Genomic DNA, 87,030 nt, shown 5'->3' with positions numbered 1-87,030 from the left:
GGAAGAAGCCTCTTCTGAAAGGATGTTTAGAATTATCCTTCTGTCTAATCAAAAAAGAATAAGTCTGTAAGCTGTTTTATGCTTACAAACTTATTATACGAGGAGGATTGCTTTATGGGTATTTTCGTAAAATAATAGCAAGGTGTATCTTTGTTATTGCGTTACGCCTTGCTAATCAGACAATAGATTAAGATTAGCCCTTCACTTTTACCTACCCATATTTTCTACAAATCTCGTCACTTCCCTTTCTCACCTCACCGGCACATACTCCATCTTCGCCTCATTCTCCGTGGCCTCCAACTTAAAAATAACCGGCCGCAGTCCGTCATTACAGCTGCAGATCGCAACTCCAGGTTTGCGGATCCAGTCTCCATAATAAAACAACTCGTTGCCCGCTCCGTGAGCCAGTGCAAAAACATATTGATAAATCGCCTTCCATGCCTCATCACATAACCCTTCCGGCTTTGCGTAATCCGCATAAAATGTCTGCCCTTCTTTCATCATCGGACAGGCCGTTAATCCCTCCACACCATACTCCAAAGCCAGTTCTTTGTCTAAAGTTGTTTTCAACACAGTAATTTTTACTTTTTTCATGATAAATAACATTCTCCTTTCCGTCCATAAAATTCCTCAGAGGCCTGTTCCTACGCTTATTCTACCATAGCTTACTTGATTTTAGGAGGAGAACATGCAGAAGAAAGCCGCAATAAGTGACTTTTTTCACAACGGTTCCTGACCAAAAACTATTTTTACCCTCTGTACTATCCTTCCTGTAATTTATTGAATCGATTTTCCAAGTTCATACGCTTTTTGAAGTTCCGGTTTTCCTGTAATATCCCCCACATCGCCGTTTCCACCGGCAAGAACATGACCGAGATTTTTCCACCGCAAATGCTCCATTAGATGTTCGTAGTATAGAACCACATCTTCAAATCCATGTCCTTCCGCTGCCATCAAAAGTGCTGACGCCCTGTCGTGTCCTCTAAGGAGATTTCCGTCGCCTTCCTCCAGAGCGAACAGGCGGTCAATGGCAGTTCTGATCTGGCCGCACAGTAAACGCTTTGACAAGTGTAGAGGTGTTTCCGTTTTTTCTTGGACTTCCATTCAGAATCACAATTTTCTTACTCATAAAGATTCCTCCATTTCCTTCTGAATTGACTTTTCTTTTTATTGATATTATAATCATAGCAAGAATAAAACAAAAAACTAGTACGCACATTAAAGTGCGATACTTACAATCATGTTAAGTACTTACCTAAAGGAGAGTGTAAAATGAGTGAGAGATGCATATCAAATGAGTGCCTTAGTACTACTGGTTTTAGCTATACTTTATCGCTGATCAATGGAAAATATAAGATGACGATTCTTTATACATTGATGGAGTTTGGGGTGGTACGATTCAATGAAATAAAAAAATATATTGGGAAGATTTCCTATAAGACGCTTAGCTCCACATTAAAAGAATTAGAATCTGACCAGCTTGTCCATCGGGAAGAATACCCTCAGATCCCTCCAAAAGTAGAGTACAGTTTGACAGAGCGGGGAAAGTCGTTGATTCCTATTTTGGATAGTATGTGTGAGTGGGGAGATAGGAACAGGCTGTAAGCCTGCCCCCAATACTCTGCCCTAGATGAACGCCGATTTCATATTCATTTGCTTTATGCGGTCTTAATGCGCAGCAGCCTATAAAGTCGGTTGTCATTGTGATCATTCATGCCCCATCCGCTCCAATACTTCTCCGATATCCGCCCAAATGCAGATCGACTTTTTCCTGATCTCCTCCGGCGCATACGCTTCTTTTAAGTTTATACATGCATAAAGGGCATCCGGCCAATCGTATACCATACGCCAGAAACTAAACTTTATGATGCCCGGTGTATTTATTCCGGTTCCAAATTCCAGGAACAGTACTTTCCCATTTTTATGTCTGCACAGAAACTCTGTGTACCGCTCTGAGGCAATATGCCATCCTTCATCTTCCACAAAAGTACTGTCGGCCCGAAGATTCATAGTCATTGGCCTGCCGCAGACCGGGCAATGCGGGATCAGCTCTGTCGGCACTCTGCCATCTTTTTGCTCTTCCACCATCCTTAGCACGATTTCCTTATTATCATATGTTTTCTGGTGGCACGGCACACTGCACTGCCACAATCCATAATCCCCCTGTGTATAAAACAGCCTGTGTTTGTCAAATCCTGCTTTTTGAAAACAATGATCCACATTTGTGGTAAGAACAAAATAATCCTTGTCCTCTACGAGTCTCAACAGATTTTCATAGACCGGCTTTGGCGCATCCATATAGCGGTTGATATAGATGTACCGGCTCCAGTATGCCCAGTACTCTTCTAACGTGTCAAAAGGATAAAACCCTCCGGAGTACATGTCCTCAAATCCATACTGATTGATGAAATCCTGAAAATACTTATGAAAACGTTCCCCATCGTAGATCATTCCGGCTGACGTTGACATTCCCGCACCTGCTCCGATCACAATAGCATCCGCATTTTCAATCTCGTCTTTCAGCGCTTGAACCTGTTTTAAGTAATCTTTTGTATATGTCCTCATCGATTTCTTTAAAAACATTAAATATCACCTCTATATCATACTTTTCCTTTTCCCTGTATTCTTTGACGGTTTGCACCGCTATTTTTGCGGCCCTGTCATTTGGAAAATGAAATACTCCTGTTGAAATGCAGCAAAAAGCAATGTTTCTCAGTCCTTTTTCCCTGGCAAGTTTCAGACTGAAAAGATAGCAGGACGCCAGAAGGTCCTCGTCGCGTTCTGTCACCCTTCCATTCACAATAGGTCCCACTGTATGGATCACATACCTGGCAGGCAGGTTATACCCCGGCGTTATTTTTGCCTGTCCTGCAGGTTCCAAAGTGCCCTGCTGTTCCATGATCTTTGCGCATTTCAGGCGCAGCTGCACACCTGCATATGTGTGAATACAATTGTCAATACATCCGTGGTTTGGATGATAACACCCTGTCATTTCACTGTTTGCCGCATTTACGATCGCGTCCACTTTTAATCTTGTGATGTCCCCTTTCCACAGATAGATCCCAGGCTGCACTGGTGTAAGATCTGATAATTCCACGACTCCTTTTTCTTTTGCAGAAACAGTTAAATACGCATCCTGCACCATAAGGAATTCCCTTGATATTTCTTTTGGCATCCGCACATTCATCAATGCGCGCAGCAATTGTTTCTGTTCATCCACGTTTCCCGGAATGCAGATTCCTGCAAAGCGGGGATCTTCCCCCAGCAATTCCCGGATCAAATACTGTCTTCTCTCACTCTGATTCACGCTGCACCCTCCTTACTTCTATCTGTCATTTTATAATCTTTTTTCCTTTTTTCAAGTACGCACTTTAAAGGCGGATACTTACTTTTCGGTAACCAATAAAGCAAAACAGGTGAGAAATTTCCTAATCCATATATAAAAAAAGCAGGCAAGTCCCCTTTCAATAAAGGAAGATCTTCCCCGCTCTTTTTCTGATCTATTTTAAAAATACAGGCCTATCCGGACTCTCCTGCTGCATCATTGCATCCAGCGTTCCGTCCAGTACCTTTTCTATGGCCCAGGCTACCCCAAATTCTTCATTGGACTTTGTCACATATTTTGCCGCCTTTTTGATTTCCGGCAAAGCGTTTTCCATGGCAACGGTCGCGCCAAAATCCATGGAAATCATGGAATGATCGTTCAGGCTGTCGCCAAGTACCATCACTTCCTCCATCTTGTATCCCAAAGACTCAATGTAAGATTTTATGACAGGCCCTTTCTGAGCCTTGACACTTGTGATCTCAAGATTGGTGATAAAAGAAGACGCAACTGCAATTTCAGAATCTTTCTCCAGTTTCTCTCTCATTTTTGAGAGCATTTCCACGTCTTTAGAGAACACGAATATTTTGTCAACTTCAATCTTCTCTTCCTCAAGCACTTCATACCGCTCCAGGACTTTCGTGTTTGCCTTGATACGCCTGTATAAATCTGTTCCCGGAACTTCCTTAAGTTTCACGTTCTCATAAAACAGCACACACTGCAGCCGCATGCTCTCTTCAATCTCCTCTGGCGTACCAATGCGGTATTCATATTTATCTGTACAAAAAATGATGGAAACCGGAAACTTTCGGATTTGCTCATATACTTTTTTGCACAGTGGCGCAGGGATCAAGTTTTTTTCTATGACCTCTCTGTTCGCGTCCCTAATCTGCGCCCCGCTGCCCACGATATAATCGCAGGTAAAATCCGTCCCTTTTAAAGCCTCCACTGCCCCGAAAAAACTTCTCCCGGATGCCACCATAAACCGGATTCCCGCATCCTGGGCCTTGTAGATTGCCTGCAATGTCTCCTTGGCCACTTTGTGGTCATTTCCTAAAAGCGTTCCGTCCAAATCACTTGCTATCACTCGAATCATTTTTTCCACCTCTTACAAATATCCTCTTTCCATGTGAAAAGGGCTGCCAGCCTTGTCCTGCCAACACCCCTTGTCATTATACGCTAGATTCTTTTTTCTGTCACCTTGTCTTATCTGTTTTCCAAAACAGGAATCACATACATTAGGACATCCGTCCATTGTCCATAGGGAAGATAACATCCGCCAGATTCATGGTGGACTTGCGGTGTGACACAAGCACGACTGTCTTTTTGCCGCAGGAATCCTTCAATGCTTTTAATATCATCCCTTCATTTAAAGAATCCAGATTGCTCGTTGGCTCGTCCAGAAGAAGGAAGGGTGCATCGTGAAGAAAAGCTCTTGCAATTCCTATCCTCTGGCGCTCGCCTCCTGAGAGCGTGTCCCCAAGTTCTCCTGCCTTTGTGTCATACCCTTGCGGCAGTGTCATGATAAAGTCATGAATGGATGCCTTTTTCGCTGCTTCCACAATCTCCTCCCTGGACGCGCCCGGTTTTCCGATTGCAATGTTGTTTGCCAAGGAATCGTGGAACAGGTATGTCTCCTGCGTCACATAAGATTCCATCTTCCTTAAATTGGAAGTATTCAGCTCTTTGATCTGTTTCCCTGATATGGAGATCGTTCCCTTATCCGCATCCCAGAAACGCATGAGCAGTTTTAAGAGCGTGGATTTTCCGGAACCGCTTGCACCATGGATGCCGATGATCTTTCCCTTTAAAAGCTCAATAGAATAATCTTTCAGTATCGTCTCATCCTCGTATGCAAACGTCACATGCTCGCACCTTGCTCCTTCAAACGCAACCTCCTCTTTTCCCTTCACCTCTTCCACAGCCGGTGTTTCCTCCAAAATGGAAAGAACTCTCTCCCCGCTGGCAAGTGTCTGGTTTAAATTGTTAGAAAGGTTGGATAAAGCCACCACCGGGCCAAAAGATCCCATCATGGACACGGTGGAGAGCAGCACAGCCTCAAACCCTACCTGTCCTTTTGCTTTTAGGTACAACATCAAAAACAGCATGAGAAAGGAGAACATCAGTATCACAAAATTGGTGATCCCTCTTGTAAATGCCTCCATTTTGCTCAAATCTTTCTGCAGGTTTCCAAGTTTTTCGAAGCGCTCATTCATCTCTTTTTTTCGGTGTTCTCCCTGCCCGTACTGGATCGTCTCGTAAAGCCCGCGAAGAGAGTCCAAAACAAAACTGTTCAGCTCCCCGAAACGGCTGCGAAACTCCATCCCTTTGTCTCCTCCGCGCCTTCCATTCCAGAGGGGAAGGGCCACACCTACAACCGCATAGCCTGCAAATGCAAGAATTCCTGCATATACATGGTAATGTCCGATAAACAGCACCATAATAAGAGAAGTCAAAAATCCAATCGCGATCGGAGAGACTGTATGTGCATAGAACACTTCCAGAAGTTCTATGTCCGTTGTGATGATGGAGATCAGATTTCCTTTATCTCGTCCCTCCAGTTTTGCAGGGCAGAGTTTTCTAAGTGCGGCAAATACTTTGTGCCGGATCATAGCCAGCAATTTAAATGCAATATAATGATTGCAGTACTGTTCCGCGTAGTGAAGTATGCCCCTCAAAACTGCAAGCACGACAAGGAGCACAAAGATCGTTTTTATTGGAACGGCCAAAAGCCCTTCTTCCAAAACCTGTGTCTGGCCCGCCTGCGCGGCCCACCCCTTGGCAATCGTGGCGGAGGCCAGTATAGTGAGGAAAATCGCGCAAAGATATCCCAAAACTCCAAGCGTGATAGCTGCTGCCATCCTTCCGATCAAAGGACGGATCAGTCCGATCAGGCTTGCCATGATTTTGATCCCGCTTCGTCTCTTTCTCATCTTCCCGCCTCCTTTCCATACTCTTCCAGTTTTCTCTGGCTTTCAAACAGTTGATGATAGATTCCTTCTCTTTCCATTAAATATGTGTGGTTTCCTTTTTCCTTGATCTTTCCATCCTTCATCATAAAGATGGCGTCCGCCCCCACACTGTTTGCCAGTCTGTGGGAAATCACGATCACAGTCTTCTCCCCTGACATCTTTCTGATGACATCCATGATCATCTCTTCACTCTCCACATCAATATTGGAGGATGCCTCGTCGAAAATATAAACCGGAGTATTGTGAAGGAGAGCTCTCGCAAGCGCAAGCCTTTGGCACTGTCCTCCGGAAAAATTGCTGCCCTTTTCCTGTACCTTTGTCTTAAGCCCGTCCTGCTCCTTTAAAAACGCAAAGAGGTTTACCTTTTTCAGTACCTCTTCCATCTCCGCCACCGTGGCATCCGGCTTTCCCATGCGAAGATTTTCTTCCACAGTCCCTTTAAAAAGATAACTGTTGTGGCTCACTATCGTGATGGTGTCCATAAGCGCCTCCTCTTTTATAGAAGAAAGTTCCACTCCAGCCAGCCTTATACTGCCTTCGTATCCTTTGTTTCTCCCCATCAAAAGTGCTGCGATGGTACTTTTTCCACAGCCGGACGTGCCTGCCAGGGATACAAGACTTCCAGGCTCAATGTCCATGGATATCCCTCTTAAGATTTCCCTGTCTTTTTCATAGGAAAATCTTACATTCTCAAGACAGATCCCCACATCTTTTTTCGGCGCATATTTTGTCCCTTTATCCGGTTCCGGCATGTCCAGAAGTCCAAAGATCTTATCGCTGGCAGCCATTCCATTCATGGCAATGTGAAAAAAGGAGCCCAAAAGACGCAGCGGGATAAAAAACTCAGATGCCAAAAGTACGATGGAAAGTGTGCCACACAGACTTACGTTTCCTTTGAGATATTCGCTCACCACAACGATCATTCCGATGGCTGCGCCGCCGTACGCCACAATATCCATCACACTTGCAGAGTTGAGCTGCATGGTCAGGACTTTCATGGTCACTTTTCGGAATTCCTCTGCCTCTTCATCCATCTTTTTTTCCTTTTCTCCGTCTGCCTGATAGATTTTTAAAGTGGTAAGCCCCTGCAGATTTTCCAGAAAATGATCTCCAAGCCCAGTGTAAATTCCCCAGTATTTGTTTAAAAGTCTTTTCGCGATCTTCTGGACAAGCACTATGGAAACCGGGATGAGCGGCACACAGATGAGCAGCACAATGCTTGCCTTAAAACTTACAAAGGAAAGCACAACAAACAATGTGACCGGCGCCAACAGACTGTAAAATAGCTGTGGAAGGTATTTGCCAAAATAGACCTCCAGCTGCTCCACCCCTTCTGCTGCCATCTGCACAACCGCAGACGTGGCTGTCTGCTCCCGGTAGGAAGTTCCAAGGCGCAGCAACTTCTCGTAAATTTTTTCCCGCAGCGTACGCTTTACATCCACACTCGCATGATAAGATGCTCTTGCCGCCATTTTGTCGCACACAAATCGCATGACAAGTGCAGCCAGAACAACCGCAAGTGTGACACCCACATCTTTTGCCCGTACATTTCCAAAGGCTGCCTTTTCCAGAAGACCTGCCGCAGAAAAAATGACGGCAATCTGAAAAAGCAGGGCAATCCACTGCCACAGCACATTATAAAAAATATACTTCTTTCCATGGGAAAGAAGAGTAAGTAAACGTTTTTTGATCATTTTTTTATTCCTTCCATTATGTATTATCTATACGGTCAGCACAAATTTCCGGCCATCTATTTTGGCAACCTCAAGACTGATGCCATACAAGGCCTGGATGCTTTCCCCCGAAATTACATCCTGTGGGTTCCCTTCTATTTCCACATATCCTCCTCTTAATCCGATGATCCTGTCAGAAAAATGAATAGCCTGGTTGATATCGTGGAGCACCATGATGATGGTGATCCCATACTCCCGGTTTAATTTTCGTACCAGATTTAAAATTTCTACCTGATAGCGGATATCAAGGTAAGTCGTGGGCTCATCCAAAAACAAGATCTTTGTATTCTGAGCAAGCGCCATGGCTATCCACACTCTCTGTCTTTGCCCGCCGGAGAGCTTTCCCACTTCTTTGTCTTTATATTTGCGGACATTGGTCACATCCATGGCCCACCCGATCAGCTTTTCATCCTCCTCACTTTTCCCTTTCATCAATCTCAAATACGGCGTTCTTCCGAAGGCGATCAGCTGCTCCACTGTGATGTCATCGCTGGAGGTATTATACTGATGTACAATGGAAACCTGCTTTGCAAACTCTTTTAATCCAATGGATTGAATATTTTTTCCACAAAGCATAATCTGCCCTTGATCCGGCGTCCGGTTTTTCGTCATCAGAGAAAACAGCGTGGATTTCCCACACCCGTTCGCTCCCATGATCGTCGTTATTTTGTTCTCCTCGATCGCAAAAGAAACTTCATTTAAAACCTGGTTTGTTCCATAAGAAAAGGAAACTCCCGAAACTTCCATGACTGGTCTGTTTTTAGTTTGCATACTTCTTCGACCTCCTAAGCAAAATGATAAAAAATGGTCCACCGACCACACTCATAATGACCGATGCTGCCACTTCATACGGGGAAGCGATCGTCCTCCCTATCGTATCGGCAAGAAGAAAAGTAAATGCCCCAAACAGCATAGAAAACGGCAAAAGCACCCGGTTATCACTCCCCACAAGGATTCTTCCGATGTGCGGCACGATAAGCCCAAGGAAACTGACTGCCCCTACAATGGCTGTGGAAATACTTGCAAGCAGCACCGCGATCACGGAGATGACAATGCGCAGCACATTGACATTGACGCCAATCCCTCTTGCCGTCTTGTCCTCAAGCGCCAAAACATTGCATCTTCCCGCAAAAATGACTGCAAGCAAAAGACCGGCGGTCACATATGGAAAGAGGGTCCCCACATCGTCCCATGTCTTCAGGGAAATATTTCCGTTCACGATCGATGCAACCCCTGTCACTTCTCCTCCTCCCATGGAATTGAGTACACTTGACAGTCCTGTAAACATAGCGTTTACTGCCACGCCCACCAAGATGATGCGCAGCGGACTTAATCCTCCTTTCCAGGAAAGGCCGTACACGAGCAGAAATGCAAAAATACCTCCAAGGAATGCGGCTAGGGGAAGAAAGAAATAAACCTGTGGCGCCGCCGCTGTGATCACCACAGCCGCAAAACTTGCCCCACTGGAAATCCCAATGATCCCAGGGTCTGCCAACGGATTTTTTAAAACAGCCTGAAACAGCGCTCCGGATACAGCCACCGCTGCCCCTGCCAGCATAGAGATCACAATGCGCGGAAATCGCAGATCATAAACGGTCGCCACATCGCTGTCAAACTCTACAAACAGCCCCCGCATCAATTCCCCGAAACCTACCTTTAAACTACCTGTGTTTGCTGCCACAAAAAACAAGCTACCCAGCAACAGCACAATGACAGCAAAAGGGACCACTCTCTTTACGGTTTTTCCTCTTTTTTCCATCCCTTGTCTCCTTCCATATGTATATTCACTTACTGTTTATCTCCATAAGTTAGTTTACGCTAATTTTCTGGCACATTATTAATAACACATCTCACCCGGCCGTGTCAACAGCCGATTTTCTATCTTCAAATCTTCCTCAAAAATAAAACAATCCCGCCAAAACAAAGCCCCCAAAAACAACCACTTATTCCACAATTTTTCGCTGTAAATTATTTCTGAAATTCAACAATTCTACTATAGACAATTGATGCATTTGCTGTTAATATGAAGGGGCATGGATGAGGGAAATCTCATCCTGTTTGTATATATAAAATTTTATAAAGGATTTAGAAAAAGAGGGTTTATCATGGGATCATGGAGAATGCGCCGGATTACACCGGCACAGATTATCATTCTTGGATTTTTATTCATCATTTTGTCTGGCGCTGTGCTGTTGATGCTGCCCATTTCAAGTAAGGACGGCACCTTCACTCCTTTTCTGGACTGTCTGTTTACAGCCACATCAGCTACTTGTGTGACTGGTCTGGTCGTATTTGACACGTACACGCATTGGTCTTTCTTTGGCCAGAGTGTTATCTTACTGCTGATCCAGATTGGCGGGCTTGGCGTCATTACAACCGCACTGGCAATCGCTTTATTCACCAAACGAAAGATTGGTTTTCGGGAACGTTTTGTCATGCAGGAATCCATCTCAGCCCCGCAGGTGAGCGGTATTGTCAGGCTGACAAGTTTCATCCTGAAGGCAACTTTTGTACTGGAACTGCTTGGAGCAATTGTTTTGGCCATCCAGTTTTTGCCCGAATATGGGTTCCGTAAAGGACTGTGGTTTTCCATCTTTCATTCTGTCTCTGCATTCTGCAATGCGGGATTTGATCTGATGGGACACAGAGGAGAATACTCCTCTCTTGTCTCTTATGTGGGCAATCCGATCGTCACGGGTACGATCATGTTTTTGATCGTTGCCGGCGGACTTGGATTCTTTGTCTGGAAAGACATCAAAGAAAAAAAATGGCGTGTGCATACATACAGACTGCAGACAAAGATTGTTGTTTTGACAACCTTTCTCTTGCTCCTTCTTCCTGCCATTTATTTCTTCTTTTATGAATTTAACCAGCCACAGTGGGCAGATTTGAGCACAAAAGAACGCATTCTTGCGTCAATGTTCCAGTCTGTGACACCAAGAACAGCAGGATTTAACTCTGTGGATTATGCAGCTATGCAGTCTTCCAGTATTCTTATTTCCATTTGCCTGATGCTCATAGGCGGCTCGCCTGGTTCCACTGCCGGTGGATTTAAGACCACTACGCTTGCGATGCTGGTGCTCTGCATCCGTTCTGTTATTCAGAAAAAAGAAAGCATCCAGGGGTTTGGCCGAAGAATTCCGCCTGAAGTGCTGCGCAGCGGAGTTTCGATCTTCACACTGTACCTAGTGCTCTTTCTGACAGGAGGCACGATCATCAGCTGTATTGACGGAGTATCGCTCTCATCCGCGCTTTTTGAAAGCGCCTCAGCGATCGGTACGGTTGGACTCACCGTAGGGATCACAAGAGATTTGAGTGACATCTCCCACATCATTTTGATTCTTTTGATGTATTTTGGCCGTGTCGGAGGACTGACGATGATCTACGCAGTCACAGCAGGCCACATGCCTTCCCCGGCGCAATTGCCGCAGGAAAAGATCACAGTTGGATAATTTTAAAGGAGAGACGAGTGAAATGAAATCAATTTTAATCATTGGGCTCGGCCGTTTCGGACGCCATATGGCCCAGAAATTTTATGAGATGAAACATGATGTTCTCGCTGTGGATATCAACGAAGAACGGGTAAATTACATCCTGCCTTATGTTACCAACGCTCAGATTGGCGACAGTACAAATGAGCAGTTTATCATGTCCCTAGGGGTACGCAACTTTGACCTTTGCGTGGTGGCCATTGGAGATAATTTCCAAAGCTCCCTTGAGACGACCGCTCTCTTAAAAGACTGCGGAGCTTCCTTCGTCCTTTCCAGGGCCAACAGAGATGTACACGCAAAATTCCTTTTAAGAAATGGAGCTGATGACGTCATTTACCCGGAAAGACAGATGGCTGTGCGGGCCGCTGTCCGTTATGGCTCTGACAATGTATTTGATTACATTGAGCTTACGCATGAATATTCTATTTACGAGACCCAAACCCCTGCATCCTGGGTTGGCAAATCCATCCTGGAGCTTGCAGTAAGGCAAAGGTATCATATCAACATCCTGGCAGTGCGCCGCGGCGAAGAGTTGGAGCCTGTACCGGGACCGCACCATATTTTCCAAAAAGACGAAAGTCTTTTTATCCTTGGTGCCAACAAGGATATCCGAAAATTTCTTCATTTATAGACACAAAAAAGATGGGGCATGCGTTCCCCATCTTTTTTATATTATGTCTGTCAACGAAACTATTCTTCCGGCTCCCCGCCAAGCTTACTCGCCACAAACCATCCAATAACAAATGTAATGATACCTGTCACAATGGAAATCACAGACAAATCCGCCCAATCCGTTTTGATCAAAATCGCGATCGGCGATGCAAGGATCAATCCGATGATCGCATAATAAGCATGTATTTCTGCTTTCATAAAAATAAACTCAATAATCTTTGCGATCACTCCGATCCCAACGAGCACTCCGATTCCAAACGGTATCAAAACCCCCAGCTCGCCTGCCATTGCAGGTATATCAAATTTTGCAAGCGCCTCCATAAAACGGTTGATGGTCTTTAAAATCGTATCATAGTATCCCAAAAGCATCAACATCATGGAACCGCTGACCCCGGGTATCACCATGGTTGCTGCGGCAATCAATCCTACAAAGAACAACTTGATCACATTGACAAGATTAAAGGAAACATCCGCTGCGGCTCCCCCTGTCTCTCCCATCAAAGCCATTGCAATGACTATCGCAAAGAAAATAAGAAATGGAATGATCTTCCCGATCGTCACCGTATGGCCTTTCACTTTTTTGAAGATAAACGGAAGGCTGCCTGCAATCAGACCGCAAAATGCAAGATTCGTCTGAATCGGATATGTTTCCAGCAAAAACTCAAAGACACGGGCAAGCACAATGATCGCGATTCCTGCTCCTGCAAAAATAGGGATCAGAAGCTGCATGCTCTTTTTAAATTCACGTTTCAAGTGCGTGATCGCATGAATCAGGCTGTCGTAGAGACCCATGGCTACCATCATTGTGCCACCGCTGACTCCGGGTATAATATTTGCAATTCCAACAACCATACCCTGCAATATTTTTTTTAACATAATTCCTCTCCTTTTACTAACTTCCCAACTTCTGGTGTACTGTGCAAACATACACTTTGGAATTTTAACACAGAACTTTCCAATTTTCAATACGCCCGCAGAGAGGCAACATATCTTACTGGGAATAATGTCTGACTCTGAGTGGAATTCCCAATTTTTCTGCCAAAATCCTGCTTTTTTTTATTTGCTCCACGCCTATCACATCCACGACAGAAAAGCGCACATCTTCAAGGTATTTTCTGCATTCCACCGCAAATTTCAGCATCTCATCAAATGATTTTTCCCCGTACTTTGGCCGTACGATCTCGCAGTATGACTTCGCATCCGGCATATTTAAGCTCACGGACACGCTGTCCACAGCCTGGCAAAGCTCCGGTACAATATCTCTTCCGTGGATCAGGTTTCCAAGACCGTTTGTATTAACCCTTATAGAAGCACCGTATGTTTCCTTCAAATATCTGCTCACCGCAATCAGCTCATCCAGTCTCTCCAGCGGCTCTCCATACCCGCAAAACACAACACCTGCCCCCTTTGGAATACCAAATACATCAATGGCCTCCTCAATTTCCTCCAATGTGGGCTCTTTTTCATGCCACAGTTCTTTTGCCTCGCCAATGGCCTCTTTTTGTCCCCTGATACAGAATTTACATCTGCACGGACACTTATTTGTAATATTTAAATAAATATTTTCTTTATACCGGTATACAATATCTCCCATAACTTTTATCCCCCTTCACTCAAATAAAAAATCGTTTCTTAAAATGTACCCTGTCCAGCGTGCCTGCTGCTATCAAAAAAAACGCCGCACTTCCACAGGACTGGATCAGACTGCCGCTTACTGATGTGAAAAAGGCCACATGAAATCCAAACATCAGCCCTTCTGCCAGATAATATCCTGCAGCGGAGATCACACCTGCTGCCGCAAGACCCGCAGCATTTCTTTTTGTCAGGACTTTCTCTCCCCTGCTGCCAAACGGAAGTGTGATGAGCATCTTGATGATCACAGTTGCCGGCGCCCACACCGGAGCTGTCATAAGATCGGCAAGTCCGCCTCCGATTGCTCCTGCAGCCATGGCATACGGAGCCGGAAGTATGGCTGCCGAAAGATAAATAAGGGCGTCTCCAAAGTGAATATATCCTTCATTGATTCCTGTTGGAATATGAAACACATATGCTGTCATGATCGTAATAAGCGCCGCCATGACCGCTGTCATTGTCATGTATTGCAGTTTCCCCTTACTCTTTTTCACTGCCTCTGATTTCATACCTCCGCCCCTTCCTTCCACAATTCTGATAAATATGTTTCAAAACACACACCGTCATTTCGGTCTGTGCCTTCTTCTTTTGCATCCCGGATAGATTTTTCCAGAAATGAGACAGCTCTTTTTACACTTCGCACAAGGTCATCCCCTTTTACCATTCCCGCGCTGATAACAGATGCAAACAGATCCCCGGTCCCCGAATAACTGCCTCCGTATTTTTTTGCCTCACACCAGTGTACTTTTTCATCTGTGCAGACTAAATTTGCCATCTTCTCCTCTTGCCCGCATATATTGATCCCGGTGATGATGACTCCATCACAAGCGTAAATTTCTTTTAGCCTTTTCGCAATGGTTTCCACTTCCTGCTTTTGCTTTTCCTCCGTCAGCGCTTGTTCCCAAAAACTTTTCATCTTTTCCTCTCCGCCCAAAAGAATGAGTGCTTCCGTCAGGTTTGGAGTGAGTACATTCGCCCTCCTGCACAGCTTTTTCATCTGTTCTGCAAGCTGTCCGGTATAGAATTTATATACTTTTCCGTTGTCCCCCATCACAGGATCCACCAAAACTTTTGTCCCCTCTTTGCGGAAATGATCCAGAAACTTCAGTATCTTTTCCACCTGGCAGACACTTCCAAGGAATCCCGTATATATGCCATCCGGGACAAATCCCCTTTTTTCCCACTCAGCCATATACGCGTCCATGTGTTCTGTATAATCATCCAGATAGTAACTTTCATATCCGGTCTGGTTGCTCAAAATTGCCGTGGGCATGGGACAAGCCTGCACTCCCATGGCTGAAATGACCGGGATCGCTGCGGTGAGAGAGCACTTCCCAAGTCCTGATAAATCCTGTATCACTGCTATTTTCTTCATTTTTGTCCACCTATCTTGCCTTTTTTTCTCATTTCATATAGAATAACACCAAAGTGACATGATAAAAATATACAATTTTAATATTTTTTAAGGGGACAGTTTTATGTATCTAAATTTTGATAATCCAAAAGAAAAACGATATCTGCAGGTTTACCACTATTACCGGGAATTGATCGAAGAAGGAAAATTAAAGGCAAAAGACAAAATGCCTTCCATAAGAAGATGCGCAGATGAGCTGAAGATCAGCCGCACGACTGTGGAGAGTGCTTACCTGCAGCTGGCTGCAGACGGATATATACTCTCCAGGCCGCAAAGCGGTTACTATGTGACTGGATTTGGCACAAAGCCGGTATCTCAAAAACAAAGCCCTGCCTTTTCCGAATCCAGGGTTCTCTACTCCTTCTCCCATTCCGGAACAGACCGGGAAAGTTTTCGTTTTGATCTTTGGCGCCGCTATATCAAGAGCGCCCTCCGCCAGGACGAACGGCTTTTGGAGTACGGAAATCCACAGGGAGAATGGGAACTCCGCCAGGTGCTTGCTGATTATGTGCGCCAACAGCGCAACGTCATCTGCTCCCCGCATCAGATCGTCATCGGAGCTGGCACCCAAAGTCTCCTTCACATTCTTTGTCCGCTTTTAAAGAGCAAAAAAACCGTCTCCTTCCCCAATCCTTCTTTTGTTCAGGGCAGCTCTGTCTTTGCGGACTATGGCTTTGACATTCATTACCGTGACAAAGACGCGGACATCATCTACGTCTCCCCTGCCCACATGACAAAATGGGGAGAGATCATGCCCGTATCCAGACGGCTGGAGCTGATCTCTCACGCTGCCGCGCACGGAAGCCTCATCATTGAGGATGATTATGAAAATGAATTTGTCTATATGCAGCGCCCAACCCCCTCCCTGCAAAGCCTTGCAGGCGGAGAGCATGTGGTATACATGGGATCTTTCTCAAGACTGCTGCTGCCTTCCATCCGACTAAGTTTTATGGTTCTGCCGTCTGATCTTTGCAGCCATTACCGGCAAATCAGAGATCACTATAACCAGACTGCCTCCAAAATGGAGCAGATCGCTCTTTGCCAATTTATCCGTGACGGACATCTTTCTTCCCAGACAAAGCGTTTAAACCGCTATTACGCAGGAAAATTAAAAAAACTTACCTCTTCTTTGAAGGATACCTTCGGAGAAAACGTAAGTTTAAAAACCGGAGCAGCCGGCACCAGCACTGCCCTGACACTGCCATGTCCGGTTTCCGGAAAAGAGTTTCTTGAGAAAGCAAAAAAGCACAAGATCCAGGTTGAACTTTTGAATGAATCCAAAGGGTATGTAACCCTGATCCTCTCCTGCTCCGCCATGCCTTCTGAAACATTCCCTGCGGCATGCCGGGAACTCTACCTTGTATGGAAATCATGCTTTTCTTCTGATTTTTAATAACTTCTGATCTTGTCGTCCGCATCCGTACTTGTCTTGTCGATTCGTTTGATGACAATATCGTAGCTGTAAGTGTCATTCACTTTCACGGTCACCGTATCCCCTTCTTTGTGTCCAAGGATTGCCTTGCCGATAGGGGATTCGGTGCTGATCATATTGTGGATGGAGGAGCCCCTCACTGTTGTCACAAGCTTGTAGGTCTCCGTCTCATCATCGTCAATAAAATAGATATCCACTGTATTGTTGATGCCGACCTCGTCGTCCTTTGACGTATCAGACACAATGCGGGCGGTCTTGATCATTCTCTCAAGATAACGGATGCGGCTCTCATTGCGGTTTTTATCTTTCTTTGCTGCATGGTACTCAAAATTCTCACTCAAATCCCCGTGAGCCCTCGCCTCTTTGACCGCCTCAATGGCCTCTTTTCTTACCACCAGTTTCCGGTATTCAATCTCTTCTTTTATCTTTTTGATATCATTTTCCGTCAGCTCATTATACAATGTGGACCACTCCTATCTAAAGTCTCATCTTAAAATCTTCATAACCAAATTCTTTGACGATTCGGCATTCTCCATCCTCTTCTTCCAGTACAATTGCCGGAAGAGGCATTCCGTTGAATGTATTGTTCTTCACCATGCTGTAGATTGCCATATCCAAAAATTCCAAGCGTTTTCCACTTTCAAGCGGCTCATCAAAAGAATAATCCCCAATGATATCCCCTGCAAGGCAGGTCGGTCCCCCAAGCCTGTATGTGTACGCTTTTTCTCCCGGCATACCGGAGTCTTTCAGCGGCGGCCGGTACGGCATCTCGATCACATCCGGCATATGGCATGCAGCCGATGTGTCCAGAATCGCATAGTCCATCCCGTTTTTTCCAGTCTCCAAAACCGTTGTAAGAAGGCTGCCCGCATTGAGGGCAACCGCCTCCCCGGGTTCTAAATACACCTGCACACCGTAAGTCTCTTTCACATGGAGGATACACTCTATGAGCGTCTCCTTGTCGTAGTCCTCCCTTGTGATATGGTGGCCGCCGCCAAAATTGATCCACTTCATCCTCCGCATCCAGGTCCCGAATTTTTGTTCCACAACTTTGAGCGTCTCTTTTAAGTCATCCGAATTTTGTTCGCAGAGCGTGTGGAAATGCAGTCCGTCCACATGCTCCAAAAGTTCGGGTCTGAAATTTTCCAGCGTGATGCCAAGCCTTGACCCTTTTGCGCATGGATCATAAATGGCGTGGTCTCCCTGCGTGGAATGTTCCGGGTTGATGCGAAGTCCGATGCTGACGCCTTGTTTCACTGCCTTATCCTGAAATTTTTCCAGCTGGGAGAAAGAATTGAACACAATGTGCTCACTGTATTTTAGCACTTCGTCAATCTCGTCCTCGCGAAAAGCCGGGGAGTAGACGTGGTTTTCCTTTCCCATCTCCTCAAATCCAAGCCTTGCCTCATAAAGCCCGCTTGCAGTGGCGCCGTCCAGATATTCTCCAATCAAAGGATAGAGTGCATACATGGAAAACGCCTTCTGCGCAAGAAGGATCTTGCATCCGGTCTGTTCCCGGATTTCTTGTAACTGCCTCAAATTATCGAGAAGTTTTGCTTTCTGCACCACATAGCAAGGGGTGCGCAGTTCTTCTTTTCTCATATGCTCTCCATTAGTCGATCAGAACCGGATTTTCGTCGATGATCCATGGAAGTCCCCATTTATTGAGCGCATCCATGAACGGATCCGGATCAAATTCTTCGATATTGTATACACCTGCTTTGTTCCATGTTCCATTCAGGATCATCATGGCACCGATCATTGCAGGCACCCCGGTTGTGTAGGAAATCGCCTGAGAACCTACTTCTTTGTAGCATTCCTGATGGTCGCACACATTGTAGATGTAAAGTTTCTTTTCTTTTCCGTCTTTCTTGCCCACAAAGATACATCCGATATTTGTCTTTCCGACTGTGCGCGGTCCCAAAGATGCTGGATCCGGCAGCACTGCTTTCAAGAACTGAAGCGGTACGATCTCTTTTCCTTCATACATGATCGGTTCAATGGAAGTCATTCCCACGTTTTCCAGGCATTTCAAATGAGTCAGATAGCTCTGGCCAAATGTCATGAAGAAACGGATCCTCTTGATTCCCGGAATATTCAGAGCAAGAGACTCGATTTCTTCATGGTGAAGAAGGTACATATCTTTTTCTCCTACCTGTGGGAAATCATAAACTCTTTTGATCTCCATTGGTTTTGTCTCCACCCAGTGTCCATCTTCCCAGTAAGAACCATTGGCAGCTACTTCACGGATATTGATCTCCGGGTTAAAGTTGGTTGCAAACGGATATCCGTGGTCTCCCCCATTGCAGTCCAGAATATCGATATAATTGATCTCATCAAAATAATGTTTCAGCGCATATGCAGAGAACACACTTGTCACACCCGGGTCAAATCCGCTTCCGAGAAGTGCTGTGATGCCCGCTTTCTCAAAACGCTCTCTGTACGCCCACTGCCATTTGTATTCAAATTTTGCCGTATCCTCCGGCTCATAGTTTGCAGTGTCCACATAGTGCACTTTTGTCGCAAGACATGCATCCATGATCGTCAGATCCTGATATGGCAAAGCCAGATTCAATACAAGATCCGGTTTCACTTTTTCGATCAGAGCAATGAGCTCGTCCACATTGTCAGCATCCACCTGTGCAGTTGTGATCTTTGTTTTTGTCTTTCCTTCCAGTTTTTCTTTTAATGCATCGCATTTGGAAACTGTACGGCTTGCAATGCACACCTCTTCAAACACTTCACTGTTCTGGCAGCATTTCTGGATCGCAACACTTGCAACACCGCCGCAGCCGATAATCAATACTTTTCCCATTCTTCATCAACCTCCTGATCTTTTATTTTGATAATTCCAATAACATTTCTCTTACTACTTTACATGCCACTGCTGTGGATGCACCGCTTGTATCCAGAGGCGGACACAATTCATTGACATCGCAGCCCACTATATTACAGTTGGCGATCACTGTGTGGATCGCGTCCAGAAGTTCCATAAACTGCACGCCTCCTGCCTCAGGTGTTCCGGTTCCCGGAAAAACAGACGGATCCAAGACATCCAGATCAATGGTAAAATACACTGGTTTCCCTTTCAGTTTCTCCACTGTCTCTTTTAATCCATTGAAATTAAATTTATTAAGACTTACATATCCTTCCTTGGCCCATAAAAATTCCGGCCTGTCCCCGGAACGGATGCCAAACTGAAAAATCTTTCCATCTCCCACGATGTCATGACATCTTCTGATCACGCTTGCGTGGGATAATGTTACGCCAAGATAATCTTCTCTAAGATCCGTATGCGCGTCAAAATGAATGATATGGACATCCGGTATTTTTTTCGCCACAGCGCGGAAACTTCCAAGTGTCACAAGATGTTCTCCGCCGATCATGAACGGCAGCTTTCCATCATTGAGAATCGTTTCTGTTCTCTTCTCGATCGCGTCCAGCACCTGCACGGAATCTCCGATCGGCAGCTCAAGATCTCCACTGTCAAAATAATATCCATAATCTGTCATATCCTTATCCTGATATGGGCTGTAGGTTTCCAGCCCCCAGGAATCATTGCGCATCACCTGACTCGCAAAACGGGTCCCCGGACGATAGGAAGTTGTGGAATCAAAAGGCGCGCCAAACAACACAATCTTTGCATCCTCATATTCACAGTCGCATCCGATAAAAGTCATTACATTTTTATTCAACATCTTTTAAAATCTCCTCCACATACGCCGGCAGCATGAACACTCCTGCATGCAGGCGCGGCACATAATATCTGGTGTCAATCCCTTTTAATTTCCATGCAACTCCATCCAGGTCATCGATTGGATGATATTTTTTGGAGGCAAATCCAAACAGCCAGTGTCCGGACGGATAAGACGGCAGGTGTGCCTGGTATACCCTGCTGATCGGGAATGATTCCAGAATTCTCTTGTGCATGCGCTGACACTGAAATGCCTCTTCTTCATAAAACGGACTTTCATTCTGGTTGATCATGATTCCGTCTTCATGCAGCGCATTGTAACAGTTTCCATAGAATTCCTTTGTAAACAATCCCTCCCCGGATCCAAACGGATTCGGAGAATCAATGATGATCAGATCGTACTCATTGGATTTGGAACGGATAAACCGAAGTCCATCTTCATGATAAATCGTCACGCGGTCATCATTCAGACTGCAGGTGATCTCAGGAATATATTTCCTGCAGATTTCCACAAGCAGAGGATCCATCTCCACCACATCAATGGACTCGATCTCATCGTACTTGATCAGTTCCCTCACGACTCCTCCGTCTCCTCCTCCGATAACAAGCACTTTTCTTACACACGGATGCACTGCCATCGGCACATGAGTGATCATTTCATGATAAATAAACTCGTCTTTTTCTGTCAAAGTCAGGTCGCCGTCCACCACGATGATCTTTCCAAACTCCGTAGAGTCCAGCACATCGATTCTCTGATATTCACTTTGCGCACTAAAGAGCTGGCGTTCAATGCGAAAAGACAATTTCACATTTTCCGTATGCTCGTCAGAAAACCACATATCCATGTTTCATCACTCCTTTATTACATTCAAATGTTCAATGTCCGGATCTTCCGGTCCTGTCATGGAACATCCCTTTTCTTTTGCATAAATAATATAATCCAGAACATCTCTTGTTATCTTTTCTCCAGGAGCCAGAACCGGTATTCCAGGAGGATAACACATCACAAACTCGCTGCACACTCTTCCAAGCGTGTCTTCCAGAGGAAGATATTCTTTTGGCGCATAGAAAGATTCCTGCGGCGTCATGATGACATTCGGGGAAACGTACTCCTGTGAGAGCATACCTGCTTTGTCCTTCTGATATCTTCTCTTGACTTCTGCCAGGGCGCTCACCAGACGTTCCACTTCCTGTTTTCTGTCTCCAATAGACAGATAAGCCAGGATATTTCCCAGATCTCCGAACTCGATCTGAATGTCATACTCATCTCTTAATATATCATAAACCTCAATTCCCGCAAGGCCGATCTCCAATGTATGCACAGACAATTTCGTCTTGTCAAAATCATAGATACTGTCCCCGTTGATCAACTCTTCGCCAAATGCATAATAGCCTCCGATCTTGTTGATCTCTTCTCTTGCATACTGCGCAAGCGCGGACACTCTTTTGAATTCCTCTTCTCCCCTGAGCGCCAGGTTTCTTCTGGAAATATCCAGACTGGACAGCAGAAGATAAGATCCGCTTGTGGTCTGAGTCAGGTTGATGATCTGTCTTACATACCCTGCATTTACATCTTTTCCAGTCAGAAGGAAGGAGCTCTGTGTCAGACTGCCTCCGGATTTGTGCATGCTGACAGACGCCATATCTGCGCCTGCTTCCATCGCGGAGACAGGAAGGTGATCCCCAAAATAAAAATGCGTTCCATGCGCTTCATCCACCAGCACTTTCATTCCATATTCATGTGCAAGCTTTACGATGGATCTTAAATCTGAACAAATTCCATAGTATGTCGGATTGTTGACAAAAACAGCAACTGCGTCCGGATTTTCCCGGATTGCCTTCTCCACCTCGCTCATCTGCATGCCAAGCGGAATTCCAAGATCATGATTTACATCCGGATTCACATAAATGGGTTTTGCACCGCAGAGGACGAGTGCATTGATCGCACTTCTGTGCACATTCCTTGGCAGAATGATTTTATCCCCCTGCTTGCAGGTTGAAAGAATCATACTCTGCACAGAGGAAGTGGTTCCCCCTACCATCAAAAATGCATGTGATGCCCCAAATGCCTCTGCTGCCAATTCCTCCGCCTCGCGGATGACAGACACCGGATGGCACAGATTATCCAGTGGTTTCATAGAATTTACATCAATGCTGACGCACTGTTTCCCCAGCAATTCCACCAGTTCCGGATTGCCCCTCCCGTGTTTATGTCCCGGGACATCAAACGGCACAACCCTCATTTTCCGAAAACGCTCCAGCGCTTCGTAGATCGGCGCTTTCGACTGTGAACTTCTCTTCATGTTCACTCCTCCCTTCTCCGGTTTTTCCGGAATCCGTATATCTTGTTTCCCTCCTGGACATTGATAAGGATATTGCAAAATCCTGACCGTCAGATTCAGAATTTTGCAACATCCTCATAATCTCATCAAGGGAGAAAAAAACGCAAACAGACGGACTTCACTTACCACTGCTTGCGTTATCATACTTCTATACATCTATATTTTTACATATTGAGTATATCCAACAGATTATGGCTAGAGTCTATATAGCAAATATTTTACTTTTACTACTCTTATTGACCGTTTCACAAGTGGTATGCACATTCCATGCATATTAGTTATAAAGTAACCAGCTTATAAAATTTGAGCTTTTAACTCAATCAATAATGCAGCGAAAGCTGCGAAAAATATTTGCATGGAGAACTCCGTTTCTCATCCGTTTTCCATACTTTTTTATCATAATATAATTTTTCCCTGATTGCAAGAAATTTTTCTCGAAAAATCTCTGTATTTTTATTCCTTTATTTTATACGGAATAAGCACATCTCTTTTAAATCTTTCATAGTTTTTCTGCCAAATTTCATAGGAGGGTTCTTCCCTTTTGTCTGCAAGCGCATTCTGACAGTTCTCCTTTAAAAATTCCCCAAGCACTTTTGCCGTTTTTATAGCTCCGCGCGTGTTCATATGCGTCCCTCCATCCCGGACATCTTCTTCCGGAGAAAACCCATACTTTTCGCTCTCCAGATTACAGTCCAGAAACGGAATCTCATTTTTCCGTGCATATTCCGCAATTCCTTTATGCTTGTCGTAAGACCAGCTTTTCGGAGAATAGGCGCTTAAAAATACAAGCTGCATTCCTTTTTCCCTGCAAAGTCCCCGCAGTCTTTCCAGCGCCAGCTCCTGAGATTTTGGAATTGGTTTGGCGATTGTTTTTTCGTCCACTTTCTTTTCGCCTTGAAACGGTTTCACTGTATTGGACGGGGAGTAGCCATTATACGGAGCAGCCCATGCATATGTTTTCTTTGTTGTCAGGTCACTCCATTTCATCTTTTTGAAACGGTTGTGATATTCAAAAACCGGAAAATAGTATTCCGCCTCCTTTTTCACCATATCTTCCATTCCTTTGAGTCCGCTGGCCTGAAAAATGCTGTCCACCTCCAGCACCAGCACGGCCGGGGTCTGCTTTTTTGTGATCTCGCGCACAGTCTCATACACCCCCGAAACGGTCTGGAACGGTTCTCCTGCGACGTAGGCCGCGTACCCATGCTCTTTCCACATCATGGGAGCAGCAATCCCTTCCGCTGCATTGCTGTCCCCCACTGCCAGCACATCGATGACATTGTCCGGATATCCGTAAAATCCGCCTTTGGCATATCCGCCGAAATCCCGGTTATTCTTCGGCATGACAAAGTGGCCTGCCAAGATCAGAAGGATGACAAAGATTGCCGTAAATGCCGCTGCCCGGATGCATATACCCAGGTTCCCTTTTCTCTTCTTTTCCAAATCTTTGTACTCCTTTCCCGTTAAAATTGTGCATAAATAAAATCTGCCGCATTATATCCGAATCCATACGCGCCGAACAAAATGACACAGAACAGCCCGGCGTAAAACACACCCCACCTAAACGGTAGTGGAAATCCGGAAATTTTCTCCCTCACATTTATGTTCCGCTCTTTCCATGCGCCCACAAGGGAAACTACAACAAATCCGATTCCAAGAATTGCAAAATCGTATCCGTCACATCCTAATCCAAGCAATTTTCCCTCCAACAGTGGCTGAAGAGAAAAATCACGGAACACGGATTTTAACATGGAAAGTCCTGCCGTAAAACTCTCTGCCCTAAAAAACAGCATACCGACACACACAAGAGCCGTTGTCCTGACTTTTCCAACAATCTGTACTCCTGCACTTTTTGGAGAAATCCCTGCTCTTTGCATCCCTTTTTCTCCCAGCGGGGCGAGCAGCATGCCAATGGAAATAAGTGCAAAATAATACATTCCATACAACACATACTTCCAGCTTGCTCCATGCCAAAGCCCCATGCCAAACCACACAAAGAACAACGCCCCAACGGCGGAAATCCAACCCCCAAAAAACTTCGGCCATTTCTCCCTGCAGTTCTTGGAAAATTTCTGGTACCAGCCACAAAAGGAAACTGCATAAAACACATAATCTCTCAGCCATCCGCCAAGTGTCATATGCCATCTCTGCCAAAATTCATTGATCGTCTTCGCCGCAAACGGCTGCCTGAAATTTTCCGGAAGTTGAATTCCAAAAAGCAGCGCACTTCCCCTTACAATATCCATACAGCCGGAAAATTCTGTATAAATCTGAAAAGTGTAGAGAACTGCTGCGGCCACAATATAGATGCCCGAGTATTGCTCATATTGCTTAAAAATCGTGTTTACAAACATATTTGCCCTGTCCGCAAGCACCACTTTTTTTACAAGTCCCCACAAAATAAGCTGTAATCCGGATGTGAAGGTTTCATAATCAAACCGATGTCCTTCATAGACCTGATGTCCGGTTTCATCATATCTTGCAATCGGACCTTCCACCATCTGCGGAAAGAAGGACAAAAACAGTGCAACTCTTGCAAAATTTTTATCTGCCCTGTATTTTCCTCTGGACACATCCAAAAGATACCCCGCTGCCTGCAGCGTATAAAAAGAAATGCCAAGGGGCAGAAGAAACTGAAATACCGGAATTCTCCCTCCCACATGCAGGGCCTTTAAGGCTTGATTGATATTTTCCCCTAAAAAATTACCGTATTTTAGGACAAACAGGATTCCGAAATTCAAAAGCACTGCCAGGTACAACACCGCCTTTTTCTTCCGTTCCACCTGTTTTTTCAATTGTTTCCGTTCCTCTTTTGCAAGTCCCTTTTTCTTTTCCCGGAATTCTTCGTTGAACGTATCCAATATCCTGGCCGCAGCATAGACACTGACAATAGTAACTGCAAGAAATACGATCAGTTTCCTGCTGCAAAGAACATAAAAGGCCATGCTGCTTAGAAGGAGCGGCAAAAAACGGTACTTTAAGGGAAAACAATAATACAATAGCACTGCCATTCCAAGGAAACACGGCAGATAAAGCCATGAATGAAAAGACATCGTTTATTCCTCTTCCTGTACGCGCACGATCATGCGGTGGATAGCTTTCGCGGACTGGAAGTTTTCCGGCACGACTTCCACAAGCGGAATCTGAACATCGAATTCATCATCGATTCTGGACACCAGTGTCATGATCTCCAGAGAATTCAAAATGTGCTCATCGATCAAATGCTCCTCTTTTTCAAAATCCACAAACGGTTTCAGCTCTTTTAAAATTTCCATCAATGTTTCCATGTTGTATCTCCTCCTAATAATCTCTTTGTCTTTTTAATTCTTTTCTGTCGATTTTTCCATTTGCATTGAGCGGCATCTGGTCCATCTTGATGCACTCATCCGGCATCATATAGGATGGCAGTCTTTTGGTCAAAATTGCTCCTACTTCCTCCGGCTTTTCTTTTCCCTGATAGAAAAGACAGATTTTCTTTTCCTTTGGCACATAAATACATGCACAGGCTCGAAGCCCCGGAACCGCACCTGCCGCTGCCTCAATTTCTCCCGGTTCAATGCGGTACCCCATTTTTTTCATCTGGAAATCTTTTCTTGTGACAAACACAAGCTCTCCTCTTTCGTTGTATCGCACCAGATCCCCGGTTTTGTATATCCATTCCGGATAATGAGGGTTTAAAGGATTCTGGACAAACGCCTCCTTTGTCTTGTCAGGGTTATTGTAATACCCCATGGCGAGAAAGGACCCCCTTATGCAAAGTTCTCCTTCCTGCCCTTCTTTTGCAGGTCTGCCCTCTTCATCCAACACCATCACAGCGCAGTTGTTGCACGCATGTCCGATGGGCAGGGATTCTCCCGGTGAAAATTCTCTGTCCACAATATAATACGTGCATATATCAGTCGCCTCCGTAGGTCCGTAAAGATTTGCGTATATGGCATCGGGGATTTTCTCCCTCCAGTAATTTAACTGCCTTACCGGCATCACTTCCCCTGCAAACAATACTTTCTTTAATTTCGGCAGATCAAATGCATCCAACGCCTTCCAGTTTGCCACCATCCCAAGTGCAGAAGGCACCCAATAAATGGTGTTGACTTCCCTTTCCTTCAAAAAGGTAAGAAGTCTTAACGGGAATGAAAAATAAGATTTTGGAATCACGTGGAGGGTAGCACCTGCACGTAAAGTCGCAAACACATCCAAAACAGACATGCTGAAATAAAATGGGGTCTGGTTTCCAAAAACCGTATCCTTTGTTATCCCAAAAGTCTCGCATACCCATTCGGAATAGGCAAGCACGTTTCGGTGGGATATGACCGCTCCTTTTGGCACGCCGGTGGAGCCGGATGTAAACAATGCATAGAGAGGATCCGTGTCGATCATTTCCCTTCTCACTTTCTTAAGGCCTTCTTCATTCTCCTCTCCCTCTTCCATCTCCTCAAGCACAAAGATGTCTAAATTCATCTCCATACCCCTCGCTTTTTCAAGACAAGCTCCATCCACTACAAACGCCGCAGGATCCAATGTGTCGATAATGGTATGTATACGCTCTGTTGGCATCTGCTCGTCTATCACTACATAAAAATTTCCGCTGTACACCACGCCGAGAAATGCCTTCAGATTCGCTGCTCCCCGTTTGACCATCACCGCAATGGGCTTATTTCTTCCAACCCGAAGCAGGGCACTCCCCACCGCCTTTGCCTTGTCCATAAGCTCCCCGTATGTCAGAGCATTCTCCTCGTCTGCATAGGCAGTCTTTCCTTCATCCACACGCGCAGCTCTTTCCAACAGTTCCAAAATATTTTTCATGCTGCCTTCTCCTTTCCGTAAATTACAGTGCCCATTATATCAGAGTTAATTTTTTCCTTTTTTAAGATTTTCTAAATATATCTTTAGTCTTTTCTTTATGACAACAAACAAAAAAAGTTTTGCACAACTCTCTAGCTGTACAAAACTTTTCTTCTACAAATTCTTTTTTTCTCTCCACATCCTCACTCTGTTGCTGATTCCTTCCACAAACATTGTCAGGTATCTTAGCAACGGCTCTGTGGCAATGGAAAAGACGACAAAGAGCATGATGCATTTTGCCGACATGTCGGAAATGGCAAACAATTCGGGCAATACGATACTGCTTACAAGGAACCCTGCCACTGACCCCCACCAGATGCAAACCCGCAGCGCATTGAACGGTTTGCATATTTTAAAGAGGATCATAAATCCTACGATTGCGAGCAGCATGGTAGCTGCAGTGGAGATGTCCGAAGAATGAACCCCAAATGTCTGTCCGAATACAACCAATGATCCGACTGCCAGTACATCCGTCAGCCCTGCGGGAAGTGCTTTCAAAAAAACATTGGTAAGAAAATGTCCTTTGATCCTTTCATGATTTGGCTGCAGCGCCAGGAAAAATGCAGGTATTCCGATCGTAAACATACTGATGAGCGAAATCTGCGCAGGTTCCAGCGGGTACGTGATCATAAATACAACAGAAAAAAGGGACAGCAGGAAAGAAAAAATATTCTTTACCAAAAACAGGCTTGCAGAACGCTGAATATTGTTGACCACTCTGCGGCCTTCCAAAACAACGGAAGGCATACAGGAAAAATTGGACTCCAAAAGAACGACCTGGGCAGACTGCACGGCGGCATCACTTCCGGATGCCATAGCAACGCTGCAATCCGCATCTTTCAGGGCCAGTACATCGTTGACTCCGTCTCCTGTCATTGCCACTGTGTTTCCCTGTTGTTGCAGTGCCTTTACAAATTTTCTTTTTTGCTCCGGCGTCACTCTGCCAAAAACTGTATACTTTTTCACACCCTCAAAAATTTCCTCATCTGTCTTTAAGGTGCCTGCATCCACATACTTGTCCGCATTTTCAATCCCGGCTTCTTTTGCCACCTCGGACACAGTTACCGGATTATCCCCGGAAATGACCTTTACTTCCACTCCCTGCTCTTTAAAATAGGCAAATGTCTCCGGTGCCTCTTTTCTCACCGGATTTGCCAAAAAAATGTATCCTAACGGAGTTGTTTTTTGCGTCAGAGCGCCTTTTTGCAGTTCCCCAAAATACTTGGCAAATACGAGCACCCGATATCCTTTTTGGGCATATGTCTCGATATCCTTGGCATACTGTCCATAGTCATCCCGCAGGACAAACTCCGGGGCTCCCATGACAAAGGAGACATCTCTTATTTTCGCTCCACTGTATTTATATTCTGAAGAAAATGGGATGGTTTTTTCCGCTTTTCCTTTGCTCCCGCCTTTCAGATATTCCTTCAGCGCCAGCATCGTGGCATTGTCATCCTCCATACTGCCAACAAATTCCGACAGACTGGTAAGGAACTGCTCTTCTTTTCCCTCCTCCACAGGAACCGTGCCCTGCACGGACATTTTATTCTCCGTGATCGTTCCCGTCTTGTCCACACAGAGCACATTGACCCTGGCCAACGTTTCAATGCTCTTCATGTCATGGAGAAGTACTTTTTGTTTGGCAAGCCGCATCGCGCTGACAGCCAGCGCTACACTGGCCAAAAGGTAAAGCCCCTCCGGGATCATGCCGATGACCGCGGCCACCATGGAGGTAATGCTGTCGCGGAAGGATTCGTGATTGTAAAAGAACCCCTGCCAAAATAAAATAATACCGATCGGAATGAGTACAATGCCAATAAATTTTACCAGCTTGTCCAAAGAGCGGATCATCTCCGACTGCTCTCCCTGCGGCATAGACTTGGCTTCAAGCGTCAGCCTGGAAATATAGGAGTCTGCCCCAACTTTCTCCAAAACCGCATAGCATTGTCCGGAGGTGACAAAACTGCCGGACATAAGCGAATCGTCCTGCTGTTTTGTGATGACATCAGCCTCCCCTGTAAGAAGCGACTCATTGACCTGCACTTCCCCGTGGACAACCCTTGCATCCGCACAAATCTGATCACCGGCTTTAAAGATGACAATGTCTCCCAACACTAATTCTTCCGAGTCCAATCTGTGCACATGTCCGTCTCTCACCACATTCGCATGGGGCGCATTGAGCATATTCATCTTTTCAAGCACATTTTTGGCCCGGATTTCCTGGATAATCCCTATCAGGGAATTGATGATGATCACTGGAAGGAAGGTCAGGTTGCGAAAAGAGCCAACAAGACAGAGCAGGACTCCAAGCACCGTAAACACAAGGTTAAAATACGTGAACACATTGTCCCTAATGATCTCCTTTGTTGACTGCAGCGGCGGCTCTACTGCAACATTGGCCCATCCTTTTTCCATTCTTTCCTTTGCCTGACTTTCACTAAGCCCCCTTCTGTAGTCCGGTTCCGTCTTTTCCACAGGAATGCGCTCCTGCTCCCACTCTTCCTCTCTCTCTTCCTTCTTCCACTTTTTTACCATCAGTTCCAGCCTCCTTTTTCCGATTAATCCGGTTTACACAGTATTTTTTCCAACTTTTTCTATTTTTCTATTTAATTTTCCGAAAAATAGTGGTATAATATAGTCAATCTTAAAGGAGGTGCTATTTATGAATAAACAAAAAGAGATTTTATCAGTCATAGCATTGTGTATATTATTTATTTGGGCAATCGTTCTTCTTTATTGTTTCGGCATCCTCCAGTTTACTGTTTAATTTTATAAGACATTACCCAATATTTGTAATATACTTTTCTTTACCCTCCCTTTCCCAAAGATGCCTGCTCCATTCCCGCAGGCATCTTTTTTAGTGGAGAGGAAATTCTTTTTTCCCCATTCTGACATCCTCCATAAATTCTGCCAGCTCTTCACTTAAGTTTTCAAATAAATACTGTTTCTGGTCTTGCTGTTTTCCTATATATTCTGTCCGTATTTCCCTCACAGCATCCGTGATCTCTTCCCAAAGTCCGGCAGCGGAAAGCCTTTTTGCTCCCTGTCCCATGATGATGACCTGCTCTGTGGCATCTGAGGTCGCCACTGTGACTTCGTACTTTTTCCCGATCTCGTGCACTGTCTTTTCAATATACTGATCCGCTGTCTCAGCCTCCTTTGTGTACACAACATAAATATTGTGATATTTTTCAATGCTGCCTGTATTTCCTTCTACTTTATACGCATCGAACACCAAAATCAATGTCATTTTTTTGTATCCCTGATAATTCGCAAGGATATCGATCAGTTTTCCTCTGGCTGCTCCCATATCCATCTTTGCCAGTTCTTTTAATTCTTCCCACGCAAAGATGATATTATAGCCGTCCACAAGGAGATATTGTTTTCTGTCCCCCTCTTTTTTTGACTGCTCTTTTTTATATGCACCTTCTCGCTCTTTTCCAAACTCAAACTTCACACTTTTTTTGAATTTTTTGTTTTCTTTTTTAGGAGCCCCGTATGTCCGTTCAAAAATCGCCTTCAGTTCCGCCTCATCTGCAAAACTTTCCTTTTTCGCAGATGGAACCGGTACTTTTGGAACATAGACAGATTCCTCTTTTAGGAGATCTGTTTTAATGTGCATATTCTCGTCCGCTTCTCTCCAGCTCACAAGGTGCCCTGCCCCGTGAGAACAGAACACAGAGTCCGCGCTATTGTCCACATCTGCCTCTGCATCGTATCCTATGGTTTCGATAACATCCTCAGCATTGTGGCACACATCATATCCTTTCACAGTAAGGGCAAGTCTTCCCCTTCCTCTTGTGTACGCCACAACCTCTTTTGGGTACTCTTTCATCGTCTCCACAGGGCATGTCCCTTTTAATGACGCCTCATCTCCGTTAAGAATAGGCTCCTCAAACTGCCCGCTCATTCTCTGGATATCTGTCATGGCCCGCCCTATCATACCGGAAGGGATCTCCAGGACAAATTCATAATAAGGCTCCAAAAGAATACTTTTTGCCTTCATAAGCCCCTGCCTTACTGCCCGGTAGGTCGCCTGCCTGAAATCCCCTCCCTCTGTATGTTTCTGGTGAGCTCTTCCCGCGATGAGCGTAATTTTCATGTCCGTGATCTCAGAACCTGTGAGCACTCCCTGGTGCGCTTTTTCTTCCAGATGGGTCAAGATCAGTCTCTGCCAGTTTTTATCCAGCATGTCCTCACTGCACGAAGAGGCAAACACAAGTCCTTTTCCCCTCTTAAGCGGCTCAAGGAGAAGGTGTACTTCCGCATAGTGGCGCAGCGGTTCAAAGTGTCCCGCGCCCTCAATGGGTTCCTCGATCGTCTCTTTGTATACAATGCTGCCGGAGACAAATTCCACTTCCATGTCAAATCTCTCCTGCATGAGGCTTTTTAAAATCTCTATCTGCACTTCCCCCATAACCTGGGCATGGATTTCTTCATGTCCTTTGTCCCAAGTAAGATGCAGCTCCGGAATCTCCTCCTCCAGCTGCCTTAGTTTCAGGAAACTTTCGTGCACATTGCTCCCCGCCGGGAGCGCCACCTGATAAGTGAGCACCGGTTCCAAGACAGGCGCCTCAGCTGCTGCCTCAATTCCAAGCCCCTGGCCCGCATATGTTGCAGAAAGTCCCAAAACCGCACAGACACTTCCGGACTGCACTTCCTGCACTGTCTCATAAGCATTTCCGGAGTATAGTCTGATCTGGTCTACCTTGTCCCCCTCATCCCCTAAAGGCATTTTTACTTTCAAAGCGCCTCCGGTGATCTTCATGTACGTAAGCCGCTCTCCTTTTGCATCCCTCGCAATCTTGTATACCTTTGCACCAAACTGCTCCGGGAAATCTTTGCACCGCACATAAGTGGAAAGACCTTGCAAAAACTCTTCCACTCCCCACATTTTGAGTGCAGACCCAAAAAAGCAGGGGAACACTTTCCTCTCAAGAATCAGTTCATTGATCTTTTCCTCATCCAATTCCCCCACTTCCAGAAAATGTTCCATTGTCTCCTCATCGCACAGCGCAACATTTTCCATCCACTCGCTTTCATCTTTGTCTTTTCCAAAATCCACACAGGAAGAATCCAGCTTTGTCTGCAGCTCCTTTAAAAGCGCTGCCCTATCCGTTCCATCCTGATCCATCTTATTGATAAACAAAAACACCGGTATCCGATATCGCCTCAACAGCTCCCAGAGTGTCTGCACATGTCCTTGCACACCGTCGGCACCGCTGATGACCAAAATAGCGTAATCCAACACGCGAAGACTTCGCTCCATCTCAGCAGAGAAATCCACATGTCCCGGCGTGTCGAGAAGAGTTATCCCCAATTCTCCAATCTTCATTCTTGCCTGTTTGGAAAAAATAGTGATCCCTCTTGCACGTTCAAGTTCATACGTGTCCAAAAATGCATCGCCATGATCCACCCTTCCCGCTTTTCGGATACTTCCGCTTGTAAAGAGCATGCTCTCAGCCAGTGTCGTCTTGCCGGCGTCCACGTGAGCTAAAATTCCAACTGTCAATTGATTTGTGTTCATATTTTCATCCCTATCATCTTCTTTTTATACCTCAACTTATAATACATCCATCCCGTCAAGTCAGCCAAAACCCATCCGATCGGCACAGACCACCAGATTCCCATCACACCTATGGCCTCTATAGAGGAAAGCATGTAGGCAAGGACAACTCTTGTCCCAAGGGAAATCACCGTGAGCACCACAGACATCCCCGGTTTTTCCACAGCCCGGTAAAAACCGTAGAGCAAAAACAGGCATCCAATACCAAAGTAAAACGTTCCTTCCACGCGCAGGTACTGAGCGCCTATCCGGATCACTTCTGTCTCTGCCTGCGACACAAAGATTGTCATCAACGGACTCGCAAATACAAATACTGCCACGGAAATGACAATACAGAACGCAATGGCTATCACTACAGCTCTCCTGATCCCAAGTCTTATCCTCTCCTCTTTCTTCGCTCCATGATTTTGTGCCACAAACACCGAAAATGCATTTCCAAAATCCTGCACCGGCATATACGCGAACGAATCAATCTTGACTCCTGCGGCAAATGCAGCCATCACCACTGGCCCAAAACTGTTGATAAGACCCTGAACCATGAGAATTCCAAAATTCATCACCGACTGCTGAAGAGATGTCAGAAAAGAAAACTGTGCGATCTCCTTAGCGATTTTCTTACTCCAGCTGCAGTACTTTTTCCGGAACCAAAACTGCGGCATTTTTATATAGGTGTACAGGGCAATCCCGATTCCCGATATATACTGTGAGATCACTGTTGCAAGCGCTGCACCTCCCACGCCCATATTCACACTGAGCACAAAGACCAGATCCAGAAAAATATTTAAAACCGCAGATACAGCGAGAAATGCAAGAGGGACGACCGAATTTCCAAGGGAACGCAAAAATGACGCAAAATAATTATAGAGAAACGTCGCCAGGATCCCGAAAAAAATGATCCAAAGATACTCCCGCATCATCGGATACACCTCTGTTGGAACCTGCAAAAGATCCATGATCGGTTCAAGGAAAATAAAGACAGCCACATTAAGCACGATTGCAACTGCACCAATCAACATAAATGATACATACATACTGTTTTTTAACTTTTCTTCATTTTTCTCTCCAAACGCAATGGAAAACGCTGCTCCACTGCCCATGCAGAGCCCAAGCAGGATCGAGGTCAAAAAGCTCATCAGCGTGTAGGATGATCCCACAGCTGCCAGCGCATCCGGTCCCAGAAATCTCCCTACAATGAGCGTATCCGCCACATTGTATGTCTGCTGCAAAAGATTCCCCAAAATCATGGGCAGCGCAAATGCAAGCATGGTCTTTGTTATCGGTCCTTTTGTCAAATCTCCCCTCATGTTTTCACTTCCTTTATCTCTTTTTCCACTATGAGCCTATTATAACATGACTCTTCGTACACCTCAAACAGTGAAGTACAAAAGGCGGAGCGCATACTCCGCCTTTGCCACTGTCTTCATTTTATCCTGCCAGTCTATCTAAAATTTCTCTAGCCTTAGCAACCTGCTCCATGGATGTCTGCCAGATTTCATATTCGCTGAAACCTTTTAAGCCCATATTGACATCATCGCGCCTAAACTCCATCCTGCTCTCTTTGATAATCTTTCCGGACATGTGGAAGGCATGAAGTTTCGTCTCCACGGCAAGCTCCTCAAGTGTCTTTGGTGACACGCCTGCACCCGCAAGAAGTGTGATGTCTTTTCCAAACTTCTGTTCAAGCTCTGCCAAAAGTGCTTTTCCCTCCCATGCAGAATTTTTCTGTCCGCTCGTCAGAATCGTATCTATCCCAAGATCCACAGCCTGGCTGCACGTTTCAAACGGATCTTTACACATATCAAACGCACGGTGCAAAGTTTTTCCCGCACCTCCCGCTGCCTTCACAAGTTCCTCCATCTGCTCCATTTGAAGACTTCCGTCCGGATTCAGGACTCCGATCACAACGCCGTCCGCGCCCATCTCTGTGAACATCTGGACCTCTTCCTTCATCATCTCAAACTCATACGCATCGTAGCAGAAATCGCCAAATCTTGGGCGGATGAGTGTCCGCACCGGAAGACCGGTGTACTCTTTCACAAGGCGGAACAAAGATTTGCCCGGAGTAGTCCCGCCAATCAGAAGATTGCTGCAAAGCTCAATTCTGTCCGCCCCTCCCTTTTTCGCCTCAACTGCAGACTGTACGCTGTCCGCACATACTTCCAAAATATATCCCATACCTAACCTCCTAATAAATCTTCTTCCCCTATAATAAAGGAAAGACCGCTGTCTGTAAACCATTTTGGCTTACTGACAGCGGCCTTCCTAAAAGGGATTAATATGTAATGATATTATTTGCAAAGTTTTTTGAATTCATCAGCAACAAACTGAACTTTTGTTCCGACAATAACCTGAACAGCAGTTTTGCTTGGTCTGATGACACCAGCTACACCAGCGGATTTGATTTTCTTTTCATCAACTTTTGTGTAGTCTTTGATTTCCAGACGAAGTCTTGTGATGCAGTTGTCAATGCTTGTAACATTGTCTTTTCCGCCAACACCTTCCAGGACAATCTTAGCTACTGCTGTGTAGTCGTTGTTTGCCAGCTGTACCTTTTGTTCATCAACATCATCGTCTTCACGTCCAGGTGTCTTCATGTTAAATTTAACAATTACAATACGGAATACAATGTAGTAGATGATACCAACTACGATACCAACCGGAATGAGCAATAATGGGTTCTCTGCAAATGGAGCCTTGAAACTTAAGAACCAGTCAATGAAACCAGCACTGAAGTTAAATCCTGCACGCATTGGAAGCGCTGCAACAACTGCCATAGAGATACCTGTCAATACAGCGTGAACGCCGTAAAGTGCCGGTGCAAGGAACATGAAGGAGAATTCCAAAGGTTCTGTAACACCGTTGAAGAAAGATGCGATAGCTGCTGACAAAAGAAGACCAGCTGCAACTTTCTTTTTCGTATCTTTTGCTGTATGGTACATAGCCAATGCTGCTGCCGGAAGACCGAACATCATAACCGGGAAGAAACCAGCCATGTACATACCTGTCTCTCCGAGAACTCCGCCTTCTGCATTGCCCCAGAATTTAGCGATATCGTTGATTCCTGCAACATCAAACCAGAATACAGAGTTAAGTGCATGGTGAAGACCAAATGGGATGAGCAGACGGTTGAAGAAACCGTAAATACCTGCACCAACCGGGCCAAGATCCATGATAAATTCACCAAGTGAAACAAGTGCATTGTAAATAACTGGCCATACAAAGAACAAGATCAAACTGGAGATCAAGGATGCACCTGATGTTACGATAGCAACACATCTCTTTCCACTAAAGAAGGAGAATGCATCCGGCAGTTTTGTATCTTTGAATTTGTTATAGCATGCAGCTGCGATCAAACCACATAAGATACCGATAAACTGTGTCTGTGTTTTTCCAAATGCTGCGTCAACATTTTCTGCAGCTGTTCCTGTGAGCATTGCAACAACATCTGTGGATAACAGTTTTGTTGTGATCAGCCAGGAAACAAGGCCTGCAAGGCCTGCTGTACCGTCATTGTCTTTTGACATACCTACAGCAACACCGATAGCAAACAGAATTGCCATGTTATCAACAAGTACACCACCTGCTGACAGCAGGAACGCTGCAATCACGTTATTGGCACCCCAGCCTGCAGGGTCGATCCAATAACCAATTCCCTGAAGGATAGCTGCAACCGGAAGACATGCAACCGGAAGCATCAGGGATTTACCTAATCTTTGTAAATACTTCATCATAATTTACATTTACCTCCTCTGTCTCTTTCCTCATTAATCCCTTTTCTTATATTTTAAGCCCGTATGTACAGGCCAAAATACCAATGTTATTTTGCCTGAATTTCAACAAGTGCATCTCCAGGCGCCACATCTTTTCCTGTCTGTCCTGTCACGGATGCAAACTGATCCGTATTGCACACAACAACCGGAGTAACTGTGTCGTATCCTGCAGATTTTACTTTCTCAAGATCAACCGTGAGAAGAAGATCACCTTTTTTCACTTTATCTCCTGCTTTTACATGCGCTTCATACCCTTCCCCTTTTAACTGAACTGTGTCCAGTCCAACATGGATGAGTACCTCTGCTCCATTGTCTGTCACCATAGTCACTGCATGAAGAGTATCGAAGACCATTCCGATCTCTCCATCAGCCGGAGCATATATTTTTCCTTCCTCAGGAATAATGGCAGCTCCCTGTCCAAGCATTCCTTCACCAAATGTTGGATCATTCACCTCGTTTAAAGCAATTGCTTTTCCTTTTGCAGGCGCTCCCAGCACATACGCGCCATCCCCTTTTTTCTTAAATAGACCAAACATCTTTTTCTGACTCTCCTCTCTTATTTTTCTATTATAGTTACTCTTTTGATGTGTATAGCCAGATATGCGATCTCTTCTTTTGAGATCCTTGTACCTGTCTCTTTTTCAATATAATCTGCAATTTTTTTACTGCAGCTATATTCTTTCTGGTACTTTTTCTCCATCATTTCTGCCAGCTCATCCTCATTCCCCAGCAGTTCCTGCCGGTATATGCGCTGTACAAGAAATTTTACATGAGTCACGAACCTTTCATAGTGCAAAGACTCTTCATCAAGCTCAATGCCAAGCTCTTTTGAGACAATGCTCATGATATCCTTTAAAAGATTCGGAAACTTCAATGCATCCCCGAGTTTTGTACCGTATTCCGCATTTACGATATGCAGGGCAATGAAACCTGCTTCATCATCAGGCAGTTCAAGATGCAGACGCTCCTTCATGATCTTAAGAGCATATTTGCCGAGCTGATACTCCTGATTGTAAAACCGCTTGATATCCCACAGTAATGCATTCTGAGGTTTGATCCCCTGGTTGTATCGCTCAATAGTAAAATTAATGTGGTCGGTGAGCGTCACATAAATACTTTGATTCAGTTTCAAATTCAAATTCTTCTTTGCATAAGAAATAATATCATTTGAAATCTGCACATGTTCCAAAGGCATATGTGCGAGCAGCTCTTTAAATTGCTCTGCGACAGTCCGGCTTTTGATGTGAAAGACTTTTTCCACTCTGGTCTCATCAACGTCCTGCCCCGGCCTTCTGGCATACCCAATGCCCCGGCCCATTACTACTACTTCTCCTCCTGTTTCATCGTGCGCAGAAATGATATTATTATTAATCACTTTCTCAATAACCATAATACACTTCCTGCCTTGTTTATATGTCCTTGAAACAAAAAAACCAAACCCTATAAACAGAGCTTTTATGAACTCCGCTCATAAAATCTGGTTTTGCCTGCCATACAGTAACAACCCATCTGCTAATGAAGTTATTTAAAATATAGCAAATTCGACATACAAAGTCAACTCTTTCTATACACAATATTTAATTATTTCATAAGAATTTTTATATTGTTTTAAGGTTCTGTACAAAAAGATAGTATTTTGGCAGCTCCTTTCTGTCTAGTACTCAAAATATTCGACAAAGTCCATATGATTCTTTGCCTCTTTCTCTGTCAAATACTTGTGGTCAGCGAGTACGCCCGCCTTCGCTCCGCTTGCATCCACGTAGATCGTCTGGTCATTCATGGAAACAGCACATAACACATAGCTCTCCCCTGAAAGCCAGCTGCCTTTCCATTGTCCTATCACAATGTGGGATTCCATGCCCGCCCGGTTGCAAAGCTCTGCGAGAATTTTGGCATATCCTGTCGCATTGGCCTTTTTGTCCACGACCGCTGCCAGATGGTTCGGCCTGTAAAATCTTTCAAACATCTCGCTCATGTCCGCCGCATCCTCATCTGTCTCAAAGAATTCCAGGTTTTTATCCATCCATTCCAAAAAGTAATCCACAGTTTTCTTTTCTCCGTAATCTTCCGGAAGTCCTTTTATGACTTCATCCAGTATTTGTTCTGTTTTTTTCTGGATCTCATCGATTTCGGCAAGTTTATCTTCTGAATTCACAGAAAGGCCTTTAGCCACTTCTTCCAGATTTGTGACTGTACCGTCGTCCGCGTATTTCCCCTGCTCATCGATCTTTTCAGCGCTTGATAAAAACAAAATCGCTTTTGTGATCACAGGGTCCTGCAGTTTGACAATATCATCTTCTATGTACTTGACATATACATCATCCTCGGTCATGGGAATCTCGTACAGTCCGTAAAAATTATTTCCGCCCTCAAATTCCAGAGCATTGACCACCCTTGTATATTCTTTTCCGTTTAGGGCTTTTGGAAACTCCACGACTCCTCCTTCTTTTTTCTCCAGTTTCTCTTTCATCAGATCATAAGCTGCCTTTTCTTTTTCCTTCAGCTGGGAAACATAAAAATCCGATACCACAGCCTGCCCTGATCTTGGAATATCTTTTAATTTTGTAACTGTGGCATCAGACAATGTCTGCTGCCTGAGCAAAGTGGCAATGACAAGAAGTCCGGCCACCGCAAACGCAATCGCAAATTTCCACTGCGTTTTCATTTTTTTCTTGTGTTGTACAAAATTATTGTTTAAATTTTTCTTCTGTTGTACAAATTTATTCATACCATACTCCTTTTATTCCCGCAAAACAACAGAGCAATGTCAAACACGCCTGACTTTGACGGCTGTCTGCAGACAAATCTCTGCCAGGGCCACTTACTTTTGTGCTCCGGCATTCCTAACCTTTCCTTTATGTTAAAAATATATAATATTAACTATATCCGAAATACAGCCTTCCGTCAATCTTCATTTCCATGGAAAATTTTTCTGTTGTTTTTTTATTTTGGATGACTCTTGTTTATTTTTACAAGTTAAAAAGTTATTCTTTTATCACTTTATATTGATGAAATGCCAAAACAAATCTGCTATAATATGTTTCGGGTAAATTACACAATTTAAGAACAAGAAAGAGACGGTGGATACAACGATGGAATACATTATCACAGACAGAAAACCGGAAAAGCTTTTTCACTTTTTTGAGGATATCAGCGCTATTCCAAGAGGTTCCAAAAATGAAAAAGCCATCAGCGATTATCTCGTGACATTTGCAAAGAAAAGAAATCTTTGGGTTTACCAGGATACCATGCACAATATCATTATAAAAAAAGCCGGCTGCAATGGCGGAGAAAATGCTGCTCCTGTCATGCTGCAGGGCCATCTGGACATGGTCTGCGAAAAACGTGCGGATACAGACCACGATTTTACATCTGAAGGCTTGCATCTCCATGAAAAGGACGGAATTCTCACAGCAGACGGGACCACACTTGGAGCGGATAACGCCGTCGCCATTGCTTTGATGCTCACATTGCTGGATGACAGCGCACTTTCCCATCCGCCGCTTGAATGCGTCTTTACAACTGAGGAGGAAATCGGGCTGGGCGGCGCAAAGGAGCTGGATAAATCCCTCATCACAGCCCGAACAATGATCAACATGGACTCAGAAGAAGAAGGGGTTGCGACCGTCAGCTGTGCCGGAGGAGTGCGGATCGAACTCATCCGCCCAATCCAAAGAAAACAGGAAAAGGGGACTCTTCTGGTGCTTGATCTTACCGGACTCCTCGGCGGCCATTCCGGAATGGATATTCAAAAAGAGCGTGCAAATGCAAATCTTTTGATGGCCAGGGTACTGATGAATCTTTTAACAAAGACAGACGGTATGCTTGTAAATGTATGTGGAGGGAGCAAGGACAACGCCATCCCGCGTGAATGTCTGGCATCCATCCTCTACAAGGATGAAAGACAGGCACAAGATGCCTCCTGCACTGCGCAAACTCTTCTCAACATCATTGCTCTGGAGCTGGAAGGTTTCGAACCGGGTTTTTCCTGTAAGATTTCCATACATCCAAATGAAACAGCCCGGGTAGTTTCAAAAGAAGATACGCAGGCCTTTCTTGGAGCCATTTTACTGGCACCCAATGGTGTACAGAAGAGAAATATCAACCAGCATGGCTTTGTAGTGACTTCCTCCAATCTGGGAGTGATCCGCACGAACGATAGCACCTTGCATATTGTTCTCTCCCCACGCTCATCCTGCTCCTCTTTGCAGGAAGAAATCAAAGAACGTATCCTTCTCCTTGCCAGAACATTTGGATTTACCGTTGAATGCAGCGGCGAGTATCCTGGATGGGATTTCCAGGAACATTCCCGGATCCGGACAGTATTTCAGAAAGCATACCAAAAACTTTTTAACCGGGAACTGCGGATCGAGGCCATACACGCAGGACTTGAATGCGGTCTTTTTTCAGACGCAATCCCAGGGCTGGATGCCATTGCGGTAGGTCCTTCCATCTACAACTGCCATACACCGGACGAATCTCTTCCACTGGATTCCTTTGAAAGGTTCTATCAACTTATGATCGCGGTACTGCAAAACCTGGCAGTGATATCAGAATAAAGAATTGGAGGCAGTTTCCTTTTTACTAAGGATTTTGCCTCCATTTTTTATCTGAGCTGCAGAAGTTTTTCCTTTAATTCATTTTCCAGTTTCTGCATCTCCACTTCTGCTTCCTGCCGTTTTCTTCTTCCCTCCTGCTGGATATTCATCACTTCATCCAACGTTGAGATGAGGGATTCGTTTGTCGCTTTCAGCGTCTCCATATCCACAATGCCGCGCTCGGATTCCTTCGCAGTCTCAATCGTCGCCATTTTTAATGTCTCCGCATTCTTCCGCAGCAGCTCGTTTGTCATATCCGTGACCTCTCTTTGCGCTTTGGCAGCCTGTGTGGAATGCGCCACGCCAAGGGCCAGTACCATCTGGCTCTTCCAAAGAGGAATCGTGTTCACGATCGTGGACTGTATTTTTTCCACCATTACTGTATCGTTGTTCTGTACAAGGCGAATCTGCGGCGCTGTCTGGATGGACACCATTCTTGTAAGCTCCAGGTCATGAATCTTCTTTTCAAATCTCTGGCACATAGACTCCATATCTCTGGCAGCCTGCGCATCCTCTGCAAGAGCGCTTCTCTGCGCCGTCATGGTCATGTCTGCAAGTTGTCCCTCACGCACTTCTTTTAACTTTTTCTTTCCCGCAAGAATGTACATGGTCAGCTCTTTAAAGTAAGTAAGGTTCAGCTCATACATTTTGTCAAGAAGTGCAATATCCTTCATCAGTTTGACCTGATGATTTTCCAGGACTTTGCAGATCTGATTGATGTTTGCTTCAGCCTTGGCATATTTTGCCTTTAGATTTTGAATTTTATTTGCCTGCTTTTTAAAGATGCCAAAGAATCCCCTCTCCTCTTCCTCGTCAAAATCTTTCAACTCCTGCACCACGTTTCCAAGAAGAGTTCCCACCTCCCCCAGATCTTTTGTCCTCACATTTTCAAGGGCTGTCTCAGAAAAGTCAGCCATCTTCTTCTGGGTTCCGGCCCCATACTGCAGGATCATGGATGAATTGGTAAGATCGATCTGTTTTGCAAACTGTTCTGCCATCCTTTTCTCTTCCTCCGACAGAACACTCTCGTCCATGACCGGCTCCTCCTTTTTCACCTCTGCAGGTTTGGGCGCGCTATCCTCAAAAGGATTCAACGTCAATGTCGGTGTTGTCTCCAAATCGTTCAAATCGTTGCTCATCGTTTTCCTCCTGTCTTAAAATCTTTGCCTGTCAGCCCTTCCTGTGCAAGCATGGTCTTCAGCACGGAAATATCGGAAGATACATCCCATGCCGTATCCTGAAAAAGGCTGTCAAGAAGCTGTTCAAATGCAAAGTTCAAGGTATCCAGTGTATCTTCTATCTCCTTTTTGGAAGAAAGGATATTTTCCCCCTGTACCGGCAAAGAGTCCAGTTCCTCATAAGCTTCCAAAAGTTTCACTGCTGTTGGCAGATAATATTCCATCAGTCTTCGGATATCTGAAACCGTATCCGGCTCCTGCTCAACTCTTTCAAAAATCCGCCTTGTCAATAATTCCATCCTGGAAATCTTCTCTGACACAACTTCCCCCGGAATCGCATCGTTGCACTCTTTCAATTTTGCAATATACCGATTTCCCGTATCAATGACTTCCTGTATCTTCGGATCAGCGGCTGCCCTTCTATTTTTCTGCTCTTCTTCCTGCCTCTTTTTTTGGAATGCCTCGGACTGTGAGCGTTCTTTTTCTTCCCGCATCCGCGCCATCAGGCTTTTGTATTCATCATAGGCCGCATTCGTGGTGATCAGGCAGGCTTTTTGATCATCCAGATGCCCCTGTATAAACCAGCCCTTTGCGATCATCCACTCCAAATCTTTGACAACAAATTTTTCCCTTTTCCCGTACCGGTTTGCAAAGTCGCTGACATTACAGTAAGCTTTATTTCCAATCTGCTGTACATAGTTTCGGAAACGTTTTACACGCCCGAGCATCTTTGTTCCAATGACTGCCATCACTGCACAGCCAAGGACAAGGACTAACAGAATACTGAGCGCAAGCTGCATGCCGATGTTATTTCCGATGATCAGCGTTGTGACCCCTGTTATCAAAAGCCCTAAAAGCAGGGCTCCTCCTGCCGCATATCCAATGCTGGCCAAAATGATCCCGACCACTTTTGTGGCGGTTGTCTTTGCATAGAGCGTGGGTTGTTTTAGTTTGTCCAAATCTACCTTCTGCCAGTCCGGATTAGCCTTTTGCCGGTAATCATATCCATAGTCTTCTCTCCCATTGTTTCCCCTTGCCTGGCGGTATGCATCCCCGAAACCATTCACAGCTTTTCCAATCGTTTCCTGTATTGTCTGATTCAGCCTGCGAAAATCTCCGGAATCCACCGCGCCCTGCACAGTTCTCCTGATATCCTCGCCGAATCTTTCAAAATCCCAACCATTTCTCATTTTTACTGCTCCTTTTTCTGATGATGCCAAAACGGCAAATTTTCTTATTTTGCCGTAACTTTATTGTTCCTCTATTATAGCGGAAAAACGATGCCTTGTTAATACTAATAATCGAAAAGAGCACAGAAAAATCGTCTTTTCTGCGCCCATCTCTTCAATAATCTGATACATTTCATCCAGGATGCCATCCTCACCTACCAATCAGCGAATAATCCATACAGATTGGATAACCTTTTTCTCTTTGATTTACAAGTACAGCATCGATCTCGTAAAGATTCCTTAAATTCTCCCGGCAAATGACATCCTCCGGAGTTCCCTCGAACAAAACCTCCCCGTTTTTCAGCCCTACGATATGATCTCCAAATTTTGCCGCATGGTTCAGCTCGTGTATAACTACCACGATCGTCACCTCTTCTTCCTGATTTAGCTTTTTTAAAAGTTCCAGAATCTCCAGCTGATGCGCCATATCCAGATACGTTGTGGGCTCATCAAGCAAAAGGACCCCTGTCTTTTGAGCAAGCGCCAAAGCCAGCCACACTCTCTGCCTTTGGCCTCCGGACAATTCCTCCACCTTCCGCTCTCTAAGCTCGTACACCCCTGTCTTCTCCATGGCCCAATTTATGATTTTGTGATCTTCTCTCCCAAGTCCGGACAGTGGTTTTTGATAGGGAAACCGCCCGTATCCCACCAACTCTTTGACAAGGATCCCCTCCGGTACGACCGGACTTTGCGGCAAGACCGCCAATCTCCTTGCAATGGCTTTCTTGGTCATGCCGGCCATGTTCTTTCCTTCCAAAAAGATATCCCCTTTTTTCGCCGGCAAAATGCGCGCCATTGTCTTTAATAAAGTTGATTTTCCACATCCGTTCTGACCAATGAGCATGGTGATCCTGCCTTTTGGGATTTTTAGATTCACATCAGAGAGTATCACTCTTTCATTGTACGCTGCACATAGATTTTTTACTTCAATACTCATATCGCTCTCTACTTTCCTTTCAGCATCAAATAGATAAAATACGGCACGCCTACAATCGATACCACGATTCCAACCGGAATCTCGATCGGCGAAAAAAGTGTTCTTGCAATGACATCTGCCCCCACCAAAAGAATGGACGCGATCATTGCCGACAAGGGAAGAATGACCTTGTGTTGATTCCCGGCCAGCTTTTTTGCAAGCTGCGGCCCAAGAAGTGCAAGAAATGCAATATTACCGGCAACCGCTGTGGCGCACGCTGCCAACAAGGTGGCCAAAACCAGAAAAAAAGCCCGCTCTCTATGTACAGAAAGCCCGACACCAGACGCCAGTTCATCCCCAAGCGCAAGCACGTCCAGCACCTTTGCCCTGCATACGGCAACACCGCCCAGTACAAGCACAGGCGGTATTGTGAGCACGATATAATTCCAGCTGCTGCCCCAAAGACTTCCATTTGTCCATGTCAGCACCTGGTTGAAATCTCCTTTGCTCATGCTCAGCTGGCAAAAAGAAATGACAGCGTTTATGGCTGCATTCACCCCAATTCCGCACAAAATGAAACGAATGGCCCCTATCCCCTGTTTATAGGAAAGCGCACAGACGACCGCCAAAGATAAAAGACTTCCAAACATGGCGACTGCCGGCATCAACATGGCAGACGAAACCGGGAGAACCGAATAGTAAGCCTTTGTTCCTGCCGCGATCCAGAGCACTACCATGAGAGCGGCCCCCGCATTGATCCCCACGACCCCTGGCTCTGCCAAAGGATTTCTCGTGACTGCCTGAAGAATGCACCCGGAAATTCCAAGTGCAGATGCCACGATGACTGCAAGCACGATCCTTGGAAGCCTTGACTCATAAATGGTAAATTCCCAGAGCCGGTTTCCCTTTCCAAAAAAGGTTGCAAAAATCTCCTCCAATGTCATCTGGTAACTGCCCATAGTCAAAGATAAGCACACTGCCGCAGCCAAAAGGATACATGCTGCAAGAAAGATTTTTTTATTTTTAGACCTGCACATTTTAATTTTTCTCCTTCCTCACAAGCATTAAAAATACAGGCACTCCAATAAATGCGCAAAACAGTCCCACCGGCAGTTCATATGGCGCCATGAGCATTCTCGCCGCAATATCCGCAAACACCATCACTGCTGCCCCAAACACAAAAGACAGGGGTATCAGCGCCCTGTAGTCATTCCCCACGATTTTCCGAACAATATGGGGAACAAAAAGACCCACAAATCCTATGTTTCCTGCCACAGCCACACAGACTGCGCAGATGGGTACCACGATCATAATCGTCTGCCTTTTTACCTTTTCCGGCAGTATCCCAACGGCAAGCGCCATCTCATCTCCCATGGCAAGAAGGTTGATCTTTCCTGCAAGCAAAACGGAAACTAACATTGCCGCAGCGCCGGTGAAACTTAAAACAGCCACTGCAGGCCAGCTGCTTGTCCGAAATCCGCCCGCCACCCAAAACGCCAGTTCCTGGGACCTGTTGCCCACAAGCGCAAGGACGGATGCCATGGATAAAAAAAACATGCTCATGGCCGTGCCCGCCAAAAGGATTCTCGAAAAATTCTGATTGGATGCCCGGTGCATAGAGAAAAGCAGGATCAGGCCTCCACTTACCGCAGCGCCTGCAAGGGCCATAACAAAATTGCCATAAGCCCCTCCTGCCAAAGATGATACAGAGGAGACTGCCACTGCCAACGTGGCTCCTTGCGTCACCCCCAGGACTGAGGGCTCAGCAATGGGATTTCGTAAAATCCCCTGCATCAAAGCCCCGCCAATGGCGAGCATTCCTCCCACCAGAACGCTTAAAAGCATCCTCGGAAGGCGGACATCCCTAACAAGCTGATCGTCCAGACTTCCCTCAAACCCAAAGATACCATGAAAAACCTGCTGTATGGACAATTCCTTTGCGCCAAGCATGACAGAAAGCATCATTCCAGCAAGCAGCACAAGAATCCCCACTGCCGCAAGTATTGCAACTTTTCTTTTCATTCTCTATTTCTCCATAAGGTCCAAGAACTCTTCCACAAACTTCTGCTTTCCGATACAGCTGTAACCCATATTGAAGTACGGGCTCGAAGGCATTTTCACTACATTTCCCTCCTGCACTGCCCTCATGCTTTTGAACACTGCATTGTCAAAAAGGCTCTCTGTATCCTCCTTGGTTCCCACCACAAAGATGTAATCTGCATCCAACTTGGCCAATCCTTCATAGGAAATGACCGGAAGGCTTATATTATCCTGTTTTGGAAGATCCGCAGGCTTTTTCAGCCCCATATCCTCAAACATCACGCCGCCAATCCCGGCTGCGTCAAATACATAGAGCTGTCCGCCGCTTGCAAGCAGCGGAAGATACGTGGTTTCCTGCCCGTATTGACTGCGGATTTCCTCTCCTTTTTCTTCTGCCACTTTCTGATATTCTTTCAGCCATGCATCGACCTTGTCTTCTTTTTTAAACATTCTTCCGATTTTTCTCATATCTTCACGCCAATCAATCTGCTCAAGCTCGATCATAACTGTCGGAGCCACGTCTTTTAACTGCTCGTACATTTTTTCCTGAACATTGGAAATAAGGATCAAATCCGGTTCCAGCTCCAGTATGCCTTCCACATCCATTGTGTCCTGCATGCTGTATCCCAAAATTTTTGCGCCTTTCAATGTTTCCTCCAGATAAGACGGAAATTTTGTGTAATCATAGGCATCCGAGTTTGCCGTGCCCACAACCTGATAACCAAGAACAGAAAGAATATCGCTGTTTCCGCTTAAATCCACGATCCTCTCAGGATTTTTGGGGATCTCCACCTCCCCTTTTGCATCTGTCACTTTTATAGTCTCTGTTTTTGCGTCTCCGCCTGTATTCTCTTGGTTTCTGCAGCCAGCAAGAACAGCAGTACCAAGTATCAAGATTGCGAATAATACTTTCATCTTTGTCCGCATATTTTAAATCCTCCTTTGTCCGGTTCAAAAGTTAGGTCTATCTAACCGACTGCAAGAGCATATCATCACTTCACTTCTGTTGCAAGAAAATTATCTTTAATGATTATTTTATCATCCTATTGCATTATTTATTCTTCTTTTTTATACTGTTTTCAGGAAACAAATCATGTAAAACTCAACAGTCAACAGAAAGGTGTGAAAACATGCATACATGTGCCAACTCCCCCGAAGAATTCCGGGAACAATTTCTATGTCAAATGGAGTTTCTTCCGGAAACTTTCAAACACTATACTCTCTATCATTGCAGGCAAAGACCGGAACAAGGATATGTCCGTCTGTACCAAAATCCCGGGAAATATGATTTTGGAATCGGTGATTATACCATACACAAAGATTTTTCCATCTGTTTTTCCACCTCCTTGAAACTTCTTCGAATCGGTCTTGTGTATGACGGCACCACCAGCTTTGATATCCCCTCCTTTGCCGCCTCCTCCTTTGAGCCCTCCTCCTTCCTGACCCTTGAGGCAAATGTAAAGGGCATCCAGCGCTGGAAGATTGGACAACACTTTCACGGTGCAGAGCTAACGCTCTATCCAGCCTTTTTTGAAGAGCTGGCCGGACGTTTTCAAAATTTTGATCTGGAAAAATATTTTCTTTTAAATCACACATACCGCCATCTTCCGGCTGGGATCCTGCCTGCCATCCACAGGCTTATCCGGTTTGATGCATCGGATTCTTTAAATCCATTTCATCTGGAATCCGCAATTTTAGACTGTCTTGGCTCAATCGCACAGTGTCAAACGGCAGATGGAAACAACGCTTTTTCCGTACAGATTGATTACGGCGGAGTTGCCATCGGAAATGACCGCTACATCCGGTTCTCCAGCGACGATTTTCGAATAATTCAGAAAATCCACGACTATCTTTCCAAATGCTACAAGGAACCTCCCACGATCGACGCGCTCAGCCGGGATTTTCTTATCAGCCCGCAAAAACTAAAGGCCGGTTTCCCTTATTATTTCCATATGACGATCGGAGAATACATCTCTTCCCTGCGGATGAGCACTGCCGCCACTTTGCTTTGCACTACGGAAAAATCTGTACAGGAAATTGCCAAAGAAGTGGGATACACATATGCATCTAACTTTGCCAGACGGTTCCAGAACACTTACCACTGTACGCCATTAAAATACCGGATGCGCGAGAAAAAGCGGAGCGGAAAGGAGACATGATCGTATGAAGATCATATTTTTGGACATTGACGGTGTGCTGAATTTTAACGGATGCCGCGAACGCATTGACACGATTTATTTTGTGAATGATAAAAAACTGCGTCTTCTGAAATGGATCGTGGGCAGGACAAATGCCCGCCTTGTACTTTCCTCCACCTGGCGCCTCGGCTGGTTTGACAGAGACAAGGGACTGGAAAACGAGGAAGTATTGATATTTAACCGGCTGGAAGAAAAATTCAAAGAATACGGGCTCTCCTTTCTCTCCAAAACCCCTGTATCAGAAAGCGGCTGCCGCGGCCATGAAATCCGTGCCTGGCTATATGGCTGGGAAGGAGAACCCATTGAGTCTTTCGTCATTTTAGATGACAATTGTGATATGGAGCCGTACAAAGGGCATCTGGTACAGACTTCTTTTTGGCACGGACTGCGCATCCGGGATGCCTTGCGGGCAGTACGGATGTTAGCCTCCTGATTTGTGCTATTTCCACAATTTTTCTTTCCTATTTTACCATTATATGGTAAAATACACATAACTTTAAACCAACTGTTTTTAAGGAGGTGTCTTTTATGATCACATTATTTAACCGCAAACAACTTTTGAGCACATACCAGATGGAAGAACAGGCAAACGTGCGGGATATCCTCTCACAGAACAATGTGGACTATCATGTACATATTGTAAACAGAAAAAGTCCTTCTCCTATGGATGCCGGATCGCGTATTACAGGCACTTTCGGAGAAAACCTGTCACTGGGGCATGAATACATCATCTATGTCAAAAAAACAGATTATGACAAAGCAATGCATATTCTCAAACAAAGTGGACGGTCTTAAAAACAGTGTTTCACAATTTAGAAAGGAAAGAATTTATGAAAAAGAATCGACACACTCAAAAGTACCTGAAAAAAGCAACAGCCGCCGCAGTTCTGGCAGGAGCTGTCACGATCACTGCTTGTCCGTCTGCAATATATGCAGCAGCGCCTGCATACAGCAATGATGCATCTGAACTTGCAGATATAACAAAAGAGACCGCTCAACAGCTTGAATCCTACGCAAACCCTGTCGTACAGGAATACACGGCTGATGCATCCAATAAAATGTGGACTATGACTTCCTCCACCCGTCTGGTGATTCTTGCAAACCAGGAGAATACGGAAAATGAGCGTCTGGCTGAGGTGGTAAAACTTGTGAACTCTGAGTTTATGGAAAAAGAGATTGTCTCATCCTCTCCGTTTGCCATGGTATACGGAAAAGAAAATGATGCCGCTCCTCCTGATATTCTGATCACTGTGGACAAAGAAAATCCTATCTGCGAGGAATCGGACAGCGAGGAGGCTTACCGCATTGATATTGATGAAAACGGTGTCCGCCTTGTGGGGGCAAGCGAAAATGCCGTGATGTATGGACTTCGCACGATCCAGAATATGATGGTCACAAATAATGGCCTTGTATACGGAACTATCATCGATTACCCGGACATGCCTGAAAGGCGTCTCCATGTGGACTGCGCAAGGAAATATATTTCCAAGGACTGGTTTATCCGCCAGATCCGTGAAATGTCTTATCTGAAAATGAATACACTTCAGATGCACTTCTCCGAAAACCTTGGATTCCGCATTGAGTGCGAGACAGATCCCCAAATCGTGTCCAAGGACGGATATCTTACAAAGGATGAGGTAAGAGAAATCCTTGCAGAGGCAAAAAAATACGGCATCAAGGTAATCCCTTCCTTTGACACCCCTGGACATGTGGATCAGATTTTGAAAGCGCATCCGGAATACGGACAGATCAGCAATACCGGATCACATTACAAATCCGGTCTGGACATTACAAACCCTGAGGCTGTCGCATATATCCGCAGTCTCTATGAAGAATACATGGAGCTTTTTGAAGGGTGTACGGACTTCCACATCGGCGGTGACGAATATATGGAATTTGACCGCGCTCCATTTACAACACAGTACAAGAGCGTCCTCAATGAGTATGCAAAAGAAACATTAGGCGATGGCTATATCTGGAAGGATGCGATGGCAAACTATATCAACGAGATGGCCGAATTTGTTCACGATCACGGATTTACTCCAAGAGTCTTCAATGACGGTCTCTACTATGGTGAAAATGACTGGGAGGGGCCGCAGAAGATCAAAATGCACGACTATATCGGCGTTGATTTCTGGTCTCAGATGACATGGAACCCAAGCATCGCCAGACTTAAAACATTCATAGACAAAGGCCATGACACCATCTACAATTTTAACTCCAGTTTCTTCTATTATGTCTTGAGAAACGATAAGCCGACAGATGGCCGCCCGCAAAATTCTTTTGACGTAAAAGATCAGGACAAAAATATTTACGAAAACTGGACACCTGGAAACTTCCCGTCCAACCCGGTTTCCGACGATTCTTCCTTTATCAAAGGTGCATCTATGGGAATTTGGTGCGACAACCCGAACATTGTCACCGAGGATGTCATCACGGAAGATATTGCAGACGAACTTCGTTCTCTGGCATCCAAATCCTGGAATACTGACAGCAATTCTGTCATTGATTTCCAAGATTTCCAGGCAAACTATAAGAAACTTGGAAACGTTGCAGGCTTTGAAAAAGGCTCCGCTTTGCCGGATCCAGGAGAAATTCTGGCCGCGGAAAGTCTAGGGAAAGTAACGCTGCGATATGTCAGCGACACCGGAAAGGTCCTGAAAGACGATGTTGTAAAATATGGTACGATCGGTGAAAATTATAGTTTTGAGGCCGAAGATATCTATGGATACAAGCTCATTTCCGAGGACAGCGTAAGCGGAACTTATGAAAAAGAAGGAGATACTTTTACCTTTGTCTACACACTGAACGTGGATAAGAGTGAACTGAAGAAAGAACTTGACGCTGTTCTGCCGGAAGATTCCTATATTAAAGAAACCTATGCGGATTATAAAGAAACAGTGGAAACTGCGAAAGAAGTTGCAGAACGTGAAGACAGTGAACAAACCGAAGTCGATGCAGCGCTGAAAGCTTTGCAGGATGCAAAAGCAAAAGCCGTTCCTCTCTCCCGCTTTGCCCTCTATGTGGAAACCCAGTATCCTCTTGAAGATGACGGATATGTTTCCGGATACACAGAGTACAAGCAGGCTGTGGCTGATTCAAAAGAAATACTCTACAATACAGCCTCTACAGACGAAATGTTCCAGGCTGCTTTCGATGCCATCCAGGCAGCAAAAGGCCAGCTGATGAAACCGGACGGCAATACCCCTTCTGTGTCAGCAAGTCTTGGCTACTACACAACTTATGTATATACGAACATGCTGGACGGAAATCTTTCTTCCAAATGCTGGTTCAACGGCAATCAGGCTACGGGAGATGACATTACCTTCACCTTCCCTCAAACAGTCAACATGTCCAAGATCCAGATCAGCCAGCCTTCTGATGTGGGCAACGATGTGATCGACAGCGCGGATATACAAATATCCACGGACGGCGAGGAATGGACAACGGTTGGAACAATGGACTCCGGTTCTTTGGATACAACGGTTGAGTTCACCACCACACCTGTAAAATATGCGCGCATCCTTCTGACTGCTGACAAAAAGAATTGGTATCAGATTTCCGAAGTCCAGTTCACCTATGAACAAATTCCTGAAGATCATACACTGCGCGATCTGATCGAGACAGCAGAAGGCATAGATATGGCCGGAAAAGATTCCTCTGCAGTCAGCGCATTTGTGGATGTACTGATCGAAGCCCAGAAAGCTTACGCATCCCACGCTCAGGATACAGGAGAGTTGGAAATGCGCCTTCAGGCTGCCATGGATGCCCTGGATTCCACCGAACAACAAAAACTTTCCACAAGTGTTTTGGAGTACGCCCTGAAACTTGCACAGACGGCAGACACAACAGGGGTCGTGACATCCGTCGCAGAAAAATTTGAGGCATTAAAAGCACAGGCGGAAGATATTCTCCTTCGCGTACAGCAAGGCGATAAGAGCGTCACACAGGAAATGATCGATGAGACATGGCAAGAACTTGTTAAGACCATGCAGTATTTCTCCTTCAAACAAGGCGATAAGACGGATCTGTCAAAAGTGATCGCTCTGGCAGAGAGCCTTGATCTTTCCTTGTATTTGGCAGAGGGACAGGATGCATTTGAAAAGGCCCTGAATGATGCGATCATTGTAAGAGACAGCGGCGATGCAATGCAGGAGGACGTCAATGCATCATGGAAAGCTCTTTTACAGGCCATGAGTGATCTGAGACTGAAACCAAACAAAGACGCACTGAAGGTTTTGATCGCATCCGCGCAAAACTTAAGCCTTGAAAATGCCAAAAAAGAGGACGCCCTCGCATTCCGCACTGCTCTTGCAAATGCGCAGAGTGTATATGCAGACGAGGAGGCCAAAAAAGAGGAAGTCAATCTTGCATCCAGTGAACTCGAGTCCGCGATCAGCCGTATTTTGGCGTCTGCCAAGACACCACAGACTACAACTTCTGATCCGGCAAAACTTGTCTCTGCACAAGGATCCAATACACAAAAAAATGCAGCAGACACGTCCACGGTAAAAAGCGCGAAGACAGGTGACACAACAACTGTTGCCGGAATGGCCGCTTTGGCTGCTGTGGCAGGAGGCTTAGCTGCCGCAACAATCAAAAAACGTAAAAAATACGAAAACTAAACTCTAAAATGCCCCTGCCGGATGCTCAAAACATCCCGCAGGGGCATTTTCTGTTACAAGGTCACAGACACATACTGCAAAAGCCACACCTTTTCCTCATCTGCCAAATCTTTTGCAATCAATGCTGTTCTTGCAACAAAACTTGGGATGTAGTATAGTATATTAAAATTCATCATTCAACAAACACACTGTATTGACAATACGGTAAAAATTCATCCGGACCGCAATGAAACGGTGAGATTTTTATTGCCACAAGGAAGTGCAATAGAAGTCTCCTTTTTATTGTACACACCATATCAAGGAGTACGTCACAGACCAAAACCTGCACTATTCCAGAGCGGGAATTCGTGTTCTTGTTTTGCCTATATGGAGACACAAAAAATAACAAACTAAGGAGTGACTATTATGAAATTAACAATGTCAAAAGAAGTGGATTTAGGACGTGAACCTGTCAGACATCTTTTGTTCATTCTGGCTGTTCCGGCCATTACCTCTCAGCTGGTCAATGCCCTTTACAATATGGTAGACCGCATGTATATCGGGCACATTCCCGAAATCGGCGCCTCCGCATTGACTGGGGTTGGAGTCTGTTTTCCATTGATCATGATCATCTCTGCTTTTGCCTATCTGCTCGGGATGGGCGGAGCGCCAAGAGCAAGCATTCTCATGGGTAAACAGGACAATACAGGTGCAGAAAAAATTATGGGAAACTGTTTTTTTGCATTGATCATTGTATCAATTATATTGACTGTTCTTGTGCTGATTTTTAAACGTCCTCTTCTGATGCTTTTTGGTGCCAGCGAAAATACGATTGGCTATGCCGAAAGCTACATGAGCATTTATGCGATCGGAACGATTTTTGTGCAGCTAACTCTTGGACTGAACTCTTTTATTTCCGCTCAGGGATTCTCAAAGATCAGCATGTTTACTGTCATCATCGGGGCAGTGACCAACATCATCCTTGACCCTATATTCATTTTTGGTTTTCATATGGGCGTACAAGGCGCCGCACTTGCCACTATCCTGTCACAGGCACTCAGCGCAGTATGGGCAATCTGGTTTTTGACAGGGAAATCGACAACTTTGAAACTTCGCAAAGAAAATATGAAAATTGTACCAAAGGTATTGTTTCCTTGTATTGGACTTGGAGTTGCACCATTCGTAATGCAGGCAACAGAAAGTGTGCTGGTTCTGTGTTTCAATTCTTCTTTATTGAAATACGGCGGAGATTTGGCTGTAGGTGCCATGACCATTCTTTCCAGCGTCATGCAGTTTGCAATGCTTCCTCTTCAGGGCCTCACTCAGGGGGGACAGCCGATCATCAGCTACAATTACGGTGCAAACAATACATCCAGGGTAAAACAGGCGTTTAAATTGCAGACTATCTCCTGTTTTGCATATTCCACTGTACTTTGGCTCTTGGTGGAATTTTTCCCAAGTATATTTATCGCAATTTTCACAAATGATCCTCAGCTTGCCAGTCTTGCAAAATGGGCCATCCGCATTTATATGGCATCTGTATTGCTGATGGGTCTTCAAATTTCCTGCCAGCAGACATTCATTGCATTTGGAAACTCAAAGGTATCTGCATTTCTGGCTATCTTCAGAAAGATACTGGTATTGATCCCGCTCATCTACCTGCTCCCTGTTCTTATAAAAGACAATGTGCAGGCCGTTTTCCTTGCGGAACCAATTGCAGATTTTATTGCTGTACTGACAACTGTGACTTTGTTCTTCATTCAATTTAAAAAACTGATCAAAATTATGAACAGCAGAAACTAGTTCTCATTTTAAAAAACTGATAAAGCTGCCGTGCTTTTTCACGACAGCTTTTGCTTTTCTATATTGCATTTTTTACAACAACCATTCTGTTTTTCCTTGCAAGGGCTATGGCAACATGGCAAAATTCAGTGACCGCGCATATCTTATCGGCCAGCGTGATGATCCATGCCTCCTTATTCCTTGGAACCGGCCCTAAGGGGAACATATGAGTACGTATTGCATCCAGCTCCCTGTCACTGATCTGAAACATTCGAACACTGTTTTCTGCAGCAGCTTTTGGATGGTATAATACCTGATGCTCCCCGGTAGGTGTCTTTTCTCGAAAATCATATGGGCAAAAATCATGAAGAAGTCCTGCTCTTGCAGCAGCTTTTTTATCACAGTGAAATTTTTTCGCCAGCAGCCATGACAAATAGGAAACATTGATGCTGTGCATCAACCTGCTCGTATTGTGATGATGCTCATAATTGTCCAGCGATAAAAACTCCTTATCTGAAAGAATATGCCACACTTCTTCCAGGTACTCTCTCGGCACTTCTTCTGATGCCTGAATGTCCATCGGCAATCACCTGCTTTCTTTCTTGATATTTTTATTATGTCCCGTTTATATAAAAACACAAGACCTTTCCCAATAATTTAATAACTTAATAAGAAAGAAATAAGGACTTTTTTCTTAGCATCTTGTCATAATATTGATGATCGTCTCATCCGTTCCTCTCATTCCCTGACTTGCCAATTCTCCGATATTACGGATCGTATTTTCTACCCCCTTCTCTACAATCCCATCTCCGCCGTAAAACTCCTTGCCTCTCTTTTGCATTTGTAAGCCCAAAAGTCCGGCCTCCACGGCAGATGCAATCTTTGCTGCACAGCTTGCTTTTGCGCCATCACAGATCACACCGGAGTTGATCGCAACTGCATTGACAATGACATGTGAAATTTCCATCTTGCGCCCTCCATATAAGTAGCAGATACCTGCACCTGCACCGCAGCCTGCGCTGATAGCTCCACAGTAAGCAGAAAGACGGCCAATTCCTGTCTTTAAATGGATTGTGATCAAATTTGAGACCACCAATGCTCTGAGCATCATTTCTCTTGAAACCTTCAGTTCCTCTGCATAGACAATAACCGGCAATGAAGCAGTCATTCCCTGGTTCCCGCTTCCGGAATTGATCACAACCGGCAGCTCACATCCATTCATACGCGCATCCGATCCTGCTGCGGCCATGGCCTTCGCGCGGTTATGCACACTGTCGCCGTAAGCTTCCATCAAAGTGCATCCAATGGCCGCACCCCACTTTCCTGTCATTCCTTCTTTTGCAATTGCCTTATTGCAGGAAATCTGGCGCTCCAAAACTTCTTCCACATCTTTGATATCCACACAATCTGCAAATTCAATAATGTTTTCCACATTCAACAGATCATGATTTGTAGATTGTATTGGCTGCTGCTCCGTATAGTCCTTCTCACTGAGCACTTCCCCATCTCTCATCAGACGGATCACATTCGTGTGATATCCTGAAATCTGCACATATCCTGTGTGTCCGCCGGCTAAGGTGCGGATCTGGATGTCAAACACATATCCACTGTCCGATTCCTTTACTGTGATCGGAATATTCTCCATCATTTCCTTCATCTCTTCCTTTTGAGACTCTGTAACATCCGCGAGAATCTCCAGTTCCTTTTCAGGCTTTGCTGCCACGATACCGGCGCACACAGCTGCCTTTATCCCCCGCAGCCCTCCGGTACACGGCACAACCACGCTTTTTACATTTTTGATGATATTTTTGCTCACCAAAACCTCGATGGACTCCGGTTTTGACCCGAGCGCCCGGGATGCCAGCGCTGCCGCATATGCCACTGCAATCGGTTCTGTGCACCCCATTGCCATAACCAATTCCTCTTTTAGTATTTTTACATACTCTTCATAAATTGCACGTTCCATATCTTCTCCTCTTGTACTATAAAAAATTTCCTACTATATTTTATCAAGTTATGGACAAACGTGCTACCTGTGACAGAAATATTTTTTATTTTACCTTAGATTATGACCGCAAAGTAATGGATTGATAACTGTCTTGACTTATTCCAAAATTATACCAAAACTCTTTTATTACATGATCCCGCTTAAACGATGCAAATATACTTTTTCTGCTTAATGATGCTTTTAAACTTCTTCTGTAACGCTCAGCATCCGGATATTGTTTATGTTTTCCAATATTTTATAGTTTGATGAAACAATATATTGAAAATGTTATACCTATTATCATATTTCATTTTAAAAAAACACAAAAAACCTCCCAGAGAACGGATTCTCTGAGAGGTTTGTAAATCTTTTTTTAATTGTACGTTGAACAAACGTCCGATTAACGTTTGGAGAACTGCGGTGCTCTTCTCGCTGCTTTGAGACCGTATTTCTTTCTCTCTTTCATTCTTGGATCACGAGTCAGGTATCCTGCTTTTTTGAGGACCGGTCTGTACTCCGGATCAGCCTGAAGTAATGCTCTTGCGATTCCGTGACGGATTGCTCCAGCCTGTCCTGTGTATCCACCACCGTGAACATTTACAAGTACATCGAATTTATCAGCTGTCTCTGTAGCAACGAGCGGCTGACGAACGATAACTTTCAATGTTTCAAGTCCAAGATACTCGTCAATGTTTCTTTTATTTATTGTAATATTACCTGTTCCAGGTACCAGATATACTCTTGCGATAGATTTTTTTCTTCTTCCTGTTCCGTAGAATTTTGCTTTAGCCACTGTGATTTCCTCCTCTCAACCTTATACTTAGAATGTCAATACTTCTGGTTTCTGAGCTGCATGGTTGTGCTCTGGTCCAGCGTATACATGAAGTTTCTTAATCATTGCTCTTCCCAAAGGTCCTTTTGGAAGCATGCCTTTCACTGCAAGCTCGATCACTTTCTCAGGTTTCTTAGCCATCATCTCTCTCAATGTTGTCTCTTTCATTCCTCCAACATAATCGGAGTGATTGTAATAAACTTTCTGATCAAGTTTCTTTCCTGTCACTGCGATCTTTTCTGCATTTACAACGATTACGTAATCACCTGTGTCAACATGTGGTGTAAATTCCGGTTTATTTTTTCCTCTTAAAACTTTTGCAATTTCAGACGTAAGGCGTCCTAATGTCTGGCCTTGCGCATCAACTACATACCATTTCTTTTCAATCTTATCTGGATTAGCCATGTAAGTTTTCATTGGTTGACCTCCTACTATTCATTTCACTATCCTAAATATTTGCTTGGTTATTATATTGAAATCAGTTTCCTCCGGGGCTTTGGCGAAACTGTTTCTGTTTATGTCATACTGTTTAATTATATTCGCCACACCCTCTGCTGTCAACCTATTTCATTACATTTCTGCTATATTTTTCTTTTGTTTTCCCACAGGCTATGGCAGATGTAAAGCACACGCTGTGCTTTTTGTTTCCGTATTCCTAATGGATTTGGAAAATACTGTGCACGCGTGTGCTTTTCTCATCTTTTTCTTATTTCATTTTTGCAGTGGAGAGTATATCCTCTATTTTCTTTTTCTCCATGCTGCAAAGGCGGCGGCTGCTGCCGCAAGTGCAACTGCCGCTGCGGTGCCTGTTGTCTTATCTCCTGTCTTTGCAGATTTTTCTGAAGTTTGCTTCGGATCTTTTGTTCCGGTTTGTCCTTCTTTTATGCCGGCTTCTTTATCGCTGTTTTCCGCTGTTTCCGGAATCTTTGCATTGGCAACGTTCGTATCTTTTACAGGTGTCAGTTTTGCGATAGCTGTTTCCAGGGCATCACAGGATGCATTTACAGTGTCCTGCACCGCTTTCTCATCCGCAAGCACACCCTTTGCTTCTGCAAGTGCCGCACGCATAGTTTCAAAGCTTTCGGCCTCATAGTCTGCTGCTTCGAAACCTTCCGCCTGGATCACAAGCCCTTCCAGCACATCCTTGTCTGGCTTCAGCTGCATGTTGGCCATTGCCAGCAGCAGGTTTTTCCATGCTATGTTTACATCATCCTGCATTGCATCTTTGTCATTATTTACCTTTCTTGCCTCATCAAGAGCTGACACAAATGCATCTTTTTCATTGCCGTCAAGATAGGACTCTATTTTTGCCTCCATTGTTTCTGCAAGCGCGATCACTTTCGCAAGATCTGTCTTATCCCCCTGTTTGAAGGAGAGATACTGCATGATCTCAATCAGTTCCTTCCAGCTCTCATCGATCATCTCCTGATCAATAGTTTTATCTCCGGCCTTTGCTTTCGCATAGATATCCTCCGCGTTTGCAAGTGCTGTCTCAAATTTTTCCGCTACAGATCCTACAACATTTTCTATATCTGCTGTCTTTGCAAGCTCAATTGCATATTCCAGGACATCTGTGGACAGCTGTTCTGTTTCCTCATCACCGCCCTCATAACCCTCATTTGGCAGCACTACTTTGTATTCGTCCATGGATGCCTCGATCTCATCGGTTGTAACCGGTTTGAATGTATAAGTGTATTCGTATGTATGATCTGCTGTATTCTGGTATTTTTCAAACGGTTTTGCTCCCCAGGAGTTGTCTCCGCCGACACCCATCTGGCGCTGGTTCAGTCTCAAAATAACATTGTCTTTGTCTTCCAGCTGATAGGAGTGGAGCGCATTGCTTAAATCCTCAGCAGTATAATAAAGGGCGCTAAACTCGATCGGTGTGTCTGTCTCTGCTTTTGCGAGCAGTCCTACACCGTCATCATTTGTAATGCTCACCCATCTTGTATCCGTTCTGTTTCCCGTCTCCTGCGGTTTGATGTAGTCTACAAAGAAATCCTCCACGTCTTTTTTGTATACACCTACTTCGTAGCCGCTCTGACGGTCGATATAGTTTTCGTCCGGACCCTTTCCGTACCATGTTACATGCGAAAACTCTTTTGGAAGTGTCAGTGTATTTCCAACTACAGGAATCATTGGAAGATCTTCTCCTGGATTGAGTGTACTTGTCACTTTTACATCTCCGGTTCCGTAAACACTGAATTTCTGCTCGTATCCGGATTCATTTGTCGTCGGAAGTGTGGATTTCACAGTAAACGTCACCATATTGTTTCCGGATTTTTCTACATTGACAGACTCTACTTTCCGGTCTGCCCCTGCGTGTCTCCATGTGTCAAGCTCCAGCCCGGAGTAGAATCCAAGGTCACTGTCTGTAGGCGCCCTCCAGAAATCCGGAGCCGGTCCTTTTTCCAGAAGAGCTTTTCCTTCATATATAAAAGAATCGATCGTACCTGTCTTCTTGTTGAATTCTAATGTAAAGTCTTTTTCTTTTCCGGATACCGTAACAGTATCGTCCGTCTCAACGGTTTCAATCTCCGGAATCTCTTTTGCATCGGTCTCTCCTACTGACGGTACGTCAAATGGAACTTTGATCTGTCCGTGGGCAACTTCGTGTCCTGCTTTTGCCCAGGAAGTGTCTTCTTTCAGATTAAAGCTGATATTCACAAAATACTCAGCTCCTGCTTTTAACTCCGGTTTCTCAAATGGCACATTAAGGATCTTCTTGCCATAAGATTTAATTTCGCTGAGGGAATCGTCTACCGGTGCCACATCAAGATCATCTGCTGTGAAGTCTCCGCTCTGGATCACCTGGCCGTCCTCTAAAAGCTCCCAGGATGCGTTAAATGCATTCAGGTTTGTGAAGAGATATTTGTTCTCCAGCTCGATTTTCCCATTCAGGATATCATAATCGTGGATTCCGATGTTCTGGTAAATATATTTTACCTGCTCAAGTTCCGGCTGTACGGTCCTGTCCGCAGAAATCAGTCCGTTCGCACAGAAGTTTTTGTTGTTTGGATTGCCTTCTGGAATATCCTGCCAGTCTCCTCCAAAACTAAAGTAGGTATCCTTCTCATAAGTCTTATCCGCAGTCTCGTCAAAATCCAGCCACAAAAGTGTATTGTTGTCTGCTTCTCTGTCTTTGTTATTGAGTTCTTCTTTTGACAGGGCTCTATCGTAGATTCTTACGTTGTCGATCACGCCTTTGAATGTTGCAGGAACATTCGGATTTTGGGCATCAAATGTTACATCTGCACCAATGCCGACCTTATTCGGTCCGCCTACCACGCCGACCTCATCTGTTGCACTTGCCACTTCCTCGCCGTCCAGATAGAGTTTTAAGTTTGTTCCATCGTAAGTACCTGCAATGTGATGCCATTTTCCACCCCAGTCATCCGGTGTGTCAAATTGTGCGGATACTTTTGTATATACGCCGTTACTGTCATCGTAATCCTGGTTGTAAATATAGAATTCCAGCACATCTTTTTCTCCGTCTACAAGACGTTTCAGTCCGTAAGACTCTGTGCAGGACCATTCATCGTTTCCTTTTGTGATGATCGGAGCCGTCTGGTTGTAGTCCTCCGGTTTGACCTGTCCGGAACCATCGTTTTCCCTTGTGGCTGCCTCGTATGTATCCGGTTTTACCATCGCCTCCAGCGTAAATGGCGTTCTCCCGGATATATGCAAAGATTTGTCATTGTAAACCTCTGCGTACCCATCCATTCCTTTTCCCTGTGCGCCCTCTACAAGGTCACCTTTTAATTTCACCGGAATGTTTGTTTTTCCTTCATCTGTCAACATCTTGTCCGTCGGAGTAGCCACCTCGATCGTCTGATCCACCCAGTCCCAGATAAATCCGCCCTGAAGATTTGGATATTTTTCATACATTTCCCAGTATTCGTCCAGGTTTCCGATTCCATTTCCCATTGCATGTGCGTATTCACACTGGAAAGATGGTTTCGTTCCGTATACACCCCACCAGCCCATTGGATTGATCGTCTTATCCAACACATCCGGCTGATCCACTCTTCTATACATTCTTGACCAAACATCCACTTCCGGAATATCACGGTCCCCCTCATAATGTACGAATCTGGTCGGATCCAGCTCTTTACACAGTTTTCCAAGTTCCGCCCACGTAGCTCCGTTGTAACTCTCATTTCCAAGTGACCAGGAAATAATACATGGATGCACCTTACTTCTTTCAATCGTTGTCCTCATTCGGTCCTTGCAGGCACTGATCCATTGTTCATCACTCTGCGGAATGTAGTCGTTGAGCCCATGGGATTCAATATTTGCCTCATCGATCATATAAAGTCCATACTCGTCACAAAGCTCATACCATCTTGGCTCGTTTGGATAATGAGAGTTTCGCACTGCATTGATGTTGTACTGTTTCATAAGCTCAATATCTTTGATCATGCTCTCCTCAGAAATATGGCGCCCGGTCCCCGGATTCGTCTCATGGCGGTTCACACCCTTCAGCATGATCGGCGCGCCGTTTATCAAAATCTGGGATGTGTTCGTCCCCTTTCGCACGATCTCCACCTCCCGGAAACCAACATGGCATCCTGCAGTCTCGACAATATTTCCGTCTGCATCTTCCAAAATAGTCACAAGTTCATAGAGGTTTGGGGCCTCCGCAGACCATAGGAGAGGAGCTTTCACATCCTCTGCAAATGCCACATGCGCCTGCCCGTATCCGTCATCACTCTTTTCAAAAACAAGATCAGTCGTCTCTTTTTCCAGGACCTCATTCCCGTCCTTGTCATAAAGAATATGCCTTACACGGTACCCCTTTGTGTCCGCATTTTCATCATAGTTTCTCAGCGTTATCTCCACGTTGAGCGTGGCATCTTTGTAGGATTCATCCAGGTCCGTTGTATAATGGAAATCAAAAATGGATGCCTGTTTATCCTTTGCATACAGGAAAACATCGCGGAAAATCCCGCTTAACCGGATAAAATCCTGATCCTCGAGATAACTGCCGTCCGACCATCTGTACACCTGGACTGCAATTGTGTTCTCCTCCCCCGGAGCATTCAGGTATTTACTGATATCAAACTCATCCTGTGTATAGCTGTCTTCACTGTATCCAACTTTCTGCCCGTTCACCCATACATAAAATGCAGATTCCACTCCCTGGAAGGAGACAAAAATTTCTTTTCCGTCCCAATTTTTCGGGGTTGTAAACGTACGTTTATAGTGGCCAACCGGATTGTAGACTGTCGGCGCCACTCCTCTTGGGCTGTCCTCCGGAAGACCATAGTTGGCCCTTGGATCCTCCACTCCTTCCCACGGAAGCCGCGTATCTGTATATTTCGGATGGTCATACCCTTCCGTCTGCCAGTTTGACGGCACTTTGATGTCATCCCATCCGCTTACATCGTAACCGTCTTTGAAAAACTCCATATTCCTTTCATGCGGAGAATCCACAAGCTTGAACTTCCAGTCGCCGTTTAAAGAATAATAGAATGGAGAAGTTTCTTTTTCCTTTCTCAGTTCCGGATCTTTCACGTTCTCAAGTTTGTCAAATCCGATAAAACTTGTATGGGCATCTTCTCTGTTCACTTCAAATTTTCCGTTCTGGTCAAACCACTCTTCTCCTTTGAAAATATCTGCGTCATTGTTTGTGACGCCTTGTCCGTCATTTGCTGCTGCAGGCACTGCTGAAACGACCAGCCCGGCGGCCAGCGCGGCGGCTAACAATGGTTTACGCTTTTTCATTATTCCTCACTCCAATTTTCATAATTTTCCTTCTTACATACCTTTTACCGATCGATCAGTTTATGATTTATACAATGTTATTATATCCATCTCCCAAATTTAAGTAAAGTCATTTCACTATACATAAGATATTTTTCACATTTTAGCTATTTATTTATTTTATTTTTTGTTCATTTATTACAAATATATTTCGCTTTTTTCTGTTTTATTTTTATATCTGTTATTTACATTATCTTTACAAAACCGTATACTATAATAGATAGTTTTTCGTGAGATCAACGAAATCTTTATCCATTAAACTTGAGAGGAGATATACTTATGTGGGCTTATGAAAACACGTTTTATCAAATATATCCAATCGGATTTTGTGGAGCTCCGATATCCAATGATGGAGTCTGCATATCCAGACTAAATAAACTCAAAGAGTGGGCACCTTATCTTGAAACTCTTGGCGTCGGAGCAATCCTCCTCAATCCAGTCTTTGAATCTGACAATCATGGATACGATACAAGAGACTTCTTAAAGATCGACTGCCGACTGGGAACAAACGAAGATTTCACAGATATCTGCCGTACTTTGCATGAACACAACCTCCGCATTGTGCTGGACGGTGTCTTTAACCATGTGGGACGCGGATTCTGGGCATTCCAGGATGTTAAAGAAAAAAGATGGGATTCTCCGTATAAAGACTGGTTCCACATCAACTTTGACGGAAATAATGGTTACAATGATGGTTTCTGGTACGAAGGATGGGAAGGGCATTTTGAACTTGTCAAGCTGAACCTGCAGAATCCACAGGTTGTGGACTATCTTTTAGACTGTGTCCGTTTCTGGATAGACACCTTTGACATCGACGGACTTCGCCTCGACGTTGCCTACTGCCTGGACCGCGAATTTTTGAAACGCCTGCGAAAATTTACCCAGGAACTGAAACCAGGTTTTGCACTTATCGGGGAAGTCCTCTTTGGCGACTACAACCAGATTGTCAACGATGAAATGCTGCACAGCTGTACAAACTACGAGTGCTATAAAGGTCTTTATTCCAGTTTAAACTCCATGAATCTTTTTGAGATCGCTCACTCTTTGAACCGCCAGTTCGGACCGGAAAACTGGTGCATTTACCGCGGGAAACATCTGCTTAGTTTCGCGGATAACCACGATGTGACAAGACTTGCCAGCATTCTCACCAACAAGAAACATATTCCTCTTGCCTACGGACTTCTTTTTGGTATGCCCGGCATTCCTTGTCTTTATTATGGAAGTGAATGGGGAACGGAGGGGGAAAAAGGTGCCTTTGACGACTATGCGCTCCGTCCTTGCTTTGAAAAGCCTGCACCGAACGACCTGACCGATTTTATCCGTACCTTAATAAAAATCCGCGGGGAAAGCGATGCTCTTTGTAACGGAAACTATGTAAACATCGCTATCACGAATAAGCAGCTTGTTTTTGAGAGAAAAAGTGATTCCGAAAAAATATTCATTGCCGTTAATATAGAAGAGAATAACTTTACCATTTCAAATCCCGCTCTTACAGGAACTGCCAAAGATCTGATCTCCAAAGAAAATTTCACTCTGAATGGAGAACTTTTGCTCCCTGCATACAGTGTGCGCTATCTGAAGATGGAATAAAAAATCTTTATGCCTTTTTATATTTTTCCCCATATTGTTTATCTTTTCTTAATATCTTATCCGCTATAATACACATACAGAAAAGAACAGCACATTCCAAACAGGAGGAAAGATAAACATGAATGATTGTTATTCGAGGGTACCGGAGTTGTCATAATCACTCCTATGAAACCCAACGTGGACATCCATTATCGCAAATGGAGGAACTCATAGAATTTCAGATTCAAAACTGTACAGATGCCATCGGCGTGGCAGGTACGACCGGCGAAACTGCATGCCTTGACATGCAGGAACATTTTGCAGACCTTGCTCTTGGGTCACAAGGCATTATTTCCGTGCTGTCTAATATCTGCCCAAAAGAAGTCAGCGATCTTTGCTACGCTTTTTTTGCAGGTGATATCAAACAAAGCGAAGAAATACAGAAAAAGTATGAAGAATTGAACGAAACACTTTTTTCAGACATCAATCCGATCCGCTTTACCGCAGATGGTGATCTTTATGAAACAGAAGTAAAAGTGGAACATCAGGAACACGATTCGTACTGTATGATCTGCTGCAAAAACGCCATGGGACACCCGGTATCTGCAAGAACCTAAAAAACAAGGGTGCCGTTCTATCATCAAGACACTTCTGACTGAATGATGGAACGGCACCCTTTGGAGTATCCCCAAATTTTTGTAAACCTTCAAACAGATGCAAGACAGCTTAAAGGTTTTTTCATCTTCCGCTGTCATCAATCTTTTTGATAGCGGTTATTGAATTTATCCAGTTTCCAGGCACACACAATACCAATGACCAGACAGATCACATTTGCAAAAAAAGCTCCCGGCGATTCCAGAAAACTTTGGAATGGTATGATCATAATGGTGGCAGCCACTACAATCCCCACAATTGCGTGAAATGCACAGGAATAAAAATTTTGAAACAATGCCTCAACTGCCTTGGCAAGACAGATAATGGTCACGATCGCTCCGATTCCACTCGGAATAAGGATGTTCATCTGCAAATGTCCCAATCCGTCCACAAACGGCGTGTATAAACCGAGCGGCATCAACAGCGTGGAAAAACTCATCCCCGGAGCAATAATGCTCAGTGCCAGACAAAATCCGCAGAACACATACCAGCCTGTATTCGGCACTATCCGGACCGACATCGCATTCAGCCCTGCCAAAAGCGCTATGATCACTGCAAACGAAATCCCCATGGCTATCCAGGAACCTTTTGTCCGCCCTTTCTCACCTGCCTCGCGCAGCAGGGACGGCAGCATTCCAACGATCAATCCGATAAAAAGGCAAACCGACTGATTCGGATATTTTTCCAAAAAAAAGGCCAAAAGGTTTGCAATGCCAAGGAAACCGGCCGCGCCTCCGATCAGAACCGGAAACAATTTTGGTATGTGGGTACGGAAACATTTCAAGGGATTTGCAAACAGTTCCATAACGGGTTTATAGATCCCAAACACAACACAGAGCACTCCGCCGGACATGCCCGGAAGGACTGCCCCAAGTCCTATCAGCATTCCTTGCAACACACGGACTACAAACAGCTCATCCGATTTTCTGCTTGTTTGATTTTCTTTCATATGCATCACTTTCCAATCCTCCTGACAAATGATTTTATAAACATAACACGGAAATGAAGTCCATGTCAATATTCTACTTTACGCAAAAAAAGAAAGAGCAGAACCAAAGAATCCGGTTCTGCCCTACCTGTCAACATTTTTACTCTCTTACAAGCACTTTTTCAATTTCTGCCACATACACCATGTGGTAATCTTTGTCCGGATAACACAGTTTATCTGCATCCTTGTCGTCAAAGCATTCCTGATCCATCCACTGATGGTACATTTTCCTGCAGACAAAAATCATATCTGCCTCCTCCACCGCAGTGGTGCCGTCGAGGAAATATGGAGTGATATGCGCCTCCTGAAATTTGTCCACATCTCTTCCTGATCTTGATCCGCAAATGTTCAATGCGTTTCGGTATTCATTTCCAAGCACAGAGAGTGTAAATCTCTCATTTTTGTCGATAAATTCTTTTGTATATCTCTGCGGACGGATGTAGATCGTCACCACATTCTTTCTCCAGAGAACTCCCATCCCGCCCCAGCTTGCAGTCATGGTGTTACATTTCTCTTCATTTCCTGCTGTCACAAGGAGCCAGTCACTGCCAATGGTCGTAAATGGATTGATCTGCAACTCCTCTGGTTTCACTTCATAAAAACTCATGAATCTCATCTCCTTCTATTTCTATGAATAAATCAATATCATCCCAAGGATCATGCCCACAATGACAAACAAAGTCGTAAGCTTTCCCGGGCATTTTTTCTGCGCGTGCGGGATCATCTCCCCAAGCGTTATATAGAGCATGGCTCCACTTGCAAAACTTAATGTCACCGCAAGGCTGCTCTCACTTACATCACCGATAAAATATCCAAGCAATCCGCCTATCATGATGGTGATACCGCCAAACGCAGTCAACAATACGGTTTTAAACTTGGACATTCCGCTAGCCAAAAGGGGAGCTGACACAGACATTCCTTCTGGAATGTTGTGGATCCCCACTAAAATAGCAAGAGTCACTGCCGGGCTGCTCCACGCAAGAGAATGTCCAAGATAAGATGCACCAATGGTCATCCCCACCGGAATGTTGTGAAAAGCAATGGCCACGATCATAACGATCCCGCTCAAAAACATCTGAGAGTCCAGCCCTTTCATACGTTTTGCTGCTCTGTGTTCCACTACTTTGTGCAGAAAATGTACAACCAAAAAACCGGCAAGGATCATCAGGGCGATCATCCAGATATCCATCGGTGATTCCGTTGCATGGTGGAGAAGGTCAAAAAAGACGATACTGAGCATCATCCCAGCCGCAAAGCTCATCAAAAGACTTAATGCCCTGTCGGATTTTCTCCTGGCAACAACACCCACGCATCCCCCGATTCCGCTGCACACAACTCCTGACAAAAAGGTTAAACCTATCAATACAATCATTTCACTATTACCTTACGGAAGTTTTTCTTCCCACGTTTTAACACAAAATCTTCTGCAAAATCTTCTTTTTTGTAAAGAACACGGAAGTCCGTCACTTTTTCTCCGTTCACGGAAACTCCGCCCTGCTCTACAGCACGACGTCCTTCGGATCTTGTCGGCACAAGGCCACTCTTTACAAGGATGGAAATAATATCAATCTGGCCATCCTGGAAATCCGTATCCTCAAGCTCTGCTTTTGGCATATTTTCCGCATTCCCGCTGGAGAACAGCGCTCTTGCTGCTTCCTGTGCCTTCACAGCCTCCTCTTCTCCGTGCACCAGTTTGGTAAGTTCAAATGCAAGGATTTCTTTTGCCTTGTTCAACTGGCTGCCCTCCCATTTATCCATGGCATCGATTTCTTCCAGAGGAAGGAATGTGAGCATACGGATACATTTGAGCACGTCTGCATCCGCAACATTTCGCCAGTACTGGTAGAAATCAAACGGAGATGTTTTTTCCGGGTCAAGCCATACAGCGCCTGACTGTGTTTTTCCCATCTTTTTCCCTTCTGAATTGAGAAGAAGTGTGATCGTCATGGCACACGCATTTTTCCCCAGTTTACGGCGGATCAGTTCTGTACCGCCGAGCATGTTACTCCACTGGTCATCTCCTCCAAACTGCATGTTGCATCCATATTTCTGGTACAGCATGTAGAAATCGTAGCTCTGCATGATCATGTAATTGAATTCAAGGAAACTTAAGCCTTTTTCCATTCTCTGCTTATAACACTCTGCTGTCAGCATACGGTTTACGCTGAAATGAGGTCCCACTTCGCGCAGAAGTTCAATATAATTTAAATCCAAAAGCCAGTCTGCATTGTTCACCATCAATGCTTTTCCATCGGAAAAATCAATAAACTTGCTCATCTGTTTTTTGAAACAGTCACAGTTGTGCTGAATCTGCTCCGGCGTCATCATGGAGCGCATGTCTGTTCTTCCGGATGGATCTCCGATGTATCCTGTCCCTCCTCCGATAAGTGCGATCGGCTTATTTCCCGCCATCTGCAGACGTTTCATCAGGCACAGTGCCATGAAATGTCCTACGTGGAGACTGTCTGCTGTAGGGTCAAATCCAATGTAAAATGTTGCCTTTCCATTGTTGATCAGCTCTCTGATCTCTTCCTCGTCTGTGACCTGGGCGATCAACCCTCTGGCCTGCAATTCTTCATAAATTCCCATTTTTCTTCTCCTTTGCTTTCAAACTTTCTATCGCATCCTACGGCGAATTTCTAAAATACTTGTAAATAAAAAAACCTCGTCCCTTCTTATTCTTAAAAAAGGACGAGGCAAATCTCCCGTGATACCACCTTTATTTACAGACAGTTCACACTGCCTGTCTCCGTAAGTCTCTCGCATCCGCAACAGTATGTCTTAAACTCCATCGGTCCGTCTGCGAAAAACTTTGGCGCGTTAACGTGCGCCACCCCGTCACAGCCTACTAATCAATCTGTTCGGTGTGCTGCTCCAAGATGTATTCACAGTCTATTTTCCATGCTCCTCTCATCAACCGGCCGCTTTCTGTATGCTTTTATACACTGCTACTTGTTCTTTTCTATGCATTTCGCCGTATGATGCCATACTAAACCATTCTATTACGTTTGTCAACCCATGAGCACCTCAATTACCCTTATTCGGCCAGTTTTTTCCCCAGCTCCACGCAGGCTGCCTGTGCTTCATCATCTGGCGCCTCGTTCGCGGTCACACCTTCTGCCACAAGCTTTGCGCCGGCGTTCTGCACATTTTCCTGCCAGGTCCTCATCCACTCTCCGTCTCCCCATCCATAGGATCCAAAGAGAGCTACCGGTTTTCCTGACAATTTCGGTTCCAGACTTTCATAAAATGGACTAAACTCTGACTCCTCCAGTTCCTCGACTCCCATGGACGGGCATCCAAGCGCCAGCACATCATAGTCTGCCGCCTCATCTGCGCTGATATCAGAGACTGCGAACACCTTTGTCTCGGCCCCTGCTGCCCGCAGTCCCTCTGCTACTTTTCCTGCCATTGTCTCTGTATTTCCAGTACCACTCCAGTAAATTACTGCTGCTTTCATTTTGTATACCTCTTTTCATTATAGATTACTTTCTCCACAAAGTTAGCTTTAACTAACTTTATGTCTGTTAGTCTACATGCCAAGTCTGGAAAAGTCAACATATGCTATTGAGTTATTTTCTCATTTTTATTCGTCCTTCAGAATATTTGTCATGCTCTTAAGGCCAATCCCAAGCGTGGACGTATTGTGCAGAAATGCAGATGTCGAAGGAGCAATGACTCCCACAACTCCCAGAATGATCAGACTTAAATTAAACCCTATGATAAAACGGTAATTTCCCTGGATTCTTTGGAATACTCCGTTGCTGATTTTCTTGAGCACCACAAGCTGGTGCAGATTACTATCTGATATCATAATATCTGATACTTCTTTTGCGATCTGTGCGCCTTCACTGATGGCGATTCCTGCGTCCGCCGCTGAAAGCGCCGGGGAATCATTGATGCCATCCCCGATCATGACGACCCTTCGTCCCTGTCTTTTTTCTTCTTCTACAAAGGATGCCTTATCTTCGGGCAGCACTTCCGCGTAGTATTCATCCACACCTGCTTTCTTTGCGACCGCTCTTGCAGTGCGCTCGCTGTCCCCGGTCATCATGACGATTTTTTTAAATCCGCAATCTCTTAGCTTTTCGATCACTTCCGCTGCTTCCTCTCTTAAAGGATCTTCAATGCAGATCACCGCTGAGAGCACACCGGAAATCGCCAGGTAAAGATGAGAGTATTCATCGCTGATAGAATCAAATTTTTCCTCTTCCCCCTGCGGGATCACGCACTGTTCATCTTCAAAGACAAAATGCCGGCTGCCAATGATGACTTTTTCCCCGTCAATTTTTGAGGAGATTCCATGGGCCACCACATACTCTATTTTCGTATGTCTTTCCTCATGTTTCAGCCCTTCTTTTTCTGCCTGCTTTACAACTGCATTTGCGATGGAGTGTGGATAATGCTCTTCCAAACAAGCTGCAAGTCTTAACATCACGTCCCGTTCTCTTTCCGCAAATGTGATAATCTTTGCAACTGTCGGCTGCGCCTTTGTCAGAGTCCCTGTCTTGTCAAAGACGATGGTGTCTGCCTGTGCCACAGCCTCCAAAAACTTTCCACCTTTTACCGTGACACAATGATTCTGGCATTCCCTCATTGCCGACAGCACGGTCACAGGCATGGCAAGTTTCAGGGCGCAGGAAAAATCCACCATGAGGACCGACAACGCCTTTGTGATATTTCTTGTCAGCAGGTACACAAGTCCTGTTCCCAAAAAAGTATAAGGCACCAGTCTGTCTGCCAAATGTTCTGCCCTGCTCTCCACCGCAGATTTCAGTTTTTCGGAATCTTCGATCATGTTTACGATCTTTTCATACCTCGTGGAGCCGGATGAGGATTTTATCCGGATCAAGATTTCCCCTTCTTCCAGAACCGTTCCCGCGTACACATACGCTCCTTCTGCTTTTTTTACCGGAATGCTCTCCCCTGTCATGGATGCCTGGTTCACCATGGCCTCCCCGAAATGTACGATCCCGTCCAGTGGAATCATATGTCCGGTCTGCACACGGATGATGTCGTTTTCCTGGATCTCCTTCACCGGCACAAGGACTTCCGACTCGCCGTTCACAAGCCATGCCTTCTCTACATTCAGCGCCATACTGCTTGCAAGATCAGCGACGGATTTTTTGTGGGTCCACTCTTCCATAACCTCCCCGGTCTGTAAAAGAAACATCACGGACTCTGCTGTCTTATAATCTTTTCTCAGCAAAGAAACGCTGATCGCCACTGCGTCAAGAACAGGAACTTCCAGGTTTCCTTTCAACAGACAGTGAAGTCCTTTTTTTATAAACATAAATGCATTCCATGCCATTCGGATATGCCTAAGCGGGGACGGCAGAAACCATTTATATACGTAGCGTTTTACAGCCATCAGGATGAGCTTTTCCTGATACCAGGATGTCAGTTCCCGCCCTGTGTGCTCAGGTACAAGCGCCTGTATTTCCTTATTCTTAAAAGAAAATTTTACAATTTCTTCAAGAAGTGTTCCCCTGTCACCTGTGAATGTGACCGCCGCGTCCGCACTCCTTTGATATACTTTTGCCCCTGTCACCTGTTTTATGGATTTTAAATAATATAAGAGCATATCCGCCTGCGTGGAGGAAAGTCTCTTCTCACTTAAGGAAAATCGGATACGCCCTTGTATCTCATGCTTAATGGTAATTTTCATCTCTGTCTCTTAAGCCTCTTCGGATACTGTCTCCTCTTCCTTTGCTGCCTTTTCCTCGCCAGCGCTTTCACCGGAGACAATTTCTTCTTTTGCGCGGCTTTCATTGATTGCTTTTGCTTCAGCCAGAATATCCTCCGCATTCTCCTGCACAGTGGTCACAGTGTCAAGAACACATTCCCTCACTCTCAATCCGGCTGCTGTCATATGTACATATGCTTTTTTGGCATCTTTGCCGGAGAGCGCCTTCACACCTGCTGTCCCAAACAGAACCCCTCCTGCAAACAAACAAATTTTTTGTACTACTGATTTACTGATCATTTTTCATCCTCCTGTCAATTTTTGCTTTTTCTATTTATGTTTGTATCCTGTATAAAATACCATGAACATGCACACACAGGTTGCCCATGCCCAAAATCTGTGTTTCTTCATCTGCATCACTTCCTTTTTCCTGTGAATCCACACCTTATCTTTGGGTTTCATTCATTATACCCCCTCCTAAAAGGTTATCCAATGCTAACAATTGTTATTGATAATTTTTCTCTTTTCTTGCCTTTTTCCCAGGAAGAAACGCATGCATGAAATATACCAATAAAAGGAGCCATTGCTCCATAGATGATGAATCATCTATTTCACAATGGCTCCCTTGCGTCCATCAATATTTATTTTCGGAAAATTCCTAAGACTGTCCGTTTTCCTGATTGTCTTTTTTCTTTTTGTACACCTTATATCCTGCAACTGCGGCAATACCGACAACTGCGATCACAAGTACGACAATGTACGGTACAGCATTGAATTCATCTCCGGTTTTTGCGGATTTTACATTCTTTCCACTCTTGTCTGTGGAAGTATCCCCGGTTTTTCCTGTCTCGTTTTCCTGGGATGTCTTCTGTTTGTCATCTGGTGCTGCTGTATCTTCTGTGTTTGCCGTTGATTTTGTATCTGTTGTTGCCTGGCCTTCTCCTGTATTCCGGGAATCATCTGTGCTCTCGCCGGATGCCTTAACAACCAGCCCTGCGATTGCAGCGCGTACACTTCCCGCAGCTGCTTTTACCTGACTTTCATCAGCCTGTCCGTCGTGGTATACGTCTGTTGCATCTGCCACTGCATCCAACAGCGCCTGGTAACTTTCTGTTGTGTAAGCTCTTGCATCTTTTGCATTCGCCTCTTTGAGAACGTTCTCCAATGCTGTCTTGTCCGGTTTCAGCCTGAGTTCACTCATTGCTTTTAATAGTGCTCTCCATGCAGTGTCTACGTCCTCCTGCATTGCATCCCCGTCTTTCAGAACCTCTTTGGCATTTGTCAAAGTTTCGGTAAATACATCCTGGCCTTGTTCCAAATATTTTCCAAGATCGATCGTTTCCGCCATGTCCACTACTTTCTGTAGTTCCGTCTTGTCTCCCTGTTTAAAACTAAAGTACTGCACGATCTCCAAAAGATTCCATGTAGCCTCGTCAATCTGGGTCTGTGTGACGGAAACACTGCCGCTTTCCACATCTTCAAGAATCTTTTGTGCTGCTGCCAGTCTTTCTTCATATTCAGCAACTACAGATTCTACCACACCATCTGTATCCAAATCTTTGACAATGCTTACAAGATATTCCAATACCGATGTACGAAGTTCACTTGTTGTTGTGTTGATGGTAAGAGTCACCTCTGTGTCTTCCATTGCCACACCAGGGATTGCACTTACGACACCTTTGACTGTGTAAATTCCTTCTCCTGTCTGCGTAAGACTGTCCTGATTCCATGTTACAGGAAGTGTTGTCTTCACATCATCTTCCAGTACAACTTCCACTTCTTTTGGAAGGTCCATGTTTTCCCATTCAGTTCCTGCCTCAACTGTGACGGATTCTAATTCTGCGATAGACTTGACGCCTCTTTCCTCTGCTGCCACTGCATATGCGTCAAACAGTCCAAATCCCTGCTGTGAGTTTCGTCCTTCCGGGAGCGTAATGCGGATATATCGGGCCGTACCTTCCACTGCGTCATAAGGACGGATAGCGGATGCCGGAGTTGTTGTATGGTCTGCCAATGTCTCCCAATGTTCCCCGTCAATAGAACCTTCGATAAGGTAATAGTGATCTTCCTCTGTATTCCATGTCATCTGAATGTTATCCAGCTCATAGATACCTTTTGTATCTACCATCCACCACTCTTCCCCTGTTGTTGCAGGATACCAGAAGTAATTCGGGACACCGTTGCTGCCGTATTCCGGCATACTTCCTTCCGCGCTTGAAGACGCAGTCATTTCTTTTTCTCTGGAAACGCTGACAGGTTTGTAATCAACTTTTTCACCGTATGCTTCCACTTCCCAGATACATGGCCAGTATTTGCTCATATTTCCTGTTGTGATATCGTAAATTCTTAAGTACTGTACTGTCTCGTCCAGCTGGACATCCACAAGGTTACCGCATCCTTCACCATCACGGAAATCCTGGATGTCTTTAAAGTGTTCGCCATCTGTGGAGCCCTGAAGAACAAACTTGTATGCGCCTTCCTCGCTCTCAAAATGGATTTTTACATTTGACAGCTGGTATGTTGTTCCAAGATCCACCTGCCACCAGTGATCTTTTGTACCCTGGCCGCCTACTGCGCACCATTTTGTCTGCATGTTTCCATCATTTGCGTACTCTGCCTTTTCCTGACCATTTCCACCAACGTTCACACTGCTTGCCTTTACCGCTTTGTTAAGGGCTATGTTTGTAGATTCTCCGGTACCGGACACTTCTCTTAACACCGCCCATTCATTATTTGCCTGTTTTGTAAAATCAATCCGAACATAGCGTCCTTTTACATTTTCAAATGTAAATGCAGTATCTGTGCTTCCTTGGCTGTTGTCCACGACAATATACTGGTCCACATTTTCATCGGTAATCGGTTCCTCTGCCACTGCGATCGTATAGTAATAAGCAATACCTGCTGTTTCCAGGGAAAGATTCAATGTATTGATCTTTGTGGAAGATCCAAGGTCCACCATCCACCACTGAGGATAAGAACCGCTGGATGCACACCACTTTTTATTGTCATCTCCGTCAACCGCATACTCTGACAATTCACTTTTACTTGCATCCGGTTTGATGTTTTCCGTGCTTGCGCTTGTGGCTTTTCCAAGGAAGATATTTGCATCTGCTGTTTCCTGGAATTCATACTCGTCAGCATCTCCTCCTTCCGGCACTTCTGGAAGTCCTTCCACTGCCTCTGTCTCAAGAACAATGGATGCCGGCGCAAGTCCGTCTGCAGATGCTGTCAATGTGATGTTGCCTTCCCCACGTTTACTCTTTACCCAAACTCCAAGCTGTCCGCCTCTTACCTTTATCGTCTTTGGTCCGACAACAAGTCCAGGACCTTCTACACTGAAACTTACTTCATCATAAGAATCTGTCACTACTGTTCCATTTTCATCTACAATATTTACCCAAAGCAGTTTTGCATCGCTGCCATCCAGCTTGATTTTACCGTCATTTCTTTCCACAAGCTGTACACTCTGTGCTGCTTGCGGTGCTCTTCTTATATATTCAGCCTGTTCCACACCATCGATTTTCCCAACTGCCTTAAGCTCACCTTTTCCTGCCTCATAATCGCTAAGATCAAAGGTAATCGGTGCATATTCCAGATTTTCTGTGCTGATCTCTTTACCTGCATCCGCACTTGGTGAATTTACTTCACTGGTATCTCCATGTGGTCCCCACATTGTCTCATCATGGCCTCTCTCTTCGATCAGCTTTCCGTCAAGATACAATGCCACTGTATCGCAGTTGCTGAACACTCTCACTTCTGAGTTGTCTGCATCCTGATCCCAAAGGTTTGCAATATAAACCATCGGTCCGCTCTCAATTCCATATTCGGAGAGGTCGATATCCGGATCTCTCTGGCTTCTGTAGAAATATGCAGAATGCTTTGGAATTCTGTAAATATCCACAACACCGCAGTATGTCAGCGTACCGGCGTCAAATCCTGCATAATCTGCATAATCCCAGTACATGGATGCGCCCACATAATCTTTGGAATTCATAAGTGCAACGCTCTCCTGCGCATTGTCAGACTGGATGAGCATACCTTCATCTCCGCCTTTTTTGCCGTAAGTATTGTCTTTTTCACGTGTGACACGCGTTGTGGAATAGGTTCCTCCATATGTCCAGTCGCCATACTCTGCAACAATGATCGGTTTATTTATGTTATTTGCATTTTCTGCTCCCTGGGAACCGTTCCTAAAGATTGCTGCCTGTGGTGTTCCAAGGCCGATATCCCATGCATTCCACTGAATACATCCCGCTGTCCATGCATAAGAATCGCCATCCTTTGGATACTCTTCTTTTGCAATCCGGTTCATCTCAACTGCCCAGTCATATGTATAGTTGCTCTCATTCAAGCTTGTCTCCCAGGCCATGATACTTGGATGATTTCTGTGTCCGCGGATCGTTGTTCTAAGTTCTTCATAAGTACTGTTCTTGAATGCCTCAGAGTTGTTGTAGTACTGCCATCCGGATGCACATTCCAGAACCATAACACCGTATTTGTCACATGCATCATAGAATGCATCTACATGTGGATAATGGGACATTCTCAGGAAATCAAATCCATTTTCTTTGTATTCTTTTATTTGCTGATAAATTTCACTTTCCGGCAGTGCATTGCCAAGCATATAGATTTCTGTGTGAAGATTTGCACCGTCCACTTTTGTCAATTCATCATTGACATAGAGCCCTTCTCGTTTCCACTCTACCTTGCGGATACCATATGTGGTGTCCACACTGTCTTTTTTTACTCCGTCTACCTTTACAGTCGTGCGGACTGTATAAAGTTCCGGTGTGTTGGTGGACCAAAGTCTTGGGTTTTCCACTTCCATGGTTTGGTTGTAGTAAACGGCACCTTTGGATTCAATATCCTGCTGATCTGTCTTTGTTGTCACAACCTTACCATCCTCATCGATCAGCTGTGTCTCCAGCGTTGCCGTCCGAGTCTCATCGCTTAAGTTTTCCACATGAGTTTTTACTTTGACAGTTGCCTTCTCCTTACTTACATCCGGCGCTGTGATAAACACTCCGCCTCCAGCCACTTCGTCTGCCTCCACTGCGTCTGTAATGTGTACGGGATCTTTTGCCGTGATGTATGCCTCTCCATAGATGCCGCCCCAGTACTGGAAATCAGGATTGGTTTTTCCCGGAGCAAAATTGGTGTTTGGCCGGCTGTCCATTTTGATCGCCATCACATTGTCGCCGCCGTAATTTACTTTGTCGGTCAAGTCAATGACAAATGGAGTATATCCGCCTTCATGGGTCATGATTTTTTCGCCATTGAGCCAGACTTCGGCTTTCTGCATGGCTGCCTCAAAAGTCAGGAGCAATTCTTTTCCTTTTAAACTTTCATCAATGGTAAAATTCTTGCGGTACCAGCTGATCCCAAGATAGGCCTCCTTGTTGTCCGCATCATAAAATGATGTAGAGTGAGGAAGATTCACATATACCCAGGACTTGTCATTAAAACCTGTCTGGTCAGCCCCGGACACATCCCCTTTCTTGTAATGCCAGTCATTGTTGAAGTTCAAAATCTGTCTGTCTGTTTCCTGGTCATTTTCAACCATCACTGCTGACGATGGCTGAGTATCCTGTGCCTTGGCTGGAAATACCGGCGAAAAGGCCGATAAAACCAGCGCTGCACTCAATGCCAGGGCCATAAATTTTTTCTTTTTCATTCACAGTCCTCCTTTTTCTGTAAAAACATTTAGCTACAATAAACTTATTGTATTCCTTTGTCCAGAAAAAGTATTTTAAAAATCTTATGATAAATGTACAATTTCCTCACATATGCATCAATTTATTTCCTCAATTATTCTGGTTCACATTTTTCCAGGAATCCATACCGCACAACTGTATAATATCTCCATAAATTGCTGGTTTTACGATCAGAAAAAAAGATGTATGGACGGATACCACCGCCAAATTCTTGACCCGGCATTAGTTTTTCACAACATAAAACGAGGGTATCGCTCCGTCTGTTTTGACGGTTTTGCGATACCCTCGAAATTTTTATTCATCTTTTCAATTTTATTATTTCTCGTCTACCTGAGGACCTGCAGAAACTAATGCTTTACCAGCTTCGTTTCCTTCGTATTTTGCAAAGTTCTTCACAAATCTCTGTGCCAGATCTTTTGCTTTTGTCTCCCACTCAGCAACATCTGCATAAGTGTCGCGAGGATCCAAGATGTTTGTATCTACACCTGGAAGCTCTGTTGGAACTTCGATGTTGAAGTATGGGATTTTCTTTGTAGGAGCTTTCAGGATATCTCCGTTTAAGATCGCATCGATGATACCACGTGTATCTTTGATAGAGATACGTTTCCCTGTTCCGTTCCATCCTGTGTTTACAAGGTAAGCTTTTGCTCCGCTCTGTTCCATTCTCTTGACAAGCTCTTCTGCATATTTTGTAGGGTGCAGCTCTAAGAATGCCTGTCCAAAGCAAGCAGAGAATGTAGGTGTCGGCTCTGTGATTCCGCGCTCTGTACCTGCAAGTTTTGCTGTGAAACCGGACAGGAAGTAGTACTGTGTCTGCTCCGGAGTCAGGATGGATACCGGAGGAAGTACTCCGAATGCGTCTGCTGACAGGAAGATTACTTCCTTGGCAGCCGGAGCGGAAGAAACCGGACGTACGATATTGTTGATGTGGTCAATTGGGTAAGATACACGTGTGTTCTCTGTCACGCTCTTATCTGTGAAATCAATTTTACCGTTTTCATCCAGTGTTACGTTCTCAAGAAGCGCGTTGCGTTTGATCGCATTGTAGATGTCCGGCTCAGAGTCTTTGTCCAGGTCAATAACTTTTGCATAACATCCGCCTTCAAAGTTGAACACACCATTGTCATCCCAGCCGTGCTCGTCATCACCGATGAGAAGACGTTTCGGGTCTGTGGAAAGTGTTGTCTTACCTGTTCCGGAAAGACCAAAGAAAATTGCAGTGTTCTCTCCGTTCATATCTGTGTTTGCAGAGCAGTGCATGGATGCAATGCCTTTCAGCGGCAGATAGTAGTTCATCATGGAGAACATACCCTTTTTCATCTCTCCGCCGTACCATGTATTAACGATAACCTGCTCACGGCTTGTGATGTTGAACATAACTGCTGTCTCAGAGTTCAGACCAAGTTCTTTGTAGTTTTCTACTTTTGCCTTGGATGCATTGTATACAACGAAGTCCGGCTCAAAGTTTTCCAACTCTTCAGCTGTTGGCTGGATGAACATATTTGTTACGAAGTGAGCCTGCCAAGCCACCTCAACGATAAAACGGATAGCCATACGTGTATCTTTGTTTGCACCGCAGAAAGCATCTACTACAAAAAGTCTTTTGTTGGAGAGTTCTTTGATCGCGATGTCTTTTACTGTGTTCCATGCTTCTTCTGTTGCAGGATGATTGTCATTTTTGTATTCGTCTGAGGTCCACCATACTGTGTCTTTTGAATTTTCGTCCATTACGATGAACTTATCTTTTGGTGAACGGCCTGTATACACACCAGTCATTACATTAACCGCACCAAGTTCACTGACCTGTCCTTTTTCAAACCCTTCCAGAGTTGCTTTCGTCTCTTCCTCAAATAACATTTCATAAGAAGGATTGTGTACGATTTCTGTGGTTCCCGTAATGCCATACTTGCTTAAATTGATTTCTGCCATCTTACTTTAACCTCTTTTCTTTCATAATATAGTAATATCATAAGAATCCGACTGCGCGGAGCTTATCATATCAAGGCAGGAAAGTAAGGTTGCCAAACTTTCCTACCATTCATTATACATACTCTAGCAAAGAAATCCAAAAAAATCCATGTTTTTTTCTCAAATAATGATATTTTTTTAACGGAACCCAGTCTAATAGAGCCTTCTTTTTCTACTTTTTACCAGAACCGCGGCACACACTGCCATTGCTGACAATGCTGCAGCCATTACTGCTGACATCATTGCAGAATTTACGTCATCTCCTGTTTTTACAGATTTTGCTGTATTTTCAGCTGTTTTTTGAACAGCTTTTTTATTTGTATTTGCAGTGTTATCTTTGTTGCTGTTATGTGCTCCTGATACAGTGGTCCCTGCAGAAACGTTTTCTTCATCCTCTTGTTTTTTGTCCGTTTTCGCAGAAATCGGTATCAGTTTCGCAATTGCATCTTTCAAATTGTTTTTTGCTGCATCCACTGCATGCTGATCTGCATTTTCATCTGCATATACTTGCCGTGCATCTGCCAATGCTGTATGCATCAGGGCGAATCCTTCTGTCTCGTATGCATCTTCTTTGAGACCTGCAGCCTGGCTGATCAGCTCTTTAAGCGCTCCCTTATCTGGTTTCAGTCTTAAGTCCACCATTGCCTCAAGAAGAGTTTTCCATGAAGTATCTACTTCTTCCTGCATTGCATCTTCATTTTTCAGTACCTTTCTTGCTGTTGCAAGTGCATCTTCAAACGCTGTTTTTCCAGTTTCCAGATATGCATCCAGCTTACCTTCTATTTCTGCTGCCATTGCAACTACTTTTTCCAAGTCTGCTTTGTCACCCTGTTTAAATTGCAGGTACTGCATTGCCTTGATCAGATTCTGCCAGCTTTCATCTATCATGCTCTGAGTAATGCCTTCAGCCCCTGCCTGTACATCTGCAAGCAGTTTTTCGGCATCTGCCAGCACTTTCTCAAATTTGGATTTTACAGTTTCAATTACATTTGTGGTATCTGCTGTCCGTGCAAGATTGATTGCATATTCCAAGATTGCTGTGGATAATTCTTCTTGTTCTGCAAGTTCTTCGAATGTAAAGGAATGGAATGCCAGTGCGCCTTCTGCAAGTTCAATTTTGATATCTTTTACACCTTTTATCTTTCCTGCTGGAATCTCCACTGTAATATCTGTATCATTTTCAACGCCCCATCCTCCAGTTCTCGGAATAGTGACCTGAACGTAATCCTTTTTGCCGTCTCCATACCATACATTCAGTTTGGCAATTGACTCCTTCTCTGTTTCCGATCTTCCGTTTGCAGCTCTGACTGTGAGACGTATTGCTCCTTTATCTCCAAAATCAATACCTTGGAAAATCAGTTCTTCACCTTTATCAAACCCTCCGACAACCTGATCTTCCTTGCGTTCCAGTTTTACTCCGTTTCCTGTGGTTTCATCATAATTTCTTGCATATGTAATTGTATATGCAGATTTCGCCTTTCCGGTTTCTACGAGCTGATCCAGTGTTTCATTCAATCTATCTGTCACATTTTTCACTTCTTCAGCGTTAGTAGTATCCACTGTTTTTGCTGTATCATATGCTGCTTTTAATGCTGCTACAGAGTCCTGCGTATAATACAGCGGTTTGATTTCTAATTTCCGGAATATTGTTTCTGCTTCTTCCAACGCCTTAGTATATTCCTTTGGAACTTCTTGGGCCTCAGTAAACACAAGTGCCTCAAAATCAAATTTGGTTCCCTGATCAAAAGATACAATCAAGTTCTGCACGTCCTTAATTCCGGCAAGCGGTACTGTTTGCTTAAAGAAAGTTTCGGAGGATAATTCATAGGCCTCCCCTTCTCCTGCATGGAAAATAAATGGTATTACCTGTTTCCCTTTTTGGGAATCCTCATATTGAATCGTTCCGGTAACATCCGCATCGGATAAGGCGCGTCCCTGGATTGTCATCTTACTGCTTCCTTGGTTGCCAAAATCTACATTATTAAACTGAATTTTTACTTCATTGGTAATTTCACTTACATAATTCTGCATTACACGATGACTTCCGTTTTCTCCATCCGTGATCACAATATCTGCAGATACGGATTCCGGATCCAGCTGCTTATACGGATTCATAAAAATTTGTTCTGTTTCTTTAAATCGGAAATAATTAAAAGCAATTGCACCAACTTCAAACTCCAATCTTAGATTTTTGACTCCAGTCTGCCTTGGAATTTCAAATTCCTGAGAGCAATATGTACCCCATCCGTTTTTCGTTGGCTCAAACTCCACTTTTGCAATCAGCTCATCTGTATCGTCATCATATATATCGATAAATTCAGAATAATCATTTGCATTTGCCCCATTGATAATAACTTTATCAGCACCGTGATCTCCAAAATCCACTTTTGGGTATTTCAGATAAGAAGACTTGGTCAACCCTCCTACTGCAGTTTGATTTTCTGAAGATCCCTCTTCTTTTCCGCTTTCGTTTCTTACTCCATCTGATGCATCACTGTAAGTTTCCGCCTCAATTCTCTCATACGCATCTGAAGAATCCGTGTTTTTTATTACAGCTTTTAATTCTTCAACTGTAACCTCCGCTTTTGGCGCAAACTCATCTGATGCCATATAATCCAGGATACTTCTGTAAAGCTGTTTTGCCTCCGGATACTCTTCGATTTGGTTCTTCAGATCAAATGTGCACACCATAATTCTGCCTTGTCCTACATTTGCTTCAAAAAGACTTCCTAATTTTCTTCCCCATTGCATGTGGTCGATATTCCATGCAAGAGGCTCAATTTCTTTTGGCAGATTATCGAGAATCAGTGCTCTGGAACCTTTCATTAAATGAAACCACTGATAATCATTGAAATACTCTGTCGGGAAATCCTTAAATACCGGATGTGTATTCTGTACATACATTCCCATTGTGTGTGCATCTTTGTCTGACTTGTGGAACATCCTGCTCCAGTAGTCTGTTGTCCATCGCACAGCTGTGCTTTCCGGCAGTGTTCTTGTGTTTGGTGTCGGAAGCAATAATACTTTTCCGCCCTCCTCTAAAATCTTCTGGGTATCCTCATCCAGCTGTTCTGCAACTGTCACATTTTCAGGAATCTTTGTGCTGACATCAGACGGATATACCCAAATATCATAGGTATTGGTATTTCCAATTTTTTCGGAACCGATTTCCAGCGTAAGTTTCACAGCCTGAGACACTTTATTTAATGGAGCAGTGATCTCTCCCATTGTTGTTACTTGTCCCTGTTCGACAGTTTTTGCATCAAGTGTTCCGGATTCCAGAATCTCATCTCCATCTTTCAATCTCCAGAAAATATCCGCATCTGCAATCTTATCAGGGCTGTAATTTGATACTATTGCCGTTGCTGTTAATGTTTGATCATTTGTAAATACAAGCTGCGGCAATTTCCCGAGAACAACTGTCTCCTGGTTAAAGTTTTTATACTGTTCCTTTGTAAAACCACCTTCTTTATCTTCCATAAAGTTATCAAGAATACCTACATGCGCTGTCCCCTGTCCCGGAAAATCCTGAATGCTTAAAAGCTGATATCCGGCAAGATCATTTGATCGAAGAGCTGTCTCCATGTCTGCACGATATCCGATTGCGGACACTCTTGCAGATACTTTTGAAAAAATCTCATTCATATACAACAATCCGTTTGATTCCATCAGATCCCTGTAATATTTCAAGTTCCTTGCCTCAAAAACACCCCCGGAATATTTCGGAATTTCTTCGTCAAAATTTGGAAGAACCTGATACTGACCTGCTTCATGATTCATAATCGGCTTTTCATATCCTTCCAGGGCTCCATCATATGTATGATCTGTATTCGGATCCAAGGTTTCGATCGTTCCTCCCCCTTTATCATCTGCCCATGAAAAGGAAATACGAATCTGATCTTTCTGTGCAGTGGAATGTGTCTTACATGTTGTCCAGTAGTCATCTTTTTCATTAAAGGAAGGATTCCAATAATTATTGTTTGTACCTTCCGCATATAATCTGGTATCATCTACAGATTTACACAGGTCTGTCCATTGATTTACATAAGTTCTGTTATCCGATGACACAGTGTCCAGCTCGTTACCGCAGGACATCATGACAAATGACGGATGGTTTGCCAAAGCATGTAAAATGCGCACTGCTTCATCCTTAAAGTAATCTGCGGATTTCGTATCATTTCCATTTGGCTTAAATGGAGTTCCTCCAAATCCGTACAATTCCGGCTGCATATAGATTCCCAATTCATCTGCTGCCTCAAAAGCCGCTTCCGGTGGCGTCCAGGAATGAAAACGGAAAAAGTTGATTCCAAGCTCCTGTGCTTTTCCGAAAAAATCTAACCATTCTTCTTTTGTCATATATGGATATCCTGTCAACGGAAAGACAGCAGAGTTTCCTTCTCCACGCAGGAACGTTTTCGTTCCATTAATCGTAAATTTTCTGTCAGCATAAGAAAATTCTCTCATTCCGAAAGATTCGGTCCGTTCATCTTTCTCACCGTCAAATTCAAGAAAAAGATCTATATGATACATTGCAGGGTCAAATTCTGACCAAAGTTTCGGATTTTCACCCATTGCATAGGTAATGGCCACATCCTGTATCTCGTCCCCGTTCAAATTCACCGGAAATTCCTGTGTCTGAACTTCATCTGCATTTCCCTCATGATTATAGCTTTTTGCAGATATACAAAGCACAGCCTCTCCTTTTGCCTTTTCGCTGTTTTTTATCCTCATTTTAATATCTGCCGTATTTTTTTCAATATCAGGATAAATACGGACTTCGTCCATGGAAACCATATTTTTGGCTTCCAACTGAATCTTTCCAATAATACCATTCCAGTTAGTCACTGTCTCTTCCGTTAACATATGACTGCCTGTGGATATCGGATAATCGTCATTGGTCACTTCAATAGTCAGTGTGTTCTCTTTACCAGGTTCAAACTCTTCTATCTGGTAAATCTGAGGCACACCTAATGCATTATTGGAACTGCATATAGTCTGTTCTTTTCCGTTCATCCACACCCTTGTTATCTTGGTACGTTCCATAAGCAGTGTAACTGATTTTCCTTCCCAATTCTGAGGAATATACACTTGTTTTTGGTAGACTGCCGGTCCTGTATAAGTATATTTCCTGTTGAGTTTGTTGGTAGAAACAGATGAATTTTTTGTACCTTTCTCATTCTCATCCAGAGTTCCCGGTAAAACACAGACGTCTTCTAATTTCTCATCGGATGAATCATATGACCCTAGTTTCAGTCCCCAAGTTCCTGCCAGAGATTTTACCTCTGCAATCACATGATCCTGAAATTTCTGAATCGCCATCTGAAGATCCAGATAACCTTGATGAACGCTTTCTGAATCCACATCCCCTTTCTGCAATAATTCTTCTGCTGTTTGAATCGCTGCCTGCAATTCTACTTTTGATTCTTCTGAAACCTGGCCTTCTTCTGTACCAACGGAGGTATTCTGTAGCAGTTCATTTGCCTGATCAATCAATTCCTCTAATTCTTCTTTACCATAACGATTCTGCTTTGATAAAAAGATTTTAATCTGATCTTCCAGCACATACGCTGCCTCCTGGCTCTGTTCTTTTGTTGTATCAGGAGCTGCTGCAATTGTCTTTGCATCCGCAATGGCTGTCTCCAATGTCTCATATGCTTCCTGCGGATATTTTCCAACCTCATCCCCCACCTGAGCATTATCCAATATGCTTTCTGCCTCTTTTAGCGTGTTCCACAATTCTTCACATGTCAGGTCTGTTGTCTCAATATTTAACTCTGCGCAAGATGCAAAAGTATCATTTCCCTCCAGCCGAACGTATCTTGCCTGTACAGAATCAAAGGAAACTGTTTTTTCCGTTTCATCAACCTTCCATGTACCTGCCGCAACTTCCTGAAATTCCTTTCCGTCCATACTGACTGAAATTTTGTAATTTGTGATCATTCCATTTGTCCCGCTGTTTTGTCTTGGAAGGTAATACAGCTTTTGCACTGGCAAAGCTTTTCCCAAATCAAGAATAATCCAGTGCGGCGGCTTGGCTGCTGTACCTGACCATGTGGTGTGCCACATAGTTTCTGGTTTCCCATCCAATACATTTCTTCCAAAACATTGATCACTGCTTGTCTCCTCGCTGGACACTTGCGGAGTCATCATAAACTGAGGAATCAACACACCTTTCTCTTTTGCCTGCGGCTGGGACATCATTTCTGGTGCTGCATAAACCGAAACAGGTATTCCTGCGAAACCTGATATCCCAAGCGTGAAAACACAGACAAATGCAAGTACCTGTTTTCTTCTTTTTTTGCACATAATTTTTCGTCTTTTTTTCATTTCTTTTCCTCCTCGTATAATAAGTTTGTAAGCATAAAACAGCTTACAGACTTATTCTTTTTTGATTAGACAGAAGGATAATTCTAAACATCCTTTCAGAAGAGGCTTCTTC

The 87,030-nt window shown here is 44.5% G+C and carries 66 protein-coding genes; 12 read left to right on the top strand and 54 right to left on the bottom strand.

All coding sequences use genetic code 11. The features are described from left to right. Positions 1–249 precede the first annotated feature (249 nt). Together B5F18_RS09905 and B5F18_RS09900 are read right to left on the bottom strand one after the other, a co-directional pair. Complete coding sequence (locus tag B5F18_RS09905; protein ID WP_087157502.1) at positions 250–594, bottom strand: TIGR04076 family protein; 345 nt, start codon at positions 592–594, stop codon at positions 250–252. 183 nt (positions 595–777) lie between these two features. Beyond that, entirely contained in the window at positions 778–1,068 is a 291-nt protein-coding gene (locus B5F18_RS09900) for a hypothetical protein (RefSeq protein ID WP_330394153.1), read from the bottom strand. A gap of 204 nt (positions 1,069–1,272) precedes the next feature. On the opposite strand from B5F18_RS09900, the gene B5F18_RS09895 reads away from it, so the two are divergent. After that, positions 1,273–1,605, top strand: a complete 333-nt coding sequence (locus B5F18_RS09895; protein WP_087157501.1) for a winged helix-turn-helix transcriptional regulator — start codon at positions 1,273–1,275, stop codon at positions 1,603–1,605. Between the two features lie 102 nt (positions 1,606–1,707). Here the strand turns inward: B5F18_RS09895 and B5F18_RS09890 are convergent, their stop codons facing one another. The 7 genes from B5F18_RS09890 to B5F18_RS09860 form a co-directional block, all read right to left on the bottom strand. Beyond that, on the bottom strand, positions 1,708–2,583 hold the full coding sequence (locus tag B5F18_RS09890; RefSeq protein ID WP_204217104.1) for an SIR2 family NAD-dependent protein deacylase: 876 nt from the start codon (positions 2,581–2,583) through the stop codon (positions 1,708–1,710). Further along, complete coding sequence (locus B5F18_RS09885; protein WP_087157500.1) at positions 2,507–3,307, bottom strand: protein-ADP-ribose hydrolase; 801 nt, start codon at positions 3,305–3,307, stop codon at positions 2,507–2,509. Before B5F18_RS09885 ends, B5F18_RS09890 begins: the two co-directional genes overlap by 77 nt. Positions 3,308–3,500: 193 nt before the next feature. Further along, positions 3,501–4,418 (bottom strand): Cof-type HAD-IIB family hydrolase, encoded by a 918-nt coding sequence (locus B5F18_RS09880; RefSeq protein ID WP_087157499.1) that lies wholly within the window; start codon positions 4,416–4,418, stop codon positions 3,501–3,503. Between the two features lie 142 nt (positions 4,419–4,560). Continuing rightward, positions 4,561–6,255: an amino acid ABC transporter ATP-binding/permease protein gene (locus tag B5F18_RS09875; protein ID WP_087157498.1), complete on the bottom strand. Its 1,695-nt coding sequence runs from the start codon at positions 6,253–6,255 to the stop codon at positions 4,561–4,563. After that, on the bottom strand, positions 6,252–7,988 hold the full coding sequence (locus B5F18_RS09870; protein ID WP_087157497.1) for an ABC transporter ATP-binding protein/permease: 1,737 nt from the start codon (positions 7,986–7,988) through the stop codon (positions 6,252–6,254). The genes B5F18_RS09875 and B5F18_RS09870 overlap by 4 nt, the downstream gene beginning before the upstream one ends. A 27-nt stretch (positions 7,989–8,015) precedes the next feature. Then, on the bottom strand, positions 8,016–8,798 hold the full coding sequence (locus B5F18_RS09865; RefSeq protein WP_087157496.1) for an ABC transporter ATP-binding protein: 783 nt from the start codon (positions 8,796–8,798) through the stop codon (positions 8,016–8,018). Beyond that, positions 8,788–9,786 carry a FecCD family ABC transporter permease gene (locus B5F18_RS09860; RefSeq protein ID WP_087157495.1) on the bottom strand — a complete coding sequence of 333 codons (999 nt, stop codon included), beginning with the start codon at positions 9,784–9,786 and terminating at the stop codon, positions 8,788–8,790. Before B5F18_RS09860 ends, B5F18_RS09865 begins: the two co-directional genes overlap by 11 nt. Positions 9,787–10,132: 346 nt before the next feature. Between B5F18_RS09860 and B5F18_RS09855 the strand changes: the two genes are divergently transcribed. After that, positions 10,133–11,479: a TrkH family potassium uptake protein gene (locus B5F18_RS09855; RefSeq protein ID WP_087157506.1), complete on the top strand. Its 1,347-nt coding sequence runs from the start codon at positions 10,133–10,135 to the stop codon at positions 11,477–11,479. Between the two features lie 22 nt (positions 11,480–11,501). After that, on the top strand, positions 11,502–12,149 hold the full coding sequence (locus tag B5F18_RS09850; RefSeq protein WP_087157494.1) for a potassium channel family protein: 648 nt from the start codon (positions 11,502–11,504) through the stop codon (positions 12,147–12,149). A 59-nt stretch (positions 12,150–12,208) separates the two neighbouring features. Here the strand turns inward: B5F18_RS09850 and B5F18_RS09845 are convergent, their stop codons facing one another. The 4 genes from B5F18_RS09845 to B5F18_RS09830 all read right to left on the bottom strand — a co-directional run bounded on the left by B5F18_RS09845 (position 12,209) and on the right by B5F18_RS09830 (position 15,197). Next, entirely contained in the window at positions 12,209–13,066 is an 858-nt protein-coding gene (locus tag B5F18_RS09845; RefSeq protein ID WP_087157493.1) for a DUF368 domain-containing protein, read from the bottom strand. Between the two features lie 115 nt (positions 13,067–13,181). Further along, entirely contained in the window at positions 13,182–13,784 is a 603-nt protein-coding gene (locus B5F18_RS09840; RefSeq protein WP_087157492.1) for a TIGR04100 family radical SAM protein, read from the bottom strand. A 19-nt stretch (positions 13,785–13,803) separates the two neighbouring features. Further along, complete coding sequence (locus B5F18_RS09835; RefSeq protein ID WP_087157491.1) at positions 13,804–14,331, bottom strand: TIGR04002 family protein; 528 nt, start codon at positions 14,329–14,331, stop codon at positions 13,804–13,806. Then, positions 14,328–15,197, bottom strand: a complete 870-nt coding sequence (locus B5F18_RS09830; protein ID WP_087157490.1) for a pyridoxamine kinase — start codon at positions 15,195–15,197, stop codon at positions 14,328–14,330. Before B5F18_RS09830 ends, B5F18_RS09835 begins: the two co-directional genes overlap by 4 nt. Positions 15,198–15,300: 103 nt before the next feature. Between B5F18_RS09830 and pdxR the strand changes: the two genes are divergently transcribed. Continuing rightward, positions 15,301–16,629, top strand: a complete 1,329-nt coding sequence (pdxR, locus tag B5F18_RS09825) for a MocR-like pyridoxine biosynthesis transcription factor PdxR (RefSeq protein WP_087157489.1) — start codon at positions 15,301–15,303, stop codon at positions 16,627–16,629. Here pdxR and greA read toward each other — a convergent pair. The 18 genes from greA to B5F18_RS09735 form a co-directional block, all read right to left on the bottom strand. Beyond that, positions 16,626–17,129 carry a transcription elongation factor GreA gene (greA, locus tag B5F18_RS09820; RefSeq protein ID WP_087157488.1) on the bottom strand — a complete coding sequence of 168 codons (504 nt, stop codon included), beginning with the start codon at positions 17,127–17,129 and terminating at the stop codon, positions 16,626–16,628. The two genes, pdxR and greA, sit on opposite strands and share 4 nt — an antisense overlap. A gap of 16 nt (positions 17,130–17,145) precedes the next feature. Then, on the bottom strand, positions 17,146–18,270 hold the full coding sequence (gene nspC, locus B5F18_RS09815) for a carboxynorspermidine decarboxylase (protein WP_087157487.1): 1,125 nt from the start codon (positions 18,268–18,270) through the stop codon (positions 17,146–17,148). Between the two features lie 10 nt (positions 18,271–18,280). Beyond that, positions 18,281–19,483 carry a saccharopine dehydrogenase family protein gene (locus B5F18_RS09810; protein WP_087157486.1) on the bottom strand — a complete coding sequence of 401 codons (1,203 nt, stop codon included), beginning with the start codon at positions 19,481–19,483 and terminating at the stop codon, positions 18,281–18,283. 22 nt (positions 19,484–19,505) lie between these two features. After that, positions 19,506–20,366 (bottom strand): agmatinase, encoded by an 861-nt coding sequence (gene speB, locus B5F18_RS09805; RefSeq protein ID WP_087157485.1) that lies wholly within the window; start codon positions 20,364–20,366, stop codon positions 19,506–19,508. Beyond that, positions 20,356–21,207 carry a polyamine aminopropyltransferase gene (speE, locus tag B5F18_RS09800; RefSeq protein ID WP_087157484.1) on the bottom strand — a complete coding sequence of 284 codons (852 nt, stop codon included), beginning with the start codon at positions 21,205–21,207 and terminating at the stop codon, positions 20,356–20,358. The genes speB and speE overlap by 11 nt, the downstream gene beginning before the upstream one ends. Positions 21,208–21,213: 6 nt before the next feature. Continuing rightward, entirely contained in the window at positions 21,214–22,665 is a 1,452-nt protein-coding gene (locus B5F18_RS09795) for an aminotransferase class I/II-fold pyridoxal phosphate-dependent enzyme (protein ID WP_087157483.1), read from the bottom strand. A gap of 492 nt (positions 22,666–23,157) precedes the next feature. Next, positions 23,158–24,147: a hypothetical protein gene (locus B5F18_RS09790; protein WP_087157482.1), complete on the bottom strand. Its 990-nt coding sequence runs from the start codon at positions 24,145–24,147 to the stop codon at positions 23,158–23,160. Positions 24,148–24,167: 20 nt separating this feature from the next. Further along, positions 24,168–25,757 carry an MBOAT family O-acyltransferase gene (locus B5F18_RS09785; protein WP_087157481.1) on the bottom strand — a complete coding sequence of 530 codons (1,590 nt, stop codon included), beginning with the start codon at positions 25,755–25,757 and terminating at the stop codon, positions 24,168–24,170. A 3-nt stretch (positions 25,758–25,760) separates the two neighbouring features. Next, complete coding sequence (locus B5F18_RS09780) at positions 25,761–25,991, bottom strand: phosphopantetheine-binding protein (RefSeq protein ID WP_087157480.1); 231 nt, start codon at positions 25,989–25,991, stop codon at positions 25,761–25,763. 13 nt (positions 25,992–26,004) lie between these two features. Further along, complete coding sequence (locus B5F18_RS09775) at positions 26,005–27,507, bottom strand: amino acid adenylation domain-containing protein (protein WP_087157479.1); 1,503 nt, start codon at positions 27,505–27,507, stop codon at positions 26,005–26,007. A 153-nt stretch (positions 27,508–27,660) separates the two neighbouring features. Further along, positions 27,661–30,081: a cation-translocating P-type ATPase gene (locus tag B5F18_RS09770; protein WP_087157478.1), complete on the bottom strand. Its 2,421-nt coding sequence runs from the start codon at positions 30,079–30,081 to the stop codon at positions 27,661–27,663. A gap of 322 nt (positions 30,082–30,403) precedes the next feature. Then, positions 30,404–33,073, bottom strand: a complete 2,670-nt coding sequence (locus tag B5F18_RS09765; protein ID WP_087157477.1) for a translation factor GTPase family protein — start codon at positions 33,071–33,073, stop codon at positions 30,404–30,406. After that, on the bottom strand, positions 33,070–34,416 hold the full coding sequence (locus B5F18_RS09760; protein WP_087157476.1) for an MATE family efflux transporter: 1,347 nt from the start codon (positions 34,414–34,416) through the stop codon (positions 33,070–33,072). Before B5F18_RS09760 ends, B5F18_RS09765 begins: the two co-directional genes overlap by 4 nt. A 121-nt stretch (positions 34,417–34,537) precedes the next feature. Continuing rightward, positions 34,538–35,287: a copper homeostasis protein CutC gene (locus B5F18_RS09755; protein ID WP_087157475.1), complete on the bottom strand. Its 750-nt coding sequence runs from the start codon at positions 35,285–35,287 to the stop codon at positions 34,538–34,540. A gap of 113 nt (positions 35,288–35,400) precedes the next feature. Continuing rightward, positions 35,401–36,843, bottom strand: coding sequence for an N-acetylglucosamine-specific PTS transporter subunit IIBC (gene nagE / locus B5F18_RS09750; protein ID WP_204217103.1), 1,443 nt, complete (start codon positions 36,841–36,843; stop codon positions 35,401–35,403). 86 nt (positions 36,844–36,929) lie between these two features. Continuing rightward, on the bottom strand, positions 36,930–37,418 hold the full coding sequence (locus B5F18_RS09745) for a PTS sugar transporter subunit IIA (RefSeq protein ID WP_087157474.1): 489 nt from the start codon (positions 37,416–37,418) through the stop codon (positions 36,930–36,932). A gap of 20 nt (positions 37,419–37,438) precedes the next feature. After that, complete coding sequence (licT, locus tag B5F18_RS09740) at positions 37,439–38,272, bottom strand: BglG family transcription antiterminator LicT (RefSeq protein WP_087157473.1); 834 nt, start codon at positions 38,270–38,272, stop codon at positions 37,439–37,441. 264 nt (positions 38,273–38,536) lie between these two features. Beyond that, on the bottom strand, positions 38,537–39,610 hold the full coding sequence (locus B5F18_RS09735) for a hypothetical protein (RefSeq protein WP_242955838.1): 1,074 nt from the start codon (positions 39,608–39,610) through the stop codon (positions 38,537–38,539). A 364-nt stretch (positions 39,611–39,974) separates the two neighbouring features. Between B5F18_RS09735 and B5F18_RS09730 the strand changes: the two genes are divergently transcribed. After that, entirely contained in the window at positions 39,975–41,441 is a 1,467-nt protein-coding gene (locus tag B5F18_RS09730) for an aminoacyl-histidine dipeptidase (protein WP_087157472.1), read from the top strand. Positions 41,442–41,488: 47 nt separating this feature from the next. Here the strand turns inward: B5F18_RS09730 and B5F18_RS09725 are convergent, their stop codons facing one another. The 6 genes from B5F18_RS09725 to B5F18_RS09700 form a co-directional block, all read right to left on the bottom strand. After that, positions 41,489–42,619: a toxic anion resistance protein gene (locus B5F18_RS09725; protein WP_087157471.1), complete on the bottom strand. Its 1,131-nt coding sequence runs from the start codon at positions 42,617–42,619 to the stop codon at positions 41,489–41,491. Then, positions 42,616–43,848 (bottom strand): 5-bromo-4-chloroindolyl phosphate hydrolysis family protein, encoded by a 1,233-nt coding sequence (locus B5F18_RS09720; RefSeq protein WP_087157470.1) that lies wholly within the window; start codon positions 43,846–43,848, stop codon positions 42,616–42,618. The genes B5F18_RS09725 and B5F18_RS09720 overlap by 4 nt, the downstream gene beginning before the upstream one ends. A gap of 190 nt (positions 43,849–44,038) precedes the next feature. Next, complete coding sequence (locus B5F18_RS09715; RefSeq protein WP_087157469.1) at positions 44,039–44,824, bottom strand: ABC transporter ATP-binding protein; 786 nt, start codon at positions 44,822–44,824, stop codon at positions 44,039–44,041. An 8-nt stretch (positions 44,825–44,832) separates the two neighbouring features. Beyond that, the gene (locus B5F18_RS09710; protein WP_087157468.1) at positions 44,833–45,840 is read right to left on the bottom strand and encodes a FecCD family ABC transporter permease; all 1,008 of its coding nucleotides are present in this window, start codon (positions 45,838–45,840) and stop codon (positions 44,833–44,835) included. A gap of 1 nt (position 45,841) precedes the next feature. Beyond that, positions 45,842–46,825, bottom strand: a complete 984-nt coding sequence (locus tag B5F18_RS09705) for a FecCD family ABC transporter permease (RefSeq protein ID WP_087157467.1) — start codon at positions 46,823–46,825, stop codon at positions 45,842–45,844. A gap of 3 nt (positions 46,826–46,828) precedes the next feature. Further along, complete coding sequence (locus B5F18_RS09700; protein WP_087157466.1) at positions 46,829–47,770, bottom strand: ABC transporter substrate-binding protein; 942 nt, start codon at positions 47,768–47,770, stop codon at positions 46,829–46,831. Positions 47,771–47,973: 203 nt separating this feature from the next. Between B5F18_RS09700 and B5F18_RS09695 the strand changes: the two genes are divergently transcribed. The 4 genes from B5F18_RS09695 to B5F18_RS09680 all read left to right on the top strand — a co-directional run bounded on the left by B5F18_RS09695 (position 47,974) and on the right by B5F18_RS09680 (position 53,666). Continuing rightward, positions 47,974–49,002, top strand: coding sequence for a helix-turn-helix transcriptional regulator (locus tag B5F18_RS09695; protein WP_087157465.1), 1,029 nt, complete (start codon positions 47,974–47,976; stop codon positions 49,000–49,002). Between the two features lie 4 nt (positions 49,003–49,006). After that, complete coding sequence (locus B5F18_RS09690; RefSeq protein ID WP_087157464.1) at positions 49,007–49,474, top strand: HAD domain-containing protein; 468 nt, start codon at positions 49,007–49,009, stop codon at positions 49,472–49,474. 95 nt (positions 49,475–49,569) lie between these two features. After that, a complete protein-coding gene (locus B5F18_RS09685) occupies positions 49,570–49,836 on the top strand; it encodes a hypothetical protein (RefSeq protein ID WP_087157463.1) in 267 nt (88 codons plus the stop codon). 35 nt (positions 49,837–49,871) lie between these two features. Further along, complete coding sequence (locus B5F18_RS09680) at positions 49,872–53,666, top strand: family 20 glycosylhydrolase (protein ID WP_087157462.1); 3,795 nt, start codon at positions 49,872–49,874, stop codon at positions 53,664–53,666. 53 nt (positions 53,667–53,719) lie between these two features. On the opposite strand, the gene B5F18_RS12835 is transcribed toward B5F18_RS09680, so the two are convergent. Next, positions 53,720–53,842: a hypothetical protein gene (locus tag B5F18_RS12835; protein WP_275532828.1), complete on the bottom strand. Its 123-nt coding sequence runs from the start codon at positions 53,840–53,842 to the stop codon at positions 53,720–53,722. A gap of 229 nt (positions 53,843–54,071) precedes the next feature. Between B5F18_RS12835 and B5F18_RS09675 the strand changes: the two genes are divergently transcribed. After that, positions 54,072–55,448 carry an MATE family efflux transporter gene (locus B5F18_RS09675; protein ID WP_087157461.1) on the top strand — a complete coding sequence of 459 codons (1,377 nt, stop codon included), beginning with the start codon at positions 54,072–54,074 and terminating at the stop codon, positions 55,446–55,448. A gap of 58 nt (positions 55,449–55,506) precedes the next feature. On the opposite strand, the gene B5F18_RS09670 is transcribed toward B5F18_RS09675, so the two are convergent. The 5 genes from B5F18_RS09670 to B5F18_RS09650 form a co-directional block, all read right to left on the bottom strand. Beyond that, the gene (locus B5F18_RS09670) at positions 55,507–56,007 is read right to left on the bottom strand and encodes an HD domain-containing protein (RefSeq protein WP_087157460.1); all 501 of its coding nucleotides are present in this window, start codon (positions 56,005–56,007) and stop codon (positions 55,507–55,509) included. Positions 56,008–56,121: 114 nt separating this feature from the next. Beyond that, positions 56,122–57,393: an L-cysteine desulfidase family protein gene (locus B5F18_RS09665; RefSeq protein ID WP_087157459.1), complete on the bottom strand. Its 1,272-nt coding sequence runs from the start codon at positions 57,391–57,393 to the stop codon at positions 56,122–56,124. A 421-nt stretch (positions 57,394–57,814) separates the two neighbouring features. Beyond that, positions 57,815–58,207, bottom strand: a complete 393-nt coding sequence (rpsI, locus tag B5F18_RS09660) for a 30S ribosomal protein S9 (RefSeq protein WP_087157458.1) — start codon at positions 58,205–58,207, stop codon at positions 57,815–57,817. A 27-nt stretch (positions 58,208–58,234) separates the two neighbouring features. Then, positions 58,235–58,663, bottom strand: a complete 429-nt coding sequence (gene rplM / locus B5F18_RS09655; protein ID WP_087157457.1) for a 50S ribosomal protein L13 — start codon at positions 58,661–58,663, stop codon at positions 58,235–58,237. 321 nt (positions 58,664–58,984) lie between these two features. Beyond that, positions 58,985–63,973: a glycoside hydrolase family 2 TIM barrel-domain containing protein gene (locus B5F18_RS09650; RefSeq protein ID WP_087157456.1), complete on the bottom strand. Its 4,989-nt coding sequence runs from the start codon at positions 63,971–63,973 to the stop codon at positions 58,985–58,987. Between the two features lie 318 nt (positions 63,974–64,291). Here B5F18_RS09650 and B5F18_RS09645 point away from each other — a divergent pair, with 318 nt between their 5' ends. Both B5F18_RS09645 and B5F18_RS09640 read left to right on the top strand, forming a co-directional pair. After that, complete coding sequence (locus B5F18_RS09645) at positions 64,292–65,602, top strand: alpha-amylase family glycosyl hydrolase (RefSeq protein ID WP_087157455.1); 1,311 nt, start codon at positions 64,292–64,294, stop codon at positions 65,600–65,602. A gap of 122 nt (positions 65,603–65,724) precedes the next feature. Further along, a complete protein-coding gene (locus B5F18_RS09640) occupies positions 65,725–66,198 on the top strand; it encodes a dihydrodipicolinate synthase family protein (RefSeq protein ID WP_087157454.1) in 474 nt (157 codons plus the stop codon). A 137-nt stretch (positions 66,199–66,335) separates the two neighbouring features. Here the strand turns inward: B5F18_RS09640 and B5F18_RS09635 are convergent, their stop codons facing one another. From B5F18_RS09635 to B5F18_RS09590, 11 genes are all read right to left on the bottom strand, one after another. Continuing rightward, positions 66,336–67,190 carry a DUF368 domain-containing protein gene (locus B5F18_RS09635; protein WP_242955839.1) on the bottom strand — a complete coding sequence of 285 codons (855 nt, stop codon included), beginning with the start codon at positions 67,188–67,190 and terminating at the stop codon, positions 66,336–66,338. A 133-nt stretch (positions 67,191–67,323) separates the two neighbouring features. Further along, a complete protein-coding gene (locus B5F18_RS09630; RefSeq protein ID WP_087157453.1) occupies positions 67,324–67,830 on the bottom strand; it encodes a flavin reductase family protein in 507 nt (168 codons plus the stop codon). 21 nt (positions 67,831–67,851) lie between these two features. Further along, a complete protein-coding gene (locus B5F18_RS09625; RefSeq protein ID WP_087157452.1) occupies positions 67,852–68,595 on the bottom strand; it encodes a ZIP family metal transporter in 744 nt (247 codons plus the stop codon). Then, positions 68,592–69,812: a tyrosine--tRNA ligase gene (gene tyrS, locus B5F18_RS09620; protein WP_087157451.1), complete on the bottom strand. Its 1,221-nt coding sequence runs from the start codon at positions 69,810–69,812 to the stop codon at positions 68,592–68,594. The genes B5F18_RS09625 and tyrS overlap by 4 nt, the downstream gene beginning before the upstream one ends. Positions 69,813–70,260: 448 nt before the next feature. Continuing rightward, complete coding sequence (locus tag B5F18_RS09615; RefSeq protein WP_087157450.1) at positions 70,261–70,683, bottom strand: flavodoxin; 423 nt, start codon at positions 70,681–70,683, stop codon at positions 70,261–70,263. A 126-nt stretch (positions 70,684–70,809) separates the two neighbouring features. Next, positions 70,810–72,891 carry a heavy metal translocating P-type ATPase gene (locus tag B5F18_RS09610; protein ID WP_087157449.1) on the bottom strand — a complete coding sequence of 694 codons (2,082 nt, stop codon included), beginning with the start codon at positions 72,889–72,891 and terminating at the stop codon, positions 70,810–70,812. 9 nt (positions 72,892–72,900) lie between these two features. Next, positions 72,901–73,209: a DUF6110 family protein gene (locus tag B5F18_RS09605; RefSeq protein ID WP_087157448.1), complete on the bottom strand. Its 309-nt coding sequence runs from the start codon at positions 73,207–73,209 to the stop codon at positions 72,901–72,903. Positions 73,210–73,239: 30 nt separating this feature from the next. Then, positions 73,240–73,371 carry a hypothetical protein gene (locus tag B5F18_RS12830; RefSeq protein ID WP_275532827.1) on the bottom strand — a complete coding sequence of 44 codons (132 nt, stop codon included), beginning with the start codon at positions 73,369–73,371 and terminating at the stop codon, positions 73,240–73,242. 196 nt (positions 73,372–73,567) lie between these two features. Further along, positions 73,568–78,583, bottom strand: coding sequence for a discoidin domain-containing protein (locus tag B5F18_RS09600; protein WP_087157447.1), 5,016 nt, complete (start codon positions 78,581–78,583; stop codon positions 73,568–73,570). A 355-nt stretch (positions 78,584–78,938) separates the two neighbouring features. Beyond that, positions 78,939–80,552, bottom strand: a complete 1,614-nt coding sequence (gene pckA / locus B5F18_RS09595; RefSeq protein ID WP_087157446.1) for a phosphoenolpyruvate carboxykinase (ATP) — start codon at positions 80,550–80,552, stop codon at positions 78,939–78,941. Positions 80,553–80,744: 192 nt separating this feature from the next. Then, positions 80,745–86,918: a carbohydrate-binding protein gene (locus tag B5F18_RS09590; protein ID WP_087157445.1), complete on the bottom strand. Its 6,174-nt coding sequence runs from the start codon at positions 86,916–86,918 to the stop codon at positions 80,745–80,747. Between the last annotated feature and the right edge of the window lie 112 nt (positions 86,919–87,030).

This window comes from Lachnoclostridium sp. An181, from assembly GCF_002160325.1.
Taxonomy (GTDB): Bacteria; Bacillota; Clostridia; order Lachnospirales; family Lachnospiraceae; genus An181.
The sequence above is the reverse complement of the archived record's forward strand: the minus strand, read 5'-3'. Positions and strand labels throughout refer to the sequence as shown.

Coding starts and splice junctions, on each gene's coding strand:
- B5F18_RS09905 (WP_087157502.1), bottom strand. CDS start 594: ATGAAAAAAGTAAAAATTACTGTGTTGAAAACAACTTTAGACAAAGAA.
- B5F18_RS09720 (WP_087157470.1), bottom strand. CDS start 43,848: ATGAGAAATGGTTGGGATTTTGAAAGATTCGGCGAGGATATCAGGAGA.
- B5F18_RS09735 (WP_242955838.1), bottom strand. CDS start 39,610: ATGAATAAATTTGTACAACAGAAGAAAAATTTAAACAATAATTTTGTA.
- B5F18_RS09760 (WP_087157476.1), bottom strand. CDS start 34,416: ATGAGGGGAGATTTGACAAAAGGACCGATAACAAAGACCATGCTTGCA.
- B5F18_RS09725 (WP_087157471.1), bottom strand. CDS start 42,619: ATGAGCAACGATTTGAACGATTTGGAGACAACACCGACATTGACGTTG.
- rplM (WP_087157457.1), bottom strand. CDS start 58,663: ATGAAAACTTACATGGCTAATCCAGATAAGATTGAAAAGAAATGGTAT.
- B5F18_RS09615 (WP_087157450.1), bottom strand. CDS start 70,683: ATGAAAGCAGCAGTAATTTACTGGAGTGGTACTGGAAATACAGAGACA.
- B5F18_RS09645 (WP_087157455.1), top strand. CDS start 64,292: ATGTGGGCTTATGAAAACACGTTTTATCAAATATATCCAATCGGATTT.
- B5F18_RS09715 (WP_087157469.1), bottom strand. CDS start 44,824: ATGAGTATTGAAGTAAAAAATCTATGTGCAGCGTACAATGAAAGAGTG.
- B5F18_RS09830 (WP_087157490.1), bottom strand. CDS start 15,197: ATGAAGAAAATAGCAGTGATACAGGATTTATCAGGACTTGGGAAGTGC.
- B5F18_RS09895 (WP_087157501.1), top strand. CDS start 1,273: ATGAGTGAGAGATGCATATCAAATGAGTGCCTTAGTACTACTGGTTTT.
- B5F18_RS09780 (WP_087157480.1), bottom strand. CDS start 25,991: ATGGAAACATTGATGGAAATTTTAAAAGAGCTGAAACCGTTTGTGGAT.
- B5F18_RS09860 (WP_087157495.1), bottom strand. CDS start 9,786: ATGGAAAAAAGAGGAAAAACCGTAAAGAGAGTGGTCCCTTTTGCTGTC.
- B5F18_RS09840 (WP_087157492.1), bottom strand. CDS start 13,784: ATGGGAGATATTGTATACCGGTATAAAGAAAATATTTATTTAAATATT.
- B5F18_RS09775 (WP_087157479.1), bottom strand. CDS start 27,507: ATGAAAAATATTTTGGAACTGTTGGAAAGAGCTGCGCGTGTGGATGAA.
- B5F18_RS09675 (WP_087157461.1), top strand. CDS start 54,072: ATGAAATTAACAATGTCAAAAGAAGTGGATTTAGGACGTGAACCTGTC.
- B5F18_RS09705 (WP_087157467.1), bottom strand. CDS start 46,825: ATGAAAAGAAAAGTTGCAATACTTGCGGCAGTGGGGATTCTTGTGCTG.
- licT (WP_087157473.1), bottom strand. CDS start 38,272: ATGGTTATTGAGAAAGTGATTAATAATAATATCATTTCTGCGCACGAT.
- B5F18_RS09710 (WP_087157468.1), bottom strand. CDS start 45,840: ATGTGCAGGTCTAAAAATAAAAAAATCTTTCTTGCAGCATGTATCCTT.
- pdxR (WP_087157489.1), top strand. CDS start 15,301: ATGTATCTAAATTTTGATAATCCAAAAGAAAAACGATATCTGCAGGTT.
- B5F18_RS09670 (WP_087157460.1), bottom strand. CDS start 56,007: ATGGACATTCAGGCATCAGAAGAAGTGCCGAGAGAGTACCTGGAAGAA.
- B5F18_RS09755 (WP_087157475.1), bottom strand. CDS start 35,287: ATGGGATATATTTTGGAAGTATGTGCGGACAGCGTACAGTCTGCAGTT.
- nagE (WP_204217103.1), bottom strand. CDS start 36,843: ATGATGAAGTATTTACAAAGATTAGGTAAATCCCTGATGCTTCCGGTT.
- B5F18_RS09605 (WP_087157448.1), bottom strand. CDS start 73,209: ATGATCAGTAAATCAGTAGTACAAAAAATTTGTTTGTTTGCAGGAGGG.
- B5F18_RS09770 (WP_087157478.1), bottom strand. CDS start 30,081: ATGGTAAAAAAGTGGAAGAAGGAAGAGAGAGAGGAAGAGTGGGAGCAG.
- speE (WP_087157484.1), bottom strand. CDS start 21,207: ATGGATATGTGGTTTTCTGACGAGCATACGGAAAATGTGAAATTGTCT.
- B5F18_RS09630 (WP_087157453.1), bottom strand. CDS start 67,830: ATGAGTTTTTATGAAGTGAAACCAGAGGAGTTGCAGATCAATCCATTT.
- B5F18_RS09785 (WP_087157481.1), bottom strand. CDS start 25,757: ATGTCTTTTCATTCATGGCTTTATCTGCCGTGTTTCCTTGGAATGGCA.
- nspC (WP_087157487.1), bottom strand. CDS start 18,270: ATGAGAAAAGAAGAACTGCGCACCCCTTGCTATGTGGTGCAGAAAGCA.
- B5F18_RS09695 (WP_087157465.1), top strand. CDS start 47,974: ATGCATACATGTGCCAACTCCCCCGAAGAATTCCGGGAACAATTTCTA.
- B5F18_RS09765 (WP_087157477.1), bottom strand. CDS start 33,073: ATGAACACAAATCAATTGACAGTTGGAATTTTAGCTCACGTGGACGCC.
- B5F18_RS09700 (WP_087157466.1), bottom strand. CDS start 47,770: ATGCGGACAAAGATGAAAGTATTATTCGCAATCTTGATACTTGGTACT.
- speB (WP_087157485.1), bottom strand. CDS start 20,366: ATGTTGAATAAAAATGTAATGACTTTTATCGGATGCGACTGTGAATAT.
- B5F18_RS09845 (WP_087157493.1), bottom strand. CDS start 13,066: ATGTTAAAAAAAATATTGCAGGGTATGGTTGTTGGAATTGCAAATATT.
- B5F18_RS09795 (WP_087157483.1), bottom strand. CDS start 22,665: ATGAAGAGAAGTTCACAGTCGAAAGCGCCGATCTACGAAGCGCTGGAG.
- B5F18_RS09680 (WP_087157462.1), top strand. CDS start 49,872: ATGAAAAAGAATCGACACACTCAAAAGTACCTGAAAAAAGCAACAGCC.
- B5F18_RS09875 (WP_087157498.1), bottom strand. CDS start 6,255: ATGAGAAAGAGACGAAGCGGGATCAAAATCATGGCAAGCCTGATCGGA.
- B5F18_RS09745 (WP_087157474.1), bottom strand. CDS start 37,418: ATGTTTGGTCTATTTAAGAAAAAAGGGGATGGCGCGTATGTGCTGGGA.
- B5F18_RS12830 (WP_275532827.1), bottom strand. CDS start 73,371: ATGAAACCCAAAGATAAGGTGTGGATTCACAGGAAAAAGGAAGTGATG.
- B5F18_RS12835 (WP_275532828.1), bottom strand. CDS start 53,842: ATGATGAATTTTAATATACTATACTACATCCCAAGTTTTGTTGCAAGA.
- B5F18_RS09865 (WP_087157496.1), bottom strand. CDS start 8,798: ATGCAAACTAAAAACAGACCAGTCATGGAAGTTTCGGGAGTTTCCTTT.
- B5F18_RS09640 (WP_087157454.1), top strand. CDS start 65,725: ATGATTGTTATTCGAGGGTACCGGAGTTGTCATAATCACTCCTATGAA.
- B5F18_RS09600 (WP_087157447.1), bottom strand. CDS start 78,583: ATGAAAAAGAAAAAATTTATGGCCCTGGCATTGAGTGCAGCGCTGGTT.
- B5F18_RS09650 (WP_087157456.1), bottom strand. CDS start 63,973: ATGAAAAAGCGTAAACCATTGTTAGCCGCCGCGCTGGCCGCCGGGCTG.
- B5F18_RS09590 (WP_087157445.1), bottom strand. CDS start 86,918: ATGAAAAAAAGACGAAAAATTATGTGCAAAAAAAGAAGAAAACAGGTA.
- B5F18_RS09730 (WP_087157472.1), top strand. CDS start 39,975: ATGGAATACATTATCACAGACAGAAAACCGGAAAAGCTTTTTCACTTT.
- B5F18_RS09870 (WP_087157497.1), bottom strand. CDS start 7,988: ATGATCAAAAAACGTTTACTTACTCTTCTTTCCCATGGAAAGAAGTAT.
- B5F18_RS09890 (WP_204217104.1), bottom strand. CDS start 2,583: ATGTTTTTAAAGAAATCGATGAGGACATATACAAAAGATTACTTAAAA.
- B5F18_RS09810 (WP_087157486.1), bottom strand. CDS start 19,483: ATGGGAAAAGTATTGATTATCGGCTGCGGCGGTGTTGCAAGTGTTGCG.
- tyrS (WP_087157451.1), bottom strand. CDS start 69,812: ATGGGAATTTATGAAGAATTGCAGGCCAGAGGGTTGATCGCCCAGGTC.
- B5F18_RS09855 (WP_087157506.1), top strand. CDS start 10,133: ATGGGATCATGGAGAATGCGCCGGATTACACCGGCACAGATTATCATT.
- B5F18_RS09610 (WP_087157449.1), bottom strand. CDS start 72,891: ATGAAAATTACCATTAAGCATGAGATACAAGGGCGTATCCGATTTTCC.
- B5F18_RS09635 (WP_242955839.1), bottom strand. CDS start 67,190: ATGCATATGAAAGAAAATCAAACAAGCAGAAAATCGGATGAGCTGTTT.
- B5F18_RS09850 (WP_087157494.1), top strand. CDS start 11,502: ATGAAATCAATTTTAATCATTGGGCTCGGCCGTTTCGGACGCCATATG.
- B5F18_RS09685 (WP_087157463.1), top strand. CDS start 49,570: ATGATCACATTATTTAACCGCAAACAACTTTTGAGCACATACCAGATG.
- B5F18_RS09880 (WP_087157499.1), bottom strand. CDS start 4,418: ATGATTCGAGTGATAGCAAGTGATTTGGACGGAACGCTTTTAGGAAAT.
- B5F18_RS09665 (WP_087157459.1), bottom strand. CDS start 57,393: ATGGAACGTGCAATTTATGAAGAGTATGTAAAAATACTAAAAGAGGAA.
- B5F18_RS09835 (WP_087157491.1), bottom strand. CDS start 14,331: ATGAAATCAGAGGCAGTGAAAAAGAGTAAGGGGAAACTGCAATACATG.
- pckA (WP_087157446.1), bottom strand. CDS start 80,552: ATGGCAGAAATCAATTTAAGCAAGTATGGCATTACGGGAACCACAGAA.
- B5F18_RS09625 (WP_087157452.1), bottom strand. CDS start 68,595: ATGATTGTATTGATAGGTTTAACCTTTTTGTCAGGAGTTGTGTGCAGC.
- B5F18_RS09690 (WP_087157464.1), top strand. CDS start 49,007: ATGAAGATCATATTTTTGGACATTGACGGTGTGCTGAATTTTAACGGA.